The organism is Cryobacterium sinapicolor (assembly GCF_004403465.1).
Classification (GTDB): Bacteria; Actinomycetota; Actinomycetes; order Actinomycetales; family Microbacteriaceae; genus Cryobacterium; species Cryobacterium sinapicolor.
Genome location: NZ_SOGQ01000055.1, coordinates 56,212 through 155,702, shown reverse-complemented (window position 1 = coordinate 155,702; position 99,491 = coordinate 56,212). Strand labels below are relative to the sequence as shown.

The window sequence follows — 99,491 nt, the reverse complement described above, 5'->3', positions numbered from 1 at the left end:
TGCGTGATCAGGAGCAGGCCCAGGCCGGTATTCTCCTTGGCCCGGTTCACGCCCTCCGACACGATCTTGAGCGCGTCGACGTCGAGGCCGGAGTCGGTCTCGTCGAGCACCGCGAAGCGGGGCTTCAGCAGTTCGAGCTGCAGGATTTCGTTGCGCTTCTTCTCGCCGCCGGAGAAGCCCTCGTTCACGTTGCGCTCGGCGAAGGACTTGTCCATCCGGAGCTGCTTCATCGACTCGCGCACATCTTTGATCCAGGTGCGGATGGGCGGCGCGGTGCCGTCGATGGCGGTCTTCGCGGTGCGCAGGAAGTTCGTCACCGTCACGCCGGGGATCTCCACCGGGTACTGCATGGCGAGGAACAGGCCCGCGCGGGCGCGCTGGTCCACGGTCATCGTGGTGACCTCTTCGCCGTCGAGCAGGATCGAGCCGCTGTCGACGGTGTACTTGGGGTGACCTGCGATCGTATAGGCGAGGGTGGACTTGCCGGACCCGTTCGGGCCCATGATGGCGTGGATCTCGCCCTCGTTGATGGTCAGGTTCACCCCGTGCAGGATCTGCTTGGTGCCCTGGTCGGTCTCGACGCTGACGTGCAGGTCTTTGATCTCAAGAACTGACATGAATTCGATTTCTCTTTCGTTCTCCGGCGCGTACGCCGGCAGGATGGATGGCCGATCGGCCGGTGCTGAACGGGGCCGGCGTCAGACGGGCACGGTAACGGCAGGGTCGATGTAGACATCGCCGTTGATCAGGTCGACTTTGTACACGGGGACCGGCTCATAGGCCGGGAGGTTGAGCGGCTTGCCGGTCTTCAGGGAGAACTTGGAGCCGTGGGCCCAACATTCGACGGTGTCGCCCTCGACGAAACCTTCCGACAGGGAGATGTCCCCGTGGGTGCAGGTGTCGCCGATCGCGAAGACGTCTCCGACGGCATCGCGGACGACAACGATGGGGACACCATCGATTTCGACTTTGACTGCTTCGTTGACGCCGAGTTCGTCGAAGCCACAGATCTTTATGGAGGCCATGTTAGTTGTCCTTAGTTGCGGTCAGTTCTGCTTCGACGGCGGCCTGGAGGCGTTCTTCGAGTAGGGGGGAGCCGATCTGCTGCACGATCTCGNGACCCGTTCGGGCCCATGATGGCGTGGATCTCGCCCTCGTTGATGGTCAGGTTCACCCCGTGCAGGATCTGCTTGGTGCCCTGGTCGGTCTCGACGCTGACGTGCAGGTCGATGATCTGTAGAACTGACATGGAATTCTCTTTCGTTCTTCGGCGCGTGCGCCGGGAGTGCGCCGCTGATGCGGCGCCAAATAGGGGTGTGGCCGATTGCTCGGCCGGGGAAGCCGGGTGTCCGGCGACGGATGCCTAGCTCGGGTCGCTCGCGGTCAGTTCTGCTTCGACTGCGGCCTGGAGGCGTTCTTCGAGTAGGGGGGAGCCGATCTGCTGCACGATCTCGCTGAGGAAGCCGCGCACGACGAGACGCCGGGCCTCGTCTTCGGTGATGCCGCGGGACTGCAGGTAGAACAGCTGCTCGTCGTCGAAGCGGCCGGTCGCGCTCGCGTGCCCGGCACCCGTGATATCGCCGGTCTCGATCTCCAGGTTCGGGATCGAATCCGCGCGGGTGCCCTCGGTGAGCACCAGGTTACGGTTCTGCTCGTAGCTGTCGGTGCCGGCCGCGTCACGACCGATCAGGACGTCGCCGATCCACACTGTGCGGGCACCCTTACCCTGCAGGGCGCCCTTGTAGGTGACCCGGCTGCGAGTGTTCGGCGCGATGTGGTTGACGAACACCTGCTGCTCGAGGTGCTGATCCGCGTCGGCAAAGTAGAGGCCGAATAGCTCGGTGTCCGAGCCGATCCCGGCCAGCTGCACCGACGGATTGACTCGCACGATGCTTCCGCCCAGGGTCACGACGACATGCTTGAGGCGCGCGTCCCGGCCGATGGTCGCGAAGTGGTTCGTCAGGTGCACGGCGGTGTCGCCCCATTCCTGCAGGCTCACGATCGTCAGGTTCGCGGCCTCGCCGAGAATGATCTCGACGTTCTCGCTCAGGCGGGCCTCGCCCGTGTTCTCCAGGATCAGGATCGCCCGGCTGAACGGCTTGGCCTCGATGATCGTGTGCGCGCCGCGCGGGCCGGAACCCAGGGCGGCACGGGTCACCGTGACCTCCTTGGCCTCCTCGCCGCTGATCGTGATCGCGAGGGCCTTCTCGAAACTCGACCACGCGTTCGCCGACGCGCGCTCCTCGGGCGCCCCGGCGGAACCGATCCGCGGATCGGCGCGGTCGACCCAGGCGACGTCGACACCGGCGATATCGGTCGACTCGACCGGGTACACGGATCCGTCGAGCACGCCCGCGGTCAGGTCGGTGAACTTCTTCACCGGCGACAGCTTCCAGACCGCTTCGCGACCCGTGACGGGCCCGAAGTCGGCCACGTTCACGCTCTTGAACCGGTCGGACCGGGTCTGCACCGGCACGTAACCGAATCGGCCGTCCGAGTGCTCCGTGATGCCGTGCTGCTCCGCAGTGGGCATGGCAGTACTGAGGGTTCCAGTGCCCGACATCTAGCCGACCGACCCTTCCATACCCATTTCAATGAGCTTGTTGAGTTCGAGGGCGTACTCCATCGGCAGTTCCCGGGCGATCGGTTCGATGAAGCCGCGCACGATCATGGCCATCGCTTCGTCTTCGGGCATCCCCCGGCTCATCAGGTAGAACAACTGCTCCTCGCTGACCCGCGAGACCGTGGCCTCATGACCCAACTGCACATCGTCCACCCGGATATCGATCGACGGATACGTGTCAGAGCGGGACTGCGTGTCGACCAACAGTGCGTCGCAGCGAACCGTGTTCGCGGAGTGGTGCGCCGTGGCATCCACCCGCACCTCGCCGCGGTAACCGGACCGGCCACCACCCCGGGCAATCGACTTCGACACGATCGAGGACTGCGTGTACGGCGCCATGTGGATCATCTTCGCGCCCGCATCCTGATGCTGACCCGGACCCGCGAACGCCACCGACAGGGTCTCACCCTTGGCATGCTCCCCCATCAGGTAGATCGACGGGTACTTCATCGTGACCTTGGAACCGATGTTGCCGTCGATCCACTCCATCGTGGCGCCCTCGGCAGCCGTGGCCCGCTTCGTGACCAAGTTGTAGACGTTCGTGGACCAGTTCTGGATGGTCGTGTAGCGAACGCGGGCGTTCTTCTTCACGATGATCTCGACCACGGCGGAATGCAAGGAGTCGGAGGAATAGATCGGGGCCGTGCAGCCCTCGATGTAATGCACGTAGCTGCCCTCATCCGCGATGATCAGGGTGCGCTCGAACTGCCCCATGTTCTCCGTGTTGATGCGGAAATAGGCCTGCAACGGAATCTCCACGTGCACGCCCGGCGGCACGTAGACGAACGAACCGCCCGACCAGACCGCCGTATTCAGCGCGGCGAACTTGTTGTCGCCGGAGGGGATGATCGTGCCGAAGTACTCCTCGAAGAACTCCGGGTGCTCCTTCAGCGCCGTGTCGGTATCCATGAAAATGACGCCCTGCGCGGCGAGCTCTTCGTTGATCTGGTGGTACACGACCTCGGACTCATATTGGGCGGCAACACCGGAGACAAGACGCTGACGCTCGGCCTCGGGGATGCCGAGCTTCTCGTAGGTGCTCTTGATGTCCTCGGGCAGGTCGTCCCAGGTCTGGGCCTGCTTCTCCGTAGACCGCACGAAATACTTGATGTTGTCGAAATCGATGCCCGACAGGTCGGCGCCCCAGGTCGGCATGGGCTTGCGCTCGAACAGTTCGAGGGCCTTCAGGCGACGCTGCAACATCCACTCCGGCTCGCTCTTGAGGTTGGAGATGTCGGTCACCACCTCCGGCGAGATGCCACGGCGAGCGGAGGCCCCGGCGGCGTCGGAATCCGACCAACCGAATTCATACACGCCGAGCCCCGAAAGTTCAGGGCGGTCAAGCAGGACGTCAGACATATCTACCTCTTCTCCCATCCACGGCAACCCGGATATCAGTCCGGTCATTCCCAGAATGGCCTCCAGCGGAGACCCGGTCGGGGAACGGGTTGTGTGGGCGGCTACGTTGCGTACCTAAGATGTTTAAGAACGACGGGGTGGTGCGCCGCGATTATGTCAACCGCTGTGTTCCCGCCCATGAAACACCTAATTCTACAGGCTGGCGACGGGATCCTTCGTGCGACCCGGCGTTTTCACATGTGGTCCATTGAAGAGGGAGCAGAACCGGTGAATCGAATTGCGGCGTGGTTGCCGAACAGGATCGACAGGCGCGTGCGGGTGATCGCGTGGGTCTACCTCGCCGCCCAGATTCTTCTGGTCGGCACGGGCGGCCTCGTGCGCCTGACCAGCTCGGGCCTCGGCTGCCCCACCTGGCCCAAGTGCACCGCCGATTCCCTGGTCAACACGCCCGAGATGGGAATCCACGGCTTCATCGAGTTCGGCAATCGCCTGCTCGGGATCGCCCTCGGCCTGATCGCCATCGCGGCGTTCCTCGCCGTCGTCCGCCTGCGCAAGGAGCGCCCTGACCTGTTCTGGATCGCCCTGCTGGCGGGCCTGGGCATTCCCGCTCAGGCCGTCATCGGCGGGATCAGCGTCCTCGCGCAGCTGAACCCGTATGTGGTCGGCTTCCACTTCGTGATCTCCGTGATCCTGGTATCGCTGTGCACCGTCTTCGTGCACCGCGTCTACACCGGTCGGGTGCAACGCACCCTCGCGGTGCCGGTCTGGTACCGGACGCTGGCCTACGTGACCAGTGCGGTCGTGTTCATCACGATCCTCGTCGGCATCCTCACCACCGGCTCCGGCCCGCACGCCGGCGACGCGGATGCTCCGCGCACCGGCCTCGACCCCGAAGTCCTGCAGCACGTGCACAGCTGGCCGGCCTATGCCACCGTGGTCCTCACCGTGATCCTCCTGGTCGCCGCCTTCTCGCGCGCCCTGCCCACGCAGGGCTGGGCCCTGCTGCTGCTGCTCGTCGAGGCCATGCAGGTCGGCGTCGGCCTGATCCAGTCCAACACGGGGCTCCCGGCCGGGCTGGTCGGCATCCACATGGTGCTTTCCTGCGTGCTCGTTGCCGTCATGACCGCGCTGGTCCTTGATCTCCGCACACCGGTCGACATGCGCCTGTCACCGCTGGCAACCGACGCCGCTCTGGTCGGACGCCGCTAGCCGATGCCGTCGCCCCAGGCGCTTCTCTAGAACGGGAGCAGCGGGTCGACCCCGACGGCCAAGAACAGCAGGGTGAGGTACGCGATCGACCCGTGGAAGACGCGCATCGGGGACACCTCCGCATGGCGGATCGCCATGCCGTAGAGCCGGTGCGTTTCGTAGATGAACCAGGCGCCGGTGACCAAGGCCACGAAAAGGTACAACAGACCCATGTCGGCGATCGGCACGAGCAGTAGCGAGCAGGCGACGGTCGCCCAGGCGTAGAGGATGACCTGCAGGCCCACCTGACTCCGGCCCCGAACGACGGCAAGCATCGGCACCCCCGCCGCCTGATAGTCGTCCCGGTATTTCATGGACAGCGGCCAGTAGTGCGGCGGCGTCCAGAGGAAGATGATCAGGAACAGGATGAACGGCGGCCATGACAGGTCGCCGGTCACGGCCGCCCAGCCGATCAGCACCGGCATGCAGCCCGCGATCCCGCCCCACACGATGTTCTGGGCCGTGCGCCGTTTCAGCACCATCGTGTAGAAGACGACATAGAGCAGGATGGCGGCGAGCGACAAGGCCGCGGCGAGCCAGTTCGTGAAGGCCAGCAACCAGAGAATGGATGCCAATCCGACCAGCCACGCGAACACCAGCGCCTGCCGGTCGGAGAGCTCCCCCGTGACCAGTGGGCGATTCCGGGTGCGCTTCATCACCCGGTCGATGTCCCGGTCGAGGTAGCAGTTGAATGCCCCGGCCGAGCCGGCACTGAGGGAACCGCCGATCAGGGTCGCAAGGACCAGCCACAGGCTCGGGATGCCCTGCTCTGCCAGGATCATCGTGGGAGCGGTCACCACCAGAAGCAGCTCCACGACCCGCGGCTTGGTCAGCGACAGGTAGGCCCTGGCCGTGCGGCGGAACGTGCGCGGGGTGCTCAGGATGTAGGTTTCGGCGGCTCCGGGCATGGCTCCTCCAATGCTGGTGACAGTGAATGTGATTCTAGGCGACCAGCCGGAACCGGGACCGTCGACGGCCCGCTCGGGTGCGCCACGGAAGGACACATCACCGGGTCCGAACCGGCGTTGCCTATACTGGGGCATGCTCGCCAATCTCGGTGCATGCATGCTGATCCACCGGAACCGGGCATCTGCTGCGACACCGTGATGACGCTGATGTCCTCGGGCGCGCACAATAGCGGGTGCGGGTTCTCAGCAACCTTCTCCCTTGTCTTCAGAAGGGTCAATACCAAGTGGCAGCACTGCAGTGGGATTCCATCGACAGCAAGGCGGTCGACACCGCACGCCTCCTCGCGGCCGACGCCGTGGAGAAGGTCGGGAACGGACATCCGGGTACCGCCATGAGCCTTGCTCCGGCCGCCTACCTTCTGTTCCAGAAGGTCATGCGGCGGGACCCGTCCGACAACGAGTGGATCGGTCGTGACCGCTTCATCCTCTCGGTCGGACACAGCTCGCTCACCCAGTACGTTCAGTTGTACCTGGGCGGCTACGGCCTCGAGCTCGACGATCTGAAGGCGCTGCGCACCTGGGGTTCCAAGACCCCCGGGCACCCGGAATACGGTCACACCGACGGAGTCGAGATCACGACCGGTCCCCTGGGCCAAGGACTGGCCTCCGCCGTCGGCTTCGCCTACGCCTCCCGCTTCGAGCGGGGACTGTTCGACCCGGATGCGTCCGCCGGCGCCAGCCCGTTCGACCACTTCGTCTACGTGATCGCCGGAGACGGTGACCTGCAGGAAGGCATCACGAGCGAGGCTTCCTCCCTCGCCGGACACCAGCAGCTCGGCAACCTGATCGCAATCTACGACAGCAACCAGATCTCCATCGAGGACGACACCAACATCGCCTTCACCGAGGACGTCGCGGCCCGCTATGCGGCCTACGACTGGCACGTGCAGACCGTCGATTGGAAGAAGACCGGCGCCTACGTCGAGGACGTCGCCGCGCTCAACGACGCGATCGAAACGGCCCAGGCCGTCACCGACAAGCCGTCGCTGATCATCCTGAAGACCATCATCGGCTGGCCCAGCCCGAAGAAGCAGAACACGGGCAAGATCCACGGTTCGGCGCTCGGCGCGGAGGAGCTGGCCGCCGTCAAGACGGTTCTCGGCTTCGACCCCGCGCAGACCTTCGAGGTCACCGACGAGGTCATCGCGCACACCCGCCGGGCCGTAGACCGCGGCGCCGCCGCGCACGCCGCCTGGACCGTCGAGTTCGACGCCTGGGCGACCGCGAACCCCGAGCGCAAACTCCTACTCGACCGGGTGCTCTCCGGCGACCTGCCCGACGGCGTCGACGCGGCCCTGCCCGTCTTCCCGGCCGGCACCGAGGTGTCGACCCGTGCCGCGTCCGGCAAGGTCCTGACCGCCCTCGGCACCGTGATCCCCGAACTGTGGGGCGGCTCGGCCGACCTCGCCGAATCAAACAACACCACCATCAATGGTGCGGCCTCGTTCATCCCGGCGGAGCACTCCACCGGTGAATGGACCGGCGACCGGTACGGCCGTGTGCTGCACTTCGGCATCCGTGAACACGCCATGGCCGCCATTCTCAACGGCATCGTGCTGCACGGGAACACCCGCCCCTTCGGCGGCACCTTCCTGATCTTCAGCGACTACATGCGACCGGCCATCCGTCTGGCCGCACTGATGCAGTCCCCGACGATCTTCGTCTGGACGCACGACTCCGTCGCCCTCGGCGAGGACGGTCCCACCCACCAGCCGATCGAGCAGCTCGCAACCCTGCGCGCCATCCCCGGGCTCGATGTGGTGCGCCCCGGCGACGCCAACGAGGTGTCCTGGGCGTGGAAGACCATCCTCGAGCGTCGCCAGGGCCCGGCCGGCATCGTACTGACCCGCCAGAACATTCCCGTGTTCGACCGCGGCGAGGGCGACGCCACCGGCGACGTGCTCGCATCCGCCCAGAACGTCGCGAAGGGCGCCTACGTGCTCGCCGAGGCGCAGGGCGGAACCCCCGACGTGATCCTGATCGGCACCGGCTCCGAGGTGCAACTCGCCCTCGCGGCCCGCGAGCAGCTCCAGACGGAGGGCATCAGCGCGCGCGTCGTCTCCGCCCCCAGTCTCGAATGGTTCAGGGAGCAGAGCGCCGAGTACCGCGAGTCGGTTCTGCCGGCATCGATCACCGCCCGGGTGTCGGTCGAGGCGGGCATCGCGTTGACCTGGGACAAGTACGTCGGCGACCGCGGCCGCAGCGTCTCGATCGAGCACTTCGGTGCGTCGGCCGATTACAAGACCCTGTTCCGTGAATTCGGCATCACGACGGATGCCGTCGTGGCCGCCGCCAAGGAATCCCTCGCCGCGCACTGAGATCGCCGCGCCGCGACACCGCACACACCTGATTACCCTGCATTCCAAGGAGATACGAAATATGACTGAAACCACTCCCCTCGCCGAGCTGTCACTGGCCGGCGTCAGCATCTGGCTGGACGACCTGTCCCGTGAGCGCATCGCTTCCGGCGGCCTGGCGAACCTGATCGACACGAAGAACGTCGTCGGCGTGACCACCAACCCGACGATCTTCGCCGGCGCCCTCAGCAAGGGCGAGGCGTACGCGGAGCAGGTGGCCGCTCTTGCCGCCGCCGGAACCAGCGTGCACGACGCCGTGTTCGAGATCACCACCGACGATGTGACCGCGGCCAGCGACATCTTCCGCCCGGTCTACGATCGCACCCACGGCGTCGACGGGCGCGTCTCGATCGAGGTCGAGCCCGGACTGGCCCACGACGCGGCCGGCACGGTCACGCAGGCCCAGGCACTGTGGGCGAAGGTCAACCGGCCCAACGCCATGATCAAGATCCCCGCCACGGTGGAAGGCCTCGACGCGATCACCGCGACGATCGCCCTCGGTATCAGCGTCAACGTCACCCTGATCTTCAGCCTCGAGCGTCACCGCCAGGTCATCAACGCGTACCTGTCCGGCCTGGAGAAGGCCAAGGCGGCCGGCATCGACCTCGCCACGATCCACTCCGTGGCATCGTTCTTCGTGTCGCGGGTCGACACCGAGATCAATGCCCGCCTCGAGGTCATCGGCACGGATGCCGCGCTCGCCCTCAAGAGCAAGGCCGGCGTCGCGAACGCCCAGCTCGCCTACCAGGTCTACGAGGAAGCCTTCTCCACCGAGCGCGCCCTCGGCCTGATCAGCGCCGGCGCCAACAAGCAGCGTCCCCTCTGGGCCTCCACCGGCGTCAAGGACACCACCCTCCCGGACACCCTCTACGTGACCAACCTGGTCGCGCCCGAGGTCGTCAACACCATGCCCGAGAAGACCCTCGACGCCACACTCGACCACGGCGTCATCCCCGCCAATTCCATCACCGGAGCGTACGACGAAGCCAACCGGGTCCTCGACGCCCTCGCCAACGAGGGTGTTTCGTACAACGACGTCACCCAGGTTCTCGAAGCCGAAGGCGTCGCCAAGTTCATCATCTCCTGGAACGAACTCCTCGACACCGTGACCGCTGCGCTCGACGCCGCCAAGGCGACCGAGACCGAGGCCGCGCTGTGAGCTTCCGAATCTCGGTCACCGGCGCGGCGGCGGAGGCCGTTCGCACCACGGTCCCGACCCTGGTGGCCGACCTCGTCGCATCCGGGATCACCGCCCTCGACCCGGCCCTCTGGGGTCCGGACGCCGAAGCCGAAGCCGCGAAGCGACTCGGCTGGACGGAGTCCGTCGCGGATTCCCGCCCGTTGGTCCCGGAGATCCTCGCCCTGCGTGACTCCCTGCGGGCCGCCGGCGTCACCCGCATCGCCCTCGCCGGCATGGGCGGCTCGTCGCTGGCCCCCGAGGTCATCACCCGCACCTCGGGCGTGAACCTCACCGTGCTCGACTCGACCGACCCCGGGCAGGTCCTCGCGGCCCTCGGCGAGGACCTGGCCGTGACGGCACTCGTCGTGTCATCGAAGTCCGGATCCACCGCCGAGACCGACAGCCAGCGCCGCGTCTTCGAGCGCGCGTTCCGCAAGGCCGGTATCGACCCCGTCGAGCGCATCATCATCGTGACCGACCCCGGTTCCCCGCTCGACGCGGACGCCCGCGCCGTTGGCTACCGCGTCTTCAACGCGGACCCGACGGTCGGCGGACGTTTTTCGGTACTGACCGCGTTCGGACTTGTCCCCTCCGGCCTCGCCGGCGTCGACATCGCCGAACTGCTCGACGAGGCCGAGGCCATTTCGCTCTCCCTCGCCGTGGACAGCCCCGAGAACCCGGGCCTCATCCTGGGTGCGGCCATCGCCGCGACCACCCCACGCCGCGACAAGCTCGCGATCGTCGCGGACGGTACCCACATCGTCGGTTTCCCGGACTGGGCCGAACAGCTCATCGCCGAATCCACCGGCAAGCAGGGCATCGGCATCCTCCCGGTCGTGCTCGACCCGGACGCCCCCGAACTGGCGCTGAACCTCCCGGACCTTCAGGTTGTGCGCCTAGTCGCCGACGCCGGCCTCCACGTGTTCCCCGACGACAACGGACGGGATGAGATCCGGGTCAGCGGCACCCTCGGCGCGCAGTTCCTCGTCTGGGAGTACGCCACGGCCGTCGCCGGCCGCCTGCTCGGAATCAACCCGTTCGACCAGCCGGATGTCGAGGCCGCGAAGAACGCGACTCGCGGCCTGCTCGACGCCCGCCCCGAGCCGGCCCCGGCCGCGTTCATCTCGGACGGAATCGAGATCCGCGGCACCGCGCACGTGATCGGGGCCGCCAGCGACCTGGCTTCCGCTGTCGATGCCCTGATCGAGGAGCTGGGCACGGACGGCTACATCTCAGTGCAGGCCTACGTCAACCGGCTCGCATTCCCGCAGCTCGCCGAAATCCGCGACCTGCTGGCAGCACTGGCCAAGCGCCCGGTCACGTTCGGCTGGGGACCCCGTTTCCTGCACTCCACCGGCCAGCTGCACAAGGGCGGACCGGCCTCCGGCGTGTTCCTGCAGATCCTCACCACCCCGGACGTCGACCTCGACATCCCGGAGCGCCCCTTCACGTTCGGGGAACTCATCCAGGCCCAGGCCAGCGGTGACGCCAGCGTGCTGGCGGACCACGGTCGCCCGGTGCTGACGCTGACGCTGACCGACCCGGCGACAAACATCACGACCCTGTTCGACGCCCTGCGCTAGACCGTTCGGCGCCGGCCACCCGGCCGGCGCCGGATTCGATCGTGCTCGACCGCCACACCTCGAAGGAGCTGCATGTCCCCGGTGGAAATCACCCCGGAGTTCAATCCACTGCGTTCACCGAACGACTACCGTCTGAATCGTATCGCCGGGCCCAGCAGCCTCGTGATCTTCGGCGTCACCGGTGACCTGTCGCGGAAGAAACTCATGCCGGCCGTCTATGACCTGGCCAACCGCGGCCTGCTTCCGCCGGGCTTCGCGCTCGTCGGATTCGCTCGCCGGGACTGGACCGACGAGGACTTCATGAAAGTCGTGCACGACTCGGTCAAGGAGTACGCGCGCACGGAGTTCAACGAGGACGTCTGGACCCAGCTGGCCGAGGGCATCCGTTTCGTTCCGGGGTCCTTCGACGACGCCGCGTCGTTCCAGCTACTCAAGGACACCATCGCCCAGCTCGACCGGGAGCGCGGGACGATGGGGAACCATGCGTTCTACCTGTCGATCCCGCCGAAGGCGTTCCCCCAGGTCACGGAGCAGCTCCGTCGCTCCGGCCTGGCCGAGCAGACAGACGGGCAGTGGCGGCGGGTCGTGATCGAGAAGCCTTTCGGCAGCGACCTGCAGACCGCGCGCGAATTGAACGCCGTCGTCGAGTCGGTCTTCCCGCCCGACTCGGTCTTCCGCATCGACCACTACCTGGGCAAGGAGACCGTGCAGAACATCCTGGCCCTGCGCTTCGCCAACCAGCTGTACGAGCCGATCTGGAACGCCCACTTCGTCGACCACGTTCAGATCACCATGGCCGAAGACATCGGCGTGGGTGGCAGAGCCGGCTACTACGACGGTATCGGCGCGGCCAGGGACGTCATCCAGAACCACCTTCTGCAGCTCCTGGCGCTGACCGCCATGGAGGAGCCCATCTCCTTCGACGCGGCCGACCTGCGCACGGAGAAGGAGAAGGTCCTCGCTTCCGTTCGGCTTCCTGACGACCTGGCTCGCGGCACCGCCCGGGGCCAGTACACCGGCGGCTGGCAGGGCGGCGAGAAAGTCCTGGGTTTCCTGGACGAGGAGGGGATGGACCCTGAATCGATCACCGAAACGTATGCCGCGTTGCGGCTGACCATCGAGAACCGGCGTTGGTCGGGAGTCCCGTTCTACCTGCGTGCGGGCAAGCGGCTGGGCCGCCGGGTCACCGAGATCGCCGTGGTCTTCAAACGCGCCCCCCAGCACCTCTTCGGGAAGGGCAACTCCGCACCCTTGGGCGAGAATGCCCTGGTCATCCGGGTACAGCCCGACGAGGGCGTCACCATCCGGTTCGGCTCCAAGGTGCCCGGCGCCGGCATGCAGGTGCGCGATGTGACGATGGACTTCGGCTACGGGCATGCCTTCACGGAGGCCAGCCCCGAAGCCTACGAGCGTCTGATCCTCGACGTGCTCCTGGGTGACCCGCCCCTCTTCCCCCGGCATGAGGAGGTCGAGCTCTCCTGGAAGATCCTCGACCCGATCGAGGACTTCTGGGCGGAGCAGGGCCAGCCGGAGCAATACCGGCCCGGAACCTGGGGTCCTGCCTCAGCCGATGAACTGCTGTCCCGAGACGGCCGACACTGGAGACGCCCATGATCGTCGATCTGCCCAACACCACCACCTCCAAGATCTCGAAGTCCCTGGTGCGCATCCGTGAGGAAGGCGGTGCCGTGGCCCTCGGCCGTGTCCTCACGCTGATCATCGCGTCGACCATGGGCCGCGAGGAAGAGGCCATCGAAGCCGCCAACGACGCGTCCCGGGAACACCCCATGCGCGTGATCGTTCTGTCGACGATGGACCAGGACGCCACCGCCGCTCCGCTCGCCCCCCGGGTCGACGCGGAGATCCGCGTCGGTGGCGACGCGGGCGCCAGCGAGGTGATCGTGCTGCGCGCCTACGGCGAGGCCGCCAGCGACCCGGAGAGCCTGGTTATGGGCCTGCTCCTGCCCGATGCCCCGGTCGTGGCCTGGTGGCCGGGTGTGGCGCCGACCGTGCCCGCCGAATCGCCACTCGGACGCATCGCCCACCGGCGCATCACGGATGCCTCCGCGCAGCCTGACCCGCAGTGCGCGCTGCACCACCTCTGCAGCTCCTACCGGCCCGGCGACACGGACTTCGCCTGGACCCGGCTCACCCTCTGGCGTGCCCAGCTCGCGGCCGTCCTCGACCAGCCGCCGTACCTGCCCGTGACCGCGGTGCAGGTGTCCGGTGCCGCGGACTCCCCATCCACGACCCTGCTCGCCGCCTGGCTCGCCCTGCAGTTGCAGGTCCCCGTCGAGTACGAGTTCACCACGGGGCCTCTGTCCCACGGCATCCGAAGCGTACACCTGACCCGCTCGGCCGGGCTGATCTCGCTCGAACGCGACGTTCCCAATATCGCCAAACTCACCCAGCCCGGCCAGCCGGTCCAGGACCTCACCCTCAAGCGCCGAAGTCTGCGCGACTGCCTCAGCGACGAGCTGCGACGCCTCGACCCCGATGAGCTGTATGGTGAGGTCATCACGCGCGGCCTACCGCACCTTGACGATGTGGTCGCAGAACACAACGAAGGACGACCGTGACCAACGAACGACGCGTACTCGTGCACCCCGATCGGGCGGCCCTGGCTGCCTCGGTTGCGGCACGTTTCATCACAACGACCGTGGACCTCCTGCATGAACAGGGTGAGGTCAACGTCGTCCTGGCCGGCGGGACCGTCGCAATGGAGGTCCTGGCGGCTGTCAACGCCTCTGCGGCCCGCGACACCATCGACTGGGACCAGGTCACCTTCTGGTGGGGCGACGAGCGCTGGGTGCCCAAGAAGCACCCCGACCGAAACGAGCTCCAGGCCCGCACGGCCCTGCTCGATCACATCCGGATCCCGGAGGGGAACATCCACCCGTTCGCCGCCTCCGACGAGGGTGTCGACCTTGACGCCGCCGTCGAGGAGTACGCCGCATTGCTTGAGTCCTCCTCGATCGAGGGAACCGACCTGCCGCGTTTCGACATCACCTTCCTCGGCGTAGGCCCGGACGGCCATGTCGCCTCCCTGTTCCCGCACCAGCCCGGTATCCGCGAGCACGGCAAGAGCGTGCTCGCCGTGCGCAACTCCCCCAAGCCCCCGTCGGAGCGGCTCAGCCTCAGCCGCCCGGCCCTGAACTCCTCACGATGCGTGTGGATGGTGCTGGCCGGTCCGGACAAGGCCTCGGCACTCGGACTCGCCCTCGCGGGCGCGAGTCGCGACGAGGTTCCCGTGGCGGGCATCAAGGGCCGCCGGTACACGAACTTCTTCGTCGACCGGGAGGCGGCTGCGGAGGTACCCGAGAACCTCACCGCGTCGAACTTCTAAACGCGGCCACCGCCCCTGCTGAACCCGCTCAATGTGAAAGGCCCCGACCGGAGTCGGGGCCTTTCACATTGAACCAGATGCGTCAGTTCGTCGCGGACAATTTTCCCCGGCGCACGCGAAGCTGCTGCAGCGCCTCCTCGAGAAGCGACTCTGCCTCTTCCTCGGTACGGCGTTCCTTCACGTACGCGAGGTGCGTCTTGTACGGTTCGAGTTTGACCACCGACGGCGGATTCTCCTTGTCGCGCCCGGCCGGGAGCCCCGACGACGGGCAATCGATCGTTTCGGGGATCTCCTCGTCGGGGAGGTTCGCCGCAAAATATCGAACGGTCTCGTTGCCGAGGGCGTCCCAATAAGACACTTTGATGCGGTCCGCGTGAAAGCCGCGGTCCTGCTCGCCCATGGGGCCGGCACCGACCCGGGATCCTCTGATTGCGCTGCCACCAGATGCCATTATGTTCCTCCGCTTGAAAAGGGCGTTGAAGCCGATTGACCGGTTGAGCCGAAGCTCGTCGAACCTGTGAAACGGGCGGCTAAAGCCCCGTGTCGAACTTGGTGATGAGTCCCAGGATCACGATGCAGGTGATCCAGAGCAGCCCCAGGATGACGGTGATCCGATTGAGGTTGCGCTCCGCGACCCCGGACGCGCCGAGGTTGGAAGTGACACCTCCGCCGAACATGTCGGACAGACCGCCACCACGCCCCTTGTGAAGCAAAATGAGCATGGTCAGCAGGAGGCTCGTAATTCCGAGCAACACCTGCAACACAACCTGGAGAATCTCCACGCGAAACCTTTCACAGTGCGATGGGCACAAAAAACCCATCAAGATCAGTGATAATCATAGCCTGACTCACGAACCAGCCCACCGACCCCCTGTTGGGGGCCGGTGGGCTGGTTACGTCCTGCTGTCGAGGTGAGACAGCAGTTTTCATGCAGTCGTCCTGTTACAGACCGACGTGCTGCTGGAACCGGACGATGCTCGAGAACTCGTCGATGTCCAGGCTGGCGCCGCCCACGAGGGCGCCGTCGACGTTCGGTTCGCGCATGAAGCCCGCGATGTTCGAACCCTTCACGGAACCGCCGTACAGGATGCGGGTCTTGTCGGCCACATCCTGACCCAGCGTCTCCTTCAGCACGAGACGCAACTGCGCCGCAACCTGCTCGGCCTGCTCAGGCGTTGCCGCCTTGCCGGAACCGATCGCCCAGACTGGCTCGTAGGCAACGACGAAGTCGGCCGCGTTGGTCACGCCGGACAGGGCCGCCCGCAACTGGGCGACCGGCACGGCGCTCGGACCGTGCAGTTCCAAGTCTGCGGCGGACTCGCCGACGCAGATGATCGGAACCAGGTTGTGCTTGAGCGCTGCCGCGACCTTCGCCGCGACGACCTCGTCAGTCTCGGCGTGCAGTGTGCGTCGCTCGGAGTGACCGATCAACACGTACTTGCACTCGAGCTGCGCGAGGAACGCGCCGGAGATCTCGCCGGTGAACGCACCCGAATCCTGAGCCGACAGGTCCTGACCGCCGAAAGCGATCGGTAGCTTGTCGGCGGAGACGAGCGTCTGCACGGAGCGGAGGTCGGTGAACGGTGGGAACACCGCAACCTCGACCGCGGCGACATCATGCTTCGCATCCTTGAGGTTCCACGCGAGCTTCTGGACGAATGCGATGGCCTGGAGGTGATCCAGGTTCATCTTCCAGTTGCCGGCGATCAGCGGAGTACGCCGTGGGTGTTCGTTTACTGCCATCCGAGGACCTCCAGTCCTGGCAGGCGCTTACCCTCGAGGAACTCGAGGCTGGCGCCGCCGCCGGTAGAAATGTGACCGAACCGGTCATCGGTGAAACCGAGGATGCGCACGGCCGCGGCCGAATCTCCGCCACCGACAACACTCAGGCCGTCGACCTCGGTCAGCGCGCCGGCCACCGCACGGGTGCCCTCGGCAAACGGTGCCATCTCGAACACGCCCATCGGGCCGTTCCAGAAGACCGTCTTCGACGACCGGATTATGTCGGCGAACGCCGCACCGGTTTCCGGACCGATGTCCAGGCCGAGACCGGAGGCACCGAAGGTGGTGTCCTCGATCGCGTTGGCCGGAGTGACCGCAACCTCGGCGTCTGCCCCGAATTTGGAGGCGACGACGATATCCGTCGGCAGCACGATCTTCACGCCCAGGCGCTCCGCTTCCAGAAGGTAACCGCGAACGGTCTCGATCTGGTCGACTTCCAGCAGGCTTGCGCCCACCTTGTGTCCCTGCGCGGCGAGGAACGTGTAAGCCATTCCGCCTCCGATGAGGAGCGAGTTGACCCGGGGCAGCAGGTGCCCGATCACGCCGAGCTTGTCGGACACCTTCGAGCCGCCCAAAACCACCGCGTACGGAGCTTCGGGCTTTTCGGTGAGGCGGTCCAGGACTTCGAGCTCCGCGGCGATCAGGAGCCCGGCCGCGCTGGGAAGGATCCCGGCGAGGTCGTACACGCTGGCCTGCTTGCGGTGCACGACGCCGAAGCCGTCCGAGACGAGCACGTCACCCAGAGCCGAAAGCTCCGTGGCGAATGATGCGCGCTCGGCGTCGTCCTTCGCGGTCTCCCCCGCGTTGAAGCGGAGGTTCTCGAGAACGACCACCTCACCGTCGGTGAGCGCGGCGACGGCGGCCTGCGCCGAAGCGCCGACCGTGTCGGTGGCGAAGGCCACGTCCGCGCCCAGGAGCTCGCCGAGGCGGGCCGCGACGGGAGCCAGGCTGTACTTGGCTTCCGGTGCGCCCTTCGGTCGGCCGAGGTGCGACACGATCACAACTCGGGCACCCTGCTCCATGAGCGCCTTGATGGTGGGCAGAGATGCCCGCACGCGGCCGTCGTCGGTGATCTGACCGTCTTGCAACGGCACATTCAGATCACACCGGACGATGACGCGCTTTCCGCCGAGCTGCCCCAGTGAATCGATAGTACGCAGCGTCACTGCGGACCCCGTTAGAGGCTCTTGGCGACGAGCGCGGTGAGGTCAACCATGCGGTTGGAGTAGCCCCACTCGTTGTCGTACCATGCGGAGAGCTTGACCTGGTCGCCGATGACACGCAGCAGGCCGGCGTCGAAGATCGAGGAGTGCGGGTCGGTGACGATGTCGCTCGAGACGATTTCGTCCTCCGTGTACATCAGGATGCCCTTGAGGGGACCCTCGGCGGCAGCCTTGTACGCAGCCTTGATGGCCTCGACGGTGACGGGGCGCTCGGCGACGACGGTGAGGTCGGTGATGGAGCCGGTGGGAACCGGAACGCGAAGCGCGAAGCCGTCAAGCTTGCCCTTGAGCTCAGGCAGAACCAGGCCGAGGGCCTTGGCGGCACCGGTCGAGGTCGGGATGATGTTCAGGGCGGCGGCGCGGGCGCGACGCAGGTCGGAGTGCGGGCCGTCCTGCAGGTTCTGGTCGGCCGTGTACGCGTGGATCGTGGTCATCAGGCCGTGCTTGATGCCGAAGTTGTCGTTGAAGACCTTCGCGAGGGGCGCGAGGCAGTTCGTGGTGCACGACGCGTTGGAGATGATGTCAAACTTGGCCGGGTCGTAGTCCGCCTCGTTGACGCCCATGACGATGGTTGCCGCGTCGCCGGAGGCGGGAGCGGAAACGATGACCTTCTTGGCACCGGCGGTGATGTGCTTGCGCGCATCCTCGGCCTTGGTGAAGCGGCCGGTGGACTCGATCACGATGTCGACGCCCAGTGCTGCCCAGGGCAGGTTGGCGGGGTCGCGCTCGGCGAGAACCTTAATCGGCTTACCGTTGACGAGGATGGTGTCTCCGTCGACCTCGACGGTGGCGGGGAGGCGACCGGTGATGGAGTCATATTTAAGAAGGTGAGCCAGCGTCTTCGCCTCGGTGAGGTCGTTCACGGCGACGATCTCGATGTCGCTGCCCTGGGCCAGGACGGCGCGAAGATAATTACGGCCAATGCGGCCAAATCCGTTAATACCAATCTTTACAGACACTGAGGTCTCCTATTGCTTGTGCGCGTGAGCGCGTTTTGGTGGGTGAATCGGACGGGCTGCGGGCCCCCGTGGGGCCCGGCTCCCCTTAGGAGAGGAGCAGCAGCCCGGTGGTCTTTTCGCATGCGATGGTGAAGCGCTCCTGGACGTTGGCCCAGTTGACGATGTTCCAGAAGGCCTTCACGTAGTCCGCACGGACGTTGCGGTAGTCGAGGTAGTACGCGTGCTCCCAGACGTCGAGCATCAGAACCGGGATCGTGCCGGCCGCGAAGTTGGCCTGCTGGTCGAAGAACTGCTGAATGATCAGGCGCTGGCCGATCGAGTCCCAGGCGAGGACCGCCCAGCCGGAGCCCTGCACGCCGAGTGCCACAGCCGCGAAGTGGGCCTGGAACTTGTCAAAGGAACCGAAGTTGTCGTCGATCGCAGCGGCCAGGTCGCCGGTGGGCTTGTCTCCGCCGTCGGGTGACAGGTTGGTCCAGAAGATCGAGTGGTTGACGTGGCCGCCGAGGTTGAACGCGAGGTCCTTCTCGAGCTTGTTCACGTAGGTGAGGTTGCCGGTGTCGCGGGCCTCGGCCAGCTGGGCCAGGGCGGTGTTGGCACCGGTGACATAAGCCTGGTGGTGCTTGCCGTGATGGAGTTCCATGATTGTGCCGCTGATGCTTGGCGCGAGGGCCGAGTAGTCGTAGGCCAGAGCCGGAAGTGTGTATTCAGCCAATGTGCATCTCCTCTGTAGTCGTCGGCGCGAAATGCTCCGCCACCAGTTCGTGAGCAACCATTCCAGTCTACTCAGGATGCGGTGTTGCTGTGACGAACGTGGATGAACGCTGAATGTCGGGCGGTCAGACGTCGTCGAGGTCGGCTGGCAAGTTCGCGTCGGTGCCCGGAATGCCCAGGTCCGTCGCCTTCTTGTCGGCCATGGCCAGCAGGCGACGGATGCGGCCGGCGACGGCATCCTTCGTCATGGGCGGGTCGGCGTGATGGCCGAGCTCATCCAGGCTGGAGTCCCGGAAGGACAAGCGCAGCTCACCCGCGTAGCGAAGGTGCTCCGGGATCTCCTCGCCGAGGATTTCCATGGCGCGTTGCACGCGTGCGCACGCGGCGACCGCGGCCTGGGCGGAGCGGCGCAGGTTCGCGTCGTCGAAGTTGACCAGTCGGTTCGCGGTTGCACGCACCTCCCGGCGCTGGCGGAGGGCTTCCCAGTTCAGCACGGTCTCCTGAGCCCCCATCTGCACGAGCATGGCACCGATGGCGTCGCCGTCACGGATGACGACCCGGTGCACGCCCCGCACCTCGCGCGCCTTGGCAACGACTCCGAGGCGGCCGGCGGCTCCGACCAGGGCCATGGCGGATTCGTTCCCGGGGCAGGTGACTTCTAGCGCCGCCGAGCGGCCCGGATCGGTCAGGGACCCGTGGGCGAGGAAGGCGCCGCGCCAGACGGCGGCGATCTCTTCCTTCGAGCCCGTGGTGAGACGATTCGGCAGCCCGCGAATCGGACGCCGTCTCGCGTCGAGGAGTCCGGTCTGGCGCGCGAGCGTCTCACCGCCGTCGAGTACCCGCACCAGGTAGTGGCTGGCGCGCCGCAGGCCGGCGGCGGGGATCACGGTCACGTCGCTGCGCACGCCGTACAGCTCGGCAAGGTCCTTCCGCACGCGCCGCGCGAGCAGAGGGGTGTCAAGCTCCGACTCGATGGCGATCCGCCCGGAAATCATGTGCAGTCCGCCGGAGAAACGGAGGATGGTGGCCAGTTCCGCTGCACGCACCGTGGTCTTGGAAATTTCGACGCGAGCAAGCTCGTCTTTGACGTCGGCGGTGAGTGCCAATCGCTTGTCCATTCTGTCGTCCCGGCCTGATGTGGGGCCGAGTTGTAGTCGTGCCGGCTGGATTCGGCGCCTGCTGGGTGCAGTCGCCGTCGCCTTGTTATTCCCGTCCGAGGTCGCGATTCTTGACGCTGACCGCGACACCGGGGAAGTCCTTGACCAGTGTCGCTATTTCCGCGGCCATGGCGACCGAGCGGTGCTTTCCGCCCGTGCACCCGACCGCGATGGTCGCGTGGCGCTTGTTCTCCCGCTGGTAGCCCGCGAGGACCGGTTCCAAGGCGGCGGCGTAGTGCGCGATGAATTCCCGCGCCCCGGTCTGGGCGAGGACGAAGTCCCGCACCTCGGCGTCCTGGCCGTTGTGGCTGCGGAGTTCGGGAACCCAGAACGGGTTGGGCAGGAAACGGACGTCGGCGACCATGTCGACGTCGGTCGGCAGGCCGTACTTGAATCCGAAACTCATCAGCGTGACGTGCACCCCGGCGGCGTCCTCGGCCGCGAAACGGTCCGAGATCGACGTGGCCAGCTGGTGGATGTTGAGGTCGGAGGTGTCGATGACGAGGTCGCAGGACTCGCGGACGGCGCTCAGCTTGACGCGTTCGGCCGCGATCCCGTCGAGGATGGTGCCGTCGCCCTGCAGCGGATGCGGTCGGCGCACCGATTCGAACCGCCGCACGAGCACGTCGTCGCGGGCTTCAAGGAAGATGACGCGCACCTGAGACGTCTTCCGCAGAGAGTGCAGGATCTCCTGGAAGTCGGTGAAGAAGTCCCGGCCGCGGATGTCGACCACGGAGGCGATCTTGGGCAGGCTGGTACCGGCGCGGCCGACGAGTTCGGCCAGCGGGCGCAGCATCTGCGGCGGAAGGTTGTCCACGACGTACCAGCCCAGGTCTTCCAGGGCATTGGCCACGGTGGATCGGCCTGCGCCGGACATCCCCGTCACGATAAGCATTTCCTGCCTGTCGTTCTCCGTTGTCATTCTGGACTGCGCCTTCGATCGGGTGGAACCTAAGTGTCCAGCCTACCGATCAGCCGGGCCGTTCAAGCGCGCAAGTGCCGATGAATCGCCTCGGCCAGGACAGGACCGATGCCGCGAACCTCCGCGATCGCCTCCGCCGGAGCCTCCCTGAGCCGCACCACGGAGCCGAAATGCTGCAGGAGCACCTTGACCCTGGCCGGCCCGAGGCCGGGCACCTCGCCCAGCACCGACGTGATGTCCCGCTTCCTCCTCGACCGCTGGTGCATGATCGCGAACCGGTGCGCCTCATCGCGGATGCGCTGGATCAGGAATAGGGCGTCGCTGTTGCGCGGCAGGATCACCGGGTAGTCGGAGTCCGGCAGCCAGATCTCTTCGAGCCGCTTCGCGATTCCGCAGAGCTGGATGCCGGTGACACCCGATTCGCGCAGCGCCCGTGCCGCCGCGGCCACCTGAGGCTGGCCGCCGTCGACGATGAGCAGGTTCGGCTGGTACCGGAACTTTTTGCGCTTCACCGTGGCGTCGGCCTCGACCTCCGGCGTCACCTCCCCGTCGGGGACCAGGTAGGCCAGGCGGCGGGTGAGCGTGCGATAGATGGAGTCCGTGTCATCCGTCGACTCGGGGATGCTGAACCGGCGGTACTCGTCGGTGCGAGGCAACCCGTCTTCGAACACCACCATGGACGCGACGATGTTGGTGCCGCTCAGGTGCGAGACGTCGTAGCACTCCATTCGGAGCGGCGCGGACGACATCTCCAATGCTTCCTGGATGTCTTCGAGTGCCTTGGACCGGGCGACGAAGTCGGAGCTCCGCCGGGTCTTGTAGAGCATCAGGGCGTGCTTGGCGTTCTGGGTGGCGGTGGCGAGCAGGGCGGCCTTCTCGCCGCGCTGGGCGGCGACGAGCCGCACCTTCCGCTTGCCGACGCCGGCCAGCCAGGTCTCCAGCGCCGCGGCATCGTCGGGCAACTCGGGCACCACGATCTCCCGGGGCGGCACGGCCCCCGACCCGTAGGCCGTGAGCATGATCGAGTCGATCAGGTCGCTCGTCGTGAGGTCGAGCTCCTTGTCGACCATCCAGCCGCGCACACCGCGGATTCGGCCGCCACGCACGATGAACAGCTGCACCGCCGCGGCGAGTTCATCCTGGTCGATGGCGAAGAGGTCGATGTCGACGCTGTCGCGGAGCACGACGGCGCTCTTCTCCAACACGGCGTTCAGCGCCCGCACCTGGTCACGCCTTTTCGCGGCGACCTCGTAGTTCTGGCTGACCGTGGCATCCTTCATCTCCGCGGTCAGCTGGTTGATCAGCTTGCGATCCTGGCTGCCCATGAAGCTGACGAATGCGTTCACGATCACCCGGTGTTCCTCGATGGAGACCAGGCCGGAGCAGGGGCCGAAGCACCGCCCGATCTGCCCGCCGAAGCACGGCTTGCCGGACTGCATGGCGCGTTTGTAGTTGGCGTTGTTACAGGTGCGGATCGGGAATGCCTTGAGCATCAGTTCGATGGTCTCGTGCACGGCCCACACCTTGGGGTACGGTCCGAAATACCGGGCCCCGCGGATGCCCGTGGTGCGGGTCACCAAGGCCCGCGGCGCCTCGTCGGCGAGGGTGACCGCGAGGTACGGGTAGGACTTGTCGTCCTTGAACTTCACGTTGAACGGGGGGTCGAACTCATTGATCCAGGTCCACTCCAACTGGAGGGCCTCGACCTCGGTACCGACGACCGTCCACTCGACCGATGCGGCCGTGGTGACCATGCGCCGGGTGCGCTCGTGCAGGCTGCTCAGCGGGGCGAAGTAGTTCGCCAGGCGGGCCCGCAGATTGTTGGCCTTGCCGACGTAGAGCACCCGCCCGGTTTCGTCGCGAAACCGGTATACCCCGGGGCTCGTGGGGATTTCGCCCGTCTTGGGGCGGTAGCTCAACGCGTCGGACATGATGTTTCCGGTGGCGGTCAGTGCGCCGCCAGGATCTCCTTGAGGAACATGCCGGTGTGGCTCTTCTTCACGGTGGCGACGTGCTCGGGGGTCCCCGTGGCGAGCACGCGGCCGCCGCCGGAGCCACCCTCGGGACCAAGGTCGATCACCCAGTCGGCGGACTTGATCACGTCGAGGTTGTGCTCGATCACGATCACGGTGTTGCCCTTGTCGACGAGACTGTTCAGAACGAGCAGCAGCTTGCGTACGTCTTCGAAGTGCAGGCCCGTCGTCGGCTCGTCGAGCACATAGACGCTGCGGCCGTTAGAGCGGCGCTGCAGTTCTGTGGCCAGCTTGACGCGCTGGGCCTCGCCGCCGGACAGGGTGGTGGCGCTCTGGCCGAGTCGCACATAACCGAGGCCGACCTCGACGAGGGTGTTCAGGAACCGGTGGATGGAGGTGATCGCCTCGAAGAAATCGGCGGCCTCGCTGATCGGCATGTCCAGTACCTCCGCGATGCTCTTGCCCTTGTAGTGCACGGTGAGGGTGTCGCGGTTGTAGCGCGCTCCCCCACAGACCTCGCAGGCGACGTAGACGTCGGGTAGGAAGTTCATCTCGATCTTGATCGTGCCGTCGCCCGAGCAGGCTTCACAGCGCCCACCCTTGACGTTGAAGCTGAAGCGTCCGGGCAGGTAACCCCGCGCCTTGGCTTCGATGGTTTCGGAGAACAGGGTGCGGATCTTATCGAAGACGCCGGTGTAGGTGGCCGGGTTGGAGCGCGGGGTGCGCCCGATCGGGGCCTGGTCGACGTGGATAACCTTGTCGAGCTGGTCGAGGCCGGTAACCCGGGTGTGCCGACCGGGGAGTTTGCGGGCACCGTTGAGGCGGTTGGCCAGAACCCGGTAGAGGATGTCGTTGACGAGGGACGACTTGCCGGAGCCGCTGACACCGGTCACGGCCGTGAACGTGCCGAGCGGGAAGCTGACCGACACCTTCTTGAGGTTGTTGGCCTCGGCCCCGATCACGGAGATCTCCCGGGCCGGGTCGATCGGGCGACGGATGGCCGGGGTCGGGATCGACTTGCGGCCGGCGAGGTAATCACCGGTCAGTGACTCCGTGTTGGTGAGCAGGTCGGCGTAGGAGCCGGAGTGCACGACGTGACCGCCGTTCACGCCGGCGCCCGGGCCGATGTCGACGACCCAGTCTGCGGCCTTGATTGTGTCCTCGTCATGCTCGACCACGATCAGAGTGTTCCCGAGGTCGCGCAGGGAGACCAGCGTCTCGATCAGCCGTCGGTTGTCGCGTTGGTGCAGTCCGATGCTCGGTTCGTCGAGCACGTAGAGCACCCCGGTCAGGCCGGAGCCGATCTGGGTGGCCAAACGGATGCGCTGCGCCTCGCCGCCGGAGAGGGTCGCCGCAGCCCGGGCCAGGTTGAGGTAGTTCAGGCCGACGCGGATCAGGAAGTCCAGGCGCGCCTTGATCTCGCGCAGAACCTGCGCGGCGATGACGGCCTCCCGGTCGGTCAGCTCGAGCTTGTTCATGAAACCGCGGGCGTCGGTGAGGCTGAGGTTGCAGACATCCGCGATGCTGGCCCCGTGCACCAGCACGGCGAGGACTTCGGGCTTGAGCCGGGTTCCGGAGCAGACCGGGCAGTCGACCTCGCGCAGGTACTCACCCCACCGGGCACGCTGGGTGTCCGACTCCGCCTGCAGGTACTGGCGTTCGATGTAGGGCACGACGCCCTCGAATCCGGAGGTGTAGCTCATCTCCCGGCCGTAGCGGTTCTTCCACTTCACCTTGACCTCGAAGTTGTCGCCGCGGAGCACGGCGTCCTGCACCTCGTCGGGCAGCTCGCCCCATGGGGTGTCGAGGGAGAAGTCCAGGTCGCGGGCGAGCCCGTCGAGGAGTTTCTCGTAGTACTGGAACAGCCCTTTGCCCTGGGTGGTCCAGGGCAGCACGACGCCCTCCGCGATGCTGAGCTCGGGGTCGCCGAGCAACAGGTCGGCGTCGACCGACATGCGCGTGCCGAGACCGGAGCACTCCGGGCAGGCACCGAAGGGCGCGTTGAAGGAGAACGTGCGCGGCTCGATCTCGGTGAGCTGCACGGGGTGGTTGTTGGGGCAGGAGAGTTTCTCCGAGTAGCTCTGCCAGGCCTCGTCGCCCTCCCGGTCGACGTAGTTGACCTGCACGATACCGTCGGTCAGTTTGAGCGCCGTCTCCAGGGAGTCGGTGAGTCGGCTCAGCAGGTCAGGGCCGGCGACCAGACGGTCGATGACCACGGAGATGTCGTGCTTGAGCTGCTTCTTCAGCACGGGCGGCTCGTTGAGCTGGATCTGGGTGCCGTCGACGATGGCGCGGGAGTAGCCGCCCGCGGCCAGTTCTTTGAACAGGTCGACGAATTCGCCCTTCTTCTGCGACACGACCGGGCTGAGCACCTGATAACGGATGCCCTCATCCAGTTCCATAAGTTGGTCGGCGATCTGCTGCACGGTCTGGGCCTGGATGACCTCACCGCAGACGGCGCAGTGCGGCACGCCGATGCGTGCCCAGAGCAACCGCATGTAGTCGTAGACCTCGGTGATGGTTCCCACGGTCGAGCGCGGGTTTCGGTTGGTCGAGCGCTGGTCGATCGAGACGGCGGGGCTCAACCCCTCGATGAAATCGACGTCGGGGCGGTCGACCTGGCCCAGGAACTGACGCGCGTATGCGGACAGCGATTCGACGTAACGTCGCTGTCCCTCCGCGAAGATGGTGTCGAACGCGAGCGACGACTTGCCGGAGCCGGACAGGCCGGTGAAGACGACCAGCGAATCGCGCGGGATTTCGAGGTCGACGTTGTGCAGGTTGTGCACGCGGGCGCCGCGGACGTTGAGTTTCGAGCCGGTCTCTACCTGGGAAATTGACACCATCCGATTCTATGCAGCGCCACGCGCTCCACCCTGCGAATCGGCACGCCCTGAGCGAACAAATGTTCGATATTCACCAGGGCGTGCGCTCTGTGGGTCAGATGTGGCCGGCCTTCTCCATTTGGCGCAGCTCGCGCTTCAGTTCGGACACCTCGTCGCGGAGGCGGGCCGCGAGCTCGAACTTGAGCTCTCCCGCCGCCTCGAGCATCTGGCCGTTGAGGTCGGCGATGATCGACTCGAGGTCGTTCGCGCCGTTCGCGGCCAGTCCCTGCCGGCGCGGAGTCGCCGCGACGCCCTTGCGGCGCGTGTCGCGGCCGGCCAGGAGCTCGGCGGTGTCTGCCTCCTCCCGGGCGAGCACCTCGGTGATGTCCGCAATGCGCTTGCGCAGCGGGGTGGGGTCGATGCCGTGCAGGGTATTGTAGGCCACCTGCTTCTCCCGGCGGCGGTCGGTCTCGTCGATCGCGCGCTCCATCGAGGCGGTGAGCCGGTCGGCGTACATGTGCACTTCGCCGGAGACGTTGCGGGCCGCGCGGCCGATGGTCTGGATCAGCGAGGTCGCCGACCGCAGGAAACCCTCCTTGTCTGCGTCGAGGATAGCGACGAGCGACACCTCGGGCAGGTCGAGGCCCTCGCGGAGCAAGTTGATGCCCACGAGCACGTCGTAGACGCCGGCCCGCAGCTCGGTGAGGAGTTCGACGCGGCGGAGCGTGTCGACATCCGAGTGCAGGTAGCGCACCCGCACGCCGGCTTCGGTGAGGAAATCGGTGAGTTCTTCCGCCATCTTCTTGGTCAGGGTGGTGACCAGGACGCGCTCGTTGCGTTCGACGCGCTTGTGGATCTCTTCGAGGAGGTCGTCGATCTGGCCCTTGCTGGGCTTGACGATGATCTGCGGGTCTATCAGGCCGGTGGGACGGATGATCTGCTCGACGACGCCGTCCGCGATGCCCATCTCGTATTTGCCTGGGGTGGCGGACAGGTAGACGGTCTGGCCGACGCGTCCCTTGAACTCCCCGAATTTGAGCGGCCGGTTGTCGAGGGCGCTCGGCAGCCGGAACCCGTGGTCGACGAGCGTGCGCTTTCGTGAGGAGTCGCCCTCGTACATGGCGCCGATCTGCGGCACGGTGACGTGGGACTCGTCGATCACCATCAGGAAGTCGTCGGGGAAGTAGTCGAGCAGGCAGTGCGGGGCCTCCCCCGGTTGCCGCTGGTCGATGTGCCGGGAGTAGTTCTCGATGCCGGAACAGAAGCCGATCTGCTCCATCATCTCCAAGTCGAACTGCGTGCGCATGCGCAGGCGCTGGGCCTCGAGCAATTTGCCCTCGCGTTCCAGCTGCTCGAGTCGTTCGTCGAGTTCCGCCTGGATGGTGCCCATCGCCCGCTGCATGACGTCGGTGCTGGCCACGTAGTGCGAGCCCGGGAACACGGCCACGGAGTCGAGCTTCTTGACGATGTCACCGGTCAACGGATGCAGGCTGTAGAGCGCCTCGATCTCGTCGCCGAACATCTCGATGCGGATGGCGAGTTCTTCGTACATCGGGATGATTTCGATGGTGTCGCCGCGCACCCGGAAGTGGCCGCGGGAGAAGTCGATGTCGTTGCGCTGGTACTGCATGGCGACGAATTTGCGGATCAGCCAGTCCCGGTTGACCTGTTGGCCGACCTGGAGGGCGACCATCGCCTCGAGGTAGCCCTCGGGCGTGCCCAGACCGTAAATGCAGGAGACGGTGGAGACCACGATGACGTCGCGTCGGCTGAGCAGGGAGTTCGTGGTGGAGTGCCGTAGCCGCTCGACCTCCGCGTTGATCGAGGAGTCCTTCTCGATGAAGGTGTCGGTCTGAGGTACGTAGGCCTCGGGCTGGTAGTAGTCGTAGTACGACACGAAGTATTCGACGGCATTGTTGGGCATCAGCTCGCGGAATTCATTCACGAGCTGCGCGGCGAGGGTCTTGTTGTGGGCGAGCACCAGCGTCGGGCGTTGCACCTGTTCGATCAGCCAGGCCGTGGTCGCGGACTTGCCGGTCCCGGTGGCGCCGAGCAGCACAATGTCGGTCTCGCCGGCGTTGATGCGACCGGCCAGGTCGGCGATCGCGGCGGGCTGGTCGCCGCTCGGCGTGTACTCGCTCACCACCTCGAACGGATTGACAGAGCGCGTGGGTTCCATACTCCCCAGTCTACGGAGCGCCTCTGACAGTGCGCTGCTGGCTGTGAACCCGCACCTGCTCCCACAGCACGTCGACCTGCTCCAGGGTCTGCTCGAGGGTGCCGCCGGTGTCGATGACGACGTCGGCGATCTTGTGACGGTCGGCGTCGCTGGCCTGGGCGCGGATCCGGCGCTCCGCTTCGCCGGCATCCATCGCCCGCAGCTCCACCATGCGGCGCACCCGGGTGGGCTCGTCGGACTGGGTGACCACGACGAGGTCGAACGGATGGTCGACGCCGGCTTCCACCAGCAGGGGCACGTCGTAGACGACGATCGCGTTCGGATCCTCGGCTTCCGCAGCCCTGATCACGGCGTTCGAACGCGCCCGCACCTCGGGGTGCACGATCGCGTTGAGGCGGTCGAGCGCCTCCGGGTCGCGGAACACCACCGCCCCGAGCGCCGCCCGGTTCAGGCTGCCGTCGGGCAGCAGGACCGTGTCGCCGAACGCCTCCGCGATCGCGGCGAGCCCCGGGGTTCCGGGGCCGACCACGACCCTGGCCAGGTGGTCGGCGTCGATGTGCACAGCCCCGTGCCGGACGAGCCGCCGAGCCACGGTGCTTTTTCCGGATGCGATCCCGCCGGTCAGTCCAATCAAGTACACGCCTGCCATGCTATCGAGCCTCGTGAGGCGCGGCTGGCCTCTCCCCGCTACGGTGACTGTCGCCGAATCGGACGATTGTTGCCCGCGCACCGGGAACAGTTGTCCGAATGGGCAACAGTTGCGGTGGGGGCGATTCAGCGGCGGGGGTTGCCGGTGCAGTCCACCGTCTCCGGTGCGACCAGGCCCTCGTTGTAGGCCGCGTCGCGGGTGACTATCCGACCGCCGAAGCCCAGGACGCACGCCAGCGCCCCCGGGGTGGTGCTCGTGGCCGTGAACGTCCACAGTCCGCCGCTCCCGTCAGAGACGCAGGCGTAGGCGTAGGCGTAGGCGTAGGCGAGAAGCGTGACGACCGGCCCGAAGTCGGTCTCGCTCCGGGTGGGCGTTTCTCCGGCCTGCGTGAACGCGGTGTAGGTGATCGTCGCGGGCGACACGGGCGACACGGGCGACACGGGCGTCACGGGCGTCACGGGCGTGACGGGCGACACGGGCGTCACGGAGTCGTGGAGTCGTGGAGTCGTGGAGTCGTGGAGTCGTGGAGTCGTGGAGTCGTGGAGTCGTGGAGTCGTGGAGTCGTGGAGTCGTGGAGTCGTGGAGTCGTCGGACAGGACCGTGTAGCTCGTGGCCACGGTCGCGGTGTCCGCGCGCGTGCAGTCCCCCGGCACGGGCGACGCAGAGCCGAACGGCGACGGTGATGGAACCGACGACCTGCTCGGGGTGGCCTGCGGTGCTGACGACGACGCATCCGGTGTCGATGGGCCGGTTGCCGCGCACCCGCCGACGGGCAACGCGGTCGCGGTGGCCGCGGAGAGGAGAAGCAGACGAGTCAATTCCGCAGTCTATGGTCGAGCGGGTTTTCGGCACTGGCCCGCGGTCCCGACGCGATTCGACGCGGCACGCATCAACGCGAACAGGCCGGCCCCAAGGGGACCGGCCTGTCTGTCGTGCTGTGTTACGGGGTGGAGCGGTGACTAGTTGGAGCTGGAGAGCTTCTCGCGCAGTGCTGCGAGGGCCTCGTCGTCCGCGAGCGTGCCAGCGCCAGCCGTCTCGCTCGAGAAGGTGTTGCCTGCTGCGGACGGGACATCGCCGACGGCGGTGATCTCGTCGTTCGCGGACGCAACCTGCTTCTTGTGGGCTTCCCAGCGAGCCTGGGCTGCAGCGTAGTCCTGCTCCCACTTCTCGCGCTGGGTTTCGAAGCCTTCACGCCACTCGTTGGTCTCCGGGTCGAAGCCCTCCGGGTACTTGTAGTTGCCCTGGTCGTCGTACTCGGTGAGCATCCCGTAGAGCGCCGGATCGAACTCGGTGCCCTCGGGGTCGACTCCGTCGTTGGCCTGCTTGAGGCTCAGCGAGATGCGGCGACGCTCGAGGTCGATGTCGATGACCTTGACGAAGACCTCGTCGCCGACCGAGACGACCTGCTCGGCGAGCTCGACGTGCTTGCCGGAGAGCTCGGAGATGTGGACGAGTCCCTCGATACCCTCGGCAACGCGAACGAACGCGCCGAACGGAACGAGCTTGGTGACCTTACCCGGTGCAACCTGGCCGATGGCGTGGGTGCGGGCGAAGACCTGCCACGGGTCTTCCTGCGTGGCCTTGAGGGAGAGCGACACGCGCTCGCGCTCGAGGTCGACCTCGAGGATCTCGACGGTGACTTCCTGACCGACCTCGACGACCTCGCTGGCGTGCTCGATGTGCTTCCAGCTGAGCTCGGAGACGTGAACCAGACCGTCAACGCCACCCAGGTCCACGAACGCACCGAAGTTGACGATCGACGAGACGACGCCCTTGCGGACCTGTCCCTTCTGGAGGTTGTTGAGGAACGTGGTGCGGCTCTCGGACTGGGTCTGCTCGAGCAGTGCACGACGAGACAGCACGACGTTGTTGCGGTTCTTGTCGAGTTCGAGGATCTTGGCCTCGATCTCCTGGCCCAAGTACGGGGTCAGGTCGCGAACACGGCGCAGCTCGATGAGCGAGGCCGGGAGGAACCCGCGGAGTCCGATGTCCACGATGAGGCCACCCTTGACAACCTCGATGACCGAACCGGTGACAACGCCATCCGATTCCTTGATCTTCTCAACGTCGCCCCATGCACGCTCGTACTGAGCGCGCTTCTTGGACAGGATGAGACGGCCTTCTTTGTCTTCCTTCTGAAGAACGAGGGCCTCAACCAGGTCGCCGACCTTGACGACCTCGGAGGGGTCAACGTCGTGCTTGATGGAAAGTTCGCGGGAGGGAATGACACCCTCGGTCTTGTAGCCCACGTCAAGGAGAACCTCGTCGCGGTCGATCTTCACGACGGTGCCCTCGATGAGGTCTCCGTCGTTGAAGAATTTCAGAGTCTTTTCGACCGCGGCAAGAAAGTCTTCAGCAGATCCAATGTCGTTGATGGCGACCTGCTTGGGTGCCCGTTCGGTCGTTGCGTTTGTCATGTAGTAGTTGCTCCAGGATGGACATAGCTCGGGCCACACACGGGAAAATCTCGTTCTCGTGCACCGTGCATGGCAGTGGACGGTTCGTCACAAACGTGACAGTCAAGCTTAGCTGTTTGTAAGAGAGGCCGGCAACTTGCCTGCCCCTCCCCGAAACTACGCCGATCGGCCCCGAACGCTAGCCGAGCATCGCCGCGCGGAGGGTGTCCAGGCCGACCCCGCCGAGGTCCAGCGCCTTGCGGTGGAATTCCTTGATCGAGAATGCGTCGCCCTCCCGTTCCGCATAGGTGTCCCGGAGTTCCTCCCAGATGCGCTGCCCGACCTTGTAGGACGGCGCCTGTCCAGGCCAGCCGAGGTACCGGTTGACCTCGAACGTGACGAAGCTCGCGTTCATGTTCACGTTCCGGCCGAGGAAGTCGAAGGCGTGGTCGGCGGTCCAGGGACCGGAGCCGTCGGGCAGCTGCTTCTCGAGGTGCACGCCGATGTCGAGCACGACGCGTGCGGCGCGCATCCGTTGCCCGTCGAGCATGCCGAGGCGGTCCGCCGGGTCGTCGAGGTAGCCGAGCTGTTCCATCAGCCGCTCCGCGTAGAGCGCCCAGCCCTCGGCGTGACCCGAGGTGCCGGCCAGCTGGCGGCGCCAGGTATTCAGCTTCCCCCGGTTGTGCACGGCCTGGCCGATCTGCAGGTGGTGGCCCGGAACGCCCTCATGGTAGACGGTGGTCAGTTCGCGCCAGGTGTCGAATTCGGTGATTCCGACCGGCACCGACCACCACATCCGGCCCGGGCGGGCGAAGTCGTCCGTGGGCCCGGTGTAGTAGATTCCGCCTTCCTGGGTAGGGGCGATCATGCACTCGAGGCGCTTGATCTCGTCGGGGATGTCGAACTGGGTTTCGGAGAGCTCGGCGACGGCGCGGTCGCTGGTCTCCTGCATCCACTTCTGCAGGGCGTCGGTTCCGTGCAACTTGCGGCTGGGGTCGGTGTCGAGGATCGCGATGGCCTCGAGCACGCTCGCGCCCGGCTTGATCTGGTCGGCGATGCTCTCCTGCTCCAGGACCATCCGGGCCAGCTCCTCCACGCCCCACTCGTAGGTTTCGTCGAGGTCGATGGTGGCGCCGAGGAAACGGCGGGACTGCAGCGCGTAGAGGTCGCGGCCGATGGCGTCGCGGCTGGGGGCCTTGGCCTGGAGCTCGGCGTCGAGGAAATCGGCGAGGGTGCCGTAGGCCTCGGCGGCGCCGCCCGCGCGGGTGCCGAGATCCGTGGCCAGCGAGGCCGGGAGCGATCCTTTCTCGGGGCCGGCATTGGCGGCGAACTCGGCGAAGAAGCCGTCGTTCGCGGCGTGGCGCCGGGCCTGCTGGATGACCTCCCGCACCTGGCGCCGGGCCGGCATGCTGCCGCGCTCGATGCCGAGGCGCAGGGTCTGAATGTAGCCGTCGATGGCCGCGGGCAGAGCGTGCAGCCGGGCGGAGACGGTGTCCCAGTCCGCGACGGTGTCGGTGGGCATGAGGTCGAAGACCTCCCGGATGCCCTGGGCCGGCGACGCGATCACGTTCAGGTCGCGCAACGGCAGACCGGCCTCGGAGCTCTCGAGGTCGAGGGCGAGTGAGCTGCGCAGGTCGGTGCGAGTGACGACGTCGACGTCGTCGACGGCCGTGGCGGCGTCGAGCCGGGCGATGAAGGAGCGGGCCGCGTCGACGCCTCGGTCCAGGCCGTCCGGGGAGTAATCGCCGAAGCGGTCGTCCGCCTCGGTGCGCCCGATGTAGGTGCCCACGGTCGGGTTGATGTCGACGAGGGTGTCCACCCAGTCCTCGGCGATCCGGTCGATCGCCGTGGGGGTGCGCTGGTTGTCGGTTGTCATGACCCGAGCCTAGAACACGCCCTCGACTGCGGGCGGGGTGCCGACCCCCGCATTCGGGAGGCCGGCCATCCGGGGTTGACCTAGTGGGCCGCGGCGTCCCAGTTGTCGCCGCGGCCGACCTGCACGTCGAGGGGAACCAGCAGGTCGGCGGCGGTCTCCATCTGGTGCGTCACGACCCGGCGAAGCGCGTCCCACTCCCCCGGGGCCACCTCGAAGATCAGTTCGTCGTGCACCTGCAGCAGCATGCGCGACTCAAGCGCCCCCTCGGCCAGGTCTTCGGCGATCCCGTTCATCGCGATCTTCATGATGTCGGCGGCGGACCCTTGGATCGGCGCGTTGAGGGCCGCGCGCTCCGCGTTCTCGCGCACCATCCGGTTGGCGCTGTGCAGCTCTGGGAACGGGCGGCGGCGGCCGAAGATGGTGGCCGTGTAGCCATCCACTTTCGCCTGCTCGACGACGTTGCGCAGGTAGTCTCGCACCGCGCCGAAGCGGGCGAAGTAGTCGGTGATGAGCTGCTTGGCCTCCTTCGTGTCGATGCGCAGCTGCCGGGACAGGCCGAAGGCGCTGAGTCCGTAGGCCAGGCCGTAGGACATGGCCTTGACCTTGGAGCGCATCTCGTTCGTGACGTCTTCCGGCGCCACGCCGAACACGCTCGCGCCGACGAACCGGTGCAGGTCCTCGCCGGCGTTGAAGGCCTCGATCAGCCCCGGGTCACCGGAGAGGTGCGCCATGATGCGCATCTCGATCTGCGAGTAGTCGGCGGTCAGCAGGCACTCGGCCCCGTTCCCGGCTTGGAACGCGGCCCGGATGCGGCGGCCCTCCTCGGTGCGCACCGGGATGTTCTGCAGGTTGGGGTCGGTGGAGGAGATCCGTCCGGTGGCCGTGCCGATCTGCACGTAGTTGGTGTGGATGCGGCCCGTCTCGTCGATGGCCTTGTCCAGGGTCTCCACGATCTGGCGGAGTTTGGTGGCGTCGCGGTGCTGCAGCAGCATGTCCAGGAACGGATGCGGGTTGCTGGTCTGCAGATCGGCGAGAGCCCCGGCATCCGTGGAGAACCCGGTCTTGTTCGCCCGGGTCTTGGGCATGCCGAGCTGGTCGAACAGCACCTCCTGCAGCTGCTTGGGCGAACCCAGGTTCACCTCACGTCCGATCTCCGCGTAGGCGCCGGCGGCGAGACCAGCGGCGCGTTCGCCGAGCTGGCCGGACAGTGCGGACAACTGTTCGTGCGAGACGGCCACACCGGCCAGCTCCATGTCGGACAGGGACAGCAGGGTGGGCATCTCGATGGCGGTGAGCACCTCACGAGACCCCTCGTCGAGCAGCGCGTCGATGGCCGCAGCCACCCGGAACGTGTACCAGGACTCCAGGGGCACGCCCCCGGCCTCGTTCTCAGCCGGGATCAGCTGGTTGGGGTCGGTCACCGGCAGGGTCTCGTCGAGGTAGCGCGTGACGAGCGTGGCGAGGGTCTTGTCGGGCACCCCGGGGCGCAGCAGCCAGCCCGCGATCAGGGTGTCGAACACCAGCCCGGAGAAGGCCAGGTCGCTGCGGCGGAGCGCCTTGATCTGGCGCTTGGCGTCGTGCATGATCTTGGGCGAATCGCTGGCCAGCCAGGACTCGAACGCGAGGTAGTCCGCGCGTCCGGGCTGCCAGGGCAGGTTGACCGACTCGGTCGGGCCGGACACGCCGAACCCGATGGCGCGGCCGTCCTGCACCTCGACGCAGAGGCCAAGGCCCTGCGGAGCGGCGGCGACGGCCCGGACGATCCAGGCCCCCAACTCCTCGTCGAGCAGGTCCTGGGCTGCGGGGGCTTTCGGCGCGGCGACAGGAGCCTCCTCCGGCACGACCACGGGGACACCCTCGACGGCACCGGCCCCCTCGAGCTTGATCACCCGGTCGAGCAGGGTGCGGAACTCGAGCCGGCCGAACACATCGCGTACGGCCGGCTCGTCGATGGCGCACCGAACGAGGTCGGCGAGGTCCACCGGGAGCTCGAGGTCGGTGACGAGGTGGTTGAGGCGGCGGTTGCGGATCGCGTTCTCCTTCTGCTCGCGCAGATTGTTGCCGACGACGCCCTTGATCTCCTCGGCGTGTTCGAGGATGCCGTCGAGGCTGCCGTAGAGGCCGAGCCACTTCACGGCGGTCTTCTCCCCCACCTTGGAGATGCCGATCAGGTTGTCGCTGGTCTCGCCGACCAGGGCCGCGACATCCGGGTACTGCGCCGGCTCGATGCCGTATTTCTCGCGCACCCGGGCGGGGTCGTAGCGGGTGAGCGCCGAGACGCCCTGGCTCGCCGGGTAGAGCAGGGTGACGTTCTCGTTGACGAGCTGGATGGTGTCCCGGTCCCCCGAGACCACCAGCACGTGGAAGCCCTCCTGGTTACCGCGCACGGACAGTGTCGCCAGGATGTCGTCGGCCTCGAAGTCTTCCTTGGTCAACGTCGTGATGTTCATCGCCGCCAGGGCCTCCTGCAGCAGCGGTACCTGCCCGATGAACTCGCTCGGAGTGCTGGCCCGCGTGCCCTTATAATCGGCGTATTCGCGGGTGCGGAACGAGTACCGGGAGATGTCGAAGGCCACGGCGATGTGTGTGGGCTTCTCGTTGCGCAGCAGGCTGAGCAGCATGGACAGGAAGCCGTGGATGGCGTTCGTGTGCTGTCCGTCGTGGGTCTGAAAACTGTCCACGGGGAGGGCGTGGAACGCCCGGTAGGCCAGGGAATGGCCGTCGATGATCATCAGGGTAGGCTTTTCGGAATCTGACACAGAGACAGCCTACAAGCGTCATCCGGCGCGGGCAGGTGCAGCGACCGAAGGTGAATATGATCGAGCAGACCACAGACGCCCTCGAGTGGGTCCAGCAGCGGGGAGCCGGCTCCCTGGCCGAGAAAATGGGCATCGAGTTCGTCGAGTTCACGATTGAGCGGGCCGTCGCCCGGATGCCGGTCGAGGGCAACACGCAGCCCGCGATGCTCCTGCATGGTGGCGCCTACGTGGTTCTCGGCGAGTCGCTCGGGTCGATGGCGGCCAATCTGCACGCGGGTCCCGGCCGCCTGGCCGTCGGGATCGAGATCAACGCCACGCACACCCGGTCGGCGACGTCGGGCTACGTCACGGGCGTGTGCACGCCCGTGCATCTGGGACGCACGCTCACGACCCATGAGATCGCGGTCACGGATGACCAGGGTCGCCGCTGCTCGACCATCCGGATCACCAATCTGATCAAGGAACTGTCCAACCGGCCCGAGGCGTAGAGCCCGCCTGGTGAAAACGGCCGGGCAGGCCACCTCGAAGGGTGACCTGCCCGGCCGTCGGCCTCTGAAGCGGGCTATTTCTTGGCGCTGAGCTGCTCGATGATCGCCTGGGCGACGTCGTGCATGGTGAGCCGGCGATCCATGGACGCCTTCTGGATCCAGCGGAACGCCTCTGGCTCGGTGAGGCCCATCTTCTCGTTGAGCAGGCCCTTGGCGCGGTCGACGAGCTTGCGGGTTTCGAAGCGCTCGACGAGGTCGGCCACCTCGGCTTCGAGAGTGATGATCTGGCTGTACCGCGAGAGGGCGATCTCGATCGCGGGCAGCAGGTCGTTCGGAGTGAACGGCTTGACCACGTAGGCCAGCGCACCGGCTTCCGTGGCGCGCTCGACCAGTTCCTTCTGGCTGAACGCGGTCAGCAGCACGACGGGCGCGATGTGCGCCTTGGTGATGCGCTCGGCCGCGGAGATGCCGTCGAGGTGCGGCATCTTCACATCCATGATGACCAGGTCGGGCCGCAGCTCGGTGGCCAGGGCGACAGCGGTTTCTCCGTCGCCGGCTTCACCGACCACCTCGAATCCGGCGTCACGGAGGATTTCTACGATGTCGAGGCGGATGAGGGACTCATCCTCGGCAACGACAACGCGGCGAGGAGGTACTGGGGTGGAGTCTTGGTCGGTCACGGGGGAAAGCCTACGGTATTCTGATGCAGGTGTTGTGAGCCGGTGTGGCGGAATGGCAGACGCGGAGCACTCAAAATGCTTTGTTCGCAAGGACGTGTGGGTTCGAGTCCCACCACCGGTACCAACACCCCAGCGTGTACATGCCCTCGGTGGCGGGACGTTTCGGCGCTCCCGCGGCTCCGGGCAGGTAGTCAGTCGGTTGGTCGGTCCTGAGCGGGCCGGGCGGCCGTGCCACTCTGCATGTCTTCTTCCAGGAGCGCGGTGATCGAGCGCAGCGTCTCCGGGGACACATCTCCGAGCGCTCGTGCCGCGAAGTTCACGACGCGCTGGGCGCGCAGGCTCTTCACGAACGCCAGCTGGGAGTCGACGCGTTCCGGGAGGTCACTGTCCGAGCCCAGCAGGTATTCGGGTGGGATACGGAAGAACTCGCCGATGCCCTTGAGCAGGTCCACGTCGGTCACGAGAGGTCCGTCCCCGGTGATCATGTACGCCCACCGCGCGCGGGAAAGCGACAGGCCCCGCGCCTGGAGGCCGGCGGCGATCTGCCTGTAGGTGTGCGGCGTGTTGCCCTCGGCGACGACCACGTCCAGCAGCAGGTTGAGCTTGCGTGCCAACTCCCGCTGCGGGCTGATCAGTTCGCCGGGGGTGGTGGACCTTCCGGCGGCTACTCGCGGGTCAATCACGGTGTGCGATCCTGTCGGGTGTCTCTGAGCTGGCAAGGGGGGCGCTGAACGGGACTGTGGCCGGCCCGGCCCGCACGTGGTCCTCGGCGGTGTTGATCAGAATCCGTTCGGCTTGCGTCAGGTACTGGCCGGGATCGAGGAGCAGGCTATCCCGCACCTCGACGTAACGCCGGTAGAGGTGCGCACCGGGATCCCGTACGAGGAGCAGCCCGGCGTGCGAGAGGTCGCGCTCGATGCTGAGTTCCGGGGACCCGTCCAGCAGTCGCCCCCAAAGCGGCGTGATCCGCCAAAGCAGGACGCGGTCGCGGCCGGTCTTCCGGAGGACCTGGATCGCATCGGCCCCGGCCGTCAGGCCCAGTCCGACGGCCAGGCTGATCGGCGCGGCAAGCAGGGCGGCCTGGTACAGGACGAGTAGCCACCCCTGGAAGACGAATCCCCCGAGTAGGACTGATGCAGCCGCGCTGGCCAGGCTGACGGCGGTGTAGATCATGATCCAGAAGCATCCGAATACGACGAAGCCCAGGGCGATCCGAGTGATGGTGCGGCGTTGGGTGCGCCGGTCACGGAGGCAGGCCGAGGCCACCGAGACGGAGTAGTAGGCCATCGCCAGCCAAGTCGTGGCGGCGTAGAGCGCATAGTCGATTCGGGCGAGGAATGGTTGCCGAATATCACTCGTCAGGTGCCAGTCGCCGCCGAAGAATAGCAGGGCCTGCACGAGGATGATCGCACCCGCCACCGCTGCCGTCGCCCGCCGCCGCCGGGACGTGATGCCAAGCGGCGAGATCGCCTCTTGGACGAGGTTGCTCACGAGCGCCACGGACACGATGGCGGTCGCGTGGAAAACGAAGTACGTGACGTGCACGCCGCCCAGCAGAGGATCGACTCGGTAGTAGACGAAATCCGGTTGCAGCGTCAGGGTCGTCGCAAGTGCCGTGAGCACCCAGAACAAAGTTCGACGGTGACCCCGAACGAAAGTCGGCACGCAGAACGCGACAGCAAACCAAAGGGCGACGGACACCGTCAGCAGGATNAACTAGAGCACCCGTCCGAAGCCGGTGCGGGGGCCGTGGGCCGCGTCGGCGTTGTCCTGCAGCATGATCAGGGCCAGCCGGTCCCCGATCGCCTCGGCGAGGGCTTCCTGCCCGTCGGTGAAGTTGCTGCGCGACAGCGCATACGCGATCGAGTCCAACGGGATGAGCGGCGCGAGCAGCGCGACGCGATCGGCCGACACCAGTGTCTTCTCGTGCCGCAGGATCATGTGGCCGAACTCGTGGTTGATGAACTGCTGCCGGTGGACGGCGGAGTCCGTCGGCGCATGGTGGATGCGCTCGAAGTTCTCGCCCGCGACCTCGATCCACAGCCCGCAGACTCCGGATTCGATCAGGCGCGGACTCGCCGCTCGAATCACGATCGCCTTGCCTCGCAGCCCTTCCATGTATTGGTGCAGTCGCTCGACGGTCAGCGGACGCGGGAGGTCGAGGTCGGCCACGAGCTTGCGCGCCCGTTCCGTACGTGCTTCGTAGTTCACGTTTGGTTCCCCTCCCCGCATGGCCGTCCCGTGCAGGGCCGATCGGTGACATTAGACATGTCCATCAGGTGCTAGCCTAGCCTTTGGTTGGACATGTCTAGGCTACCGGGTCGGGGGACCCGTGTACGCCACGGACGTTGGCCGCGCTCCGTTCGCGGGGTGTGCACGCGCACAGCCTCCTGGGCGGCACTGTAGGGGAACAGAGTGCCGCCCGGAGGCGGTGAGTCCGTGTGCCCGAGAGGCCAGGGATTTGCAGCAGCACACGACAGAGCCCCGCCACCCGAAACCGGGTGGCGGGGCTCTGTCGTGGTGGCGCTACTAGCTCTTCGCGTAGGCCGGGTGAACTTCATTGTGGGCATCGCCGACGCGGTGCACACGGATGTCGTTCGTGGAACCCGCGATTCCGGGAGGGGAACCGCTGATGACGACGACCTTGTCACCGAGCTGGGCCAGACCCTGGCCGAGCAGGATGTCATCCACCTGTCCGAACATGGCGTCCGTGTGGGTGACGCGGTCGACCAGATAGGTCTGGATTCCCCAGGTGAGGGCCAGACGACGACGGATTCCGGGCTCCGGGGTGAAGGCCAGCATGGGGATCTTCGACCGCAGACGGGACATCCTTCTGACCGAGTCACCGGACTCCGTGAAGATACACAGGAACTTCGCTTCGACGAACTCGGCAACCTCGATGGCAGCGAGAGTGATCGCACCACCCTGGGTACGGGGTTTGTTCGTCAGCGGAGCGATGCGCTCCAGGCCGTGGTCCTCGGTCGAGGCGACGATGCGCGCCATCGTTTGGACCGTCACGACGGGGTATTCCCCGACGCTGGTCTCGCCACTGAGCATGACCGCATCCGCGCCGTCGAGCACGGCATTGGCGACGTCAGACGTCTCCGCACGTGTCGGCACCGGGCTGTGGATCATGGACTCGAGCATCTGCGTCGCCACGATGACCGGCTTGGCCATGCGACGGGCGATCTCGACCGCGTGCTTCTGGACGATCGGGACGGCCTCGAGCGGCAGTTCGACGCCCAGGTCGCCACGGGCGACCATGATGGCGTCGAACGCGTCGACGATGTCTTCGAGGTTCTCGACGGCCTGCGGCTTCTCGATCTTCGCGATCACGGGAACGCGGCGGCCTTCTTCGGCCATGATCTCGTGAACGCGGGTGATGTCGGCGGCGTCGCGAACGAACGACAGCGCGATCAGGTCCGTGCCGAGGCGGAGGCCCCAGCGCAGGTCGGCTTCGTCCTTCTCGGACAGCGCAGGAACGTTGACGGCGACTCCCGGCAGGTTGATGCCCTTGTTGTTCGAGACGGGGCCGGCGACGACGACCGTGGTCGTGACGACGGTGTCGTTCGTGGCCACCACCTCGACCTTGACCTTGCCGTCGTCGATCAGCAGGAAGTCACCCGGCTTGACGTCCTGGGGCAAGCCCTTGTACGTGGTGCCGGAAAGCTCCTTGTTGCCCAGGATCTCTTCCGTGGTGATCTTAAAGATGTCGCCGACGGCCAGTTCGTAAGGGCCGCCTTCGAACTTGCCGAGACGGATCTTCGGTCCCTGCAGGTCGACCATCACGGCGACGGCACGACCGGAGTCGTTCGCCGCTTTCCGTACGTTGGCGTAAACACCCTCGTGGACCTGGTAGTCCCCGTGGCTCAGGTTCATCCGACAGACGTCGACACCGGCATCGATAAGGGCACGAATTTGATCGTAGCTGGATGCTGCCGGCCCGAGGGTGGCGACGATTTTGGCGCGTCTCATACTGAAATATCTCCGATTTCCGCGCTTGTTTGGCGCATCTGTTCTGTTGTGGGGCGGGAGACCACGGGATGGTGGATCTCTTGGAATCGAATCACTGGATCAGTGACCAATCAGATTGCGAAGGCATGATCGGTCGGTGTGACCGGTGCAGGCAGTTGCGTCTCGCCTTCGAGGAATGTGTCGACGGCTGCCGCGGCAGCCCGACCTTCGGCGATCGCCCAGACGATGAGGGATTGGCCCCGGCCGGCATCACCGGCTACGAACACGCCCTCATGGCTGGTCTGGTATTTTTCGTCACGTTCGACATTACTCCGCCCATCGACCGGTACGTGCAGCTGGTCGGTCAGCTCGCGCGATTCGGGACCGGTGAAACCCATGGCCAGAAGAACCAGGTCCGCGGGGATCTCGCGTTCCGTGCCGGCCTTGGGCACCCGGCGTCCGTCCAGGAATTCGGTTTCAGCCACTCGGATGGCGCGCACCTCGCCGGACTCGTTGGCCAGGAACTCCACCGTCGACACCAGGTACTCGCGGTTGCCGCCCTCCTCGTGGGCGCTCGACACCTCGAACAGTGTCGGCGACAGCGGCCAGGGCTGGTGCTCCGGTCGATCCGTGCCCGGCTGGCGGCCGATGGCGAGGTTGGTGACCGATGCTGCGCCCTGGCGGTGCGCCGTGCCGATACAGTCCGCACCCGTGTCACCGCCGCCGAGAACGACCACGTGCTTGCCCTCCGCGGTGATCTGCTGGTCGACCGTGTCGCCGGCGCCGACCCGGTTCTGCTGCACCAGGTATTCCATGGCGAAGTGCACGCCCGGCAGGTCGCGGCCGGGGATCGGCAGGTCGCGGGGCACCAGGGCCCCCGTGGCGACGACCACGGCGTCATAGCGGGCCCGAAGGTCGTCCCAGGCGATGTCGACGCCGATGGTGACGCCCGCACGGAAGCGGGTGCCCTCGGCGGTCATCTGGCCCAGACGGGTCTCGAGGTGCTTCTTCTCCATCTTGAAGTCCGGGATGCCGTAACGCAGTAGCCCGCCGATGCGGTCGTCGCGTTCGAAGACCGCGACCGTGTGGCCGGCCCGGGTGAGCTGTTGGGCGGCTGCGAGGCCGGCCGGGCCGGAGCCGACGACGGCGACCGTTTTGCCGGTGAGGCGTCCGGGCGGCTGGGGCTGCACCCATCCGTTGGCGAACGCCTGATCGATGATGGAGACCTCGACCTGCTTGATGGTCACCGGCGGCTGGCTGATGCCGAGCACGCAGGCCGACTCGCAGGGCGCCGGGCAGAGACGACCGGTGAACTCCGGGAAGTTGTTCGTCACGTGGAGCCGTTCGATGGCCTGACGGCCCTCGTCGCGCCAGGTGAGGTCGTTCCATTCCGGGATGATGTTTCCGAGTGGGCAGCCCTGCTGGCAGAACGGGACACCGCAGTCCATGCAGCGGCCGGCCTGGCGTTTGAGCTGCGTGGCGTCGCCCTGCTCATAGACCTCTTTCCAGTCCATGAGACGAACGGAGACGGGCCGGCGGGCGGGCAGCTCCCGTTCGGTGGTCTTGAGGAATCCCTTCGGATCAGCCATTGGTTACCTCCAGAATGCGGTTCCAGACGACGACGCCATCGGGATCGAGGCCCTCGGTGACGGCGGTCTGCCTGGTTGCCAGGACGGCCGCGTAGTCGCGCGGCAGCACCTTGACGAAAGTGGACATGGTGGTCTCGAAATCGGCCAGTAGCCGTGCCGCCAGGGCGGACTCGGTCTGATCGTGGTGCTGTTCGAGCAGGTCGCGCACGATCTCACGGTCCGCGGCGCCGAGTGGCAGGAGCGTGAGCTCGCCGGAGTCGAGGGCCTGACTGTTGACGTTCTCGGTGCGGAGACCGTAGACGTACGCGGTTCCGCCGGACATGCCGGCACCCAGGTTGCGGCCTGTCTCGCCGAGGATGACGGCCAGTCCCCCGGTCATGTACTCGAGGGCGTGGTCGCCGACGCCCTCGACGACGGCGGTGGCGCCCGAGTTACGCACCAGGAAGCGTTCGCCCACGATGCCGCGGATGAACATGCTGCCCTGGGTCGCTCCGTACCCGATGACGTTGCCGGCGATCACGTTCTGCTCGGCCGGGAACAGGCTGCCGCGGTCGGGCCGCACGGTGATCTGGCCTCCGGAGAGCCCCTTTCCGACGTAGTCGTTGGAATCACCCTCGAGCCGCAGGATGATGCCGCTTGGGAGGAACGCGCCGAAGGACTGCCCGGCACTTCCGGTGAGGGTGACGTTGATGGAGCCGGACGGCAGGCCGTTCTCGCCGTGGCGCACGGTGACCTCGTGGCCGAGCATGGTGCCGACGGCCCGTTCGGTGTTGCGGATGGGCAGGGCGATCGAGATCTTCCCGCCGTGTTCGAGCACGCCGGCGCTCTGCCGGATCAGTTCGTTGTCGAAGTGGAGCTCGAGCTCGTGCTCCTGCGGCCGGCCGGACTGGCGCGGCTCGCCCGCCGAGAAGTCCGGACCGATGAGGATGGGCGACAGGTCGAGGCCGGAGGCCTTCCAGTGCGTGAGCGCTCCGTTCACATCGAGCACCTCGCGGTGGCCGATCGCCTCGTCGAGGCTACGGAAACCGAGCTCGGCGAGGTACTCGCGCACCTCCTGGGCGATGAACTCGAAAAAGTTGACGACGTGCTCGGCCTTGCCGGTGAAGCGTTTTCGCAGCTCCGGGTTCTGGGTGGCCACCCCGACGGGGCAGGTGTCCAGGTGACAGACGCGCATCATGACGCAGCCCTCCACGATCAGCGGGGCGGTGGCGAAACCGAACTCCTCTGCACCGAGCAGCGCGCCGATGATGACGTCGCGGCCGGTCTTCAACTGGCCGTCGACCTGCAGTACGACGCGGTCGCGCATCCCGTTGAGCATCAGGGTCTGCTGGGTCTCGGCGAGACCGAGTTCCCAGGGGGTTCCCGCGTGCTTGAGGGAGTTGAGCGGGCTTGCCCCGGTGCCGCCGTCGTGGCCGGAGATGAGGATGACGTCCGACAGGGCCTTGGCCACACCGGCGGCGACCGCGCCGATGCCGGACTGGCTGACCAGCTTGGTGTGGATGCGCGCAGCCGGGTTCGCCCGCTTCAGGTCGAAGATCAGCTGCTTGAGGTCTTCGATCGAGTAGATGTCGTGGTGCGGGGGCGGCGAAATGAGGCCGACGCCGGCGGTGGCGTGCCGGGTGCGCGCAATCCACGGGTAGACCTTCGTGGGCGGCAGCTGGCCTCCCTCACCGGGTTTGGCACCCTGCGCCAGCTTGATCTGGATGTCGTCGGCGTGGGAGAGGTACATGCTGGTGACCCCGAACCGGCCGGACGCCACCTGCTTGACGGCGCTCCGACGCTCCGGGTCGAGCAACCGGTCGAGGTCCTCGCCGCCCTCACCGGTGTTGGACTTGCCGCCGAGGCGGTTCATCGCGATGGCGAGGGTCTCGTGCGCCTCGGCGGAGATCGAGCCGTAGCTCATCGCGCCGGTCGCGAAGCGCTTCACGATGGCGGAGACCGGCTCAACCTCGTCCAGCGGCACGGCGTGGCGCTTGCCGGTGGTGAAGGTGAACATGCCGCGCAGGGTCATCAGGCTCGACGCCTGGTCGTCGACGAGCTTGGTGTATTCGCGGAAGATGTCGTAGCGGCGTGTGCGCGTGGAGTGCTGCAACCGGAAGATGGTGTCCGGGTTGAACAGGTGCGGAGACCCGTCGCGGCGCCACTGGTACTCGCCGCCGGTGGCGAGGCGTTCGTGCGCGGTGACCGCGGCGTCCTCAGGGTACGCCGCCCGGTGCCGGGCCTCGTTCTCGGCCGCGACGACCTCGATGCCGATGCCGCCGAGCTTGCTGGTGGTGCCGGTGAAGTACTGGTCGACGAATTCCTGGCTCAGTCCCACGGCCTCGAAGGTCTGCGCGCCCGCGTAGGAGGAGACTGTCGAGATGCCCATCTTGGACATGATCTTGAGCACGCCCTTGCCGAGGGCCTTGATCACGTTGCGCACGGCCTGTTCGGGCGTGCCGTTCGTGATGTAGCCGCTGCGCACCAAGTCTTCGCAGGTTTCCATCGCGAGATACGGGTTGACGGCGGAGGCGCCGTAACCGATCAGGAGCGCGACGTGGTGCACCTCTCGCACATCGCCGGCCTCGACCACGATGCCGACCTTCATCCGGTTCTGCGTGCGGATCAGATGGTGGTGCACCGCGGCGATCATCAGCAGCGACGGGATCGGGGCCAGGTCCTTGTTGGAGTCCCGGTCTGACAGAACGAGGAACATCGCTCCGTCGTCGATGGCCGCGTCGGCCTCGGCGCACATCTCCGCGATGCGGGCCTCGAGCGCGTCTGGCCCGTCTTCGAACCGGTAGAGCCCGCGGATGGTCGTGGTGGTGCGGCTGCCCGGCGCGGGGTCGATGTGCTGGATCTTCGCGAGCTCGTCGTTGTCGATCACGGGGAAGTCGAGCACGACCTGCCGGGCGTGCTCGGGGCCCACCGACAACAGGTTGCGTTCCGGGCCGAGCCCGAGCTTGAGGGAGGTGACGACTTCCTCGCGGATGGAGTCGAGCGGCGGGTTCGTCACCTGGGCGAACTGCTGCGTGAAGTAGTCGAACAGCAACCGGGGTCGGTCGCTGAGCACCGCGATGGGCGTGTCGGAGCCCATCGCGCCCAGCGGCTCCCCGCCGATGCGAGCCATCGGCGCGAGCAGGATCCGCACCTCCTCCTCGGTGTAGCCGAAGGTGCGCTGACGCCGCACGACGGATGCCGGCGGGTGCACGATGTGCTCCCGGTCGGGCAGGTCCTTGAGGTTGATACGCCCGGCGTCCAGCCAGGTTCCCCACGGCTCACTCGCCGCGAGGTCGGCTTTGATCTCGTCGTCTTCGATCAGGCGGCCGGCGACCGTGTCGACAAGGAACATCTTGCCGGGACGCAGGCGGCCCTTGCGCACCACGCGGCTGGGGTCGATGTCGAGTACACCGATCTCGCTGGCGAGCACGACGAGACCGTCGTCGGTGATGAGGTAGCGGCCGGGACGCAGCCCGTTACGGTCGAGGGTGGCGCCGACGAGGGACCCGTCGGTGAACACGATCGCGGCCGGGCCGTCCCACGGCTCCATCAGCATGGAGTGGTACTCGTAGAACGCGCGGCGCTCGGCGTCGAGGTCGGCCTGGTTCTCCCAGGCCTCCGGCACCATCATCATCACGGCGTGCGGGAGCGAACGCCCGGACAGGCTGAGCAGTTCGACGACCTCATCGAAGGAGGCCGAGTCGCTGCCGCCGGGGGTGACGATCGGCAGCAGCGGCGCCAGGTCACCGAGCAGCTCCGTTTCGAGCTGGGACTGGCGCGCCTGCATCCAGTTGCGGTTGCCCTGCACGGTGTTGATTTCGCCGTTGTGGGCGATCATCCGGAACGGCTGCGCGAGCGGCCAGGACGGGAACGTGTTGGTGGAGTAGCGGGAGTGCACGAGCGCGAGCTTCGAGACGAATCGCGGGTCGGACAGGTCCGGGTAGAACGGCTCCAGCTGCAGCGTCGTCACCATTCCCTTGTAGACCACGGTGCGGCAGGACAGAGACGCAAAGTAGATCTCCAGCTCGCGTTCGGCGCGCTTCCGCAACCGGAGGGCCTGGCGGTCGAGCGCGATGTCGCCGAGAGTGTCTCCGGCGTCCGTCGTGCGGGTGCTCCGCACGAACAGCTGCTGGATGGCCGGCATGGCCGCGCGGGCCAGGTTGCCGACCTCGTCGGGGCGCACGGGAACCTCGCGCCAGCCGAGGATGACGAGCCCCTCTTCCAGGGCGATCCGGTTGATCTGCCGCTTGATTCCGCTGCGCTTGGTGGGATCGACGGGCAGGAACACATTGCCGACCGCGTAACGGCCCGCCTCGGGCAGGGCGAAGTCGGTTACCTCCCGCAGGAATTCGTCGGGAACCTGGGTGATGATTCCCGCCCCGTCACCGGTGCCGGCATCCGAGCCGACCGCGCCGCGGTGCTCGAGGTTTCGGAGCGCGTCGAGGGCGAGGGTGATGATGTCGTGCCCGGCGGTGCCGCGAAGCGTGGCGACCATGGCGAGGCCACAGGCGTCGCGCTCCTCGGCCGGGTTGTAGAGGCCCTGCGGCTTCGGCACTGCGCTGAAGCGCGAGAAGAGGGGTGTTTGCGGCATTGGACCGTCCTCACGAAAGTAACTGGCAAGTGGGGACGACGCTGGCCCGCTCAGGTAGACATTTGCGCGGCGGCCCGTCATACCGGGTCACAAGCCGTGGAACAGGTTGACGATAACCTGAGCTTAGAGGCGCGAGTTGCTGGTGCTTGTGGCTGCAACGTCGTCTGCTCCGGCGGGACCGGCGGCCTCATCACCGTGATCCTCGGGGTCCGAATCAAACTCCTCAGATTCTACCTCAGCGTCGGGGCCCTTCCACTCACGGCCGGGAACATACACGCTGGCGGGCAGGCCCGTGTGCCGCCGGCTCTGCACGGCGATCAGGATGATCCCCAACAGGATGGCTGCGAAGGCGGCCCACACATTGGTGCGGAGGCCGAAGAAGATTTCGCTCGGGTCGACCCGGATCGACTCGAAGACGCTGCGGCCGAGGCCGTACCAGATCAGGTAGACGCCGAAGGCCTTGCCCCAGCGGAGCGAGACCGTGCGTTCGATCGCGAGGATCAGGACGACACCGACCACGTTCCAGATCATCTCGTAGAGGAAGGTGGGGTGGAACAGGGTTTCGGGGGGAAGACCGATCGGGAAGGCAGGGTTCGCCGCAGAGACCTCGAGGCCCCAGGGCAGATCGGTCGGCAGTCCGAAGAGCTCCTCGTTGAACCAGTTGCCGAGGCGGCCCATGGCCTGCGCCACCAGCATCCCCGGCGCCAGGGCGTCGGCGAAGGCCCAGAAACGGATGCCCGACATGCGGCAGCCGATGTACGCGCCAACGGCCCCACCCAGAAGCGCTCCGAAGATGGCGTTGCCGCCGTTCCAGATCGCGAACACCTCCAGAGGGTTGGCACCCTCGAAAAAGTAGTCGGAGGGGTGCGTGAACACGTGGTAGAAACGGGCGCCGACGATGCCGAGGGGGACGGCCCAGAGGATGATGTCGAGCACCACGCCCGGCTCACCGCCGCGCGAGGTCAGCCGACGGCTCGTCATGACGGTGGCGGCGATGATCCCGGCCAGGATGCACAGGGCATAGGCGTGGATGGTGAACGGGCCGAGGGTGAACGAGCTCCATTCGGGGTTCGGGCTCGGGATGCTCAGAAGAAAAGACACCTGGGAACTACCTTTCATCGTGGCGCGGGCACTCCGGAGTGACCGAGACCGCCTCGGTCAACTTACCTTAGCGAGTGGGGGCCGAGCTGGCGGGGCGGAGATCCCGGGCGCCCGCTGCGAGGTCACGGGCAAGAGCGGCGAGGGTGGGCACTCCCCCGTCGGCCAAGGCCTTGACCAGGGCGGAACCGACGATGGCGCCGTCGGCGTAGGCGAGGATCTCCCGCACCTGCTCCGGTGTGGAGATGCCGAGTCCGACGCACGCGCTCGTGGAGCCCACGGAGCGGAGGCGGTCGACGAGCACCCGCGCGGCGGAGTCCACGTCGCCGCGGGCACCCGTGATCCCCATGGTGGAGACCGCGTAGACGAATCCGCGGCTGGCATCCACTGCCTGGCGCAGGCGGTCGTCGGACGACGACGGCGCGGCGAGGAAGACGCGATCGAGCCCCGTGCGCGTGCTGGCGCCCATCCAGGCGGCGGCGTCATCGGGGATGAGGTCGGGCGTGATCAGCCCGGCGCCGCCCGCAGCGACCAGGTCGTCGGCGAATCGGTCCGCGCCGTACTGCAGAATCGGGTTCCAGTAGGTCATGACCAGCACGGGGACGTTCACCTGCGCGGTGATCGCCGCGACGGCCTCGAAACCGTGGCGCAGCCGGAAGCCGTTGGCCAAGGCTTGCTGGGTCGCCGCCTGGATGACGGGCCCGTCCATCACCGGGTCGGTATACGGCAGGCCCAGCTCGATGATGTCGACGCCGCTGTGCGCGAGCGCGACGGCCGCGTCGATGCTCTCGGTCAGGGTCGGGAACCCGACGGGCAGGTAGCCGATCAGAGCGCCGCCTCCCTCGGAGCGGCGGCGAATGATGGTCGCCTCGACCGTGCTCGTCATTCCGCTCGTGGGGTGCGTGCCTGTTTCCGTGCTCATACCTGTGCCGCGCCTTTGTCGAGCAGGTCGAAGTACCGACCCGCGGTTTCCATGTCCTTGTCGCCGCGCCCACTGAGGTTCACCAGGATGGTGGCGTCCGGCCCGAGCTGCTTGCCGAGATCGAGGGTGCCGGCGAGGGCGTGCGCCGACTCGATGGCGGGGATGATGCCCTCGGTGCGACTGAGCAGCCGGAGGGCGCTCATCGCCTCGTCGTCGGTGACCGGGAGGTAGGTGGCCCGGCCGATGCTGGCGAGCCAGGCGTGCTCCGGGCCAACCCCGGGGTAGTCCAGGCCCGCGGAGATCGAGTGCGACTCCACGGTCTGCCCGTCTTCGTCCTGCAGCAGGAAGCTGCGGGCGCCGTGCAGGATGCCGGGGCGCCCCTTGGTGATCGTCGCCGCGTGACGCAGGGTCTCCGCGCCGTCGCCGCCGGCCTCGTAGCCGACCAGGGCCACCTCCGGGTCGTCGAGGAACGCGTGGAAGATGCCCATTGCGTTCGACCCGCCACCGACGCAGGCGGTGACCGCGTCGGGGAGGCGGCCGGTGAGGTCCAGCACCTGCTGGCGGGCCTCCTCACCGATGATCTTCTGGAAGTCACGCACCATTGCGGGGAATGGATGCGGCCCGGCGACGGTTCCGAACATGTAATTGGTGGTCCCGACGTTGGTGACCCAGTCACGCATGGCGTCGTTGATGGCGTCCTTCAGGGTGCGGGACCCGGTCTTGACCGGGACGACCTCGGCGCCGAGCAGGCGCATCCGAGCCACGTTCAGGGCCTGGCGTTCCGTGTCGACCTCGCCCATGTAGACGACGCAGTCGAGCCCGAACAGGGCGGCGGCCGTCGCGGCCGCCACGCCGTGCTGCCCGGCGCCGGTCTCGGCGATGACGCGGGACTTGCCGATGCGCTTGGTGAGCAGCGCTTGGCCGAGCACATTGTTGATCTTGTGCGAACCGGTGTGGTTGAGGTCTTCCCGCTTCAGGATGATGCGGGCGCCGCCGGCGTGCGCGGCGAACCGGGGCACCTCGGTGATGATCGAGGGGCGACCGGTGTAGCTGCGGTGCAGTTCCATCAGTTCGGCCGCGAAGGCCGGGTCCTGCCGCGCGATCGCGTACTCGTCCGTCAGCTCGTCGAGAGCTGCCACGAGTGATTCCGGCACGAACCTCCCGCCGAAGTCGCCGAAGTACGGACCTGCTTCTGTTCTGAGGGACGTTGACATTTATACCGCCAGGAATTCGGAGAGGGTGCGGATGGGATCGTTCGTGACGAGGGCCTCGCCGACGAGCACGATGTCGGCGCCGGCGGCGCGGTAGTGAGCGACGTCGACGGCGGTCTTGACGGCCGATTCGGCGACGCGGACGACGCCGGAGGGGATCCCGTCGGCGAGCCGGCCGAACAGGTCCTGGTCGAGTTCGAACGTGGACAGGTCGCGGGCGTTCACCCCGACGAGGCTGGCGCCGATGGACACGGCGCGATCGACCTCGTCGGCGCTGTGAGTCTCCACCAGCGCGGTCATGCCGAGCTGGCGCACGAGGTCGTGCAGGGAGACCAGAGTGGCCTGATCGAGTGCGGCGACGATGAGCAGGACCATGTCGGCGCCTGCCGCCCGCGCCTCGAAGACCTGGTACGGCAGGCCGATGAAGTCCTTGCGCAGCACGGGGATGCGGACGGCGGACCGCACCTGCTCGAGATCGGCCAGGGAGCCGAGGAACTTGCGGCCCTCGGTGAGCACGCTGATCGCGCTGGCCCCGCCGAACTCGTAGGAGACGGCAAGGGCAGCCGGGTCGGATATCTCCGCCAGAGTGCCCCGGGACGGGCTGGCGCGCTTGACCTCCGCGATGATCTTGACGCGCTCTGCGGGAGCGAGCAGCGACAGGGCGTCGATCGCGGGCGTCTGCGACAGGGCCGCTGCCTCCACGATCGAGAACGGACGGACCGCCCGGCGCTGTTCGGCGTCGGCGACGGCCCCGGCTAGAAGGTCAGACAGCACTCGACTAGTTGCCCTGGTGGGTGGACTGGGTGTCGGCCACGCCGTAGCCGATCTTGGCGAGGACCCAACCGACCAGCAGGCCGACCACGAGCAGTCCGACGGACGCCCACACGAGCCACGGGATCACGAGGAAGAAGGCGACGGTGCCGATCGCGACGGCGAGGAGCATGATGGTGACGGCGGTCCAGGCCGCGATGGAGTGGCCTTCTCCTGGGTCTACCGATTCGAAGCTCATGGTTCTCCTTTTATGCGTTGACGGGCAGATCAAGTCTAGCGGCCCCAGGGTTCCCCGGCCTCCCCCACGCACCAGGTGAAACCGGGAATCAGGTAGGGGTTCAGCGCGGCGCGGTGGGGTCTTCGCCGCGGCTCAGGCCATCCCAGTCGTCGACGGCGTCGGAGGTCGGAGCGGCCGGGCCGGGGCCGCCGGCATCCACTGCCCCGGCGGGCTCGGCCGGCTCGAAGCGCACGGCCTGGTAGCGGGACGTCGGCCCAGGCCAGCTCCTGGCCGTGACGAGGACCCCGATCCCGGCGCCGGCCATGACCACGCCGGCGACCAACGCGACGAACGGCCACGGCGTCACCGCGGCCGAGACGACGGCGTCGACGACCGAGTCGGCGCCGGAGATCCCGGTCGCATCGGTGACCGCTCCGGCACTGGCCGCCGCCGGATCGGTGATGGCCAGGACGGCGGAGAGGGACACGGAGAAGCCGAGCAGCACCTCGAGCACACCGAGGACAACCCGGATGACGGGACCGGCGATGCTCAGGGCGCCGGCGAGGGCCAGGCCGGCGAGGGCCAGGGCCGTCACGCCCGGGGCGGCCGTGGAGCCGGATACCTCGAGGATCTGCAGCGCCGAGCCGGACTGCCCCACGGTGGCATTCACCCAAACCTGGGTCCAGGCCAGCAGGGCCAGCCCGCTGGCCGCCAGGACCACGAGGATGTGCCCGAGTTTGAGCCGCCGAGCGGATGCCACCTAGCGCACCCGCTTCATGGCGTTCGCGACCGCGACCGCGCGGAGGGGCGCCGCCGCCTTGTTCTGCGACTCCTGGTATTCCGACGCCGGGTCGGAGTCGGCGACGAGTCCGCCGCCGGCCTGCACGCGGGCGACGCCGTTCATGATCGTGGCGGTGCGGATGGCGATAGCCAGGTCGGCGTCCCCGGCGAACCCGAAGTAGCCGACCACTCCCCCGTACACGCCCCGCTGTGCGGGCTCGAGCGCGTCGATGATCTCCAGCGCGCGTGGTTTTGGGGCCCCGGAGAGGGTGCCGGCCGGGAACGTGGCGCGGAAGACATCGATGGCGGACCGGCCCGGCAGCAGGTTCCCTTCGACCGAGGAGACCAGGTGCATGATGTGGCTGAACCGCTCTATCCGCATGAACTCCGTCACCTCGACCGAGCCGGGCGCGCAGACCTTGAGCAGGTCGTTGCGGGCCAGGTCGACGAGCATCAGGTGCTCGGCGCGTTCCTTGGGGTCGCCCGCCAGCTCGGCTTCGTAGTCTGCATCGGCGTCCGGGGTCGCGCCGCGCGGCTTCGATCCGGCGATCGGGTGCGTGAACACCCGGGCGTTCTGCACCTTCACCAGCGCCTCCGGGGAGGAGCCCACGATCCAGTAGGCCTCCTTCTCCGGCGATTCGAGGCTGAGCAGGTACATGTACGGCGACGGGTTGAGGCTGCGCAGCACCCGGTAGACGTCGATCGGGTCGGCCGTGCACTCCTGATCGAAGCGCTGGGAGATGACCACCTGGAAGACGTCGCCGTCGACGATGTGCTCCTTGGCCGAGTCCACCGCGGCGAGGAAGTCCTCGCGCCGGGTGCGGTTGGTCGGGGCGGAGGGCTGGCCGAGGTCGACCTCGGCCAGCCAAGCCTCGGAAGGCTCGGCCAGGCGGGTCTGCAGGGCGTCGAGCCGTTCCTGGGCGGCCGCCCAGAGGGCATCCGTCTCGTCGTGGCCGTCGTTGAGCACGTTGGAGATGAGCTGCACGGTGCCGAACTTGTGGTCGATCACGACGAGGTCGGCCACGAAGCTGAAGGCCTGGCCGGGCACGTCGTAGTCCGCCGGCGGACGGTTCGGCAGGAGCTCGATCTGGCGGATCGCTTCCCAACCGATGAATCCGACGAGGCCGCCGGTCAGCGGCGGGTGGCCGGGCATCCGCGGGGTTTCCCAGCGTTCGTGGAGGGCCGCGAGGGCTGCCAGCGGGCCGAGGCCCGCAGCGTCGCCGAGGGCGCGCTCGGCAGAGAGGCCGTAGTCGAGCCATCGGGTCTCGTCTCCCTGCTGGGTGAGCACGCCGAAAGAGGACACGCCCACGAACGAGAACCGGGACCAGATGCCGCCCTGCTCGGCGGACTCGAGCAGGAAGCTGCCGGGCTGGCCGGCCGCGAGCTTGCGGTAGATGCCCACCGGGGTCTCGCCGTCGGCGAACAGTTCGCGCACGACGGGAAACACCCGGTGGTCGTCGATCTGGCGAGCGAACTGCTCGGCGCTGGTCGACGGGGTTGTGCTGGAGCTGTTCGGTGCCATGGTCAGTCCTTGAGCTCGTCGGTGGAGGCCGTCTCGGGTGCCACGGCAGGGTCCGCGGGGCGGGTGCCGGTCACGACCTCGACGCCGCGCCCGTCGAAGCAGGTACGTGACCCGGTGTGGCAGGCCGCGCCGACCTGGTCGGCCTGGACCAGGAGGGTGTCCGCGTCGCAGTCGAACGCGGCGGACTTCACGTACTGCCCGTGACCGGAGGTGTCGCCTTTGCGCCAGTATTCCTGGCGACTGCGCGACCAGAACGTCACGCGCCCCTCGCTCAGGGTGCGGCGCAGGGCCTCCCGGTTCATCCAGCCGAGCATCAGCACCTCGCCGGTGTCCCACTGCTGGATCACTGCCGGCAGCAGTCCGTCGGAGTTGAACCCGGCCCGGGAGAGGGCATCGTCGCTGCTGGAGGGCACGTCGGTCATCGGGGAGCCGTTTCAGGTCGGGTGAGGCAGGTCGTCATCAGCGCACGGGCATTCCGGCGTGCCGGAGCTCCGCCTTGACGTCGCCGACGGTCAGCTGACCGCTATGGAACACGGATGCCGCGAGCACGGCGTCCGCCCCCGCCGCGATGGCCGGGGGGAAGTCCTCGACCCGGCCGGCGCCGCCGGACGCGATCACCGGAACGGTGCTCAGGGCGCGCATCAGCGTGATGAGCTCCACGTCGAAGCCGGCCTTCGTGCCGTCGGCGTCGATGGAGTTGACAAGGAGCTCGCCGACTCCCAGCTTGATCGCCGTCCGCGCCCAGGCGAGCGCGTCGAGGTCGGTTTCGGTGCGGCCGCCGTGGGTGGTGACGACGAAGCCGGACTCGGTGCGGCCGCTGCGCTTGACGTCGAGCGAGAGCACGAGCACCTGGGAGCCGAACCGGTCGGCGATCTCGCCGATCAGGGCCGGCCGGGTGATGGCGGCACTGTTGACCCCGACCTTGTCCGCACCGCTGGCCTGCAGCCGGGACACGTCCTCGACCGTGCGGATGCCGCCGCCCACCGTGAGCGGGATGAAGACCTGCTCCGCGGTGGCGCGGACGACGTCGTAGGTGGTGGCGCGGTTGTCGACGGTGGCGTTCACGTCGAGGAAGGTGAGTTCGTCCGCGCCCTGCTCGTAGTACCGGCGGGCGAGCTCGACCGGGTCGCCCGCGTCGCGCAGGTTCTGAAAGTTCACGCCCTTGACCACGCGGCCGTCGGCCACGTCGAGGCAGGGAATGACCCGCACCGAAAGACTCACGATTGTGCCTCCATTGTGTGTCGCCGCATCTGCATTTCGCCGGTTACAGCCGCGCGTTGTGGATGGAGCTGATCAGGATGGCGCGGGCACCGAGCTCGTAGAGGGCGTCCATGACGTGGTTGGTGTTCAGGCGCGGGATCATCACGCGCACGGCGACCCATTCCGGGTCGTGCAGGGACGACACGGTGGGCGACTCGATGCCGGGCGCCAGCAGGCACGCGTCGTCGAGGAGCACCTGCGGGATGTCGTAGTCCATCAGCACGTACTGGCGGGCCACGAGCACCCCCTGCAGCCGGCGCAGCAGGGTCGCGATGCCGGGCTTGTCATTCTCGGAGCTGATCAGCACGGCCGTCGACTGCAGGATGACCGGGCCGAAGATCTCGAGGCCGGCCTTGCGCAGGGTGGAGCCGGTGGAGACGACGTCGGCGACGGCATCCGCCACGCCCAGCTGCACGGCGGACTCGACCGCGCCGTCGAGGGTGACCAGGGTCACGCTCACGTCGTTCTCGGCCAGGAAAGCCTCGACCAGACCGGGGTAGCTGGTGGCGACGCGGAGGCCCGACAGGTCGGCCAGGTCGGTGAACCGGCCGTGCGGGCCGGCGAAGCGGAAGGTGGAGTCGCCGAAGTCGAGGCTGGCGATCTCCTGGGCGGTGGAGCCGGAGTCGAGCAGCAGGTCACGGCCGGTGATGCCCACGTCAAGGGCTCCGGAGCCCACGTAGGTGGCGATGTCGCGGGGACGAAGGTAGAAGAACTCCACGTCGTTGCGGGGGTCGGCGACGACGAGGTCGCGCGGGTCGCGGCGGCCGGTGTATCCGGCCTCGAACAGCATCTGCGCGGCGGTTTCGGACAACGAGCCCTTGTTGGGCACGGCAATTCTCAGCATTGGGGCACTCTCTGCGTCTTCAGGTTCTGGCTAGCAGGTCTCACGGGGTGAACCGGGTGGGGTCTCTCGGTTGACGCGTCACGGACAAGGTGACGCGTCACAGATGGCGGTACAGGTCGGCGGGGGTCAGCCCCTTCGCCAGCATCATCACCTGCACGTGGTAGAGCAGCTGGCTCATTTCGGCGGCGGTCTCGTCGTCGCTCTGGAACTCGGCGGCCATCCAGACCTCGGCGGCCTCTTCGACGATCTTCTTGCCGATGGCATGCACGCCGGCATCGAGTTCACGCACGGTCCCCGAGCCGTCGGGGCGGGTCCGTGCCTTGTCGCTCAGTTCAGCGAACAGGTCGTCAAAAGTCTTCACTTGTCTAGGGTACTAGTGCGCGTGCCGGTGTTCGGTCGCGGCGGCACGCAGCAGGGCGATCTGCTTCGCCGGGTCGGCGGCGTTGAACACGCTGGAGCCGGCGACGAAGGTGTTCGCCCCGGCCTCGGCGGCGATCACGATGGTGTCCTCGGTGATACCGCCGTCGACCTGCAACCAGACGTCCAGGCCGGACTTCCTCACGGCGTCCGACAGAGTGCGGAGCTTGCGCATGGTGGAGGGCATGAAGCTCTGCCCGCCGAAGCCGGGTTCGACCGTCATCACGAGCACCTGGTCGAACTCGGGCAGCAGCTCGAGGTAGGGCTCGATGGCCGTGCCGGGCTTGAGGGCGATACCGGCCCGGGCGCCGATCGAGCGCAGTGTGCGGGCCAGAGCGACCGGGTTGGTGGTGGACTCCGCGTGGAAGGTGACCGAGAACGCGCCCGCCTCGGCGTAGCCGGGCGCCCAGCGCTCCGGGTTCTCGATCATCAGGTGCAGGTCGAAGGGCAGCGGGGAGACCTGGGCGAGGCGGTCGACGACCGGCGGGCCGAACGTCAGGTTCGGCACGAAGTGGTTGTCCATGATGTCGACGTGAACGAGGTCGGCGGTGCGGATGCGCCCCAGGTCCCGTTCGAGATTGGCGAAGTCGGCGGCGAGGATGCTGGGGTTTATCCGGGTGACCATGCCTTCACCCTACTGCGGCCGGCCCGGCGGCTACGCGGTGCGCTCGAGCAGGGTGATGAACATGGCGTCGGTGCCGTGCCGGTGCGGCCACAGCTGCACGCTTCCTTCGGCGCCGGCCAGGTCGAGCTCCGAACTGCTCAACCCCTGCAGCACGGATGCCGTGTCCAGGGCGCTCACGCGTCCCTCCCACTTCTTGAGGGCGGTGGCGACGATCCCGCGAGTCTCCGCGATGTGCGGCGAGCAGGTGACATACGCCAGCACCCCGCCCGGCTTGAGCGCGCCGAGGGCCGCATGGATCAGGCCGGACTGCAGGTCGGAGAGTTCGGCGACGTCCTTGGGCTGCTTGCGCCAGCGGGCCTCCGGGCGGCGGCGCAGCGCGCCGAGCCCGGTGCACGGCGCGTCGAGCAGGATCCGGTCGAATTCCCCGGGGTGGTCGTCGCCGAACCGGGTGCCGTCCTGCTCCCAGACCGGTACCTCGGCGGGCACGGCGGCCAGCGCCTTGCGCACGAGGGCGGCGCGGGCGGGGACGAGCTCGTTGGCGACGAGGGTGGCCCCGCCGGCCAGCGCCTCGGCGGCGAGCAGCGCGGCCTTGCCGCCGGGTCCGGCGCACAGGTCGAGCCAGCGCTCCCCCGGCGTGACCGGGCGGGCCCGGCTGAGGGTGAGAGCCGCCAGCTGGGAGCCCTCGTCCTGCACCCGGAGCCGGCCGCCGCTGTCCTGCATCAGGTGCACCGGGTCGCCGCCGGCCAGCATGAAGCCGGTGGGCGAGAAGTCGTTGGGAACACCCAGCCCATCCGTGTCCTCAGTGTTGCTGAGGCCGGGCAGGATCACCATGTTCACCTTGGGCGCGGCGTTGTCGGCGGCCAGCAGCTCCTCGAGCTCGGCCTCCCGGCCCTCGAGGCGCAGGGACTGGCGGAATGCGCGCACCACCCAGACCGGGTGCGAGTGTTCCGCGGCGAGGCGGTCGTCGTCGCTGCCAGCTTCGCTGAGCACGCGCTCACGCCATTCCTCGGCGCTGGAGCGCGAGATGGTGCGCAGCACCCCGTTCGTGAAGCCGGTGGCGGCGCGGGAGCCCACCTGACGGGCGAGTTCGACGGACTCGTTCACGGCGGCATGGGTGGCGACCCGGGTGGCGAGCAGCTGGTGCGCGCCGAGGCGCAGCACGTCCAGGATGGCCGGGTCGATGGCGTTGACCGGCCGACCGGCCGCGTCGGCGATCACTCGGTCGTAGAAGCCCTGCATGCGCAGGGTTCCGTAGGTCAGTTCGGTGGCCAGCGCAGCATCCGCAGTGCCGAGCGCCGCCCGCTTGATGCGGGTGGGCAGCAGCAGGTTCGCGTAGGCGTCGGATTCCCGCACGGCGGCGATGACCTCGTAGGCCACCCGTCGGGCCGGTTGCACGAAGTCGGTCTGCTTCGTCGCCGGCCGCCGGCCGCCCTGCGCGGGGCTCTCTCCGCGGTCGTCGCTCATGAGGCGACCACCTCCGTCACATTCACTCCACGCCACCAGTCGATTGCCTTCATCTGTGTCTTTCCGGCCGGTTGCACGGTGACCAGCTCGAGCGGCTCGGTCCCCGTACCAATCAGCACTTTCTTGTCGATCTCGCGGATCAGGCCGGCCGGTTGGGGCTCGCAACCCTGGGTCAGGGCAACGGCCTGCAGTTTGAGGCGGGCGTCGCCGAGCACCGTGAACGCGCCCGGTTCCGGGGTGACGCCGCGCACCCGGTTGCGCACCGAGTCCGCCGAGCCGGTCCAGTCGATGCGGGCATCCGCGAGGGTCAGCTTGGGGGCCAGGGTGACCGGGCCGGACTGCGGGGTCCCCTGGATGCTGCCCGCCTCGAGGGCATCGATCACCTGCAGCAGCAGACTAGCGCCGCTGTCGCTGAGGCTCTGCAGCAGACTGCCCGCAGTGTCGCCCTCGGCGATGGTCTGCTCGGACTGGCCGAACACGGCTCCGGCGTCAAGCTCCGGCACCAACTGGAACACGGCGGCCCCGGTCAGCTCATCGCCGGCGATCAGGGCGTGCTGCACGGGCGCGGCGCCGCGCCAGCGCGGAAGCAGGGAGAAGTGCAGGTTGATCCAGCCGAGCCGGGGCACCGACAAGAGCGGTTCGCGCACGAGCCCGCCGTAGGCCACGATGACGCCGAGGTCGGGCTGCAGCGCGGCGATCTCCGCGGTCGCAGCCTCGTCGAGTCGGTTGGTCTTGATCAGGGGCAATCCGCGTTCCGCGGCCGCCCGCGCGAGCGGCGACGGGGTGAGCACGCGTTTGCGGCCCACTGGGGCATCCGCCCGGGTGATCACGGCCGCCAGGTCGTGGTGGGACTGGGCCAGGGCGACCAGGCTGGGCACGGCCGCCTGGGGCGTGCCGGCGAAGACGAGTTTCATTTAGAGCAGCTCCGGGTCGTCGAATCGTACTTTGAGTGTAGGTGCGGGGCGGAAGGCGGCCCCCTTCGGGCGCCGGCGGCGGGCGGCGTTCCGCACGATGGCGGCCTTGAGGGCGCGGGCCACCTCGTCGCCACTGGCGTAGGGCAGCCTGACGATCGCCCGCACGAGAGGGTCCTCCGTGGTGACCGGGCCCAGCACGTCGATGCCGTCCATTGCGGCGAGGTCTGCCAGAGCCGCGGCCACATCCGCGTCGGTTCCGGTGACGGATGCCGCCCGCACGGCAGGCGGGAACCTCAGCGCGCGGCGGTCGGCCAGCTCCGACGCGGCGAGCATCTCGGGCTGCCAGGAGTTGAGGGCCCGTGCAACGAGACCGCCCACGCCGACCAGGACCACGGCGGCGCCCGGGGCCGCGAGGGCCGCGGCGTTGCACCACCAGCGCAGGCAGTCCTCCCCCACCCGGAGGGACTCCCGGGCGAGCATCCGTTCGCCGTCGAGCAGCAGGATGGCCCGGTACCCGCCCGTGGGGATGGGCTCGGCGCCGCGGGTGGCGATCACCAGGGCCGGTTCGGGGCCGAGGTGCTGCAGCGGGTGGTCGCCGTCGGCGACGATGATGCGCGCACCGGGGAACGCCCGGCCGAGTTCTTCGGCGGTGCGCCCGGTGCCGAGGGTGACGACCCGCAGAGACCGCCCCTCGCAGTGCGTGCAGCCCCAGTTGGCGGCCAGTGCCCCGCACCAGCGGCACGACGGGGTGGAGTTTTTCGAGGCCAGGGCGAGCGGCCCCTGGCAGGTGATGCAGCGGGCGGCCTTTTTGCAGCTCTGGCAAGCGAGCATCGGCGCGTAGCCGGGGCTGGCCACCTGCACCAGCACGGGCCCCTGGGCGAGCGACTCCTTCGCGGCCCGCCACGCGGCCGTCGGGATGCGCGCGGCGCGCGCCTGCTGGTCCGGCTCGGACTGGAAGTCGGTGGGGATGACCCGCGGATGCCGGTTCCTGGCGGGGTGCACCGCGGTGAGCCAGCCCAGCTCGACCAGCCGCTGCACCTCGACGGTGCGGGTGTGACCGAGGAAGACGAGGGCGCAACCGGACTGGCCCTGGCGCACGAGCGCGGCGTCGCGCGCGTGAACGTAAGGGCTGAGCGGTTCGCCGTGCAGCGGGTCGCCGTCGTCGAAGAGCGCGATCAGACCGAGGTCGTGGGCCGGCGCGTAGACGGCCGAACGGTTGCCCACCACGATTCGCGGAGCCGGGGCGAGGGCGGCCAGGAAGGCCAGGTAGCGGTCCGGGTTCGACTGCCGCGCGTCGACCCGGCTGACCGAGCCGGTCGGGGCCACCAGGTCGAGGGCGGCCTGCAGCTGGTCCTGATCGCGGTAGTCCGGCACGACCAGGATCGCGCTGTGCCCGGCGGCCAGGCTGGCCACCGCCAGTTCGGCCAGGGTGATCGCCCACTGCCCGATGGTCTGCCCGTCCGGGAGCAGCCGGAGGTCGGTCACTGCCGCGACGCAGAGGCGGGCGCGGTCGGCGACGGCCGTGTCGAGGGTGCCGGCCGGGTAGTCGGCGAACGGCCGCGCCGCGGGGCCGGCCGGGTCGGCAACGGCGTCAGCGGCAACACCACCGGCAGCGCCAGCGGCAACGGCAGTCTCGCCGGCGGCGGCTACCCCCGCCGTCCCGTCGACCGGTGCGACGGCCTCCGCTGCCCGCGCCGCCAGCCAGGCCTTCTCCACCCGCACCTGGCGAGGGGGCACGGCGAGACGGATGATGTCGCTCGCGTTCCCGGAGGCCCGGTCGGCCACCCGGCGTGCGAGCTGCCACACCTCGGGCGTGAGCACCTGGGCGGCGGAGACCACACTGTCCATCGGGCTGAGCGCGCCCCGGAAGTCGGTGCCCGCGTCGAGTCCGGCCAGCGCCTCCGGGTTTCTGTCCGGTGCGGCAGCGCCGAGCACCTCGATCAGGTACCCGTCGGCGACGCGGCCCGCCGAGCGCAGCGGAACCCGCACGCGCACGCCGGGCAGCGCGATTCCGGCGAGCTCGTCGGGGATGCTGTAGTCGAACAGGTGATCGAGCTGCGGCAGCGGCGAGTCGATGAGCACCCGGGCCACGAGGCCTGGGCGGGTCATCGGCGGCGCGCCTGCCGGGTCACAGTGTGTGCCGGGTCACAGTCCGGCAGCGCTTCTCAGCTCGGCGACCCGGTCGAGGCGCTCCCAGGTGAAGTCGGGAAGCTCACGGCCGAAGTGGCCGTAGGCGGCGGTCTGCGCGTAGATCGGGCGCAGTAGGTCGAGCGAGTGGATGATCGCGGCCGGGCGCAAGTCGAAGACCTCCCGGATCGCCGCGGTGATGTCGCGGTCGGCCATGACCCCGGTGCCGAAGGTCTCCACGTAGAGTCCGACGGGTGAGGCCTTGCCGATGGCGTAGGCCACCTGGATCTCGAGACGCTCCGCCAGCCCGGCGGCCACGGCATTCTTGGCCACCCAGCGCATGGCGTAGGCGGCCGAGCGGTCGACCTTCGACGGGTCCTTGCCGCTGAACGCCCCACCGCCGTGTCGGCTGGATCCGCCGTAGGTGTCGATGATGATCTTGCGGCCGGTGAGGCCGGCGTCGCCCTGGGGGCCGCCGATCTCGAATCGCCCGGTCGGGTTGATCAGCATGTTCAGCCCGGACGAGTCCAGCTCCACGCGGCCCAGCACCGGGCGGATGACGAGTTCCTCGACCTCCGAGCGCAGCTGCTCGTTGGACACCTTCGGCGAGTGCTGGGTCGAGAGCACGACGGTCTGGACCGTGCGCGGCGTGATGCCGTCGTAGCCGATGGTGACCTGCGTCTTGCCGTCGGGCCGGAGGTAGTCGAGCTCGCCGGACTTGCGCACCTCGGCGAGGCGTTCGGCGAGGCGGTGCGCGATCCAGATCGGGATCGGCATCAGCTCGGGGGTCTCCCGCGTGGCGTAACCGAACATGATGCCCTGGTCGCCGGCGCCCTGGCGGTCGAAGTCCTCGACGCTGGATTCCTCCCGGCGTTCGAAGGCGTTGTCCACGCCCTGCGCGATGTCGGGCGACTGGCCACCGATGGAGATCTCGACACCGCAGGAGCGGCCGTCGAACCAGACGTCCGAGGAGTCGTAGCCGATGTCAGTGATGCATTTGCGCACGATTGACGGGATCTCGACGTAGGCCTCCGTGGTGACCTCGCCGGCGACGTGCACGAGACCGGTGGTGACGAGGGTCTCGACGGCGACCCGGCTGTGCGGGTCTTCCCTCAGGAGTGCGTCGAGAATACTGTCGGAGATCTGGTCGCAGATCTTGTCAGGGTGACCCTCGGTTACCGACTCCGAAGTGAAGAGGCGTAGATCGCGCATCTGGCCCGTCTCTGTTGCTGAACAACGTAGGGAAGAAAAGAACATGGAAAAGGATCAGCAGCGGTGACGAGCGCCGCCGTTGCCGGCAAGCTGTAACGACAGTGACCGGATGCCCGGGACCGACTCAGGTGATCAGGTCAAGGATGCGACCGGCCACCGACAACTTGCTCCCCGAGGCCTCACACACTATATCTCCGCCGTGATCGAGCACCGTGATCGCGTTACGGTCCGAGGCGAAACCCTCCGCCCAGCCCACGCGGTTGACCACCAGGAAGTCGCAGCCCTTCCGCGCCATCTTCTCGCGGCCGAGCTCGAGCAGGCGAACCGAATCCGTCTCCGTCTCGGCGGCGAACCCGATCAGGACCTGGCCCGACCGCTTCGTCCGTGCTAGCCCGGCGAGGATGTCGGGGTTGCGGGTCAGTTCCAGCAGCATGGTGCCGCCGGTCTCGTCTTTCTTGATCTTGTCGGCGCGCGCCGCGACCGGCCGGTAGTCGGCGACCGCTGCCGCCATGATCACGACGTCGGCCACGGCGGCGGCGGCGGTCACGGCCACCTCGAGTTCGAGCGCGGACCCCACGGCTCGCAGCTCCACCTCCGTGGGCGGGGCGACCTCGAGGTTCGCGGCGATCAGGGTCACGGTGGCGCCCCGGGCCAAGGCGGCGTGCGCCAGGGCGACCCCCTGCTTGCCACTGGAGCGGTTGCCGAGGAATCGCACCGGGTCGAGGGGTTCACGGGTGCCGCCGGCGGTGATCACGACGTGCTTGCCGGCCAGGGCGGCGCCCGCACCGGCAAGCACCCCGGCGTCACGGTCGGCGTCGGCGAGGGCCGCCAGGGCCGCGGCGACGATGGTGTCGGGCTCTTCCATCCGGCCGGCCCCGGTGTCGGAGCCGGTCAGCTGGCCGACGCCCGGGCCGACGACGATGACGCCGCGGGAACGCAGGGTGGCCACATTCGCGACCGTGGCCGCGTTGTTCCACATCTCGGTGTGCATCGCCGGAGCGATCACGAGCGGGGCGGTGCTGGCCAGGATGGTGTTGCCGAGCAGGTCGTCGGCGAGGCCGGCGGCGAGCTTGGCGATGCTGTTCGCGGTGGCCGGAGCGACGACGATCAGATCGGCGGACTGGCCGATGGCCACGTGCCGCACCTCGGCGACGCCCTCATAGAGGTCGGTGTGCACGGGGTTGCGGGAGATGGCCTCCAGGGTGGGCTTGCCGACGAAGCGGAGCGCCGCCGGCGTCGCCACGACGTGCACGAAGTCCCCCCGCAACACGAAAGCGCGCACGACGTTGACGGCCTTGTAGGCAGCGATGCCGCCGGTTATCCCGACGACGATCGTGCGACCCGACGACATCCTGCGCGCTTGGTGGGTGCGTTACTCGACGATGGGACGCGAGGTGAGCTTGTCCTCGTTGATCTCGCGGAGCGCGACGGAGAGCGGCTTGTCGTCGACGGTGGAGTCGACGAGCGGGCCGACGTTGTCGAACAGGCTGCCTTCGTGCAGGTCGGCGTAGTAGTCGTTGATCTGACGAGCGCGCTTGGAGGCGAAGACCACGAGGGCGTACTTGGAGTCGACCTTGGTGAGCAGATCGTCGATGGGCGGGTCAATGATGCCAGTGAGCTTGGTAGCCATTGGTGTCACTCCTTCAGAGCGGTTTGTGCTGCGGAACGCGCAGAATCACGGAAAACGGGCGCTACGGCAGCAACGGCGCCGGACGCAGATTCATCAAGTCTACGACCTCACGGGCCGCTTCGCCCACGTCGTGGTTCACGACCCGGTAATCGAACTCCCCCTGGGCAGCCAATTCGAGCTTGGCGGTCTCGAGCCGGCGGGCCTGTTCAGCGGGCGCCTCGGTGCCCCGACCGATCAGCCGGCGCACCAGCTCGTCCCAACTCGGCGGGAGCAGGAAGACCAGTCGCGCCTCGGGCATGGCCCGGCGGACGGACCGAGCACCCTGGATATCGATTTCCAGGAGCACACTGTGGCCCTCGCTCACAGCCCCCGTGACGGGGCCCCGCGGGGTGCCGTAGCGGTACGCGTTGTGTACGGTGGCCCACTCGAGCAACTCGCCGGCCTCGACCATCCGATCGAATTCGGCGTCGTCGACGAAGAAATAGCTCACACCCTCGATCTCGCCCGGGCGAGGTGCCCGCGTCGTGGCCGACACCGACAGGTGCACGTCCGGGTAATGCTGACGGATGTGCGCCGCGACGGTTCCCTTGCCGACCGCGGTTGGACCGGCGAGCACGACGAGCTTCGCGGAGGAATCCATCCGCCTGGCGGCGGTGCGCGTGGTGAGAAAATCTCGCAGCCGGTCGCGCTGGTGCTTGCCCAGTCCTCCCAGCCGCTTCGACGGCGAGATCTCGAGCTTCTCCATGATGCGGTGCATCTTGGTGACGCCGATGGCCGGAATGCTGATCAGGAACTCGGTCACTCGCAGGCGCCCTTCGACGCCCTCCGGACTGTCGGTCGCAGCGGCCAACACCTCGAGCGCGGTGCGTTTTCCCTCGGCGATCTGGTTTTTAACTGCGGCGCGCGCGCGGCGCGCAGCCACGGCGGCACGCGAGGCGGCAACCCGATCGACGTCGGGCGGGGTGGGGCGATTCTCAGCCACGGGCAGCTCCTGCTTCAACTACTCGGCGCGCAATCGCTTGTTTGATTCGGTCGGGGCCGACCGCTAGCATGCTGCGCGATTCACTCACGATAACGCCTTGAGCGTACCCCCCGTACAAGTTCCTCAGTTCCGCCACTTTCGCCCCCTGGTGGCCGAAGCCGGGCGCGAGTATGGGGGTGAGTCCCCGGGTGGGTGCCTTCGAGAGGTCCAGACCGAAAGTAGCCAGGTCCAGCGTGGCGCCGAGCACCACCCCGACCGAGCCGATCGAGGAGGCACCGGACCGGGCATTCCGCTCGCCGGCGGCGTCGAAGACCGACCGGGCGACGGTCTGGCCGGCCTGCTCCCCTTCGGTGATCACGGCGCGTTGGAGCTCCGCCGCCTCGGGGTTCGACGTGGCGGCCAGTACGAACACCCCCTTGCCGGTCTCGGCGGCGAGGGTGAACACCGGTTCCAGCGAGCCGACACCCATATAGGCGTTCACGGTGATGGCGTCGACCTCGAGGGGAGCCCCCTCGCCCAGCCAGGCCTGGCCGTAGGCCTCCACGCTGGTGCCGAGGTCACCGCGTTTGACGTCCGCGATGGTGAGGAGCCCGGCCGCCCGGGCGTCGGCCAGCACCCGTTCCAGGGCGACGTACCCGGCGGAGCCGAAACGCTCGTAGAAGGCCACCTGGGGCTTCACCAGGCCGACCTGGCCGGCGGCGGCGGCCACGACCTGGCGGCCGAAGGCCTCCGCACCGGCGGCCGTGTCCGGCAGACCCCACTCGGTGAGGAGCCAGGCATGCGGGTCGATACCGACGCAGACCTGTCCGTGGACCGAGAAGGTCTTCTCCAGCCGGTCGCCGAAGGCGCCCGATGCCGCCGGGCCGGCTGGAGCGGGCGACCCGTCCGGGTCGTGCGCGACGCTCACAGGGCCGCAGTCCGGGTGAGGGCGTACTCCTGCAGCGAGGTCACCTCGAAGCCGCCGCGGATCGCGTCGATCGAGGCCACGGCGGCGCTCAACTCGGCGATGGTGGTGAACAACGGGAGATCCGCGGCGACCGCGGCCGCGCGGATCTCGTAGCCGTCGGCGCGGGCGGTGCGGCCGCCCGGCGTGTTGATGACGATGTGCACCTCCTCACGGCGGATCAGTTCCACGATCGATACGTCCTCCTCGTCGGCCTTCTCGCTGAACTTGATGACGATGCCGGCGCGGATGCCGTTCCGCTGCAGAACCTCGGCGGTCCCCTCCGTGGCGGTGATGGAGTAGCCCAGCTGCTGCAGCCGCAGCATGGGCAGGATGATCGCGCGCTTGTCCCGGTCGGAGACCGATACGAAGACGGTGCCGGTGAGCGGGATTCCGCCATACGCGGCGAGCTGGCTCTTGGCGAAGGCCCGCGGGAAGTCACGGTCGATGCCCATCACCTCGCCGGTCGAGCGCATCTCCGGGCCGAGCACGGAATCCACGACGAGCCCCTCGGGCGTGCGGAACCGGTTGAACGGCAGCACGGCCTCCTTCACGGCCACCGGGGCATCCATCGGCACCCGCGAGCCGTCGATCAGTGGCAGCTTGCCCTCGGCCTTGAGCTCGGCGATGGTCGTGCCGACCATGATCAGCGCGGCGGCCTTGGCCAGGGTGATTCCCAGGGCTTTGGCCACAAACGGCACCGTGCGCGACGCGCGCGGGTTTGCTTCGAGCACATAGAGCACGCCGGCGCCGATGGCGAACTGCACGTTCAGCAGGCCGCGCACGCCGATGCCGCGGGCGATGCCCAGCGTCGCCTCGCGCACCCGATCGATCTCCGCGCGGCCGAGGGTGACCGGCGGCAGGGTGCAGCTCGAGTCACCGGAGTGGATGCCGGCCTCCTCGATGTGCTCCATCACGCCGCCGATGTAGAGCTCGGTGCCGTCGTAAATGGCGTCCACGTCGATCTCGATGGCGTCGTCGAGGAACCGGTCCACGAGCAGCGGATGCGACGGGCCGATGATGCCCTGCCCGGCCATCCGGGTGAAGTAGTCGGCCAGCGAAGCGGAGTCGTAGACGATCTCCATGCCGCGGCCGCCGAGCACATAGCTCGGGCGCACGAGCACGGGGTAGCCGATCTCCTCAGCCACCACGACGGCGCCGGCGTAGTCGGTTGCGACGCCGTTGCGCGGCGCGAGCAGGCCCGCCTGGTCGAGGATGCCGGAGAACAGTCCGCGCTCCTCCGCCAGGTCGATCGCCTCCGGGGTGGTGCCGAGAATCGGGATGCCCTCGGCCTCGAGGCCCTTGGCCAGGCCGAGCGCGGTCTGGCCGCCCAGCTGCACGACCACTCCGACGAGCTCGCCACTCTGGCTCTCGGCGTGGATGACCTCGAGCACGTCCTCGAGGGTGAGTGGCTCGAAGTACAGCCGGTCGGAGGTGTCGTAGTCGGTCGAGACCGTCTCCGGGTTGCAGTTGATCATGATGGTCTCGTAGCCGGCCTCGGAGAGGGCGAACGAGGCGTGCACGCAGGAGTAGTCGAACTCGACGCCCTGGCCGATCCGGTTCGGGCCGGAGCCGAGGATGACGACCTTCCGGCGGTCACTGGGCACGACCTCGGTCTCCTGGTCGTAGCTGGAGTAGTGGTACGGCGTGAGTGCGGGGAACTCCCCCGCGCAGGTGTCGACGGTCTTGAAGACCGGGCGCACGCCGAGGATGTGGCGCACCGTGCGCACATCCGCTTCGCCGAAGCCGCGCAGCGCGCCGATCTGGGCGTCGGAGAAGCCGTGGTCCTTGGCGGTGCGGAGGATGTCGGTGTCGAGGCGCTCGGCGGCCGCGATCTGGTCGGCGATCTCGTTGATCAGCACGATCTGGTCGATGAACCACGGGTCGATCTTGGTGGCCTCGAAGACCTGATCGATCGTGGCGCCCCTCCGGAGGGCCTGCTGAACGGTCACGATCCGGCCGTCAGTGGGCACCTCGGCGACCGTGAGTAGTTCCTCCACCGTGCGGGGCTCGGCGCCCCAGTGGAACGACGAGTCGCGCTTTTCCAGGGAGCGGAGCGCCTTCTGCAGAGCGGAGGCGAAGCTACGGCCGATGGCCATTGCCTCGCCCACGGACTTCATGGTGGTGGTCAGGCGCCGGTCGGCGGCCGGGAACTTCTCGAACGCGAACCGGGGCACCTTGACCACGACGTAGTCGAGGGTGGGCTCGAAGCTGGCCGGGGTGACGCCGGTGATGTCGTTCGGGATCTCGTCGAGCCGGTAGCCGAGAGCGAGTTTCGCTGCGATCTTGGCGATCGGGAATCCCGTCGCCTTGCTCGCCAGGGCGGACGAGCGGGAGACGCGCGGGTTCATCTCGATCACGATGATCCGGCCGTCGGCCGGGTTGATCGCGAACTGGATGTTGCAGCCGCCGGTGTCCACGCCCACGGCCCGGATGATGTCGATGCTGATGTCGCGCAGCTTCTGGTACTCGCGGTCGGTCAGGGTCAGCGCCGGGGCGACGGTGATCGAGTCGCCGGTGTGCACGCCGACCGGGTCGACGTTCTCGATGGAGCAGACGACGACCGTGTTGTCGGCCGTGTCGCGCATCATCTCGAGTTCGTATTCCTTCCAGCCGAGGATGGACTCCTCGAGGAGGACCTCGCTGGTGGGGCTCTGGTGCAGCCCGTCGCCGACGATGCGGCGAAGTTCGGTCTCGGTGTAGGCGAAGCCGGAGCCGAGGCCGCCCATGGTGAAGGAGGGGCGCACGACGAGGGGATAGCCGAGGTCGCCAGCGAACCCGACGGCCTCCTCGACCGTGTGGGCGATGTAGGACCGGGCGACGCCGGCGCCCGCATCGAGCACCAGCTGCTTGAAGATCTGGCGGTCCTCGCCCTTCTGGATCGCGTCGAACGAGGCGCCGATGAGCTCGACGTCGTACTTCTCGAGGATGCCGCGCTCGTGCAGCGCGATGGCCGCGTTGAGTGCGGTCTGGCCGCCGAGGGTCGGCAGGATCGCATCCGGACGTTCCTTGGCGATGATCGTCTCGAGGATCTCCGGGGTGATCGGCTCGATGTAGGTGGCGTCGGCGAAGTCGGGGTCAGTCATGATGGTGGCCGGGTTGGAGTTGACCAGGATGACCCGCACCCCCTCGGCCCGCAGCACCCGGCAGGCTTGGGTTCCGGAATAGTCGAATTCGCAGGCCTGGCCGATCACGATCGGTCCGCTGCCGATGACAAGGACGCTGTTGATGTCGTCGCGCTTGGGCATTACTTGGCGTCTCCTGCTCCGGCAGCCGCTCGATTGGCGACCACCACATCCCTGAACCGATCGAAAAGGTACTCGGCGTCGTGCGGGCCGGCCGCAGACTCCGGGTGGTACTGCACCGAGAAGGCGGGGATGTCGAGGCAGCGGATGCCCTCGACCACCTGGTCGTTGAGGCTGTAATGGCTCACTTCCACCCGGCCGAAGCCGGTCCGTGACTCGTGCACACCCTCGATGGGCATGTCCACGGCGAACCCGTGGTTCTGCGAGGTGATCTCCACCCGGCCGGTGGTCTTGTCGAGCACGGGCTGGTTGATGCCCCGGTGCCCGAAGGGCAGCTTGTAGGTGCGGAAGCCGAGTGCCCGGCCGAGCAGCTGGTTTCCGAAGCAGATGCCGAAGTACGGCAGGCCGGCCCGCAGCACCGCCTGCAGCAGGTCCACGTGCAGGTCGGAGGCGGCCGGGTCGCCGGGGCCGTTGGAGAAGAACAGGGCCGACGGGTTCAGAGACAGCACGTGCTCGGCGGTGACCGACTGCGGCAGCACCAGCACCTCGAAGCCGCGCGCGGCCAAATGATTGAGCGTGGAGGTCTTGACCCCGAGGTCCAGCACCGCGACGGAGCCGATGCGCTCGCCCTGCGCGGGGATCGAGAACGGTTCGACCGTGGACACCTCATCGGACAGGTTGCGTCCGCGCATGCCGGCGCCGGAGCGCACCAGCTCCAGCTGCTCACCGTCAGAGAGGGTGAAGCGGTCGCCGGAGAAGATTCCGCTCCTCATGGCGCCGGCCGAGCGGATGTGGCGGGTGATCGCACGGGTGTCGATGCCGCTGATCCCGACGACTCCCCCGTTCTCAAGGTCGTCGTCGAGGCTGCGGGTGGACCGGAAGTTGGAGGCGATGCGGGCGGGCTCCCGCACGACGAAGCCGGACACCCAGATGCGGCGGGATTCCATGTCCTCGTCGTTGGCACCCGTGTTGCCGATGTGCGGTGCCGTCATCAGCACGACCTGACCGGCGTAGGACGGGTCGGTGAGGGTCTCCTGGTAGCCGGTCATGCCGGTGGCGAAGACGATTTCGCCGAGGGTCTGTCCCACACTGCCGTAGGCACGTCCTTCGTAACGGCGGCCGTCTTCCAGCACGAGCACAGCGGGATTCGGTCGGTCGGGGGTCGTTGCGTTGCTCACGCTACGCCTCGCTTTCATCATGCGCGGCCGGGCGCAGGGCGTCGGCCGCAATGGTTCGGATGACGTCGTTCACACTGACGCGGTCGGATGGGTCAAGAATGCGGAAGTAGCTGTCGACGACCTGGCCGTCGACGCCGGGCAGCCGCCAGCCGAGCAGCAGCAGACCGTCGGTCTCCACGACGCGGTCGATCGCGACCGTGGCGTCTTCCAGCACGGCGATGGCCGAGGCCGGGATGAACACCGCCTCCTCGCCGGCCAGGGCGAGGATCACACCGGCCTCGGTGATGGTCAGGCGAGCCCGGGCGCGGAAACCCAGTCCGGGGATGTTCAAGCGTTCCAGCGGCCGGGCGCGCAGGGTCGTTGCGACGTAGAGCACCGCGACGGAGGCCAGCTCCAGTGCGGCGTCGACCGGTAGCGGGTAGCCGGCCGGCAGGGCGGCATCCCGGCGGCTGCGACGCCGCCAGCTGCGCAGCATGAGGCCGAGCAGGCCGAGCAGCACGGCGACGGTGATGACGGTGGCGAGGGTCCTAGCCATCGGTGCGCCCCCCGAGTGCCGAGATCTCGTCGGCGGGCCGCAGCGCTCCGTCCAGCACCGTGGCGTAGCCCCGGTGGAACGTGGCCACCACCCGGCCCGGCAGGGTCATCGCCAGATAGGGCGAGTTGGCGCTCTTGCCTGCCAGATTGCCGCGCCCGAAGACGCGGCTCGCGGCCGGGTCATAGAGGGTGAGCTCGGCGGGTGCCCCGACGAGCAGACCCTGCCCCTGGCCGGAGAGCCGGCCGATCCTCGCCGGGGTGCTGGAGAGCACGCGCGCGATGTCCGTCCAATCCAGCAGTCCGGTGTCGACGACGGCCGAATGCACCACGGAGAGGGCGGTTTCGAGGCCGACCATGCCGTTCGCAGCGGCGTCCCATTCGCACTCCTTCGCCTCGACCGGGTGCGGGGCGTGGTCCGTGGCGACGATGTCGATGGTGCCGTCGGCCAGGCCGGCGCGCAGGGCTTCGACGTCTTCGCGGCGGCGCAGCGGCGGGTTGACCTTGAACCGGGCGTCGTAACCGACGACCAGGTCTTCGGTGAGCAGCAGGTGGTGCGGGGTGGCCTCGGCGGTCACCTGGATGCCGCGGGCCTTGGCCCAGCGGATGACGTCGACCGAGCCGGCCGTCGACACGTGGCAGACGTGCAGGCGGGACCCGACGTGCTCGGCCAGCAGCACGTCGCGGGCGATGATCGACTCTTCGGCCACTGCGGGCCAGCCGACCATCCCCAGCTCGCTGGAAAGGGCACCCTCGTTCATCTGGGCCTTCTCGGTCAGGCGCGGTTCCTGGGAGTGCTGGGCGACGACGCCGTCGAACGCCTTGACGTACTCGAGGGCCCGGCGCATCAGCAGCGGGTCGGAGACGCAGAAACCGTCGTCGGAGAAGACCCGAACCCGGGCGCGGCTGGTGGCCATGGCGCCCAGCTCGGCCAGGCGCTCCCCCGCGAGTCCGACCGTGACGGCGCCGATCGGCTGCACGGTGACGTAACCGGCCCGCTCACCGAGGGCGAGCACCTGGTCGACGACGCCGGCGGTGTCCTGAACCGGTGAGGTGTTGGCCATCGCGAACACGCTGGTGAAGCCGCCGACGGCCGCCGCCTGGCTGCCGGTCAGGATGGTCTCGCTCTGTTCGAAGCCCGGCTCGCGCAGGTGCGTGTGCAGGTCGACCAGGCCGGGCAGGATGATCAGACCGGCCGCGTCGACGATGCTCGCCCCGGCGCGGGAGAGGCCGGAGCCGATTTCCGCGATCCGGCCGTCGGCGAGGACGAAGTCGGTGCGGGTGCCGTCCGCGAGCGTCGCGCCCCGGATCAGATACGGCGTGCTGGCAGCGGTGTCGCTGGACATCTATGACTCCTCCCGATCGCCGGACAGCAGCAGGTACAGTGCCGCCATCCGCACTGAAACTCCGTTGGCGACCTGTTCGCGCACGGTTGAACCGGCCGAATCGGCCGCCGCTGAAGATATTTCCAGGCCGCGATTCATGGGGCCGGGGTGCATCACAATGGTAGTCCGGGCCAGGCGACCGAACCGCTCGTCGTCCAGCCCCCAACGGCGCGAGTACTCGCGGCTGTTCGGGAAGAAGGCGGCGTTCATTCGTTCCTGCTGGATGCGCAGCATCATCACCACGTCGGGTCCGGCGTCGATGGCCGCGTCCAGGTCGAAGCCGGACTCGGCCGGCCAGCCGCTCATGTCCATCGGCAGCAGGGTGGGCGGAGCGACCAGGCTCACGTGCGCCCCGAGCGTGGTGAGCAGCCACAGGTTCGAGCGGGCCACCCGCGAGTGCAGGATGTCACCGACGATGGTGACCGTGACCCCGTCCAGGCCCTTGCCGCGCGCAGCACCCCCGTGCAGGCGGCGACGGATGGTGAACGCGTCCAACAGGGCCTGGGTCGGATGCTCGTGGGTGCCGTCGCCCGCGTTGATGATGCCCGCGTCGATCCAGCCGCTCTCGGCGAGCACGTGCGGGGCGCCGGAGGCCGGGTGCCGGATGACGACCCCGTCGGCGCCCATCGCGGCGAGGGTCTGGGCGGTGTCCTTGAGGCTTTCGCCCTTGGACACGCTCGAGCCCTTGGCACTGAAGTTGATCACGTCGGCGCTGAGCCGCTTCGCGGCGGCCTCGAAGGAGATCCGGGTGCGGGTCGAGTCCTCGAAGAACAGGTTGACCACGGTCTTGCCACGCAGGGTGGGGAGCTTCTTCACCTCACGGTCGGCGACATCCGCCATGTCCTCGGCGATGTCGAGCAGCAGGATCGCCTCGTCGCGGCTCATGCCCTTGGTCGACAGGAGGTGCCTCATGACGCGCCCTCCGTGTCTCCGCCGTCGACAGGCCCGCCGTCGACAGGCCCGCCGTCGATGCTGACGAATTCGTCCCCGTCGACCTCGAGCAGGTGCAGGTTGATGCGTTCTGCGGTCGAGCTCGGCAGGTTCTTGCCCACGAAGTCGGCCCGGATCGGCAGTTCACGGTGGCCGCGGTCCACGAGGACCGCCAGGCGCACGATTTTCGGCCGCCCGTGGTCGCCGAGGGCGTCCAGGGCGGCGCGGATGGTGCGGCCCGAGTAGAGCACGTCGTCGACGAGCACGACCGTGACGCCGTCGATGCTGCCGGGCACCAGGGTGCGGGACGGTGTGCGGGTGCGGGTGTGGCCGAGGTCGTCGCGGTACATGGTGACGTCGAGGGAGCCGACCCGGACATCCGTCGCGGTGGGCTCGATGCGCGCGATGGCCTCGGCGATGCGGCGGGCCAAAACGACCCCGCGGGTGGGGATGCCAAGGATCACGAGGTTCTCGGCGCCTCGATTGGACTCCAGGATCTCGTGGGAGATCCGAATCAACGCTCGAGCAATATCAGCCTGGTTCAACACGGTGCGTGCCATCAACCCGACCTCCTTCCCCGCCTCACCGGACGGTTGTTAAAGGATGTCATTTCCGGACTTCACTCTAGCACCTGGCAGGGCTCCCCCGAGCCTGACCTGGCCCGGAAGCCCGGCCGACGGAACGACTCAGCCGACTGAGCCGGCCGTGAGGAAGTCCCGGAACTCGACCGGGTCGGTCAGCCCGCCGGCGTAGACGCTGCCGTTCACGAGCACGGTCGGCGTGCCCTGGATCCGAGTGATGTCGGCATCCTCGATCGGGCCGTTCAAGGCCTGTTCGGTGTTCGCCTGAGACCAGCCCTGGTACTCACCGGCCGCGAGGCACGCACTGATATCGGCGGGGCTCTCGACGAGGCCGGCGAGTTCGGCGTCGCTCCGACCGGCGGTGTCCTCGGCCGGTTGGTTGGCGAAGAGGGCAGCCTGGTAGGCGAGCAGGCGCTCCGGGTTGAGGGTGGCCTGGCAGGTCAGCGCGGCGGATGCCCGGGTCGAGTAGGCCGTTCCCTGCGACACCCGGTCGAGGAAGGTGAGCGAGTGCAGCCGCAGGGTGATACTCCCGTCGGTGACGAGGGCGGCCAGTTGCCCACCGTTCGTTTCCTCGAACTGGCGGCAGTAGGGGCACATCGGGTCGAAATAGACGTCGACGACCTGGGCTCCGGTGCCGACCGAGAGGTAGCCGTCGTCGAAATGGGCCGCGCCGACGGTTCCGGTGGGCAGGGCCTGCTGCGGCGCATCCCCGGTCGGCTCGTCCGTCTCGGGCTCGTTCGTGGCGGAGAGGGACGGCAGGCCGGCCGCGTTGCCGCCCACAACCGACAGGATCAGGGGGATCACCGTCGCCGCGAAGACGACGGCCAGCACGATCGCGAGGGTGGTGGTCACGACGCCCACATAGCCGAGCACGAGCCCGGCGATCGCCAGCCCCCGGCCGCCTTCATTCGTGCGTCTGATCTGCCCGAGGGCGAGGTGCCCGGTGATCACGGCGACCAGGGAGACGAAGAAGGCGGACACCAGCGAGATGATCGCCAGGGTGTTCGTCTTCGGCGCCGCCGGGAACGGCGGGTGCCCGTAGGCCGGCGAATACGGCTCCGGGGCGCGGGTCGGTTCGGGCTCGGTGCTGGTCATACGTTCCCCCTGGCAGAACGGACTACGCGGATGGTGCGGTTTGGGCGATGCGCCCGAGGAGTCCGTTCACGAAGCCGGCCGAGTCATCCGTCGACAGGATCTTGGCGGCCTCGACCGCCTCGTCGATGGCGACGGCGTGCGGAACAGCGTCGTTGAAGAGGATCTCCCAGATGCCGATGCGCAGGATGGCGCGGTCGACGATGGGCATGCGCGCCAGTGTCCAGCCCTGCGAGTACGTCTCGATGAGCTCGTCGATCTCCTCGCGGTGGTCGACCACGCCGTCGATGATGTCCCGGGCGTAGAGCCATGAGGCCGTCCGGGCCGGCTCGCTCGCGGCGCGCTGCGCCTCGAGGGCGAGCGACTCCGGGATGGTGCTCTGCCGCACGTCGGCGGCGTACAGGATGTCGATCGCGCGCTTGCGCGCCTTGGTCCGAGCGCTCACTAGTTGACGCGGCCCAGGTAGTCCCCGGTGCGGGTGTCGACCTTGACGCGGGTGCCCTGCTCGAGGAACAGCGGAACCTGGATCTGGAAGCCCGTTTCGACGGTGGCCGGCTTGGTGCCGCCCGTCGACCGGTCACCCTGGAGGCCCGGCTCGGTGTACGTGATCTCGAGCACGACGGATGCCGGCAGCTCGACGTAGAGCGGGTTGCCGTTGTGCAGGGCGATCGTCACGTTCTGGTTCTCGAGCATGAAGTTGACCGCATCGCCCACGACGACCGCCGGCACGTGCAGCTGATCGAAATCGGACACGTCCATGAAGACGTAGGAGTCACCGTCGGCGTACAGGTACTGGAAGTCCTGCCGGTCGACGTTCTCGGTTTCGATCTTCGCGCCCGCGTTGAAGGTGCGGTCGACGGTCTTGCCCGTCACGACGTTCTTCAGCTTGGTGCGGACGAAGGCGCCGCCCTTGCCCGGCTTGACGTGCTGGAAATCGGTGACTGCCCACAGCTGGCCATCGATGTTGAGTACGACGCCATTTCGGATATCGGCGGTTGATGCCATGAAAAGGTGTTCCGTTCACTTGGTTCAATTAGGAAGGTGCGCGGCCGAATCGGCCTTGAACGAGTGTAGTTGCCCCGCAGCCCGTGCACCAAAGGCGCGGGGAGCAGGCCGGTCAGGAGACCCGCGGCACCGATCGGGCGATGAAGTCCAGGGCCAGGCGGTAGGAGTCGAAGCCGAAGCCGGCGATCACTCCGGTGGCCACGGCGCTGACGACGCTCGTGTGCCGGAACGTCTCCCGGGCGTGCGGGTTGGACAGGTGCACCTCGACCAGGGTGACACCGGCCTTGGTCACGAGAGCGGCGGCATCCCGAAGCGCGTAGCTGTAGTGCGTGAACGCCGCCGGGTTCAGGATGACCGGGATGCGCTCGTCGACGGCCTCGTACAACCAGTGGATGAGTTCGGCCTCGTCATCCGTCTGGCGCACGTCGACCGTCATCCCAGCCGGGGCGGCCTGCGCCAGCGTTGAACGCAACTGGTCGAGGTCGGCCGAGCCGTAGACGTCGGGTTCGCGGCTGCCGAGCCGCCCCAGGTTCGGGCCGTTCAGAACGAGGACTGTACTCATGCACACAGCCTAAGGGAGTGCGTGCCCACCGGCGGGCGCCCACCGCCCGGGCCGGGCCAGGGCGGACCGGGACAGGACCGAGGCCGGACCGAGGCCGGACCGGGACAGGATCAGGGCAGGATCAGGGCAGGATCGGCCCGACCGAGATCATCACGCAGTAGACCAGGATCATGACCAGGGAGTAGCGGAACATCCGTCTGGCCCAGGCGGAGGGATCGGTGGCGCGCAGGCCGACGAGGCCGAGCCAGATCCAGTAGGCGCCGAGCACGCCCATGACCGCCGTGTAGACGTAGCCCACGTAGCCGAACACCGACAGGAGCAGGGTCGATACGACGAATCCCACCGTGTAGACGAGGATCTGCACCGTGGTGTTCGGGATGCCGCGCACCACGGAGATGACGGGCACGCCCGCGCGGGCGTACTCGTCGTGGCGGTAGATGGCGATGGAGTAGAACTCGGGCATCTGCCAGAGGAACACGGCCAGGAAGGCGAGCACGGCCCCGATGTCGACCGCGCCGGTGACGGCGACGTAACCGGCCAGGATGGGCGCGGCGCCCGAGACGCTTCCGACCAGGGTGCCGTGGATCGACATGCGCTTGGACAGCATGCCGTAGAGCACCACATAGACGAGGAACCCGCCCAGTCCGACGGCGACGACGAGCCAGTTCGTCCAGGCGATCAGGATGGCCATGCCGAGGACGAACATCAGGCTCGAGAAGATCACCGCGTTGCGCACGCCGATGCGGCCGGTCACGGTGGCACGCTTCTTGGTGCGTTCCATGACCGTGTCGATATCACGGTCGAGCACATTGTTGAGCACGGTGGCCGAGGCGATCACGAGTGTGGTTCCCACGCACAGCGCCGCGAACAAGGCGAGGTCGACTTGACCTCGGGCCGCGAGCAGGAAGCCGGCCGCGGCCGTCAGGGCGTTGCCGTACAGCACACCAGGCTTGGTCAGCGAATAGTACCGCGTGACCGTGTCACGGATGCCCGCGCCGTCGGCCCGGCCGGCGAGAGCCCCGTCGGTGCCGTCGACCCGATTGCGAACAAAGAATGGTGCGCGCGCAATCATGCGAAAAGGGTTCCCATCGGGTCGTAGATCTTTGTCAATCATAAGCCGCGAAGTCTGTGCGGGACCCGTGCCCAGCGAGATCGGGCTGCCGCTCACCGCGGCCCCCCTATCCGACTCGGATCCGTGGCGGTAGGGTGACGAGGCCGGTTGTTTGGCCGGTACCAGGCCAAGGACGAGGGTGTGACATGGCCGGAAAATTCGAAATCTATCAGGACCCGTCGGGCGGCTACCGGTTCTGTTTCTCGGCGGACAACGGGCAGAATATTCCGTCGCCGGACGCGTACCGCACGGAAGACGAGGCCCGGGAGCAGGTCGAGTCTCTGCGCTCCAACGTCAGCCCGCGCAGCCGCCCCACGGACTGAGCCCCAGCCGACGATATCCGCGGCGGTGACAACCGCGGCTCAGGCCTCGCCCAGGGCTGCGGGCATCCCCGCTGCGGTGTTCGCCTGGGACAGGCCGATCAGATCTCCCTCGGAATCGCGGAGGTGGGCCATCCAGCCCCTGGTCGGAATGGGCATCCGGTCGGTCACCGGCGTGCCCCCGGCCTCGACAACCCTTGACAGGGCCTCGTCGATGTCGTCGACGTAGCTGACGACTCCCTCGGGCGTCACGGAGCAAATTGTCACGCCACCCTCCGCACCGGGACCCGGTTCGTCGCCGGAGAGCGTCCGGCGGACGGACGGTCCCCACTGCGTGCCCTCCCAGCCGGACACCTCGCGATGGAACGCGCCGGCTCGGGTGGAGTCGTCGATGGGGATTTTGGCGTGCAGCACTCGACCGATCATGCGGCGGAGCCGAGTTCGTTCTCGGCAGAGCCGAGTTCGTTGTCGGCAGAGCCGAGTTCGTTGTCGGAGAGCCGATTTCGTTGTCGGCAGAGCCGAAGGCCGCAGTCCGGTGACCCAGTGAGATCTGCTCCGCTCTGGCAGGAATCGGCCGCCGGGTGCATCCTTGCTGTGTCTGCCCAGGCCCTGAAGTCGCCCCGTATCGGTCGAAGTGCACCACCACGCATCACGCATCACGCATCACGTCAGGGGACACAGTGACAGATTTCGAGATCGCGGGGCGACGGCCTCGGGACGACCGACGCGGCAACGCCGCGGGCGGCGCCGACGGTTCCACACGCCGGTGGCGCCGGGTGCTCCGCAACCTGGTCGTCATCTTCGCGATCGCCCTCGTCGTTTCGTTCCTGACCAAGGCATTCCTGGTCCGGTCGTTTTACATTCCAACCGGATCGATGCAGAACACCCTGCAGATCAACGATCGCATCATCGTCAACCAGCTCGTCCCAAACGTGGTCGACGTCGGTCACGGCGACATCGTCGTGTTCGTCGACCCCGGCGGGTGGCTGGGGCCGGCCGGATCGGCCCCGCTCGAGGCAGGGAACCCCGTCGCCGACGGCATCCAGTGGCTCTCCGCTCAGGCGGGCCTCGAGGCTTCGGAATCCGGAGACCACCTCGTCAAACGCGTCATCGGGCTTCCGGGCGATGAGGTGGCCTGTTGCGACCCCTCGGGCCGCACCACCGTCAACGGCGAACCGATCAGCGAGCCCTACCTCAAGTTACCGCCGGGTGTCGCCCGCACGTCCGAGTCCGATTTCTCCGTGACCGTGCCCGCAGGGTCTCTCTGGGTCGAGGGTGACAACCGCTACAACTCGGCCGACAGCCGGCTGCACTCGGACACGCCCGGCCACGGATTCGTTCCCGTCGACAATGTGGTCGGCCGGGCGTTCGTGATCAACTGGCCACTCAGCCACTGGTCCTGGCTCGGCCTGTAACCCGCGTCCCTGCCCGTCCCCGCGCCCAGTCCCCCAGTTCCTGCACCCATATCCCGGCCTCACTCCCCCTGCCCGCACTCCCCCAGTCCCGAACGAATTCGACGGAGATTTTGGTCGTACGCACCCGAAATCGGTCCGCACACGCCGGATGGCTCAAAATCTCCGTCGAATTCGTCAGTCGTATCCGGCCGGGCCGCGCGGGTCTACATTCGGGGCAAACCCGCCGGATGAGCCGGATGACCCGATCAGGATGGGGAACCCCATGCGGTGGCAACGACGAAAGCCTCCCCGCGCAGCGTCATTGGGAACCGTCGGCGCGGTTCCGGCCCCCGGCTCCGCCCCCGGCTCCGGTGCAACCGTCATCCCCGCCCCGAACCTGGCCCCGCCCAGGGGTCTGCCTCGGGGTGACGCCATCCTGATCGGCCTGGCCGGCGCGACGGTCGTCGCATTCGGCCTGGCCGCCATCCGTTCCATTGCGGCCCCCGTGTTACTGGCCCTGATCCTCACAATCTGCGTCCATCCGCTCCGCAACGCCCTGGAACGACGCGGTGTGCCTCGCGGGCTGGCCACGGGTTCGGTCGCCGCCGCGGTGTTCCTCGTTCTCGGCGGGTTCATGGCGGCGCTGCTGCTGGCCCTCGCGCAGTTCCCGACCCTGCTGAACCAGTACAGTACGGAGCTGGCCGAGATGGCCGCGGCGCTGGGAGTCGTGCTGACGAATTTCGGCGTCGGTACCGAGCAGGTGCAGACGATCGTCTCGGGATTCGATCCGGAGCGCATCGCCGCGTTCGTGACGAACCTGCTCGGGAACGTCGCCGGTCTCACCGGCACGCTGGTGGTCATCGTCACCACGCTGCTGCTGATGGCGATGGATGCCAGCTATCTGCACACGCTGCTGCGCGAGCTCGAGCCGGCCCGACCGAGCCTGGTCGATGCGCTCCGGACCTACGGCTCGAACGTGCGCCGCTACATGGTCACGACCACGGTGCTCGGCGTGGTGCAGGGCGCGCTCAACAGCCTAGCCCTGGTGCTCCTGGGCGTGCCGGGAGCGTTCCTCTGGGGTGTGCTCTCGTTCCTGGGCAGCTTCATTCCGAACCTCGGCTACCTCGTCGCACTCATCCCGCCGGTCATCTTCGGATTCCTCGAGGGCGGTTGGGAGACGGCTATCGCCGTCGTAATCGTCTACACTCTCGTCAACGCCATCGTGCAGGGTGCGATCCAATCACGACTGGTCAGCAACGCGGTCGCCCTCAGCCAGACGATCACCTTCGTGTCCCTGCTGGTCTGGTCGGCGATCATCGGGCCAATCGGCGCACTCCTCGCGACCCCGCTCACCCTGCTGATGCGAATGCTCCTCGTCGATTCCGATCCGGCCGCGCGCTGGTTACGTCCCCTGCTCGGCGACGTCACGGCCACCCGCGCGCTCATGGCCTCAGAGAGCGCCGCCAGGAAGGCCTCCCGACGGGCCAGGAAAACGGCTCCGGATGCGTGAAGGCCGGAGCGACACCCGGTGCGCTAGGGAGGCGGGACTTCCCCCTGGGGCGGCCGGCCCTGGGCCAGGAGGGCGGCCGGGGTGCGGCCGGCTCGCAACCAGGGACCCTCCCACCCGATCACGGCGACGGCCGAGGTCGGCAGCGGCACGGGTCTGCCGGCGAGATCGCCGGCCAGATCCTCGAGTCCTGGATTGTGACCCACCAGGACGACGACGTGCACCGTGTCCGGCAGCGCACGGACGACGCCCTTCAGTTCGCCGCCAGAGGCGGCATAGACGGCTTCGTCGACATGGATCGGCGGGGCGCTGTCGAACTCGGCCGCGACGAGGTCCCAGGTGGCCCGCGCGCGCTCCGCCGGGGACACGACCGCGAGATCGATCGCGTAGCCGCTGTGGGCCAGCCACTCCCCGGCGCGCGGCGCCTGGCGCACCCCGCGTTCCGCCAGCGGGCGGTCGACGTCGGCCTGCCCGCCCGACCAGTCCGATTTGGCGTGCCGCAACAGGATCAGGGTGCGCTCAGGCATCCGCCGGCCTCCCGCTCAGCCGAACGCCGACCGACGGGGCACCGGCGATCAAGCACTCATAGTCGTCCATCATCGTGCCAGTCTGCCACCGCTCACCCGACCGGCGCCACGAGTTCGCAGACACCCTCGTCGTGGGCGACGAACATGCCCGTGATGCGCACCAGCTTGCCGAAGGAGGCGGAGAGTTCCCGGGCCCAGGCCTGGTCGGGTGCCGTCAGCCCCTGGGTGCCCGGGCGTTCGAGGGTGAGGATGACGCTGCCACCCGGCCCGTGCACGGAGAGGAGCCGGTTGACCGCGGCGGCGAAGACGGCCGCGCCGCCGGGTTCAGGACGGAGCGGGATGTCGTCGACGGGAATCAGCAGGGGGATCTGCCGACCCCGGGCGTCGAGCAGGATGAACCAGAGCTGACGGCTGATCGCGTGACCGATGAGATCGGCCACGCGTTCTCGCGCCTCGACGGTCGTGGTCACGGGGGGAGCGTCTTCGACGCGAAGTGGGGAAGTCATGCGACCCAGACTGGCCGTGCGGGCATCCGTTGCGGCCGCCGTGCACAGGGCGGTGTCCGGGAGGGATCGGTGGAGGAGAGGCTACTCGAACGACTCCATCAGTCGGGAGCGCAGCAGGAATCGCACGCCGCGGGGCGCTCTGTTCGGCCGGCTTCAGAACGATCGCGTTGCCGGCGGCCAGGGCCGGGGCCAGCTTCCAGACGGCCATCAGCAGCGGGAAGTTCCACGGGATGATCTGCCCGACGACGCCGAGCGGTTCGTGGAACTGGTAGGAGACCATGTCCCCGCCCAGTTCGGCGTGGTCGCCGTCCTGGGCCCGGATCGCGGAGGCGAAATAGCGGAAGTGGTCGGAGCAGAGTGGGATGTCCGCGTTCAGCGTTTCGCGGTCCGGCTTGCCGTTCTCCCAGGTCTCGGCGACGCTGAGCAGTTCGAGGTTCGCGTCGATGATGTCGGCGATCAAGTTGAGCACGGCGGCGCGTTCGGTCGATGACGTCTTCCCCCACGCCGGTGCGGCCCGGTGCGCGGCATCGAGTGCCAGTTCGATGTCCTCCGCGGTGCCGCGGGCCACCTCGGCGAACGGCTTTCCGTTGACGGGCGAGATGTCCTCGAAGTACTGGCCCTTGACGGACTTGACCCACTCGCCGCCGATCCAGTTCTCGTCGCGGGGTATGAAGGTCACTAGGTCGCCCGGTGTTCCGGGGTTGGAATAGACGGTCATGATGTCTCCTCGTCGACGACGTTGTCGGGTGGAACCGCGGGACGCGGACCTGGCCTTGAGCCTAAGAAGGAGAACGTTGCTTCAACGTTGCGGGAAATTGCGGGCACCGGTCGCGGAGCCGTCGGGCTGCAGCTCGGCCGTCGACCGCGTTGGCCTGGTCGGTGAGCAGCAGCGACAAACGGTCGGCGGAGAGCCCGCCCGGTTCCACGCCAGCAGGGCGAGGATCTCGGCGTGCCGGGGGCTGATCTCGACCGGGCCGTCGGCGTAGTCGAGCTGGCCGTGGTCTCGGCCGAGCACCTCCAACCGGGCCGGCGACGACCGCACCAAAGTGGTCTGCGGCGCCGATCCGAAGAATCGGGCCACCGTGGGCGGAGTAGAGGCGGCGCTCAGCCGCTGGATGCGCAGCTCCGCCTCCAGGGCCGCGACGGCCGCCTCCACGAGCGGGAGGGTCTGCGGGGCCACGGCCTCGTCGCCGCCGGTGATGTCGATGACGCCGAGGATGGAGCCGGAATGCGGGTCGTGGATGGGCACGGCCGTGCAGCTCCACGGATGTGCCAGCTGGTTGAAATGCTCGGCTCGCTGAATCTGGATTCCGTGGTCGAGGGCCAGTGCCGTGCCTGGCGCGCTCGTGCCGACCCGACGCTCGGACCAGTCCGACCCCTCGACGAACAGCATCCCCTCCGCCTTGCTCCGCACGCTTCGGTCACCGTCGATCCAGAGCAGGCGGCCGAACTCGTCACCGATGGCCACGATCAGGCCGGAGCGGAAGGCATGCCGGATGAGCAGGTTATGCACCACGGGGAGCACGGCGGCCAGCGGATGCCGGTCGCGCAACTCGCGCAACTCGTCGGAGCTGAGTTCGTGTTCCGGGGCGAGCCGAAGCGGATCGAGGCTGAGAGAGAGCGACCGTTGCCAGGACTCCTGCACCAGTTTGCGCACGCCCGGACCGATGAAGCGTTCCGTGACGGCGGCCTCGTGGGCAGCCGCCAGGTTCGCGAAGGAGCCACTCCCGGTATCACCGGCCGACCGGACGATCCACGGACTCGTCATGAAACCTCCGAACAGCTCTGGTCAGGGGCGACCGGGTGCCCGGCCTGGGGATCAGCCTAAGCCCCCCGCTGCGGCGCGATCGGTTAGGAGCCGATCTCCTGATAGGCGGCGAAAAGCAACGACGAGTCCGGTCCTTCGAGCACCGTCGGCTTACCGATATCGTCGAGCACGATGAACCGCAGCATGCCGCTGCGGGTCTTCTTGTCGCGCTGCATCGTGGCGAGCAGGGTGCTCCAGCGGCCGACCGGATAGGTGGTCGGCAGGGTAAGCGATTCGAGGATGCTGCGGTGCCGGTCGACGGCCTCATCCGAGAGCCGGCCGCTCAGCCGGGCGACCTCGGCCGCGAACATCATGCCGACGGCGACGGCGGCCCCGTGGCGCCAGCCGTAGCGTTCGGCGTGCTCGACCGCGTGGCCGAGGGTGTGCCCGTAGTTCAGGATCTCGCGCAGGCCGGACTCCTTGAAGTCCTCCCCGACGACCCGGGCCTTCATCCCGATCGCGAGTTCGAGCACGCGCCGGAACTGCGGGGTGTGCGGGTCGGTGACGGCCGCGACATCCGCTTCGACGATGTCGAGGATCTCGGGCAGCTGGATGAAGCCCGCCTTCACGATCTCGGCGAAGCCGGCCAGGATCTCGTTACGCGGCAGGTCGTCGAGCACGTCCAGGTCGCAGATGACGGCGGCGGGCGCGTAGAAGGTTCCGACGAGGTTCTTGCCCTCGGCGGTATTCATGCCGTTCTTGCCGCCGACGGCCGCGTCCACCATGCCGAGCACGCTGGTCGGGATCTGCACGAGTCGCACCCCGCGGAGCCAGGTTGCTGCGACGAAGCCCGCCAGGTCGGTGACGGCGCCGCCGCCGAAGCCGATCACGGCATCCGTGCGGCTGAAGTCGGCCTGGCCCATGACCTGCCAGCAGAACGCGGCCACCTCGACGCGCTTCGCGGCCTCGGCGTCGGGCACCTCGGCGATCAGCACCTCGAATCTGCCCAGCAGGCTTTCACGCAGGGCGACGGCGCGGGCCCCCAGGTGGGACGTGTGCACGATGAGCACCTTCGCCACCGTCGGGCCGAGCTGTTCGACGACGTCGTCGACGAGGCCGCGCCCGATCAGCACGGGGTAGCTGTCGACGCCCGCGACCGTGATCACGGTGGTGCTGGGCTCAGTGGTGGTGGGCTCGGTGGTGGCGGGCTCGGTGGTAGTGGGCTTCGTGGCGGGCTCAATGGTGGGCTCGGTGGAATCAGGCACAGGTGCTCCGGTCATGATCTTTTCTTGGTCCATTTCACGACGTCATCAGCGATGGCGTCCAGGGGACGGTGCGAGGTGTCGAAACGGATGCCGGCCAGCGACTCATAGATCGGGCGCCGCTCCGCGTAGATGCGCTTCCAGTCGGCGATACCGCCCTTCAGCAGCGGCCGTTTGGCTCCGCCGATGCGTGCCCCGACGGCGCGAGCGGACACGCTCAGGTACACCACGGAGCATTCCGCGAGGTCGGCCTGGGTCTCCCCGTCGAGCACGGCTCCCCCGCCGAGCGAGACCACGGCCTGCTCGGTGAGGGCGAGGGCCACGGCCTGGCGTTCGAGCGCCCGGAAGTGCTCCTCGCCGTGCTGCTCGAAGATGTCCGTGATCGGCCCGTGCAGGTCGACGATGCGGTGGTCGGTGTCGATGAACGGCACGTCGAGGGCCTTCGCCACACGTCGGCCGATCTTGGTCTTGCCGGCGGCCATGGGACCGATGAAGACGAGCGGCAGGATCGGATGCGTCGGTGCGGCCATCAGAGGTCTCCGGCGGCTCTAGAGGGAGGCGTCGCTGGACGCGCCCGTCCGGAGGTTCGCCGGCATGTCGGCCAGGTAGGAGTCCAGGTTGCGGCGCGTCTCTGCGATCCCGTCGCCGCCGAACTTCTCGAGGACCGAGTTCGCGAGCACCAGGGCGACCATGGCCTCGGCGACCACGCCGGCGGCCGGCACAGCACAGACGTCCGACCGCTGGTGGTGCGCGGGGGCGGCCTCACTGGTGGCCACGTCGACCGTGCGGAGGGCATGCGGGATGGTGGAGATGGGCTTCATCCCGGCGCGCACGCGCAGGACGGTACCGGTGCTCATGCCGCCTTCGGTGCCGCCGGCCCGGTCACTGACCCGCTGGATTCGGCCGTCGGCCTGCACGAGCTCGTCGTGCGCCTGGGAGCCGCGCCGGGTGGTGGTGAGGAAACCGTCGCCGACCTCGACGCCCTTGATGGCCTGGATGCCCATCAGGGCGGCCGCCAGCTGTGAATCGAGGCGGCGGTCCCAGTGCACGAACGAACCCAGTCCCGGGGGAAGGTTGTAGGCCAGCACCTCGACGACGCCGCCGAGGGTGTCGCCTTCCTTGTGAGCCAGGTCGACCTCGGCCACCATCAGGGCGGAGGTGGCGGCGTCGAAGCAGCGCAGCGGGTCGGCGTCGAGGGCGTCGACGTCGCCGGGCTCGGGAAGCCGAGCGTCGTCGGGCACCCGGACCGGCCCGATCGACAGGGTGTGGCTGACCAGGGTGATGCCGAGCTCGGCCAGGAACGACCGGGCGACGGCGCCGAGCGCGACGCGGGCCGCAGTTTCGCGGGCGCTGGCGCGCTCCAGAACCGGCCGGGCCTCGTCGAAGCCGTACTTCTGCATGCCGACCAGGTCGGCGTGTCCGGGACGCGGACGGGTCAGCGGTGCGCCGCGGCCCCGCACCGAGGTGGTTTCCACCGGTTCGGGGCTCATCACCTCGGCCCACTTGGGCCATTCGGTGTTTCCGATCCGCAGGGCGACTGGACCACCCATGGTGAGGCCGTGGCGCACGCCGCCGGAGATGTTCAGTTCGTCCTGTTCGAACTTCTGTCGCGCGCCTCGGCCGTAACCGAGTTTGCGGCGCGCGAGATCGAGGCGGATCGCATCTAGAGTGACCGGGATTCCAGCGGGCAGACCCTCGACAATGGCGATGAGTTCGGGGCCGTGGGACTCTCCGGCAGTGAGCCAACGAAGCATGACCACTATCCTGTCACAGCCCGTCGGGTCAGGGCACCGCGCATGGCGTCCAGCACCCTGTCCTCGTCCGGCAGGGGCTCGAACGGGTCTCCCGAGACGAAGATCCGCACCTGGATCAGGGCCTGGTGCAGCAGCATCCCCTCGCCGGACACCGCGGTGCCGCCCGCCGACGACCAGGACCGGGCGAGGGCGCTGGGCCAGGGGGAATAGCTCACGTCGAAGAGGAGCGCCCGGCGGCGCAGACCGGCCGGGAACTCGGCGCCCGGGTCGCTGCCCCCGGGCAGGGTGCTGATAACCAGTTCGCAAACGCGCGCCGGGTCGGGCAGGTCGCTCAGCGGGTAGACCGTCACGACCACCCCGATGCTCCGGCCGAGTTCGACCAAATCGGCCGCCTTCGCCGGGGTGCGCACGAGCACGTCGACCAGCTCCGCACCGAGTTCGGCCGCGGCGACCAGAGCCGATGCCGCGGTGGCGCCGGCGCCGAGCAGGCTCACGTGCGGCGCGCGCCGCACCCCGGCGTCGGCGAGGGCGCGAACCAGGCCGGTGACATCCGTGTTGAACCCCTGCAACGTGCGCCGGCCGTCGGCCTCGCCGATTAGCACCGTGTTGACGGAGCCGGTCTGGGCGGCGACCCGGTCGATGCCGTCGAGCTGCGCTTGGATCTCGTGTTTGAGGGGCATCGTGAGGGAGAGGCCGAGCCAGTCGGAGTCCAGGGAGGCGAGGAAGTCCGGCAGTCCGCCGGCCGGAACCCGCACGGCGTCGTACCGCCAGTCGAGGCCGAGCACCTGATAGGCCGCGCTGTGCAGGGCCGGTGAGAGGGAGTGCTCGATGGGCGCGCCCAGCACCGCGAGGTGCCGAGTGGATGCTCCGGGTTCAGTCATGTGTCGGGTCCCAGTCCTCTTCGGGGCTTTCGGCGGTACTCGGTGCACTCAGCCGTATTCGGGGTGTTCGGCCATCCAGGCCAGCCATTTGTCGACCGCGGCGTCGTGCTCCTCGATCGTGGTCGAAAAGATAGTCTCACCCGTGTCGAGGTTCCAGGACACGAAGTACAACCAGCTGCCGTCGGCCGGGTTCACTGCGGCGTCGATCGCGACGTCGCCGGGGTTCGAAATCGGTCCCGCGGGGAGCCCGGGGTGCACGTAGGTGTTGTAGGGGTTCCCGGCGTCGGCGCGCTCGGCATCCGTCGTCTTCACCCGATCCGTCGCCCCGGTGCCGTAGGCCACGGTCGCGTCTGACTGCATGAGTCCACTCGGCCACTGCGCCGGGTCGAGCCGGTTGAGGAAGACGCGGGAAACCCGGTAGAAGTCCTCCGTGAGCCCCGCCTCACGCTGGATCAAGGCCGCGAGAACGATGGTCTTCCAGCGGTTCTCGGGTGCGACGCCGGCCGCGTCAAGCGCCTCGAACTGGCGGTCGACGAGCGTGCGGATGGCCTCGGTCGCCGTGGTCTCCGGCGGGAACGTGTAAGTGGCCGGGAACAGGAACCCTTCGAGGGTGGTGGCCGCGCTCGGCAGACCGAAGGGCCCGACGTCGGCGGCCGCGGCCTCGAGATCGGCCAGGGAGATGCTGGTGCCCTCGCTGATCAGCTGGAGCACCGACACGGTCGTGGTCCCCTCGGGAATCACCACGGTCTGTTCGAGCTTGCTGTCCGGGTCGAGCAGGGCGTCGAGGGCGGCGCGGGCGCTCATCTGGCTCGCCAGGCGGTAGGCGCCGGGCTGGAACACCGGTTCCGGGGCCTCCGCGCGGAGCAGCTCGTAGAACGCGTCGTAACTCTTCACCACGTCCTGGGCGACCAGGGAGTTCGCGATGTCCTGACCCGTTTCGCCGTCGTGGATCATCACGACGACCTCGTCGTCTCCGGAGCCGTCGTAGTCCGCCGGTCCCTGGACCATGGCGATCACCGTGCCGATCGGTTCCTGGAGAAGGAAGGCGGCGGCGCCGGCCAGGCCCACCATCACCAGGAGGACGATCAGGCAGCCCCAGACCCTCCGACGGCTTCGCTTCCTCTTCCGCGGCGCCGGTGCGGAGTCCAGCAGAGCGCGACGACTCGACCGGGTGCCGTCTTCTCTTGACTCGCGGATGGCCCGGCGCGAGCCCAGCGAGTCGCTGGAGCCCAGCGGGACGTTCGGGACGTTCGGGACGCTCGGGTCGCTCGGGTCGCTCGGAGGTCCACTGCCATCGGCGGGAGAGGGTGTCATCGTGTCGGCTGCCCTTCATTCGGTGCGGCAGCTGGGGAGATCGCGGCTGAACGCGGTTCGGGCACGGGATCGACGGCGGTGCCGGCGGGTGTGCCGAGGGCGCGTTCGGTGTCGAGGGCGTGCTGCAGGATGATGACCGCGGCGACTTGATCGACCACGGGTTTCTGGGTTTTGGCCTTCCGCCCCGCGGCGCGCAGAACCGATTGCGCCGCCACGGTGGACAGGCGCTCGTCGACCAGGCGCACCGGCACGCTCAGGGACCGGGCCAGGACCTCGGCAAAACCGACGGCATCGTCCGTTGACGCGGTTCTGTTTCCGGAGAGGGCGAGCGGCAGCCCGACCACGACCTCGACGGCGTCGAGGTCGGCCACCACGGCCTCGATCCGGGCCACGTCAGAGCTGCCCGTGTGGTCGCGGCTCACGGTCTCGACCGGGGTCGCCAGCATGCCATGGGAATCGCTGCGGGCCAGCCCGATCCGGGCTTTACCGACGTCGACTCCGACCCGCACACCGTGACGCATGGATCAGCCTGCTACGGCGGATCGTACGGCGGCGAGGGCATCCGGAATGGCGGCAGTGTCGGTGCCGCCGCCCTGAGCGAGGTCGTCCTTGCCGCCGCCGCCGCCGCCGAGGATGCCGGCCACCTGCTTCGCCAGGGCGCCGGCGCGATGGCCGGCCTCCCGGGACGCGGGGTTGGTGGCCACGATGACGACGGGCTTGTCGGCGACAACAGCAGCGAGGGCCACGACCGCCGGCGTGCTGCCGAGCTGGGTTCGGGTGGCCGTGACCAGCATCCGCAGTTCGTCGGCGGAGTGGAGCGTTCCGATGTGCTCGGCCACGACGCTGACGGACCCTGCCAGCGCGGCCGACGCGACGAGGGCCGGTACCTTGTCGGAGAGGGCCCGAGCCTCGAACGCCGCGATCTTCTTCTCGGCGGCCTTGAGGTTCTGCACCAGCTCGTTGATCCGCTCCGGCAGCTGCTCCCGGGGCGTCTTCAGGTTCGCGGTCAACTGGGAGACGAGAGCCCGCTCGGCGGCCAGGTCGCGGAAGGCCTCGAGGCCGACCAGCGATTCCACGCGGCGGTTGGTGGAACCGACCGAACCCTCGCTGACGAGGTTGATCATGCCGATCTCGGCGCTGGAGGTGACGTGGGTTCCAGCACACAGCTCGCGCGACCAAGGGCCGCCGATGTCGACGACGCGCACACGGTCGCCGTACTTCTCACTGAACAGCGCCATCGCGCCCAGCGCCTTCGCCTCGGCCAGCGGCAGCTCACGGGTGAGCACGGGCAGGTTGTCACGGATGGCGTTGTTGGAGATCTCTTCGATCTCGCTGCGGGTCGCCGGGGACAGCGCCTGGTTCCAGGAGAAGTCGAGGCGGAAGAAGCCGGCCTTGTTATACGAACCGGACTGGTGGGCGTTCGGGCCGAGCACCTGGCGCAGGGCTGCGTGCAGCACGTGGGTGCCGGAGTGAGCCTGCCGGGCGCCGCGGCGCCAGTCGGGGTCGACGACGCTGGTCGCAGCCTCCCCGACGCCGACCTCGCCGGAGCGAACCTGTACCTTGTGGCTGATCAGTCCCTTGACGGGCTTCTGCACGTCGAGCACCTCGAGCTCGTAGCCGATGCCCACGATCAGGCCGGCGTCCGCCTCCTGGCCGCCGGATTCCGCGTAGAGGGCCGTCTCGGCCAGGATGACCTCGGCGATCTCGCCGGAAACGGCGCGGTCCACGGAGAATCCGTCGACGATGATCCCCAGCACGCTGGATTCGGTGCGGAGGGCGTCGTAGCCCGTGAAGACGGTCTCCCCGACGGCCCGGAAGGCGCTGTAGACCGACAGGTCGGCGAGGTGCGTCTTCTTGGCTTTGGCGTCGGCCTTGGCCATCGCCCGCTGCTTCGCCATGAGGGTGTCGAAGGCCTCACGGTTGACGCTGAGCCCGGCCTCCTCGGCCATCTCGAGGGTGATTTCGATCGGGAAACCGTAGGTGTCGTGCAGGAGGAACGCGGTGTCGCCCGGTAGGACGGCCCGGTCCGCCTTCTTGGTCTTCGCGACGGCCAGGTCCAGCACGGCGCTGCCGCTGGCGAGTGTGCGCAGGAACGTCTCCTCTTCGGCGTAGGCGGCCTGGCTGATCCGGGAGTAGTCGGTCTTGACCTCGGGGTATGCGCCGGCCATGGCATCGCGCGAGGCCGGGAACAATTCGGGGAAGGTCGCGGCGTCGACGCCGAGGAGGCGCATGGCGCGCACGCTGCGGCGCATCAGGCGGCGCAGGATGTACCCGCGACCCTCGTTGGACGGCATCACTCCGTCGCTCATCAGCATCAGGGACGACCGCACGTGGTCGGCGACGATGCGCATCCGCACGTCGTCGTCATTGTCAGCCCCGTAGCGGCGGCCGGACAGTTCAGCGGCCCGGTCGAGTACCGGGCGGACCTGGTCGATCTCGTACATGTTCTGCACGCCCTGCTTGAGGAACGCGACGCGCTCGAGGCCCATGCCGGTGTCGATGTTCTTCTTCGGCAGATCGCCGAGGATGACGAAGTCGTTCTTGCTGGTGCCCTCGCCGCGGAGGTACTGCATGAAGACGAGGTTCCAGATTTCGACGTAGCGGTCGTCGTCGGTGGCCGGGCCGCCGTCGACGCCGTAGGCCGGGCCGCGGTCGAAGAAGATTTCGGAGCAGGGGCCGGCGGGCCCGGGCTGGCCGGTCGACCAGTAGTTGGTGTCCATGCCGAGGCGCTGGATGCGGTGCTCGGGCAGGCCGAGGGCGCGCCAGTAGCGGAAAGCCTCGTCGTCGTCCTCGTAGACGGTGACCCAGAGATCCTTCTCGGCGAAACCGTAGCCGCCATCGGCCTCGGCGCCGGTCAGCAGCTCCCAGGCGTAGCCGATCGCCTGTTCCTTGAAGTAGTCGCCGAACGAGAAGTTGCCGTTCATCTGGAAGAAGGTGCCGTGACGCGGCGTCTTGCCGACTTCTTCGATGTCGTTGGTGCGGATGCACTTCTGCACGCTCGTGGCCCGCGGGTACGGCGCCGGAACGAGGCCGGTCAGATAGGGGACGAACGGAACCATCCCGGCCACCGTGAAGAGAAGTGTGGGGTCGTCGCTGACCAACGAGGCGGAGGGGACGACGGTGTGACCGCGATCGGCGAAGAAGTCGAGCCAGCGCCCGCGAATTTCAGCAGTCTGCATTAGTTCCGTAGTTCGTTGTAGCGGAAAAGATGGGATGTCACTTACTTGGCGAGGTTGTCGATCGCGCCTTCGGTGTCCGACGCGATGTCGCCGATGGCGTCCCGCAGCTCGGCCTCGCGCTTGCGATAGCCGTCCGAGATGGCCTCGCCGAATTCCCGCGCCTTGGTGTCGAGGTCGGCGAAGAATTGCTTGCCCTGACGCGTCTTGCCGCCTTCACGGGCAAACAGGAGCCCCGTAGTCACGCCGACGACAAACCAGATGAAACTCTTCATGACAATGCTCCCTGAATATGTGTGGAGACCCAGATAGGTGCTGAAACGATGGTGCTCCCGGCGGTTCGAGTGCCTCGAACGACCGCCTGACCGGCGAATCCCAGACGGGGCCGGCTCCCTCCCAGAGTACCCGACTACCTGAGGCGCCGACGGGTGCCGCCCGGGCGGGCACCCCCGAGGGCTGCGCGCACCCCCGCGGAGAAGCCGGCGAGCTTGACCAGCGGTCCGCCGACGGTGGCCGCGACGAGGGCGACCAGCGCGGAGACGTTGCCCGTGACATCCGCCACGTTCGAGGTGATGGTGTCGACCCGGGCCAGCTGGGCGTTGGTCTCCTGGATGGTCTTGGTGGATTCTTCGAGCAGCGGCGTGGCGCTGTGGGTCAGGTCACGGATGGCCAGGGTCGTCTCGTCGAAGACCCGGCCGAGTTTGAACAGCGGCACGGCCAGGAACCCGACCAGCCCCAGGAAGGCAGCCGCAAACACGAGCCCGACGATATCTCCACCCGACATTGACCAACCATCCATTCCAGATTCGGCATTCACGAGCAGGTGCGCCTACGCAAAGAGCGGACCACCCCACGGGTGATCCGCTCTCCAGCGTAGTTCAGTTGCAGCGCCTGCCGGCGGTGCGGGTGGACCGAGTTTAGCGGGCCGCGTAGTACTCGACGACGAGCTGGACTTCACACGTCACGGGGATTTCGATGCGCTTCGGGCGGCGCACGAGGCGGGCCTGCAGCTTGTCGATCTCGACCTCGAGGTACGCGGGGAGCTTGGGCAGAACGTCGACGTGACCGCCGGCTGCTGCAACCTGGAACGGCTCCATGGCTTCGCTCTTGGGCTTGACGTGGATGAGCTGACCCGGCTTCACGCGGAAGGAGGGTCGGTCGACCAATTGGCCATCGATCAGGATGTGACGGTGCACGATCATCTGACGGGCCTGAGCGGTGGTGCGGGCGATGGCGGAGCGGACGAGAAGAGCGTCGAGACGGGTCTCGAGGATCTCGACGAGGTTTTCACCGGTCAGTCCCTGGGCGCGGCGAGCTTCCTCGAACGCGATCTTAAGCTGAGCTTCGCGGATGCCGTACTGGGCGCGTAAGCGCTGCTTTTCGCGGAGACGGACGGCGTAGTCGGAGTCGGTCTTGCGCTTGGTGCGACCGTGCTCGCCCGGTGCGTACGGACGCTTCTCGAGGTAGCGAGCGGCCTTCGGGGTCAGGGCGATGCCCAGGGCCCGCGAGAGGCGGGTCTTACTGCGGGTACGTGACTTGGTAGACACGGTGTCCTTTCGATGGAACTGCAAACAAGGGGAAACCAGGGCGCGGGCCGGCGAGTCTGACCGCACAGGCACGGCGTCATGGGAGTTCAGAGGGGTGGTGCCACGGGACGCCCGGCTACAGAGCGAAACCCATCCAGACTGAAATCGGACGCAGCCGCATGCCGATTCCAGTTGTAGGCACAATTCAGGCTAGCACAGCGTCACGCTCGGGCCGCCTACCGGGCACGGATGATCTTCCGTAGCTTGGCGAGGCGGGCCGACACCTCGCGCTCGTGCCCATGCTCGGTCGGCTCGTAGTAGCGCACCTCGGTGAGCTCGTCCGGCGGGTACTGCTGGGCGAGCACGCCGAGGGCGTCGTCGTGGGGGTACTTGTAGCCCTTGCCGTGGCCGAGGCGTTTGGCGCCCGGATAGTGGGCATCCCGCAAGGGTTTGGGTACCCGGCCGGTCTTGCCGCTGCGCACATCGGCGATGGCCGCATCCAAGGCCAGATAGGCGGCATTGGACTTGGGTGCGGTCGCGAGATGCACGACGGCCTGCGCGAGCGGGATACGCCCCTCGGGCATGCCGATGTACTGCACGGCGTCCGCTGCCGCGATGGCGATCAGCAGTGCCTGCGGGTCGGCCATGCCGATGTCCTCCGAGGCCAGCACGATGATGCGGCGGCAGATGAACCGGGGATCTTCGCCGGCCTCGATCATGCGCGCGAGATAGTGCAGGGACGCGTCGACGTCCGAACCGCGCACCGATTTGATGAAGGCGCTGATGACGTCGTAGTGCTCATCGCCGTTGCGGTCGTAGCGCAGCAGCGCACGGTCCACGGCGAGGGCGACGATCTCGGTCGTGATGACCGGCTTGGCGGCAGACTCCGCGTCGACGGAGGACGCCGCGGCCACCGAACCGGCTTCCAGGGCAGTCAGCGCCCGCCGGGCGTCACCCGACGCGAGACGGATGATCGCGGCCCGGGCCTCGGCGTCGAGCACGAATCGGTCGGCCAGGCCGCGGGGGTCGACGACGGCCCGGTCGACGACGATGCCGAGATCGTCGTCGCTCAGCGTCTCGAGGGTCAGCAACAGGGAACGCGACAGCAGCGGCGAGATGACGGAGAACGAGGGGTTCTCGGTGGTGGCGGCCACGAGGATGATGACCCCGTTCTCCACCCCGGGGAGGAGGGCGTCCTGCTGGGCCTTGCTGAACCGGTGGATCTCGTCGAGGAACAGCACGGTGGAGAGTCCGTAGAGGTCCCGGCTCGTGCGTGCCTCCTCCATCACCTGGCGCACATCCCGCACGCCGGCCGACACGGCGGACAGTTCGACGAACCGTCGCCCCGAGCTGCGCGCGATGGCCTGAGCCAGGGTGGTCTTACCGGTTCCGGGCGGGCCCCACAGGATGACGGAGACTGCGCCCTGCTCCCCCGTCTTGTCACTGGCCAGGCTGACCAGCGGGGAGCCGGGTGTGAGCAGGTGCTTCTGGCCGGCGACCTCCTCGAGGCTCGTCGGGCGCATCCGCACGGCAAGGGGTGTGGCGCCGCTGCGCAGTCCCGGTTGTGAATCCACCATGGAACCAGCGTAGTTTGTGCCGGTGACCGGGCCGATCCTGAATCCGGCGCTGCTCGGAGCGGATGTTTGTCTGCCCTCCCCGGGTTGCGTAGAGTTCAACGTGGTTCAGGCGCTAGACGCCGGAGCCGTCACTGCTCGATCGGGCCTCTTCCGGAGGCAGCCTGGAGGCTACGACGTGGTACCGAACAAGAAGCAAGAACGTGAGGCCCGGGAGGGTCGGGTGCGAGTGCGCGCCTTCCAGGCTCGGCGCGCGGTGAATGCGCAGCAGGTGACACGGCGCCGCCGGGACAACCTCATCGCCGGCGTCGGTGTGGTCGCGGTTGTGGCCCTGGCCGTCGGCGCCCAGGTTCTGTTCTTCGCCGAGGGCCCCGGCGACACGGCTCCCTCCGCCGCAGCCTCCGACTCCCCCAGCGCGTCCGCCGCACCGGCGGATGACGGGAACACCGGCGACGTGCCGTCCAGCACCCTGGCGGAGGACCGCGCCTGGACAGGCACCCTCGCCCTCAACGACATCCCCCTCGAGATCGAGCTGGACGGAGCCCTCGCCCCTCAGGCGGTGTCCTCAACCATCGACCTGATCAACACCGGTTTCTACCAGGACGTGACCTGTCACCGGCTCACCGACGGCGGTTTCTTCGTACTGCAGTGCGGTGACCCGGACGGAACGGGGTCAGGTGGCCCCGGCTACAGCTATGGTCCGATCGAGAACGCCCCCGAGGGCGACGTGTACCCGGCCGGCACCCTGGCCATGGCCCGACAGGGCGGAAACGCCTACAGTATGGGCAGCCAGTTCTTCATCGTCTACGAGGACACGACCATCCCCGCGGACGCGGTGGGCGGCTACACGGTCCTCGGCCGGGTGACCGATGGACTGGACGATATCAAGGCCAAGATCACGGATGCCGGCGTTGCCGACGGCTCTTCGGACGGCACCCCGCAGGTTCCGACCAGCATCACTCAGGTATCAGTTCAGTAGAACAGACAAACAGCGCGCGGGCTTGCAATAGGCTTGACCGGGTATTGGCTCACTTGTGAGCACACAACGACATCAATAAGGTGAGGCTCTTGACTACGACAGATCAGCAACCATGGGGTCGCGTAGACGAAACCGGCACGGTTTACGTGCGCGAAGCAACAGGCGAACGCGCCGTCGGACAGTACCCCGACGCGACGCCGGAAGAGGCACTTGCCTACTTCGAACGTAAATACGTTGAGCTCAACGGCCAGGTCACGCTTCTCGAGCAGCGCGCCAAGGGTGGCGCACCTGCCGCCGACATCGCGAAATCCGTCAAGCACCTGACGGAGACCGTGGCGAACGCGAACGCGGTCGGCAACCTGGCAGCGCTGGCCGCTCGCCTGGGTGCCCTCGGCGGCGCAGTGACGGAGCTCACCGAACAGCAGGGTGCCGACGCGAAGGCCGCAGCGACCGCCGCCGTCGCCGAGCGTGCCGCGATCGTCGCCGAGGCCGAGGCTCTCGCCGCCGAAGACCCGGCCAAGACGCAGTGGAAGCAGACCAGCGCCGCACTCGAAGCGTTGTTCGCGAAGTGGCAGGCCCACCAGCACGACGCCCCGCGTATCCCCAAGGGTGAGGCGAACGACCTGTGGAAGCGGTTCCGTGCGGCCCGAACCACGATCGAGCAGAACCGCAAGGCGTTCTTCGCCGAGCTGGACAGCGCCCACAAGGACGTTCGCAACCGCAAGCAGCACCTGATCGAGCAGGCCGAGGCCCTCGCACCTAAGGGCGCCGATGGTATCCCGGCCTACCGCAACCTCCTCGACGAGTGGAAGCTCGCGGGCCGCAGCGGAAAGAAGCAGGACGACGCGATGTGGGCCAAGTTCAAAGCGGCCGGCGACGTGCTCTACTCGGTCAAGTCTGAAATCGACGCGCACGACGACGAGGAGTTCGCAGGCAACCTGACTCTGAAGCTCGAGCTCCTCACCGAGGCCGAACTTCTGCTGACGGAGACGGACCGGGCCAAGGCGCGCGCCGCGCTGAGTTCCATCCAGCGCCGGTGGGACGACATCGGCAAGGTGCCGCGCGACTCGGTCAAGTCCGTCGAGGACCGCATGCGCAAGGTCGAGGCTGCCGTGCGCAAGCTCGACGACGACCACTGGAAGCGCAACAACCCGGAGACCAAGGCGCGCGCCGAGGGTCTGGCCGGCCAGCTGCACGATGCCATTGCCAAGCTTGAGGCCGAGCTGGCCGTCGCGCAGGCTGGTGGGGACGCAGCGGCGATCACGGAAGCCACGGAGGCTCTCGAGACCCGCAAGGCGTGGCTGAAGGCCATCGGCCAGTAAAGCGCCGTCCACAGCACGACGAACGGGGATCTGTCCACAGATCCCCGTTTTTCGTGGGGCGGGTGCGCACCGGGTCGCACGCTTGGTCGATGAACTCACGCCTTCCTGCAGTGCTCTCGGCCCGCGACCTGCCGCTCGCGGAACTGTGCGGGGCCCGTCTTGACGGGGAACTCTTCCCGCTGGGCGACTTCTGGTGCCCGGTTGACGTAGTCGACGACCCGGCCGGGCGCGCCCGTGCCGTCGGCTTGCTGATCAGGTCGTCGCGGGCCATCGCGGAACGACTGACCGCTGCCTGGATCTACGGTTTGGCCCCGGAGCCCCGCCGTCACCACTTCTGCGTGCAGACGTCCGCCCGGATGAAGCTGGTGCCCTCACCCCGGCTGCAGATCCGAGAGGTCCGCGCTCCCGCGGACCAGTTGCAGACCATCTCCGACCTCCGGGTCACACTCCCCCTGCGCACTGCCATCGACCTCGCCCGCTGCCCCGGGGAGACCGCCGACGACGCCCGGGTTCCGCTCATCGCCGCCCTGCTGCGGCTGGCCGGGTGCACCAGCGTCGAGCCCGCCCAGCGCCTGTGCCTGGCCCCGAACCAGCCGTTCAAGGCTAAGACCCTCACCCGCCTGCGGGAGGTGCAACGGTACCTCGATGAGCATCCGTGCCCGGACTGAAGCCTCCCGCTCAGCCCTCGTTGACGCGGTACACGTCATAGACGGCGTCGATGCGGCGCACGGCGTTGAGCACGCGGTCCAGGTGGGTGGTGTCGCCCATTTCGAAGACGAAACGGCTGATCGCGAGTCGATCGCTGGAGGTATGCACGGTCGCCGAGAGGATGTTGACGTGATGCTCGGACAGGACCCGGGTGACGTCGGAGAGCAGCCCGGAGCGGTCGAGCGCCTCGATCTGGATCTGTACCAGGAAGAGGCTCTTGGAGGTCGGCGCCCAGTCGACGTCGATCATGCGCTCAGGTTCCTTGAGCAGGGACTGCACGTTGCGACAGGATGCCTGGTGCACCGAAACCCCGGCGCCGCGCGTGATGAACCCCACTACCTTGTCGCCCGGAACGGGCGTGCAGCAGCGGGCCAGTTTCACCAGGATGTCGGGGGCGCCGCGCACAAGGATACCCGAATCGCTGTTGCGGAGCGTCTGGGTGCGGCCGTGTGGAGCGAACGGCAGATCCGTGGCGTCGCTTTCCTCGACGCTCTGCAGGGTGGCGACGACCTTCTCCAGCACCGACTGGGTCGACACATGCCCCTCGCCGACGGCCGCGTACAGGGCGGAGACGTCCTCGTACTTCATCACCGCGGCAACCTCGGCGAACGAGTCCTGGTTCATCAGCTTCTGCAGCGGCAGGTTCTGCTTGCGCATGGCACGCGCGATGGCGTCCCGACCCTGCTCGATCGCCTCGTCGCGGCGCTCCTTGGTGAACCACTGTCGGATCTTGTTGCGGGCACGCGGGCTCTTGACGAAGTTCAGCCAGTCCTTGCTGGGCCCCGAGTCGGGATTCTTGGAGGTGAAGACCTCGACGACGTCTCCGGTGACGAGCGGGCTTTCCAGGGGGACAAGACGTCCGTTGACTTTGGCGCCCATGGTGCGATGGCCAACCTCGGTGTGCACGGCATAGGCGAAGTCGACGGGGGTGGCGTCGGCCGGCAGGCCGATGACCCGGCCCTTGGGGGTGAAGACGTAGACCTCTTTGGCGCCGATCTCATAGCGCAACGAGTCGAGGAACTCCCCCGGATCGGCCGTTTCGGCCTGCCAGTCGGAGATGTGGGCGAGCCAGGCCATGT

Annotated in this window: 89 protein-coding genes, 1 tRNA gene and 2 pseudogenes (1 of these 92 running past the window's edge); 15 read left to right on the top strand and 77 right to left on the bottom strand. The window is 67.9% G+C overall.

Annotated features, from left to right (window positions below; translation table 11 throughout):
- The 5 genes and pseudogenes from sufC (E3T28_RS11625) to sufB all read right to left on the bottom strand — a co-directional run.
- Positions 1–617: Fe-S cluster assembly ATPase SufC (sufC, locus tag E3T28_RS11625; RefSeq protein ID WP_134431232.1), on the bottom strand; the 617-nt coding region annotated here is incomplete at its 3' end.
- A gap of 81 nt (positions 618–698) precedes the next feature.
- A complete protein-coding gene (locus tag E3T28_RS11620) occupies positions 699–1,025 on the bottom strand; it encodes a non-heme iron oxygenase ferredoxin subunit (protein ID WP_134431229.1) in 327 nt (108 codons plus the stop codon).
- 95 nt (positions 1,026–1,120) lie between these two features.
- A pseudogene (sufC, locus tag E3T28_RS11615) lies at positions 1,121–1,249 on the bottom strand (Fe-S cluster assembly ATPase SufC); the annotation flags it as partial.
- 114 nt (positions 1,250–1,363) lie between these two features.
- Positions 1,364–2,533, bottom strand: a complete 1,170-nt coding sequence (gene sufD / locus E3T28_RS11610; protein ID WP_134431226.1) for a Fe-S cluster assembly protein SufD — start codon at positions 2,531–2,533, stop codon at positions 1,364–1,366.
- Between the two features lie 30 nt (positions 2,534–2,563).
- Positions 2,564–3,982 (bottom strand): Fe-S cluster assembly protein SufB, encoded by a 1,419-nt coding sequence (gene sufB / locus E3T28_RS11605; RefSeq protein ID WP_134431223.1) that lies wholly within the window; start codon positions 3,980–3,982, stop codon positions 2,564–2,566.
- Positions 3,983–4,249: 267 nt separating this feature from the next.
- Between sufB and E3T28_RS11600 the strand changes: the two genes are divergently transcribed.
- A complete protein-coding gene (locus E3T28_RS11600) occupies positions 4,250–5,191 on the top strand; it encodes a COX15/CtaA family protein (protein ID WP_134431220.1) in 942 nt (313 codons plus the stop codon).
- Positions 5,192–5,217: 26 nt separating this feature from the next.
- Here E3T28_RS11600 and E3T28_RS11595 read toward each other — a convergent pair whose 3' ends face one another.
- Positions 5,218–6,138: a heme o synthase gene (locus E3T28_RS11595; protein WP_134431218.1), complete on the bottom strand. Its 921-nt coding sequence runs from the start codon at positions 6,136–6,138 to the stop codon at positions 5,218–5,220.
- Between the two features lie 284 nt (positions 6,139–6,422).
- On the opposite strand from E3T28_RS11595, the gene tkt reads away from it, so the two are divergent.
- The 6 genes from tkt to pgl all read left to right on the top strand — a co-directional run bounded on the left by tkt (position 6,423) and on the right by pgl (position 14,664).
- The gene (gene tkt, locus E3T28_RS11590; protein WP_134431215.1) at positions 6,423–8,516 is read left to right on the top strand and encodes a transketolase; all 2,094 of its coding nucleotides are present in this window, start codon (positions 6,423–6,425) and stop codon (positions 8,514–8,516) included.
- 61 nt (positions 8,517–8,577) lie between these two features.
- On the top strand, positions 8,578–9,714 hold the full coding sequence (gene tal, locus E3T28_RS11585) for a transaldolase (RefSeq protein ID WP_134431212.1): 1,137 nt from the start codon (positions 8,578–8,580) through the stop codon (positions 9,712–9,714).
- Positions 9,711–11,318, top strand: coding sequence for a glucose-6-phosphate isomerase (locus tag E3T28_RS11580; protein WP_134431209.1), 1,608 nt, complete (start codon positions 9,711–9,713; stop codon positions 11,316–11,318). Before tal ends, E3T28_RS11580 begins: the two co-directional genes overlap by 4 nt.
- Positions 11,319–11,390: 72 nt before the next feature.
- Positions 11,391–12,932 carry a glucose-6-phosphate dehydrogenase gene (gene zwf, locus E3T28_RS11575; RefSeq protein ID WP_134431206.1) on the top strand — a complete coding sequence of 514 codons (1,542 nt, stop codon included), beginning with the start codon at positions 11,391–11,393 and terminating at the stop codon, positions 12,930–12,932.
- On the top strand, positions 12,929–13,897 hold the full coding sequence (locus tag E3T28_RS11570) for a glucose-6-phosphate dehydrogenase assembly protein OpcA (protein WP_134431203.1): 969 nt from the start codon (positions 12,929–12,931) through the stop codon (positions 13,895–13,897). Before zwf ends, E3T28_RS11570 begins: the two co-directional genes overlap by 4 nt.
- Positions 13,894–14,664 (top strand): 6-phosphogluconolactonase, encoded by a 771-nt coding sequence (pgl, locus tag E3T28_RS11565; RefSeq protein WP_134431200.1) that lies wholly within the window; start codon positions 13,894–13,896, stop codon positions 14,662–14,664. Before E3T28_RS11570 ends, pgl begins: the two co-directional genes overlap by 4 nt.
- A gap of 82 nt (positions 14,665–14,746) precedes the next feature.
- Here pgl and E3T28_RS11560 read toward each other — a convergent pair whose 3' ends face one another.
- The 16 genes from E3T28_RS11560 to polA all read right to left on the bottom strand — a co-directional run bounded on the left by E3T28_RS11560 (position 14,747) and on the right by polA (position 36,075).
- Positions 14,747–15,115 carry an RNA polymerase-binding protein RbpA gene (locus E3T28_RS11560; protein WP_134431197.1) on the bottom strand — a complete coding sequence of 123 codons (369 nt, stop codon included), beginning with the start codon at positions 15,113–15,115 and terminating at the stop codon, positions 14,747–14,749.
- A gap of 79 nt (positions 15,116–15,194) precedes the next feature.
- Positions 15,195–15,446 (bottom strand): preprotein translocase subunit SecG, encoded by a 252-nt coding sequence (secG, locus tag E3T28_RS11555; protein WP_104170978.1) that lies wholly within the window; start codon positions 15,444–15,446, stop codon positions 15,195–15,197.
- A gap of 160 nt (positions 15,447–15,606) precedes the next feature.
- On the bottom strand, positions 15,607–16,407 hold the full coding sequence (tpiA, locus tag E3T28_RS11550; RefSeq protein WP_134431194.1) for a triose-phosphate isomerase: 801 nt from the start codon (positions 16,405–16,407) through the stop codon (positions 15,607–15,609).
- The gene (locus E3T28_RS11545; protein ID WP_134431191.1) at positions 16,398–17,612 is read right to left on the bottom strand and encodes a phosphoglycerate kinase; all 1,215 of its coding nucleotides are present in this window, start codon (positions 17,610–17,612) and stop codon (positions 16,398–16,400) included. Before E3T28_RS11545 ends, tpiA begins: the two co-directional genes overlap by 10 nt.
- An 11-nt stretch (positions 17,613–17,623) precedes the next feature.
- The gene (gap, locus tag E3T28_RS11540; protein ID WP_134396085.1) at positions 17,624–18,628 is read right to left on the bottom strand and encodes a type I glyceraldehyde-3-phosphate dehydrogenase; all 1,005 of its coding nucleotides are present in this window, start codon (positions 18,626–18,628) and stop codon (positions 17,624–17,626) included.
- Positions 18,629–18,713: 85 nt separating this feature from the next.
- Positions 18,714–19,340: a superoxide dismutase gene (locus E3T28_RS11535; protein WP_134431188.1), complete on the bottom strand. Its 627-nt coding sequence runs from the start codon at positions 19,338–19,340 to the stop codon at positions 18,714–18,716.
- Between the two features lie 124 nt (positions 19,341–19,464).
- Complete coding sequence (whiA, locus tag E3T28_RS11530; RefSeq protein ID WP_134431260.1) at positions 19,465–20,445, bottom strand: DNA-binding protein WhiA; 981 nt, start codon at positions 20,443–20,445, stop codon at positions 19,465–19,467.
- A 97-nt stretch (positions 20,446–20,542) separates the two neighbouring features.
- Complete coding sequence (gene rapZ / locus E3T28_RS11525) at positions 20,543–21,418, bottom strand: RNase adapter RapZ (protein ID WP_134431185.1); 876 nt, start codon at positions 21,416–21,418, stop codon at positions 20,543–20,545.
- A 62-nt stretch (positions 21,419–21,480) separates the two neighbouring features.
- A complete protein-coding gene (gene uvrC, locus E3T28_RS11520) occupies positions 21,481–23,349 on the bottom strand; it encodes an excinuclease ABC subunit UvrC (protein ID WP_134431183.1) in 1,869 nt (622 codons plus the stop codon).
- Between the two features lie 17 nt (positions 23,350–23,366).
- Positions 23,367–26,234, bottom strand: a complete 2,868-nt coding sequence (gene uvrA / locus E3T28_RS11515; RefSeq protein WP_241979301.1) for an excinuclease ABC subunit UvrA — start codon at positions 26,232–26,234, stop codon at positions 23,367–23,369.
- Positions 26,235–26,331: 97 nt separating this feature from the next.
- Complete coding sequence (gene uvrB / locus E3T28_RS11510; protein WP_134431177.1) at positions 26,332–28,395, bottom strand: excinuclease ABC subunit UvrB; 2,064 nt, start codon at positions 28,393–28,395, stop codon at positions 26,332–26,334.
- 10 nt (positions 28,396–28,405) lie between these two features.
- Entirely contained in the window at positions 28,406–29,035 is a 630-nt protein-coding gene (gene coaE / locus E3T28_RS11505; RefSeq protein ID WP_134431174.1) for a dephospho-CoA kinase, read from the bottom strand.
- 134 nt (positions 29,036–29,169) lie between these two features.
- The gene (locus E3T28_RS16895) at positions 29,170–29,862 is read right to left on the bottom strand and encodes a hypothetical protein (protein ID WP_166787007.1); all 693 of its coding nucleotides are present in this window, start codon (positions 29,860–29,862) and stop codon (positions 29,170–29,172) included.
- 141 nt (positions 29,863–30,003) lie between these two features.
- Complete coding sequence (gene rpsA, locus E3T28_RS11490) at positions 30,004–31,461, bottom strand: 30S ribosomal protein S1 (protein ID WP_134396092.1); 1,458 nt, start codon at positions 31,459–31,461, stop codon at positions 30,004–30,006.
- Between the two features lie 178 nt (positions 31,462–31,639).
- Positions 31,640–33,316: a DUF885 domain-containing protein gene (locus E3T28_RS11485; RefSeq protein ID WP_134431166.1), complete on the bottom strand. Its 1,677-nt coding sequence runs from the start codon at positions 33,314–33,316 to the stop codon at positions 31,640–31,642.
- 80 nt (positions 33,317–33,396) lie between these two features.
- On the bottom strand, positions 33,397–36,075 hold the full coding sequence (gene polA / locus E3T28_RS11480) for a DNA polymerase I (protein WP_134431163.1): 2,679 nt from the start codon (positions 36,073–36,075) through the stop codon (positions 33,397–33,399).
- A gap of 56 nt (positions 36,076–36,131) precedes the next feature.
- On the opposite strand from polA, the gene E3T28_RS11475 reads away from it, so the two are divergent.
- A complete protein-coding gene (locus E3T28_RS11475; RefSeq protein WP_134431161.1) occupies positions 36,132–36,563 on the top strand; it encodes a hotdog fold thioesterase in 432 nt (143 codons plus the stop codon).
- 74 nt (positions 36,564–36,637) lie between these two features.
- Here the strand turns inward: E3T28_RS11475 and E3T28_RS11470 are convergent, their stop codons facing one another.
- Positions 36,638–37,243, bottom strand: a complete 606-nt coding sequence (locus tag E3T28_RS11470) for an ANTAR domain-containing response regulator (protein WP_104100541.1) — start codon at positions 37,241–37,243, stop codon at positions 36,638–36,640.
- 38 nt (positions 37,244–37,281) lie between these two features.
- Between E3T28_RS11470 and E3T28_RS11465 the strand changes: the two genes are divergently transcribed.
- Positions 37,282–37,367 (top strand) — tRNA-Leu (locus tag E3T28_RS11465).
- A 67-nt stretch (positions 37,368–37,434) separates the two neighbouring features.
- Here the strand turns inward: E3T28_RS11465 and E3T28_RS11460 are convergent.
- The 37 genes from E3T28_RS11460 to cyoE form a co-directional block, all read right to left on the bottom strand.
- Positions 37,435–37,926 carry a hypothetical protein gene (locus E3T28_RS11460; RefSeq protein ID WP_241979300.1) on the bottom strand — a complete coding sequence of 164 codons (492 nt, stop codon included), beginning with the start codon at positions 37,924–37,926 and terminating at the stop codon, positions 37,435–37,437.
- The gene (locus E3T28_RS11455) at positions 37,919–38,866 is read right to left on the bottom strand and encodes a DUF6545 domain-containing protein (protein WP_134431159.1); all 948 of its coding nucleotides are present in this window, start codon (positions 38,864–38,866) and stop codon (positions 37,919–37,921) included. The genes E3T28_RS11460 and E3T28_RS11455 overlap by 8 nt, the downstream gene beginning before the upstream one ends.
- 93 nt (positions 38,867–38,959) lie before the next feature.
- Positions 38,960–39,454 carry a hypothetical protein gene (locus E3T28_RS11450; protein WP_134431156.1) on the bottom strand — a complete coding sequence of 165 codons (495 nt, stop codon included), beginning with the start codon at positions 39,452–39,454 and terminating at the stop codon, positions 38,960–38,962.
- A gap of 318 nt (positions 39,455–39,772) precedes the next feature.
- On the bottom strand, positions 39,773–41,218 hold the full coding sequence (gene pyk, locus E3T28_RS11445) for a pyruvate kinase (RefSeq protein WP_134431153.1): 1,446 nt from the start codon (positions 41,216–41,218) through the stop codon (positions 39,773–39,775).
- A 110-nt stretch (positions 41,219–41,328) separates the two neighbouring features.
- Positions 41,329–42,786, bottom strand: coding sequence for a glutamate synthase subunit beta (locus E3T28_RS11440; RefSeq protein ID WP_134431151.1), 1,458 nt, complete (start codon positions 42,784–42,786; stop codon positions 41,329–41,331).
- A complete protein-coding gene (gene gltB / locus E3T28_RS11435) occupies positions 42,779–47,356 on the bottom strand; it encodes a glutamate synthase large subunit (RefSeq protein WP_134431148.1) in 4,578 nt (1,525 codons plus the stop codon). Before gltB ends, E3T28_RS11440 begins: the two co-directional genes overlap by 8 nt.
- Positions 47,357–47,479: 123 nt before the next feature.
- Positions 47,480–48,475 carry a prolipoprotein diacylglyceryl transferase gene (lgt, locus tag E3T28_RS11430; RefSeq protein WP_134431145.1) on the bottom strand — a complete coding sequence of 332 codons (996 nt, stop codon included), beginning with the start codon at positions 48,473–48,475 and terminating at the stop codon, positions 47,480–47,482.
- Positions 48,476–48,524: 49 nt separating this feature from the next.
- The gene (gene trpA / locus E3T28_RS11425; protein ID WP_134431254.1) at positions 48,525–49,340 is read right to left on the bottom strand and encodes a tryptophan synthase subunit alpha; all 816 of its coding nucleotides are present in this window, start codon (positions 49,338–49,340) and stop codon (positions 48,525–48,527) included.
- 32 nt (positions 49,341–49,372) lie between these two features.
- Positions 49,373–50,590, bottom strand: a complete 1,218-nt coding sequence (trpB, locus tag E3T28_RS11420; RefSeq protein WP_134431142.1) for a tryptophan synthase subunit beta — start codon at positions 50,588–50,590, stop codon at positions 49,373–49,375.
- Positions 50,591–51,361, bottom strand: a complete 771-nt coding sequence (trpC, locus tag E3T28_RS11415) for an indole-3-glycerol phosphate synthase TrpC (protein ID WP_134431139.1) — start codon at positions 51,359–51,361, stop codon at positions 50,591–50,593. It abuts the gene before it with no gap.
- A 4-nt stretch (positions 51,362–51,365) separates the two neighbouring features.
- Positions 51,366–51,596: a DUF6704 family protein gene (locus E3T28_RS11410; protein WP_134431137.1), complete on the bottom strand. Its 231-nt coding sequence runs from the start codon at positions 51,594–51,596 to the stop codon at positions 51,366–51,368.
- 100 nt (positions 51,597–51,696) lie between these two features.
- Positions 51,697–52,335 (bottom strand): Trp biosynthesis-associated membrane protein, encoded by a 639-nt coding sequence (locus tag E3T28_RS11405; RefSeq protein ID WP_134431134.1) that lies wholly within the window; start codon positions 52,333–52,335, stop codon positions 51,697–51,699.
- Positions 52,336–53,877: an anthranilate synthase component I gene (locus E3T28_RS11400; protein ID WP_134431131.1), complete on the bottom strand. Its 1,542-nt coding sequence runs from the start codon at positions 53,875–53,877 to the stop codon at positions 52,336–52,338.
- Positions 53,878–53,879: 2 nt separating this feature from the next.
- Positions 53,880–54,299 (bottom strand): phosphoribosyl-AMP cyclohydrolase, encoded by a 420-nt coding sequence (gene hisI / locus E3T28_RS11395; protein WP_134431128.1) that lies wholly within the window; start codon positions 54,297–54,299, stop codon positions 53,880–53,882.
- A gap of 37 nt (positions 54,300–54,336) precedes the next feature.
- On the bottom strand, positions 54,337–55,098 hold the full coding sequence (gene hisF / locus E3T28_RS11390; RefSeq protein ID WP_134431125.1) for an imidazole glycerol phosphate synthase subunit HisF: 762 nt from the start codon (positions 55,096–55,098) through the stop codon (positions 54,337–54,339).
- 43 nt (positions 55,099–55,141) lie between these two features.
- Positions 55,142–55,981, bottom strand: a complete 840-nt coding sequence (gene hisG, locus E3T28_RS11385; protein WP_134431123.1) for an ATP phosphoribosyltransferase — start codon at positions 55,979–55,981, stop codon at positions 55,142–55,144.
- Positions 55,982–56,078: 97 nt separating this feature from the next.
- Positions 56,079–56,342: a phosphoribosyl-ATP diphosphatase gene (locus tag E3T28_RS11380; RefSeq protein WP_104100525.1), complete on the bottom strand. Its 264-nt coding sequence runs from the start codon at positions 56,340–56,342 to the stop codon at positions 56,079–56,081.
- Positions 56,343–56,354: 12 nt separating this feature from the next.
- Complete coding sequence (gene rpe / locus E3T28_RS11375; RefSeq protein ID WP_134431120.1) at positions 56,355–57,023, bottom strand: ribulose-phosphate 3-epimerase; 669 nt, start codon at positions 57,021–57,023, stop codon at positions 56,355–56,357.
- Positions 57,024–57,053: 30 nt separating this feature from the next.
- The gene (locus E3T28_RS11370; protein ID WP_134431117.1) at positions 57,054–58,487 is read right to left on the bottom strand and encodes an RsmB/NOP family class I SAM-dependent RNA methyltransferase; all 1,434 of its coding nucleotides are present in this window, start codon (positions 58,485–58,487) and stop codon (positions 57,054–57,056) included.
- Complete coding sequence (fmt, locus tag E3T28_RS11365; protein WP_134431114.1) at positions 58,484–59,401, bottom strand: methionyl-tRNA formyltransferase; 918 nt, start codon at positions 59,399–59,401, stop codon at positions 58,484–58,486. The genes E3T28_RS11370 and fmt overlap by 4 nt, the downstream gene beginning before the upstream one ends.
- Positions 59,402–61,510: a primosomal protein N' family DNA-binding protein gene (locus tag E3T28_RS11360; RefSeq protein WP_134431111.1), complete on the bottom strand. Its 2,109-nt coding sequence runs from the start codon at positions 61,508–61,510 to the stop codon at positions 59,402–59,404.
- 36 nt (positions 61,511–61,546) lie between these two features.
- Positions 61,547–62,740: a methionine adenosyltransferase gene (metK, locus tag E3T28_RS11355; RefSeq protein WP_134431109.1), complete on the bottom strand. Its 1,194-nt coding sequence runs from the start codon at positions 62,738–62,740 to the stop codon at positions 61,547–61,549.
- A gap of 124 nt (positions 62,741–62,864) precedes the next feature.
- Positions 62,865–64,091, bottom strand: a complete 1,227-nt coding sequence (gene coaBC / locus E3T28_RS11350; protein ID WP_134431106.1) for a bifunctional phosphopantothenoylcysteine decarboxylase/phosphopantothenate--cysteine ligase CoaBC — start codon at positions 64,089–64,091, stop codon at positions 62,865–62,867.
- Positions 64,092–64,112: 21 nt separating this feature from the next.
- Positions 64,113–64,370, bottom strand: a complete 258-nt coding sequence (rpoZ, locus tag E3T28_RS11345) for a DNA-directed RNA polymerase subunit omega (RefSeq protein ID WP_134370719.1) — start codon at positions 64,368–64,370, stop codon at positions 64,113–64,115.
- Between the two features lie 61 nt (positions 64,371–64,431).
- Positions 64,432–65,352 carry a guanylate kinase gene (gene gmk, locus E3T28_RS11340; RefSeq protein WP_134431103.1) on the bottom strand — a complete coding sequence of 307 codons (921 nt, stop codon included), beginning with the start codon at positions 65,350–65,352 and terminating at the stop codon, positions 64,432–64,434.
- Entirely contained in the window at positions 65,345–66,259 is a 915-nt protein-coding gene (pyrF, locus tag E3T28_RS11335; protein WP_174776813.1) for an orotidine-5'-phosphate decarboxylase, read from the bottom strand. The genes gmk and pyrF overlap by 8 nt, the downstream gene beginning before the upstream one ends.
- The gene (carB, locus tag E3T28_RS11330; protein ID WP_134431100.1) at positions 66,256–69,543 is read right to left on the bottom strand and encodes a carbamoyl-phosphate synthase large subunit; all 3,288 of its coding nucleotides are present in this window, start codon (positions 69,541–69,543) and stop codon (positions 66,256–66,258) included. The genes pyrF and carB overlap by 4 nt, the downstream gene beginning before the upstream one ends.
- Positions 69,543–70,736, bottom strand: a complete 1,194-nt coding sequence (gene carA / locus E3T28_RS11325) for a glutamine-hydrolyzing carbamoyl-phosphate synthase small subunit (protein ID WP_174776814.1) — start codon at positions 70,734–70,736, stop codon at positions 69,543–69,545. Before carA ends, carB begins: the two co-directional genes overlap by 1 nt.
- Positions 70,720–71,253 (bottom strand): PH-like domain-containing protein, encoded by a 534-nt coding sequence (locus E3T28_RS11320; protein ID WP_134431097.1) that lies wholly within the window; start codon positions 71,251–71,253, stop codon positions 70,720–70,722. The genes carA and E3T28_RS11320 overlap by 17 nt, the downstream gene beginning before the upstream one ends.
- Positions 71,246–72,595 carry a dihydroorotase gene (locus E3T28_RS11315; protein ID WP_134431094.1) on the bottom strand — a complete coding sequence of 450 codons (1,350 nt, stop codon included), beginning with the start codon at positions 72,593–72,595 and terminating at the stop codon, positions 71,246–71,248. Before E3T28_RS11315 ends, E3T28_RS11320 begins: the two co-directional genes overlap by 8 nt.
- Positions 72,596–73,546, bottom strand: a complete 951-nt coding sequence (locus E3T28_RS11310; protein ID WP_134431091.1) for an aspartate carbamoyltransferase catalytic subunit — start codon at positions 73,544–73,546, stop codon at positions 72,596–72,598.
- Positions 73,543–74,127 (bottom strand): bifunctional pyr operon transcriptional regulator/uracil phosphoribosyltransferase PyrR, encoded by a 585-nt coding sequence (gene pyrR, locus E3T28_RS11305; protein ID WP_134431087.1) that lies wholly within the window; start codon positions 74,125–74,127, stop codon positions 73,543–73,545. Before pyrR ends, E3T28_RS11310 begins: the two co-directional genes overlap by 4 nt.
- Before the next feature lie 123 nt (positions 74,128–74,250).
- Positions 74,251–75,240, bottom strand: coding sequence for a DUF4190 domain-containing protein (locus tag E3T28_RS11300; protein ID WP_134431084.1), 990 nt, complete (start codon positions 75,238–75,240; stop codon positions 74,251–74,253).
- A gap of 22 nt (positions 75,241–75,262) precedes the next feature.
- Entirely contained in the window at positions 75,263–75,682 is a 420-nt protein-coding gene (gene nusB, locus E3T28_RS11295) for a transcription antitermination factor NusB (RefSeq protein WP_134431081.1), read from the bottom strand.
- Positions 75,682–76,242, bottom strand: coding sequence for an elongation factor P (efp, locus tag E3T28_RS11290; RefSeq protein ID WP_104100509.1), 561 nt, complete (start codon positions 76,240–76,242; stop codon positions 75,682–75,684). The genes nusB and efp overlap by 1 nt, the downstream gene beginning before the upstream one ends.
- Positions 76,243–76,354: 112 nt before the next feature.
- A complete protein-coding gene (locus E3T28_RS11285; protein ID WP_134431078.1) occupies positions 76,355–76,804 on the bottom strand; it encodes a type II 3-dehydroquinate dehydratase in 450 nt (149 codons plus the stop codon).
- A 121-nt stretch (positions 76,805–76,925) separates the two neighbouring features.
- Positions 76,926–77,876: a heme o synthase gene (gene cyoE, locus E3T28_RS11280; RefSeq protein ID WP_166787005.1), complete on the bottom strand. Its 951-nt coding sequence runs from the start codon at positions 77,874–77,876 to the stop codon at positions 76,926–76,928.
- A 185-nt stretch (positions 77,877–78,061) separates the two neighbouring features.
- Between cyoE and E3T28_RS11275 the strand changes: the two genes are divergently transcribed.
- Complete coding sequence (locus tag E3T28_RS11275) at positions 78,062–78,238, top strand: YegP family protein (protein ID WP_134431073.1); 177 nt, start codon at positions 78,062–78,064, stop codon at positions 78,236–78,238.
- Positions 78,239–78,277: 39 nt separating this feature from the next.
- Here the strand turns inward: E3T28_RS11275 and E3T28_RS11270 are convergent, their stop codons facing one another.
- Entirely contained in the window at positions 78,278–78,661 is a 384-nt protein-coding gene (locus tag E3T28_RS11270; RefSeq protein ID WP_134431071.1) for a VOC family protein, read from the bottom strand.
- 254 nt (positions 78,662–78,915) lie between these two features.
- Here E3T28_RS11270 and lepB point away from each other — a divergent pair, with 254 nt between their 5' ends.
- Complete coding sequence (lepB, locus tag E3T28_RS11265) at positions 78,916–79,650, top strand: signal peptidase I (RefSeq protein ID WP_338145399.1); 735 nt, start codon at positions 78,916–78,918, stop codon at positions 79,648–79,650.
- 262 nt (positions 79,651–79,912) lie between these two features.
- Entirely contained in the window at positions 79,913–81,139 is a 1,227-nt protein-coding gene (locus tag E3T28_RS11260; protein WP_166787004.1) for an AI-2E family transporter, read from the top strand.
- A gap of 23 nt (positions 81,140–81,162) precedes the next feature.
- Here the strand turns inward: E3T28_RS11260 and E3T28_RS11255 are convergent, their stop codons facing one another.
- From E3T28_RS11255 to E3T28_RS11185, 15 genes and pseudogenes are all read right to left on the bottom strand, one after another.
- The gene (locus E3T28_RS11255; protein ID WP_134431065.1) at positions 81,163–81,663 is read right to left on the bottom strand and encodes a SixA phosphatase family protein; all 501 of its coding nucleotides are present in this window, start codon (positions 81,661–81,663) and stop codon (positions 81,163–81,165) included.
- A 92-nt stretch (positions 81,664–81,755) separates the two neighbouring features.
- Entirely contained in the window at positions 81,756–82,103 is a 348-nt protein-coding gene (locus E3T28_RS11250) for a hypothetical protein (RefSeq protein WP_134431062.1), read from the bottom strand.
- 202 nt (positions 82,104–82,305) lie between these two features.
- Positions 82,306–82,887, bottom strand: a pseudogene (locus E3T28_RS17390) (aldehyde dehydrogenase family protein); the annotation flags it as partial.
- A gap of 81 nt (positions 82,888–82,968) precedes the next feature.
- Positions 82,969–83,937: a GAF domain-containing protein gene (locus E3T28_RS11240; protein ID WP_134431056.1), complete on the bottom strand. Its 969-nt coding sequence runs from the start codon at positions 83,935–83,937 to the stop codon at positions 82,969–82,971.
- Between the two features lie 83 nt (positions 83,938–84,020).
- A complete protein-coding gene (aroB, locus tag E3T28_RS11235; RefSeq protein WP_134431053.1) occupies positions 84,021–85,196 on the bottom strand; it encodes a 3-dehydroquinate synthase in 1,176 nt (391 codons plus the stop codon).
- The gene (locus E3T28_RS11230) at positions 85,193–85,708 is read right to left on the bottom strand and encodes a shikimate kinase (RefSeq protein ID WP_174776815.1); all 516 of its coding nucleotides are present in this window, start codon (positions 85,706–85,708) and stop codon (positions 85,193–85,195) included. Before E3T28_RS11230 ends, aroB begins: the two co-directional genes overlap by 4 nt.
- Positions 85,709–85,726: 18 nt before the next feature.
- The gene (gene aroC / locus E3T28_RS11225; RefSeq protein ID WP_134431050.1) at positions 85,727–86,932 is read right to left on the bottom strand and encodes a chorismate synthase; all 1,206 of its coding nucleotides are present in this window, start codon (positions 86,930–86,932) and stop codon (positions 85,727–85,729) included.
- Between the two features lie 5 nt (positions 86,933–86,937).
- Positions 86,938–87,813, bottom strand: coding sequence for a shikimate dehydrogenase family protein (locus tag E3T28_RS11220; RefSeq protein ID WP_134431047.1), 876 nt, complete (start codon positions 87,811–87,813; stop codon positions 86,938–86,940).
- A 48-nt stretch (positions 87,814–87,861) separates the two neighbouring features.
- Positions 87,862–89,127 (bottom strand): endolytic transglycosylase MltG, encoded by a 1,266-nt coding sequence (gene mltG / locus E3T28_RS11215; protein ID WP_241979298.1) that lies wholly within the window; start codon positions 89,125–89,127, stop codon positions 87,862–87,864.
- Complete coding sequence (gene ruvX, locus E3T28_RS11210; protein ID WP_174776816.1) at positions 89,124–89,648, bottom strand: Holliday junction resolvase RuvX; 525 nt, start codon at positions 89,646–89,648, stop codon at positions 89,124–89,126. Before ruvX ends, mltG begins: the two co-directional genes overlap by 4 nt.
- 3 nt (positions 89,649–89,651) lie before the next feature.
- Positions 89,652–92,306: an alanine--tRNA ligase gene (alaS, locus tag E3T28_RS11205; protein WP_134431044.1), complete on the bottom strand. Its 2,655-nt coding sequence runs from the start codon at positions 92,304–92,306 to the stop codon at positions 89,652–89,654.
- Between the two features lie 41 nt (positions 92,307–92,347).
- A complete protein-coding gene (locus E3T28_RS11200) occupies positions 92,348–92,578 on the bottom strand; it encodes a hypothetical protein (RefSeq protein ID WP_134431041.1) in 231 nt (76 codons plus the stop codon).
- Between the two features lie 134 nt (positions 92,579–92,712).
- Positions 92,713–93,087, bottom strand: a complete 375-nt coding sequence (locus tag E3T28_RS11195; protein WP_134431038.1) for a DUF948 domain-containing protein — start codon at positions 93,085–93,087, stop codon at positions 92,713–92,715.
- A gap of 133 nt (positions 93,088–93,220) precedes the next feature.
- Complete coding sequence (gene rpsD / locus E3T28_RS11190; RefSeq protein WP_104100497.1) at positions 93,221–93,850, bottom strand: 30S ribosomal protein S4; 630 nt, start codon at positions 93,848–93,850, stop codon at positions 93,221–93,223.
- Between the two features lie 215 nt (positions 93,851–94,065).
- Positions 94,066–95,406 (bottom strand): replication-associated recombination protein A, encoded by a 1,341-nt coding sequence (locus E3T28_RS11185; RefSeq protein WP_134431035.1) that lies wholly within the window; start codon positions 95,404–95,406, stop codon positions 94,066–94,068.
- A gap of 175 nt (positions 95,407–95,581) precedes the next feature.
- Here E3T28_RS11185 and E3T28_RS11180 point away from each other — a divergent pair, with 175 nt between their 5' ends.
- From E3T28_RS11180 to E3T28_RS11170, 3 genes are all read left to right on the top strand, one after another.
- Positions 95,582–96,382 carry a peptidylprolyl isomerase gene (locus tag E3T28_RS11180; protein WP_134431032.1) on the top strand — a complete coding sequence of 267 codons (801 nt, stop codon included), beginning with the start codon at positions 95,582–95,584 and terminating at the stop codon, positions 96,380–96,382.
- Between the two features lie 89 nt (positions 96,383–96,471).
- A complete protein-coding gene (locus E3T28_RS11175) occupies positions 96,472–97,704 on the top strand; it encodes a DUF349 domain-containing protein (protein WP_134431029.1) in 1,233 nt (410 codons plus the stop codon).
- 89 nt (positions 97,705–97,793) lie between these two features.
- A complete protein-coding gene (locus E3T28_RS11170; protein ID WP_134431026.1) occupies positions 97,794–98,372 on the top strand; it encodes a hypothetical protein in 579 nt (192 codons plus the stop codon).
- A 10-nt stretch (positions 98,373–98,382) separates the two neighbouring features.
- Here E3T28_RS11170 and E3T28_RS11165 read toward each other — a convergent pair whose 3' ends face one another.
- Positions 98,383–99,491 carry the 3' end of a RelA/SpoT family protein gene (locus tag E3T28_RS11165; RefSeq protein WP_134431023.1) on the bottom strand. The gene runs 1,165 nt beyond the window's last position, so 1,109 of the gene's 2,274 nt are visible here — the last part of the coding sequence; its start codon lies beyond the right edge, outside the window; the stop codon is at positions 98,383–98,385.

Excerpts from the sequence above, each read along its gene's own strand:
- zwf (WP_134431206.1), top strand. The coding sequence starts at position 11,391 with ATGTCCCCGGTGGAAATCACCCCGGAGTTCAATCCACTGCGTTCACCG.
- alaS (WP_134431044.1), bottom strand. The coding sequence starts at position 92,306 with ATGCAGACTGCTGAAATTCGCGGGCGCTGGCTCGACTTCTTCGCCGAT.
- pyk (WP_134431153.1), bottom strand. The coding sequence starts at position 41,218 with ATGAGACGCGCCAAAATCGTCGCCACCCTCGGGCCGGCAGCATCCAGC.
- carA (WP_174776814.1), bottom strand. The coding sequence starts at position 70,736 with ATGAAAGCGAGGCGTAGCGTGAGCAACGCAACGACCCCCGACCGACCG.
- fmt (WP_134431114.1), bottom strand. The coding sequence starts at position 59,401 with ATGAAACTCGTCTTCGCCGGCACGCCCCAGGCGGCCGTGCCCAGCCTG.
- metK (WP_134431109.1), bottom strand. The coding sequence starts at position 62,740 with ATGCGCGATCTACGCCTCTTCACTTCGGAGTCGGTAACCGAGGGTCAC.
- E3T28_RS11400 (WP_134431131.1), bottom strand. The coding sequence starts at position 53,877 with ATGGCACCGAACAGCTCCAGCACAACCCCGTCGACCAGCGCCGAGCAG.
- E3T28_RS11310 (WP_134431091.1), bottom strand. The coding sequence starts at position 73,546 with ATGAGGCACCTCCTGTCGACCAAGGGCATGAGCCGCGACGAGGCGATC.
- E3T28_RS11485 (WP_134431166.1), bottom strand. The coding sequence starts at position 33,316 with ATGACAACCGACAACCAGCGCACCCCCACGGCGATCGACCGGATCGCC.
- E3T28_RS11285 (WP_134431078.1), bottom strand. The coding sequence starts at position 76,804 with ATGAGTACAGTCCTCGTTCTGAACGGCCCGAACCTGGGGCGGCTCGGC.
- mltG (WP_241979298.1), bottom strand. The coding sequence starts at position 89,127 with ATGACACCCTCTCCCGCCGATGGCAGTGGACCTCCGAGCGACCCGAGC.
- E3T28_RS11260 (WP_166787004.1), top strand. The coding sequence starts at position 79,913 with ATGCGGTGGCAACGACGAAAGCCTCCCCGCGCAGCGTCATTGGGAACC.
- gltB (WP_134431148.1), bottom strand. The coding sequence starts at position 47,356 with ATGCCGCAAACACCCCTCTTCTCGCGCTTCAGCGCAGTGCCGAAGCCG.
- tpiA (WP_134431194.1), bottom strand. The coding sequence starts at position 16,407 with ATGGCAGTAAACGAACACCCACGGCGTACTCCGCTGATCGCCGGCAAC.
- sufD (WP_134431226.1), bottom strand. The coding sequence starts at position 2,533 with ATGCCCACTGCGGAGCAGCACGGCATCACGGAGCACTCGGACGGCCGA.
- E3T28_RS11360 (WP_134431111.1), bottom strand. The coding sequence starts at position 61,510 with ATGACCCGCCCAGGCCTCGTGGCCCGGGTGCTCATCGACTCGCCGCTG.
- rpsA (WP_134396092.1), bottom strand. The coding sequence starts at position 31,461 with ATGACAAACGCAACGACCGAACGGGCACCCAAGCAGGTCGCCATCAAC.
- carB (WP_134431100.1), bottom strand. The coding sequence starts at position 69,543 with ATGCCCAAGCGCGACGACATCAACAGCGTCCTTGTCATCGGCAGCGGA.
- tal (WP_134431212.1), top strand. The coding sequence starts at position 8,578 with ATGACTGAAACCACTCCCCTCGCCGAGCTGTCACTGGCCGGCGTCAGC.
- lgt (WP_134431145.1), bottom strand. The coding sequence starts at position 48,475 with ATGAAAGGTAGTTCCCAGGTGTCTTTTCTTCTGAGCATCCCGAGCCCG.
- ruvX (WP_174776816.1), bottom strand. The coding sequence starts at position 89,648 with ATGCGTCACGGTGTGCGGGTCGGAGTCGACGTCGGTAAAGCCCGGATC.
- E3T28_RS11185 (WP_134431035.1), bottom strand. The coding sequence starts at position 95,406 with ATGGTGGATTCACAACCGGGACTGCGCAGCGGCGCCACACCCCTTGCC.
- E3T28_RS11595 (WP_134431218.1), bottom strand. The coding sequence starts at position 6,138 with ATGCCCGGAGCCGCCGAAACCTACATCCTGAGCACCCCGCGCACGTTC.
- E3T28_RS11270 (WP_134431071.1), bottom strand. The coding sequence starts at position 78,661 with ATGATCGGTCGAGTGCTGCACGCCAAAATCCCCATCGACGACTCCACC.
- E3T28_RS11315 (WP_134431094.1), bottom strand. The coding sequence starts at position 72,595 with ATGTCCAGCGACACCGCTGCCAGCACGCCGTATCTGATCCGGGGCGCG.
- rapZ (WP_134431185.1), bottom strand. The coding sequence starts at position 21,418 with ATGACAACGGAGAACGACAGGCAGGAAATGCTTATCGTGACGGGGATG.
- E3T28_RS11370 (WP_134431117.1), bottom strand. The coding sequence starts at position 58,487 with ATGAGCGACGACCGCGGAGAGAGCCCCGCGCAGGGCGGCCGGCGGCCG.
- hisI (WP_134431128.1), bottom strand. The coding sequence starts at position 54,299 with ATGACCGACGTGCCCTCCAGCAGCGACGATGCCCTCTCCCGGGCCGGG.
- E3T28_RS11320 (WP_134431097.1), bottom strand. The coding sequence starts at position 71,253 with ATGGCTAGGACCCTCGCCACCGTCATCACCGTCGCCGTGCTGCTCGGC.
- E3T28_RS11440 (WP_134431151.1), bottom strand. The coding sequence starts at position 42,786 with ATGGCTGATCCGAAGGGATTCCTCAAGACCACCGAACGGGAGCTGCCC.
- trpB (WP_134431142.1), bottom strand. The coding sequence starts at position 50,590 with ATGTCAACGTCCCTCAGAACAGAAGCAGGTCCGTACTTCGGCGACTTC.
- aroB (WP_134431053.1), bottom strand. The coding sequence starts at position 85,196 with ATGACCGGAGCACCTGTGCCTGATTCCACCGAGCCCACCATTGAGCCC.
- E3T28_RS11195 (WP_134431038.1), bottom strand. The coding sequence starts at position 93,087 with ATGTCGGGTGGAGATATCGTCGGGCTCGTGTTTGCGGCTGCCTTCCTG.
- uvrC (WP_134431183.1), bottom strand. The coding sequence starts at position 23,349 with ATGTCCGACGCGTTGAGCTACCGCCCCAAGACGGGCGAAATCCCCACG.
- uvrB (WP_134431177.1), bottom strand. The coding sequence starts at position 28,395 with ATGGAACCCACGCGCTCTGTCAATCCGTTCGAGGTGGTGAGCGAGTAC.
- E3T28_RS11255 (WP_134431065.1), bottom strand. The coding sequence starts at position 81,663 with ATGCCTGAGCGCACCCTGATCCTGTTGCGGCACGCCAAATCGGACTGG.
- E3T28_RS11410 (WP_134431137.1), bottom strand. The coding sequence starts at position 51,596 with ATGAGCTTCGAATCGGTAGACCCAGGAGAAGGCCACTCCATCGCGGCC.
- rpoZ (WP_134370719.1), bottom strand. The coding sequence starts at position 64,370 with ATGGCTACCAAGCTCACTGGCATCATTGACCCGCCCATCGACGATCTG.
- E3T28_RS11560 (WP_134431197.1), bottom strand. The coding sequence starts at position 15,115 with ATGGCATCTGGTGGCAGCGCAATCAGAGGATCCCGGGTCGGTGCCGGC.
- efp (WP_104100509.1), bottom strand. The coding sequence starts at position 76,242 with ATGGCATCAACCGCCGATATCCGAAATGGCGTCGTACTCAACATCGAT.
- E3T28_RS11620 (WP_134431229.1), bottom strand. The coding sequence starts at position 1,025 with ATGGCCTCCATAAAGATCTGTGGCTTCGACGAACTCGGCGTCAACGAA.
- E3T28_RS11475 (WP_134431161.1), top strand. The coding sequence starts at position 36,132 with ATGATCGAGCAGACCACAGACGCCCTCGAGTGGGTCCAGCAGCGGGGA.
- E3T28_RS11170 (WP_134431026.1), top strand. The coding sequence starts at position 97,794 with ATGAACTCACGCCTTCCTGCAGTGCTCTCGGCCCGCGACCTGCCGCTC.
- E3T28_RS11220 (WP_134431047.1), bottom strand. The coding sequence starts at position 87,813 with ATGACTGAACCCGGAGCATCCACTCGGCACCTCGCGGTGCTGGGCGCG.
- E3T28_RS11570 (WP_134431203.1), top strand. The coding sequence starts at position 12,929 with ATGATCGTCGATCTGCCCAACACCACCACCTCCAAGATCTCGAAGTCC.
- E3T28_RS11240 (WP_134431056.1), bottom strand. The coding sequence starts at position 83,937 with ATGACGAGTCCGTGGATCGTCCGGTCGGCCGGTGATACCGGGAGTGGC.
- aroC (WP_134431050.1), bottom strand. The coding sequence starts at position 86,932 with ATGCTTCGTTGGCTCACTGCCGGAGAGTCCCACGGCCCCGAACTCATC.
- cyoE (WP_166787005.1), bottom strand. The coding sequence starts at position 77,876 with ATGATTGCGCGCGCACCATTCTTTGTTCGCAATCGGGTCGACGGCACC.
- trpA (WP_134431254.1), bottom strand. The coding sequence starts at position 49,340 with ATGACGAGCACGGTCGAGGCGACCATCATTCGCCGCCGCTCCGAGGGA.
- E3T28_RS11300 (WP_134431084.1), bottom strand. The coding sequence starts at position 75,240 with ATGACCAGCACCGAGCCCGAACCGACCCGCGCCCCGGAGCCGTATTCG.
- rpe (WP_134431120.1), bottom strand. The coding sequence starts at position 57,023 with ATGGTCACCCGGATAAACCCCAGCATCCTCGCCGCCGACTTCGCCAAT.
- E3T28_RS11200 (WP_134431041.1), bottom strand. The coding sequence starts at position 92,578 with ATGAAGAGTTTCATCTGGTTTGTCGTCGGCGTGACTACGGGGCTCCTG.
- coaBC (WP_134431106.1), bottom strand. The coding sequence starts at position 64,091 with ATGTCGTCGGGTCGCACGATCGTCGTCGGGATAACCGGCGGCATCGCT.
- hisG (WP_134431123.1), bottom strand. The coding sequence starts at position 55,981 with ATGCTGAGAATTGCCGTGCCCAACAAGGGCTCGTTGTCCGAAACCGCC.
- sufB (WP_134431223.1), bottom strand. The coding sequence starts at position 3,982 with ATGTCTGACGTCCTGCTTGACCGCCCTGAACTTTCGGGGCTCGGCGTG.
- E3T28_RS11230 (WP_174776815.1), bottom strand. The coding sequence starts at position 85,708 with ATGGCCGCACCGACGCATCCGATCCTGCCGCTCGTCTTCATCGGTCCC.
- E3T28_RS11275 (WP_134431073.1), top strand. The coding sequence starts at position 78,062 with ATGGCCGGAAAATTCGAAATCTATCAGGACCCGTCGGGCGGCTACCGG.